Source organism: Streptomyces camponoticapitis (genome assembly GCF_014646115.1).
GTDB lineage: Bacteria > Actinomycetota > Actinomycetes > Streptomycetales > Streptomycetaceae > Streptomyces > Streptomyces camponoticapitis.
Genome location: NZ_BMMV01000020.1, coordinates 57,672 through 160,424, shown reverse-complemented (window position 1 = coordinate 160,424; position 102,753 = coordinate 57,672). Strand labels below are relative to the sequence as shown.

At 70.3% G+C, this 102,753-nt stretch carries 99 protein-coding genes and 1 pseudogene (1 of these 100 cut by a window edge); 59 read left to right on the top strand and 41 right to left on the bottom strand.

All coding sequences use genetic code 11. From position 1 onward, the window contains the following. On the bottom strand, window positions 1–63 hold a 63-nt coding region (locus IEY79_RS38455; protein ID WP_344069737.1), incomplete at its 3' end, for a biotin carboxylase N-terminal domain-containing protein. Window positions 64–410: 347 nt separating this feature from the next. On the opposite strand from IEY79_RS38455, the gene IEY79_RS27060 reads away from it, so the two are divergent. After that, window positions 411–872: a hypothetical protein gene (locus IEY79_RS27060; protein WP_189110234.1), complete on the top strand. Its 462-nt coding sequence runs from the start codon at window positions 411–413 to the stop codon at window positions 870–872. A gap of 34 nt (window positions 873–906) precedes the next feature. Here IEY79_RS27060 and IEY79_RS27055 read toward each other — a convergent pair whose 3' ends face one another. The 5 genes from IEY79_RS27055 to IEY79_RS27040 all read right to left on the bottom strand — a co-directional run bounded on the left by IEY79_RS27055 (window position 907) and on the right by IEY79_RS27040 (window position 4,727). Beyond that, window positions 907–1,512: a Maf family protein gene (locus tag IEY79_RS27055; protein ID WP_189110233.1), complete on the bottom strand. Its 606-nt coding sequence runs from the start codon at window positions 1,510–1,512 to the stop codon at window positions 907–909. Between the two features lie 14 nt (window positions 1,513–1,526). After that, the gene (locus IEY79_RS27050; RefSeq protein WP_189110232.1) at window positions 1,527–2,558 is read right to left on the bottom strand and encodes a hypothetical protein; all 1,032 of its coding nucleotides are present in this window, start codon (window positions 2,556–2,558) and stop codon (window positions 1,527–1,529) included. Window positions 2,559–2,679: 121 nt separating this feature from the next. Next, on the bottom strand, window positions 2,680–2,808 hold the full coding sequence (mmpB, locus tag IEY79_RS38055) for a morphogenic membrane protein MmpB (RefSeq protein WP_268240608.1): 129 nt from the start codon (window positions 2,806–2,808) through the stop codon (window positions 2,680–2,682). Between the two features lie 99 nt (window positions 2,809–2,907). Next, window positions 2,908–3,114: an acyl-CoA carboxylase epsilon subunit gene (locus IEY79_RS27045; protein WP_189110231.1), complete on the bottom strand. Its 207-nt coding sequence runs from the start codon at window positions 3,112–3,114 to the stop codon at window positions 2,908–2,910. Window positions 3,115–3,131: 17 nt separating this feature from the next. Beyond that, window positions 3,132–4,727 (bottom strand): acyl-CoA carboxylase subunit beta, encoded by a 1,596-nt coding sequence (locus IEY79_RS27040; protein WP_189110230.1) that lies wholly within the window; start codon window positions 4,725–4,727, stop codon window positions 3,132–3,134. Window positions 4,728–4,871: 144 nt separating this feature from the next. Here IEY79_RS27040 and IEY79_RS27035 point away from each other — a divergent pair, with 144 nt between their 5' ends. From IEY79_RS27035 to hutH, 5 genes are all read left to right on the top strand, one after another. Continuing rightward, window positions 4,872–5,750, top strand: coding sequence for a biotin--[acetyl-CoA-carboxylase] ligase (locus IEY79_RS27035; protein ID WP_189110229.1), 879 nt, complete (start codon window positions 4,872–4,874; stop codon window positions 5,748–5,750). 163 nt (window positions 5,751–5,913) lie between these two features. After that, window positions 5,914–7,077 (top strand): adenylate/guanylate cyclase domain-containing protein, encoded by a 1,164-nt coding sequence (locus IEY79_RS27030; protein WP_189110228.1) that lies wholly within the window; start codon window positions 5,914–5,916, stop codon window positions 7,075–7,077. A 68-nt stretch (window positions 7,078–7,145) separates the two neighbouring features. After that, entirely contained in the window at window positions 7,146–7,949 is an 804-nt protein-coding gene (locus IEY79_RS27025; protein ID WP_189110227.1) for an enoyl-CoA hydratase/isomerase family protein, read from the top strand. A 78-nt stretch (window positions 7,950–8,027) separates the two neighbouring features. Beyond that, entirely contained in the window at window positions 8,028–9,203 is a 1,176-nt protein-coding gene (locus IEY79_RS27020) for a GGDEF domain-containing protein (protein WP_189110226.1), read from the top strand. Between the two features lie 329 nt (window positions 9,204–9,532). Next, window positions 9,533–11,080 carry a histidine ammonia-lyase gene (hutH, locus tag IEY79_RS27015; RefSeq protein WP_189110225.1) on the top strand — a complete coding sequence of 516 codons (1,548 nt, stop codon included), beginning with the start codon at window positions 9,533–9,535 and terminating at the stop codon, window positions 11,078–11,080. A gap of 48 nt (window positions 11,081–11,128) precedes the next feature. On the opposite strand, the gene IEY79_RS27010 is transcribed toward hutH, so the two are convergent. Then, on the bottom strand, window positions 11,129–11,317 hold the full coding sequence (locus IEY79_RS27010) for a hypothetical protein (RefSeq protein WP_189110245.1): 189 nt from the start codon (window positions 11,315–11,317) through the stop codon (window positions 11,129–11,131). 105 nt (window positions 11,318–11,422) lie between these two features. On the opposite strand from IEY79_RS27010, the gene IEY79_RS27005 reads away from it, so the two are divergent. The 3 genes from IEY79_RS27005 to IEY79_RS26995 all read left to right on the top strand — a co-directional run bounded on the left by IEY79_RS27005 (window position 11,423) and on the right by IEY79_RS26995 (window position 14,433). Continuing rightward, entirely contained in the window at window positions 11,423–11,803 is a 381-nt protein-coding gene (locus IEY79_RS27005) for a hypothetical protein (protein ID WP_229701152.1), read from the top strand. 177 nt (window positions 11,804–11,980) lie between these two features. Beyond that, the gene (locus IEY79_RS27000; RefSeq protein WP_189110224.1) at window positions 11,981–13,249 is read left to right on the top strand and encodes a L,D-transpeptidase; all 1,269 of its coding nucleotides are present in this window, start codon (window positions 11,981–11,983) and stop codon (window positions 13,247–13,249) included. Window positions 13,250–13,434: 185 nt separating this feature from the next. Next, a complete protein-coding gene (locus IEY79_RS26995; RefSeq protein ID WP_189110223.1) occupies window positions 13,435–14,433 on the top strand; it encodes a GNAT family N-acetyltransferase in 999 nt (332 codons plus the stop codon). A gap of 35 nt (window positions 14,434–14,468) precedes the next feature. On the opposite strand, the gene abc-f is transcribed toward IEY79_RS26995, so the two are convergent. The 4 genes from abc-f to IEY79_RS26975 form a co-directional block, all read right to left on the bottom strand. Further along, window positions 14,469–16,088: a ribosomal protection-like ABC-F family protein gene (gene abc-f / locus IEY79_RS26990; protein ID WP_189110222.1), complete on the bottom strand. Its 1,620-nt coding sequence runs from the start codon at window positions 16,086–16,088 to the stop codon at window positions 14,469–14,471. A gap of 378 nt (window positions 16,089–16,466) precedes the next feature. Continuing rightward, window positions 16,467–17,177 (bottom strand): phosphotransferase, encoded by a 711-nt coding sequence (locus IEY79_RS26985; protein ID WP_189110221.1) that lies wholly within the window; start codon window positions 17,175–17,177, stop codon window positions 16,467–16,469. A 51-nt stretch (window positions 17,178–17,228) separates the two neighbouring features. Further along, window positions 17,229–18,323, bottom strand: coding sequence for a tetratricopeptide repeat protein (locus IEY79_RS26980; RefSeq protein ID WP_189110220.1), 1,095 nt, complete (start codon window positions 18,321–18,323; stop codon window positions 17,229–17,231). Window positions 18,324–18,468: 145 nt separating this feature from the next. Further along, complete coding sequence (locus tag IEY79_RS26975) at window positions 18,469–19,572, bottom strand: tetratricopeptide repeat protein (RefSeq protein WP_189110219.1); 1,104 nt, start codon at window positions 19,570–19,572, stop codon at window positions 18,469–18,471. A gap of 67 nt (window positions 19,573–19,639) precedes the next feature. Here IEY79_RS26975 and IEY79_RS26970 point away from each other — a divergent pair, with 67 nt between their 5' ends. Continuing rightward, a complete protein-coding gene (locus tag IEY79_RS26970) occupies window positions 19,640–20,785 on the top strand; it encodes a cystathionine gamma-synthase (protein ID WP_189110218.1) in 1,146 nt (381 codons plus the stop codon). 33 nt (window positions 20,786–20,818) lie between these two features. On the opposite strand, the gene IEY79_RS26965 is transcribed toward IEY79_RS26970, so the two are convergent. The 3 genes from IEY79_RS26965 to IEY79_RS26955 are packed head-to-tail and all read right to left on the bottom strand — an operon-like array spanning window position 20,819 to window position 22,245. Further along, entirely contained in the window at window positions 20,819–21,070 is a 252-nt protein-coding gene (locus IEY79_RS26965) for a hypothetical protein (protein WP_189110217.1), read from the bottom strand. Next, a complete protein-coding gene (locus IEY79_RS26960; RefSeq protein ID WP_229701151.1) occupies window positions 21,067–21,567 on the bottom strand; it encodes a sigma factor-like helix-turn-helix DNA-binding protein in 501 nt (166 codons plus the stop codon). Before IEY79_RS26960 ends, IEY79_RS26965 begins: the two co-directional genes overlap by 4 nt. Window positions 21,568–21,597: 30 nt before the next feature. After that, window positions 21,598–22,245: a MarR family winged helix-turn-helix transcriptional regulator gene (locus IEY79_RS26955; RefSeq protein ID WP_373292631.1), complete on the bottom strand. Its 648-nt coding sequence runs from the start codon at window positions 22,243–22,245 to the stop codon at window positions 21,598–21,600. Window positions 22,246–22,508: 263 nt separating this feature from the next. On the opposite strand from IEY79_RS26955, the gene ilvA reads away from it, so the two are divergent. The 3 genes from ilvA (at window position 22,509) to IEY79_RS26940 (ending at window position 26,011) form a co-directional block, all read left to right on the top strand. After that, entirely contained in the window at window positions 22,509–23,672 is a 1,164-nt protein-coding gene (gene ilvA, locus IEY79_RS26950; RefSeq protein ID WP_229701159.1) for a threonine ammonia-lyase, read from the top strand. Window positions 23,673–24,071: 399 nt separating this feature from the next. Continuing rightward, window positions 24,072–25,148, top strand: a complete 1,077-nt coding sequence (locus tag IEY79_RS26945) for an ATP-binding cassette domain-containing protein (RefSeq protein WP_229701149.1) — start codon at window positions 24,072–24,074, stop codon at window positions 25,146–25,148. Then, window positions 25,145–26,011 carry an ABC transporter permease gene (locus IEY79_RS26940; protein WP_189110215.1) on the top strand — a complete coding sequence of 289 codons (867 nt, stop codon included), beginning with the start codon at window positions 25,145–25,147 and terminating at the stop codon, window positions 26,009–26,011. Before IEY79_RS26945 ends, IEY79_RS26940 begins: the two co-directional genes overlap by 4 nt. Window positions 26,012–26,098: 87 nt before the next feature. Here IEY79_RS26940 and greA read toward each other — a convergent pair whose 3' ends face one another. Further along, entirely contained in the window at window positions 26,099–26,596 is a 498-nt protein-coding gene (greA, locus tag IEY79_RS26935; RefSeq protein WP_189110214.1) for a transcription elongation factor GreA, read from the bottom strand. A gap of 219 nt (window positions 26,597–26,815) precedes the next feature. After that, window positions 26,816–27,226 carry a DUF4307 domain-containing protein gene (locus tag IEY79_RS26930; RefSeq protein WP_189110213.1) on the bottom strand — a complete coding sequence of 137 codons (411 nt, stop codon included), beginning with the start codon at window positions 27,224–27,226 and terminating at the stop codon, window positions 26,816–26,818. A gap of 84 nt (window positions 27,227–27,310) precedes the next feature. On the opposite strand from IEY79_RS26930, the gene mca reads away from it, so the two are divergent. Together mca and IEY79_RS26920 are read left to right on the top strand one after the other, a co-directional pair. Then, entirely contained in the window at window positions 27,311–28,192 is an 882-nt protein-coding gene (gene mca / locus IEY79_RS26925) for a mycothiol conjugate amidase Mca (RefSeq protein ID WP_189110212.1), read from the top strand. 1 nt (window position 28,193) lies between these two features. Then, window positions 28,194–28,445 (top strand): hypothetical protein, encoded by a 252-nt coding sequence (locus IEY79_RS26920; RefSeq protein ID WP_189110211.1) that lies wholly within the window; start codon window positions 28,194–28,196, stop codon window positions 28,443–28,445. Between the two features lie 111 nt (window positions 28,446–28,556). Here the strand turns inward: IEY79_RS26920 and IEY79_RS26915 are convergent, their stop codons facing one another. Continuing rightward, the gene (locus IEY79_RS26915; protein WP_189110210.1) at window positions 28,557–31,787 is read right to left on the bottom strand and encodes a tetratricopeptide repeat protein; all 3,231 of its coding nucleotides are present in this window, start codon (window positions 31,785–31,787) and stop codon (window positions 28,557–28,559) included. A 302-nt stretch (window positions 31,788–32,089) separates the two neighbouring features. On the opposite strand from IEY79_RS26915, the gene IEY79_RS26910 reads away from it, so the two are divergent. Continuing rightward, window positions 32,090–32,494, top strand: a complete 405-nt coding sequence (locus tag IEY79_RS26910; protein WP_189110209.1) for a helix-turn-helix domain-containing protein — start codon at window positions 32,090–32,092, stop codon at window positions 32,492–32,494. Between the two features lie 108 nt (window positions 32,495–32,602). Here the strand turns inward: IEY79_RS26910 and IEY79_RS26905 are convergent, their stop codons facing one another. Both IEY79_RS26905 and IEY79_RS26900 read right to left on the bottom strand, forming a co-directional pair. Continuing rightward, window positions 32,603–33,226 (bottom strand): ATP-dependent Clp protease proteolytic subunit, encoded by a 624-nt coding sequence (locus IEY79_RS26905; RefSeq protein ID WP_189110208.1) that lies wholly within the window; start codon window positions 33,224–33,226, stop codon window positions 32,603–32,605. Further along, window positions 33,223–33,906, bottom strand: a complete 684-nt coding sequence (locus tag IEY79_RS26900; protein WP_373292635.1) for a ClpP family protease — start codon at window positions 33,904–33,906, stop codon at window positions 33,223–33,225. Before IEY79_RS26900 ends, IEY79_RS26905 begins: the two co-directional genes overlap by 4 nt. 325 nt (window positions 33,907–34,231) lie before the next feature. On the opposite strand from IEY79_RS26900, the gene IEY79_RS26895 reads away from it, so the two are divergent. Further along, the gene (locus IEY79_RS26895) at window positions 34,232–34,765 is read left to right on the top strand and encodes a hypothetical protein (RefSeq protein ID WP_373292634.1); all 534 of its coding nucleotides are present in this window, start codon (window positions 34,232–34,234) and stop codon (window positions 34,763–34,765) included. Between the two features lie 160 nt (window positions 34,766–34,925). Continuing rightward, the gene (locus tag IEY79_RS26890) at window positions 34,926–36,992 is read left to right on the top strand and encodes a thioredoxin domain-containing protein (RefSeq protein WP_189110206.1); all 2,067 of its coding nucleotides are present in this window, start codon (window positions 34,926–34,928) and stop codon (window positions 36,990–36,992) included. 18 nt (window positions 36,993–37,010) lie between these two features. Here the strand turns inward: IEY79_RS26890 and IEY79_RS26885 are convergent, their stop codons facing one another. The 3 genes from IEY79_RS26885 to trhA form a co-directional block, all read right to left on the bottom strand. Then, complete coding sequence (locus tag IEY79_RS26885) at window positions 37,011–37,634, bottom strand: TetR/AcrR family transcriptional regulator (protein WP_189110205.1); 624 nt, start codon at window positions 37,632–37,634, stop codon at window positions 37,011–37,013. 5 nt (window positions 37,635–37,639) lie between these two features. Then, window positions 37,640–39,193, bottom strand: a complete 1,554-nt coding sequence (locus tag IEY79_RS26880) for an MFS transporter (RefSeq protein WP_189110204.1) — start codon at window positions 39,191–39,193, stop codon at window positions 37,640–37,642. A 112-nt stretch (window positions 39,194–39,305) separates the two neighbouring features. Continuing rightward, the gene (gene trhA / locus IEY79_RS26875; protein ID WP_189110203.1) at window positions 39,306–40,019 is read right to left on the bottom strand and encodes a PAQR family membrane homeostasis protein TrhA; all 714 of its coding nucleotides are present in this window, start codon (window positions 40,017–40,019) and stop codon (window positions 39,306–39,308) included. Between the two features lie 235 nt (window positions 40,020–40,254). Between trhA and IEY79_RS26870 the strand changes: the two genes are divergently transcribed. The 3 genes from IEY79_RS26870 to speB all read left to right on the top strand — a co-directional run bounded on the left by IEY79_RS26870 (window position 40,255) and on the right by speB (window position 44,310). Continuing rightward, entirely contained in the window at window positions 40,255–42,153 is a 1,899-nt protein-coding gene (locus IEY79_RS26870) for a phosphoenolpyruvate carboxykinase (GTP) (protein ID WP_268240607.1), read from the top strand. A 209-nt stretch (window positions 42,154–42,362) separates the two neighbouring features. After that, window positions 42,363–42,788 carry a VOC family protein gene (locus IEY79_RS26865; protein WP_189110202.1) on the top strand — a complete coding sequence of 142 codons (426 nt, stop codon included), beginning with the start codon at window positions 42,363–42,365 and terminating at the stop codon, window positions 42,786–42,788. Between the two features lie 274 nt (window positions 42,789–43,062). Continuing rightward, window positions 43,063–44,310 carry an agmatinase gene (speB, locus tag IEY79_RS26860; RefSeq protein WP_229701148.1) on the top strand — a complete coding sequence of 416 codons (1,248 nt, stop codon included), beginning with the start codon at window positions 43,063–43,065 and terminating at the stop codon, window positions 44,308–44,310. Between the two features lie 46 nt (window positions 44,311–44,356). On the opposite strand, the gene IEY79_RS26855 is transcribed toward speB, so the two are convergent. After that, window positions 44,357–44,755: an SCO4983 family protein gene (locus IEY79_RS26855; protein ID WP_189110201.1), complete on the bottom strand. Its 399-nt coding sequence runs from the start codon at window positions 44,753–44,755 to the stop codon at window positions 44,357–44,359. A gap of 80 nt (window positions 44,756–44,835) precedes the next feature. After that, window positions 44,836–46,047 (bottom strand): pyridoxal phosphate-dependent aminotransferase, encoded by a 1,212-nt coding sequence (locus IEY79_RS26850; RefSeq protein ID WP_189110200.1) that lies wholly within the window; start codon window positions 46,045–46,047, stop codon window positions 44,836–44,838. A gap of 182 nt (window positions 46,048–46,229) precedes the next feature. On the opposite strand from IEY79_RS26850, the gene IEY79_RS26845 reads away from it, so the two are divergent. Next, the gene (locus IEY79_RS26845; RefSeq protein ID WP_189110199.1) at window positions 46,230–47,876 is read left to right on the top strand and encodes a choice-of-anchor I family protein; all 1,647 of its coding nucleotides are present in this window, start codon (window positions 46,230–46,232) and stop codon (window positions 47,874–47,876) included. Between the two features lie 18 nt (window positions 47,877–47,894). Here the strand turns inward: IEY79_RS26845 and IEY79_RS26840 are convergent, their stop codons facing one another. Further along, complete coding sequence (locus IEY79_RS26840; RefSeq protein WP_189110198.1) at window positions 47,895–48,755, bottom strand: helix-turn-helix domain-containing protein; 861 nt, start codon at window positions 48,753–48,755, stop codon at window positions 47,895–47,897. A gap of 160 nt (window positions 48,756–48,915) precedes the next feature. On the opposite strand from IEY79_RS26840, the gene IEY79_RS26835 reads away from it, so the two are divergent. Further along, window positions 48,916–49,263, top strand: a complete 348-nt coding sequence (locus IEY79_RS26835; RefSeq protein ID WP_189110197.1) for a DoxX family protein — start codon at window positions 48,916–48,918, stop codon at window positions 49,261–49,263. Window positions 49,264–49,278: 15 nt separating this feature from the next. Here the strand turns inward: IEY79_RS26835 and IEY79_RS26830 are convergent, their stop codons facing one another. Continuing rightward, window positions 49,279–50,907: an N-acyl-D-amino-acid deacylase family protein gene (locus tag IEY79_RS26830; protein WP_189110196.1), complete on the bottom strand. Its 1,629-nt coding sequence runs from the start codon at window positions 50,905–50,907 to the stop codon at window positions 49,279–49,281. Between the two features lie 12 nt (window positions 50,908–50,919). Next, window positions 50,920–52,209, bottom strand: a complete 1,290-nt coding sequence (locus IEY79_RS26825; protein ID WP_229701147.1) for an amino acid deaminase — start codon at window positions 52,207–52,209, stop codon at window positions 50,920–50,922. A gap of 123 nt (window positions 52,210–52,332) precedes the next feature. On the opposite strand from IEY79_RS26825, the gene IEY79_RS26820 reads away from it, so the two are divergent. The 6 genes from IEY79_RS26820 to IEY79_RS26795 all read left to right on the top strand — a co-directional run bounded on the left by IEY79_RS26820 (window position 52,333) and on the right by IEY79_RS26795 (window position 58,156). Continuing rightward, a complete protein-coding gene (locus IEY79_RS26820; protein WP_189110194.1) occupies window positions 52,333–53,445 on the top strand; it encodes a sugar kinase in 1,113 nt (370 codons plus the stop codon). After that, a complete protein-coding gene (locus IEY79_RS26815; RefSeq protein WP_189110193.1) occupies window positions 53,442–54,230 on the top strand; it encodes an IclR family transcriptional regulator in 789 nt (262 codons plus the stop codon). The genes IEY79_RS26820 and IEY79_RS26815 overlap by 4 nt, the downstream gene beginning before the upstream one ends. Beyond that, the gene (locus IEY79_RS26810; protein WP_189110192.1) at window positions 54,227–54,646 is read left to right on the top strand and encodes a RidA family protein; all 420 of its coding nucleotides are present in this window, start codon (window positions 54,227–54,229) and stop codon (window positions 54,644–54,646) included. The genes IEY79_RS26815 and IEY79_RS26810 overlap by 4 nt, the downstream gene beginning before the upstream one ends. A gap of 123 nt (window positions 54,647–54,769) precedes the next feature. Then, window positions 54,770–56,248 (top strand): GntP family permease, encoded by a 1,479-nt coding sequence (locus IEY79_RS26805; RefSeq protein WP_189110191.1) that lies wholly within the window; start codon window positions 54,770–54,772, stop codon window positions 56,246–56,248. 15 nt (window positions 56,249–56,263) lie between these two features. Continuing rightward, window positions 56,264–56,731 carry a hypothetical protein gene (locus IEY79_RS26800; protein WP_189110190.1) on the top strand — a complete coding sequence of 156 codons (468 nt, stop codon included), beginning with the start codon at window positions 56,264–56,266 and terminating at the stop codon, window positions 56,729–56,731. Window positions 56,732–56,845: 114 nt separating this feature from the next. Next, window positions 56,846–58,156, top strand: coding sequence for an Nramp family divalent metal transporter (locus IEY79_RS26795; RefSeq protein WP_189110189.1), 1,311 nt, complete (start codon window positions 56,846–56,848; stop codon window positions 58,154–58,156). A gap of 86 nt (window positions 58,157–58,242) precedes the next feature. Here IEY79_RS26795 and IEY79_RS26790 read toward each other — a convergent pair whose 3' ends face one another. The 6 genes from IEY79_RS26790 to IEY79_RS26765 form a co-directional block, all read right to left on the bottom strand. Beyond that, complete coding sequence (locus tag IEY79_RS26790) at window positions 58,243–59,334, bottom strand: chitinase (RefSeq protein WP_189110188.1); 1,092 nt, start codon at window positions 59,332–59,334, stop codon at window positions 58,243–58,245. 143 nt (window positions 59,335–59,477) lie between these two features. Beyond that, window positions 59,478–61,145 carry a chitinase gene (locus tag IEY79_RS26785; protein ID WP_308426695.1) on the bottom strand — a complete coding sequence of 556 codons (1,668 nt, stop codon included), beginning with the start codon at window positions 61,143–61,145 and terminating at the stop codon, window positions 59,478–59,480. 253 nt (window positions 61,146–61,398) lie between these two features. Then, the gene (locus tag IEY79_RS26780) at window positions 61,399–61,842 is read right to left on the bottom strand and encodes a hypothetical protein (protein ID WP_189110186.1); all 444 of its coding nucleotides are present in this window, start codon (window positions 61,840–61,842) and stop codon (window positions 61,399–61,401) included. A gap of 67 nt (window positions 61,843–61,909) precedes the next feature. Then, window positions 61,910–62,332 (bottom strand): DUF3592 domain-containing protein, encoded by a 423-nt coding sequence (locus IEY79_RS26775; RefSeq protein WP_189110185.1) that lies wholly within the window; start codon window positions 62,330–62,332, stop codon window positions 61,910–61,912. Between the two features lie 10 nt (window positions 62,333–62,342). Further along, complete coding sequence (locus IEY79_RS26770; RefSeq protein ID WP_229701145.1) at window positions 62,343–62,987, bottom strand: hypothetical protein; 645 nt, start codon at window positions 62,985–62,987, stop codon at window positions 62,343–62,345. Between the two features lie 25 nt (window positions 62,988–63,012). After that, a complete protein-coding gene (locus tag IEY79_RS26765) occupies window positions 63,013–64,545 on the bottom strand; it encodes a hypothetical protein (RefSeq protein ID WP_189110184.1) in 1,533 nt (510 codons plus the stop codon). A 412-nt stretch (window positions 64,546–64,957) separates the two neighbouring features. On the opposite strand from IEY79_RS26765, the gene IEY79_RS26760 reads away from it, so the two are divergent. The 21 genes from IEY79_RS26760 to IEY79_RS26665 all read left to right on the top strand — a co-directional run bounded on the left by IEY79_RS26760 (window position 64,958) and on the right by IEY79_RS26665 (window position 83,361). Continuing rightward, window positions 64,958–65,836 carry a hypothetical protein gene (locus IEY79_RS26760; protein WP_189110183.1) on the top strand — a complete coding sequence of 293 codons (879 nt, stop codon included), beginning with the start codon at window positions 64,958–64,960 and terminating at the stop codon, window positions 65,834–65,836. Window positions 65,837–65,965: 129 nt separating this feature from the next. Beyond that, window positions 65,966–66,679 (top strand): Flp pilus assembly protein CpaB, encoded by a 714-nt coding sequence (gene cpaB, locus IEY79_RS26755; protein WP_189110182.1) that lies wholly within the window; start codon window positions 65,966–65,968, stop codon window positions 66,677–66,679. Window positions 66,680–66,686: 7 nt separating this feature from the next. Beyond that, window positions 66,687–67,931 carry a CpaE/TadZ family protein gene (locus IEY79_RS26750; protein WP_189110181.1) on the top strand — a complete coding sequence of 415 codons (1,245 nt, stop codon included), beginning with the start codon at window positions 66,687–66,689 and terminating at the stop codon, window positions 67,929–67,931. Window positions 67,932–68,012: 81 nt separating this feature from the next. After that, window positions 68,013–68,429 carry a TadE/TadG family type IV pilus assembly protein gene (locus IEY79_RS26745; protein WP_189110180.1) on the top strand — a complete coding sequence of 139 codons (417 nt, stop codon included), beginning with the start codon at window positions 68,013–68,015 and terminating at the stop codon, window positions 68,427–68,429. Between the two features lies 1 nt (window position 68,430). Beyond that, window positions 68,431–68,811 (top strand): TadE family protein, encoded by a 381-nt coding sequence (locus IEY79_RS26740; RefSeq protein ID WP_189110179.1) that lies wholly within the window; start codon window positions 68,431–68,433, stop codon window positions 68,809–68,811. 63 nt (window positions 68,812–68,874) lie between these two features. Next, complete coding sequence (locus IEY79_RS26735; RefSeq protein ID WP_189110178.1) at window positions 68,875–70,170, top strand: TadA family conjugal transfer-associated ATPase; 1,296 nt, start codon at window positions 68,875–68,877, stop codon at window positions 70,168–70,170. Window positions 70,171–70,240: 70 nt separating this feature from the next. Next, a complete protein-coding gene (locus IEY79_RS26730; protein ID WP_189110177.1) occupies window positions 70,241–71,182 on the top strand; it encodes a type II secretion system F family protein in 942 nt (313 codons plus the stop codon). 20 nt (window positions 71,183–71,202) lie between these two features. Then, window positions 71,203–72,093, top strand: a complete 891-nt coding sequence (locus tag IEY79_RS26725; protein WP_189110176.1) for a DUF5936 domain-containing protein — start codon at window positions 71,203–71,205, stop codon at window positions 72,091–72,093. A gap of 58 nt (window positions 72,094–72,151) precedes the next feature. After that, entirely contained in the window at window positions 72,152–73,483 is a 1,332-nt protein-coding gene (locus IEY79_RS26720) for a sensor histidine kinase (RefSeq protein WP_189110175.1), read from the top strand. Between the two features lie 101 nt (window positions 73,484–73,584). Continuing rightward, complete coding sequence (locus IEY79_RS26715; protein WP_189110174.1) at window positions 73,585–74,691, top strand: response regulator transcription factor; 1,107 nt, start codon at window positions 73,585–73,587, stop codon at window positions 74,689–74,691. Between the two features lie 221 nt (window positions 74,692–74,912). Beyond that, window positions 74,913–75,146, top strand: coding sequence for a hypothetical protein (locus tag IEY79_RS37530; protein ID WP_229701144.1), 234 nt, complete (start codon window positions 74,913–74,915; stop codon window positions 75,144–75,146). 2 nt (window positions 75,147–75,148) lie between these two features. Beyond that, the gene (locus IEY79_RS37525; RefSeq protein WP_229701143.1) at window positions 75,149–75,817 is read left to right on the top strand and encodes a pilus assembly protein TadG-related protein; all 669 of its coding nucleotides are present in this window, start codon (window positions 75,149–75,151) and stop codon (window positions 75,815–75,817) included. A gap of 30 nt (window positions 75,818–75,847) precedes the next feature. Then, window positions 75,848–76,432, top strand: a complete 585-nt coding sequence (locus tag IEY79_RS26705; RefSeq protein ID WP_189110172.1) for a hypothetical protein — start codon at window positions 75,848–75,850, stop codon at window positions 76,430–76,432. Beyond that, window positions 76,432–77,100, top strand: coding sequence for an OmpA family protein (locus tag IEY79_RS26700; protein ID WP_189110171.1), 669 nt, complete (start codon window positions 76,432–76,434; stop codon window positions 77,098–77,100). Before IEY79_RS26705 ends, IEY79_RS26700 begins: the two co-directional genes overlap by 1 nt. A gap of 277 nt (window positions 77,101–77,377) precedes the next feature. Next, complete coding sequence (locus IEY79_RS26695) at window positions 77,378–77,611, top strand: hypothetical protein (RefSeq protein ID WP_189110170.1); 234 nt, start codon at window positions 77,378–77,380, stop codon at window positions 77,609–77,611. Window positions 77,612–77,990: 379 nt separating this feature from the next. After that, window positions 77,991–79,439: a polymorphic toxin-type HINT domain-containing protein gene (locus IEY79_RS26690; protein WP_189110169.1), complete on the top strand. Its 1,449-nt coding sequence runs from the start codon at window positions 77,991–77,993 to the stop codon at window positions 79,437–79,439. Next, window positions 79,439–79,831 (top strand): hypothetical protein, encoded by a 393-nt coding sequence (locus tag IEY79_RS26685; protein WP_189110168.1) that lies wholly within the window; start codon window positions 79,439–79,441, stop codon window positions 79,829–79,831. Before IEY79_RS26690 ends, IEY79_RS26685 begins: the two co-directional genes overlap by 1 nt. 102 nt (window positions 79,832–79,933) lie before the next feature. Beyond that, a complete protein-coding gene (locus tag IEY79_RS26680) occupies window positions 79,934–81,643 on the top strand; it encodes a Hint domain-containing protein (RefSeq protein ID WP_229701142.1) in 1,710 nt (569 codons plus the stop codon). Then, window positions 81,643–82,035 (top strand): hypothetical protein, encoded by a 393-nt coding sequence (locus IEY79_RS26675; RefSeq protein ID WP_189110166.1) that lies wholly within the window; start codon window positions 81,643–81,645, stop codon window positions 82,033–82,035. Before IEY79_RS26680 ends, IEY79_RS26675 begins: the two co-directional genes overlap by 1 nt. 8 nt (window positions 82,036–82,043) lie before the next feature. After that, window positions 82,044–82,457 (top strand): hypothetical protein, encoded by a 414-nt coding sequence (locus IEY79_RS26670; RefSeq protein WP_189110165.1) that lies wholly within the window; start codon window positions 82,044–82,046, stop codon window positions 82,455–82,457. A gap of 91 nt (window positions 82,458–82,548) precedes the next feature. Further along, window positions 82,549–83,361 carry a hypothetical protein gene (locus IEY79_RS26665; protein WP_189110164.1) on the top strand — a complete coding sequence of 271 codons (813 nt, stop codon included), beginning with the start codon at window positions 82,549–82,551 and terminating at the stop codon, window positions 83,359–83,361. A gap of 24 nt (window positions 83,362–83,385) precedes the next feature. Here IEY79_RS26665 and IEY79_RS26660 read toward each other — a convergent pair whose 3' ends face one another. Then, window positions 83,386–83,757 carry a DUF192 domain-containing protein gene (locus IEY79_RS26660; protein WP_189110163.1) on the bottom strand — a complete coding sequence of 124 codons (372 nt, stop codon included), beginning with the start codon at window positions 83,755–83,757 and terminating at the stop codon, window positions 83,386–83,388. Window positions 83,758–83,882: 125 nt separating this feature from the next. Between IEY79_RS26660 and IEY79_RS26655 the strand changes: the two genes are divergently transcribed. After that, the gene (locus IEY79_RS26655) at window positions 83,883–84,848 is read left to right on the top strand and encodes a prepilin peptidase (RefSeq protein WP_229701141.1); all 966 of its coding nucleotides are present in this window, start codon (window positions 83,883–83,885) and stop codon (window positions 84,846–84,848) included. Window positions 84,849–84,928: 80 nt separating this feature from the next. Beyond that, window positions 84,929–85,720, top strand: a complete 792-nt coding sequence (locus IEY79_RS26650; protein ID WP_189110161.1) for a class I SAM-dependent methyltransferase — start codon at window positions 84,929–84,931, stop codon at window positions 85,718–85,720. 21 nt (window positions 85,721–85,741) lie between these two features. Here the strand turns inward: IEY79_RS26650 and IEY79_RS26645 are convergent. After that, window positions 85,742–86,947, bottom strand: a pseudogene (locus IEY79_RS26645) (winged helix DNA-binding domain-containing protein). 160 nt (window positions 86,948–87,107) lie between these two features. On the opposite strand from IEY79_RS26645, the gene IEY79_RS26640 reads away from it, so the two are divergent. Next, window positions 87,108–87,452: a winged helix-turn-helix transcriptional regulator gene (locus IEY79_RS26640; protein ID WP_189110239.1), complete on the top strand. Its 345-nt coding sequence runs from the start codon at window positions 87,108–87,110 to the stop codon at window positions 87,450–87,452. Between the two features lie 262 nt (window positions 87,453–87,714). On the opposite strand, the gene mgrA is transcribed toward IEY79_RS26640, so the two are convergent. Further along, window positions 87,715–88,752 carry an L-glyceraldehyde 3-phosphate reductase gene (gene mgrA, locus IEY79_RS26635; protein ID WP_189110160.1) on the bottom strand — a complete coding sequence of 346 codons (1,038 nt, stop codon included), beginning with the start codon at window positions 88,750–88,752 and terminating at the stop codon, window positions 87,715–87,717. 190 nt (window positions 88,753–88,942) lie between these two features. Between mgrA and IEY79_RS26630 the strand changes: the two genes are divergently transcribed. The 5 genes from IEY79_RS26630 (at window position 88,943) to IEY79_RS26610 (ending at window position 94,899) form a co-directional block, all read left to right on the top strand. Continuing rightward, the gene (locus tag IEY79_RS26630; protein ID WP_189110159.1) at window positions 88,943–89,707 is read left to right on the top strand and encodes an isoprenyl transferase; all 765 of its coding nucleotides are present in this window, start codon (window positions 88,943–88,945) and stop codon (window positions 89,705–89,707) included. 412 nt (window positions 89,708–90,119) lie between these two features. After that, window positions 90,120–91,436, top strand: coding sequence for an RNA 5'-3' helicase PhoH2 (gene phoH2, locus IEY79_RS26625; protein ID WP_189110158.1), 1,317 nt, complete (start codon window positions 90,120–90,122; stop codon window positions 91,434–91,436). A 391-nt stretch (window positions 91,437–91,827) separates the two neighbouring features. After that, a complete protein-coding gene (locus tag IEY79_RS26620; RefSeq protein ID WP_189110238.1) occupies window positions 91,828–92,526 on the top strand; it encodes an aggregation-promoting factor C-terminal-like domain-containing protein in 699 nt (232 codons plus the stop codon). A gap of 136 nt (window positions 92,527–92,662) precedes the next feature. Beyond that, window positions 92,663–94,066 carry an AI-2E family transporter gene (locus IEY79_RS26615; RefSeq protein ID WP_189110157.1) on the top strand — a complete coding sequence of 468 codons (1,404 nt, stop codon included), beginning with the start codon at window positions 92,663–92,665 and terminating at the stop codon, window positions 94,064–94,066. After that, on the top strand, window positions 94,063–94,899 hold the full coding sequence (locus IEY79_RS26610; RefSeq protein ID WP_189110156.1) for a hypothetical protein: 837 nt from the start codon (window positions 94,063–94,065) through the stop codon (window positions 94,897–94,899). Before IEY79_RS26615 ends, IEY79_RS26610 begins: the two co-directional genes overlap by 4 nt. Here IEY79_RS26610 and ahpD read toward each other — a convergent pair. Genes ahpD through IEY79_RS26595 form a run of 3 tightly spaced genes read right to left on the bottom strand, consistent with a single transcriptional unit; the run spans window position 94,886 to window position 96,660 of the window. Next, window positions 94,886–95,449, bottom strand: a complete 564-nt coding sequence (gene ahpD / locus IEY79_RS26605) for an alkylhydroperoxidase, AhpD family (RefSeq protein ID WP_189110155.1) — start codon at window positions 95,447–95,449, stop codon at window positions 94,886–94,888. The genes IEY79_RS26610 and ahpD overlap by 14 nt on opposite strands. 9 nt (window positions 95,450–95,458) lie before the next feature. Then, entirely contained in the window at window positions 95,459–95,728 is a 270-nt protein-coding gene (locus IEY79_RS26600; protein WP_189110154.1) for a type II toxin-antitoxin system antitoxin, read from the bottom strand. Continuing rightward, window positions 95,725–96,660, bottom strand: coding sequence for an SPFH domain-containing protein (locus tag IEY79_RS26595; RefSeq protein WP_189110153.1), 936 nt, complete (start codon window positions 96,658–96,660; stop codon window positions 95,725–95,727). The genes IEY79_RS26600 and IEY79_RS26595 overlap by 4 nt, the downstream gene beginning before the upstream one ends. A 263-nt stretch (window positions 96,661–96,923) precedes the next feature. On the opposite strand from IEY79_RS26595, the gene IEY79_RS26590 reads away from it, so the two are divergent. Continuing rightward, window positions 96,924–99,203: a transglycosylase domain-containing protein gene (locus tag IEY79_RS26590; protein WP_189110152.1), complete on the top strand. Its 2,280-nt coding sequence runs from the start codon at window positions 96,924–96,926 to the stop codon at window positions 99,201–99,203. A 10-nt stretch (window positions 99,204–99,213) separates the two neighbouring features. On the opposite strand, the gene IEY79_RS26585 is transcribed toward IEY79_RS26590, so the two are convergent. After that, the gene (locus IEY79_RS26585) at window positions 99,214–100,665 is read right to left on the bottom strand and encodes a catalase (protein WP_373292633.1); all 1,452 of its coding nucleotides are present in this window, start codon (window positions 100,663–100,665) and stop codon (window positions 99,214–99,216) included. Between the two features lie 219 nt (window positions 100,666–100,884). Then, on the bottom strand, window positions 100,885–102,753 hold the 3' portion of the coding sequence (locus IEY79_RS26580) for a SpoIIE family protein phosphatase (protein WP_189110150.1). Its footprint extends 69 nt past the window's final position; 1,869 of the gene's 1,938 nt are visible here — the last part of the coding sequence; its start codon lies beyond the right edge, outside the window; it ends in the stop codon at window positions 100,885–100,887.

Below are 102,753 nucleotides of genomic sequence, written 5' to 3'. Positions count from 1 at the left end.
CCGGCACGCACGAGCAACACGGACAGCGATTTCGCCACGATTGGCGATGAGCACCTTGCGCACGATGGCTCCCTCCTGGAAACAAGCTGAGTTTAGGGACTGCCGACACGACTCATCGACCCGTCCCCAGTGGTGAGCTTGCCCACACGCAGTGTGATCCGAGGCCCGCTCAAGTCGCGAAATCCCTTGTGACGCAAGGGTACGCCGGGACTCTTAGCCGCACAGTAATCGCCGTAAGTGGCCAAGGTCTCTGTCAGAGCGCCCCGGCGCGTCTCACGATTCTTTGTTGAGTTTCCACTAACGCCTACCGGATTCTTTGCCTCTGTCCGGGCCCTTGTCCGGAGGTTTACCGGTGAGTAGCCTTCCCGATGCCGTTCGTACTTCGGGTAACAGGGGAAGAGGTGGGTGCCATGGTGCGCAGACCGGTGGCCTGGGTGGCCGCGATCGTGCTGCTCGTGGAAGCTGTCGCCTTCGTTTTCGTCAACGGTCTGATGGCCACCGTCGTCGACAACCAGCAGATGTCACTCGCCGGCCTCGACCCGGACGCCATGTCAACCGGAGCCTGGTCGGCGGGCGGTGCGCTCGGACTCTATCTGCTCGTGTGCGCGGGCCTGCTGGTGCGCGCCGGGACGACGGACCGCGGATTCGGCCGGGTCGCGAAGCCGGTCCTGATCGGCTGCGCGGTCCTGCACGGGGTGCTCGGCGCGCTGGCGGTGGGCCTCGTGGGCTGGACGGCGTTCCTCTTCATGATGGTTGTGCTGGGGCTGCTCGTACTGACGCTCGTCGCGTACGGAGAGCCGCGGGAACCGGCCGCCAAGGCCCCCGACGCCCCCGGCACCGCCCCGGCCGAGACCGGCCCGTCGGCCGCCTGAACGCTCCCGCGGCCGGGCGCCGATCACCCGGGTCTCACGCCCAGAGATCGGTGATCGTGACGCCGTGCTCCGCCAGCAGCGTGCGCAGCAGCGGCATCGAGAGCCCGAGCACATTCCCGTGGTTGCCGTCGATCGAGTCGACGAACGGCGCCGAGCGGCCGTCCAGGGTGAACGCCCCCGCCACGTACAGGGGTTCACCCGTCGCGACGTACGCCGCGATCTCCGCGTCCGTCGGCTCCCCGAAACGGACCGTGGTCGAGCCGGTCTCGGAGACGCTGCGGCCGGTCAGGGTGTCGATGACGCAGTGCCCTGTTCGGAGTACCCCCGACCGGCCGCGCATCTCCTTCCAGCGCGCGGTGGCCTCCTCGGCGTCTGCGGGCTTGCCGTGGGCCTCGCCGTCCAGCTCAAGCACCGAGTCGCAGCCGACGACCAGCGCGCCCGCGGCCTCCGGCCGGGCGGCCACGGCGGCGGCCTTGGTCTCCGCCAGCACCCGCGCAAGGGCGGCGGGCGTGGGAGCGGACAGCGCGTCCTCGTCGACCCCGCTGACGATGACTTCGGGCGCGAGGCCGGCCTGCTCAAGAAGCCCCAGGCGGGCGGGCGACGCGGAGGCGAGGACGAGGCGACGGCGCTGATCGGTCATGACGAGAAGGGTAGTCACCTGGCGGTGGTGCCCGGTTCGCGGGCCGTTTCCGTCGTCGGGCCGGTCGTCGGGCCACCGGCCGGGCGCATCTCGGCGCGCGTGGTCAGAAGGTCGCCGTGGCGTCGGTCGAGCAGCCGCTCATGGGCGGGCGTGAAGCAGCTCCGCCACTGGCCCACCATCAGCTCCTCGTCCTCGCGGGGAGGTTGGGCGGAGGCGGCGGCCGCCGCCGCGGACGGGGGCAGTCCGGTGATCGCGAGGAGCCGCGCGACGGCACGCTCGCGGCCCTCCGCCGTACCGCCGTGGGCAGGGCCGGCCAGGTCCTCGTGGGTGATCACCGTCACCGCCGGGTGGTGCAGCAGCCACTGGCAGCGCCGGGCCTCCTCCATCCCCGGGAACCCCGGGTCCGTCAGGGCGAAGGTGATCTTCGCGTCCATCGTGGGCAGCGCGGCGACGATGTCGCGGTAGATGAGCTGGTGCGGGCGGTGTCCGTCGGGGGTGTCCGGCCGGGCGAGCGAGCGGATCTGACTGACGATCCGGTCCCGGACGTCGCGGTGGTGGAAGACGATCGGCGGACGTCCGCTCTTCTGCCAGGTGCGCAGGAACCCGGCGTCCGCACGCTGGAGGTCGAGGCCCTCGACGTACCAGCAGCCACGGCCGGGCAGCAGGCCGGGCAGTTCCCGCTCCTCCACCCTGGCCAGCCGGCTTTCGAGTCCCGGGTCGACGGACGAGGCGACGGCGACCGGCTGGCCCAGCCGCATCCACCACACCCGCCACAGGGCGCCGGCCGCCTCCCGGAAGGCCGCCTCCAGCACGCCGCGCTCCTCGCCGCCGCGCTTGAGCAGCAGTTCGGCCTCGTCCGGGCCGTGAGCGGCCGTCAGCAGCGGGCGCATCGCCACGATCTCGGGGGTACCGGCCGACCCGCCGCCGACCACCGGAGTGGCGCTCATCGAGCCGTACGACAGATAGCCGAGGGCGGACGTGAGGTCGGCCAGCAGCGGGGTGCCGCTGCCGGGCGGTGAGACGACGATCACCTGGGACTCGGTCATGGACTTCTCCGGGAGGGCGGCTCACGCCCGGCCTCACGCCCGGAGGCGGTGCCGGGCCCGTACGCCCCGCTCAACGACGCGACCTCTGTCCGGGCACGCGCGCCGCATCCCGGTGGCGGCGTCAGCGGACGCCGGAGACGATCATGGCCAGGACCATGGCCAGCGCGAGGACGATGCCGGCGCGGCGCATCATCGCCTGCATGTCCCGCATCTCCTGGGGAGGTTCGTTCTCAGGGTCCGACCAGAGCATGCATTCGATCCTGCGGGCGCGGCGGCGAGAACGCCTGAGTATCCGTACTCAACCGTCCCCGCTCCACGAAATGGCCGGGGCGCGGGCGCCGGACAGGCCCTAGCCCGGCCAGTACGTGCGTGCCCATGCCCGGGGGCCCGGGCGGCGGGTCTCGCGGCGTGCGATGCGGGCCGGATCCGACCACCCCGGCGGGGGCGGCGGGCCGACCGGCCCGGCCCCCTCCGCGGCCGCCGCGCGTGCCCGGACCACCGCGAGTGCGGCGGCCAGCTCCTCGGGGGTCGGGTTGCCTCGTACGACCTTGATCATTGCGGCCTCCTACGGTCCTACAGAGGGATGTTGCCGTGCTTCTTCGGGGGCAGGCTCTCCCGCTTCGTACGCAGCTGCCGCAGGCCCTTCACCAGATGCGCCCGCGTCTCGTGCGGCAGGATGATCGCGTCGACATAGCCGCGTTCGGCCGCGACGTACGGGTTCAGCAGCGCGTCCTCGTACTCCGCGATCAGACCGGCACGCGTCGCGTCCTGGTCCTCGGCGGCGGCGATCGTCCGCCGGTGCAGGATGTTGACCGCGCCCTGCGCCCCCATGACCGCGATCTGCGCCGTGGGCCAGGCCAGATTCAGGTCGGCGCCCAGGTGCTTGGACCCCATGACGTCGTACGCGCCGCCGAACGCCTTCCGGGTGATCACCGTGATCAGCGGGACGGTCGCCTCCGCATACGCGTAGATCAGCTTGGCGCCGCGCCGGATGATGCCGCCGTACTCCTGGTCGACACCGGGCAGGAAGCCCGGCACGTCCACGAACGTGATGACCGGGATGTTGAACGCGTCGCAGGTGCGCACGAACCGCGCCGCCTTCTCCGAGGCGTTGATGTCCAGACAACCCGCGAACTGCATCGGCTGGTTGGCGACGATGCCGACCGGATAGCCCTCGACCCGTCCGAAGCCGGTGATGATGTTCGGCGCGAACAGCGCCTGGGTCTCCAGGAATTCGGAGTCGTCCAGCACATGCTCGATGGCGCTGTGCATGTCGTACGGCTGGTTCGCGGAGTCCGGGATGAGGGTGTCCAGCTCCCGGTCCTCGGCGGTGGGCGCCACTTCCGCGACCTCGGGGAAGGCGGGCGGCTCGGAGAGGTTGTTCGACGGCAGGTACGACAGGAGCGACTTCACGTACTCGACGGCGTCCTTCTCGTCACCCGCCATGTGATGCGCCACGCCGGACGTCGTGTTGTGCGTACGCGCGCCGCCCAGCTCCTCGAAACCGACGTCCTCACCGGTGACCGTCTTGATCACGTCCGGTCCGGTGATGAACATGTGCGAGGTCTGGTCGACCATCACGGTGAAATCGGTGATCGCGGGGGAGTAGACGGCGCCGCCGGCGCACGGCCCCACGATGAGGCTGATCTGCGGGACGACACCCGACGCGTGCACGTTGCGGCGGAAGATCTCGGCGAACAGGCCGAGCGCGACCACGCCCTCCTGGATACGGGCGCCGCCGCCGTCGTTGATGCCGATGATCGGACAGCCGGTCTTCAGCGCGAAGTCCATGACCTTGACGATCTTCTCGCCGTAGACCTCGCCGAGGGAACCGCCGAAGATCGTGAAGTCCTGCGAGTAGACGCAGACCGGGCGGCCGTCGACCGTGCCGTAACCGGTCACGACACCGTCCCCGTACGGACGGTTCTTCTCGATGCCGAAATTGGTGGAACGGTGCCGGGCGAACTCGTCCAGCTCGACGAACGACCCCTCGTCCATAAGGAGGTCGATCCGTTCGCGGGCCGTCAGCTTGCCCTTGGCGTGCTGCTTCTCCACCGCCCGCGCGGAGCCCGCGTTCGTGGCCTCCTCGATACGGCGCTGGAGATCCGCGATCTTTCCCGCGGTGGTGTGGCTGTTCTCTGTTCCGCGGGCGGTTTCCGGCTCGGACATGGGGATGCGGCTCCCTGCGGGTCTGCGGATCTGTCTGCTGCGTCTCGGCGTGTGGCTACTGATCCGTAGAGTATCGGCGGCCCTGCCCTTCGGCAGTGCGTCGTTGGCCACACCCCGTCCCCGGCCGGACCTAGGCTGACGCGCATGACCGAGCACAATGCCGCGGGCAGCCGCTGGAGCGACCTCGAACGCCCGCCCCTGAACACCACCGCCCTGCGCCGGGGGCTGATCGTGCCGGGGAGCCTGTGGGCCTCGCTCGACGTCGTCACCGCGACCGGGTCCACCAACTCCGACCTCGCCGCCCGCGCGGACAGCCTCCCGGAAGGCGCGGTGCTCGTCGCCGAGGAGCAGACCCGGGGGCGGGGGCGGCTGGACCGTAACTGGTCGGCGCCCGCCCGGTCCGGACTGTTCGTCTCCGTACTGCTGCGGCCGGGACCGGACGTACCCGTGGAGCGCTGGGGCTGGCTGCCGCTGCTCACCGGCGTCGCCGTCGCCACTGCCGTCGCGCGTACGGCGGGTGTCGACACGGCGCTGAAATGGCCCAACGACCTGCTGGTGACGGTCGGCGGCAAGGAAGGCGACGACAGCGCCAAGGAGGAGCGCAAGGCGGGCGGGATCCTGGCGGAGCGCGCGGGGGACGACGCCGTGATCGTCGGCATCGGCCTGAACGTCACCCTCACCGAGTCGGAGCTGCCCGTCCCCGGCGCCGGCTCGCTCGCGCTCGCGAACGCGGTGTCCGTCGACCGCGATCCCCTGCTGCGGGCGGTGCTGCGCGGCATGGAGCGGTGGTACGGCGCGTGGCGGGACGCCGCGGGGGACCCGGGCGAGTCGGGTCTCCAGGAGGCGTACGTGGCGGGCTGCGCGACGCTCGGGCGCCCGGTGCGGGCGGAGCTGCCGGGGGAGCGGCAGGTGGTCGGTGACGCCGTCGCGATCGACGGGGACGGGCGGCTGGTGATCGCGACGGAGGGCGGCGGACGGGAGGCGGTGGGCGCGGGGGACGTGGTACATCTACGCGCGTCGTAGCGGCCGGGATCGCGGCGGCCACCGGGGGCGCCCCGGGGCGGTCAGGCCCGCCTGCCGCGACTACCCGCAACGGCGACCCCGACAGCCCCGACCTGCCGTATCGTTGAGGCGACCCACGACAGATCGGCAGGGCAGTGCGCAGGGAACGGGCAGGAGGCGGCTGGTGACGGTCGACGACACGACCTCCGGTGGTGGGGACGAAAAGCCGCCGTCGGACTCCTCCGGTCACCCCACTCCGCACCACGCCGTGGACCACACGGCCGAGCCCACCGACGACCCTCTCGCCATCAGGCTCGAACAGCTGATTCTCGGGGCCGAGCGCCGCTACACCCCCTTCCAGGCCGCCCGCACCGCGGGCGTCTCGATGGACCTCGCGTCCCGCTTCTGGCGGGCCATGGGCTTCGCGGACATCGGGCAGGCACGTGCCCTCACCGAGGCCGACGTCCTCGCGCTGCGCCGCCTCGCCGGTCTCGTCGAGGCCGGGCTGCTGAGCGAGCCGATGGCGATCCAGGTCGCCCGGTCCACCGGGCAGACGACCGCCCGGCTGGCGGAGTGGCAGATCGACTCCTTCCTCGCCGGGCTCACCGAACCGCCCGAGCCCGGGATGACGCGGACCGAGGTTACGTATCCCCTGGTCGAGCTGTTGCTCCCGGAGCTGGAGGAGTTCCTGGTGTACGTGTGGCGGCGCCAGCTCGCCGCCGCCACCGGACGTGTCGTCCAGGCCGCCGACGACGAGGAGATGGTCGACCGCCGTCTCGCGGTCGGCTTCGCGGACCTCGTCGGGTTCACCCGGCTGACCCGCCGTCTTGAGGAGGAGGAGCTGGGCGAGCTGGTCGAGGCGTTCGAGACGACCTGCGCCGACCTGGTCGCCGCGCACGGCGGCCGGCTCATCAAGACCCTCGGCGACGAAGTGCTGTACGCCGCCGACGACGCGGGCACGGCCACCGAGATCGCGCTGCGGCTCATCGAGACCATGACGCACGACGAGTCGATGCCGGCGCTGCGCGTGGGCATCGCGTTCGGCACCGTCACCACCCGGATGGGTGATGTCTTCGGCAACACGGTGAACCTCGCGAGCCGGCTCACCTCGATAGCTCCCAAGGACGCCGTCCTGGTCGACGGCGCGCTCGCCGAGGAGCTGATCCGGACGGGCGACACCCCCGCGTCCGAGGCCGAGGCGGCGGAGCAGGCCGCCGAGGCCGAGAAGGCCGGTGAGGAGCCGCCCTCGTACCGCTTCGCCATACAGCCGATGTGGCAGCGGCCGGTGCGGGGCCTGGGCGTCGTGGAGCCGTGGCTCCTCACGCGACGGCCCAAGCCGGAGGCCTGACTCCCCGCCGTACGGGCGCCGCCTATGATCCCGGTCAACGATCGTTGACCGGGAAGCGGGTGGGCGCGGTGGGCACAGAGGACGAGCGGCGGTTCGGGGAGTTCGTCGCGGTACGTCGGCACGGTCATGTGGCGGAGCTGGTGCTCGACCGGCCCAAGGCGATGAACGCGGTCTCGACCGAGATGGCGCGCTCCATCGGCGCGGCCTGCGCGGCGCTCGGCGCCGACCGGGACGTACGGGTCACCGTCCTCACCTCGACCCACGCCCGCGCCTTCTGCGTCGGCGCGGATCTCAAGGAGCGGAACTCGCTGAGCGACGCCGAACTGGTACGGCAGCGGCCGACCGCCCGCGCCGCGTACACCGGCGTCCTGGAACTCCCGATGCCCACCATCGCCGCCGTGCACGGCTTCGCCCTCGGCGGCGGGTTCGAGCTGGCGCTCTCCTGCGATCTGATCGTCGCCGACGCCACGGCCGTCGTCGGGCTGCCCGAGGTGTCGGTCGGCGTGATCCCCGGCGGCGGCGGTACGCAACTGCTGCCGCGCCGCGTCGGAGCCGCCCGCGCTGCCGAACTGATCTTCACCGCACGGCGGTTGGAGGCCCCGGAGGCGCACGCGCTCGGCCTGGTCGACCAGCTGGTGGGGGAGGCGGCCGACCGCGACGAGGCGCTGGCGCTGGCGTCCCGTATCGCCGCGAACTCGCCGGTGGGGCTGCGGGCGGCGAAGCGGGCCCTGCGGCTCGGGCACGGGCTCGACCTGCGGGCCGGTCTGGAGGTCGAGGACGCGGCATGGCGGTCGGTGGCCTTCTCCGGGGACCGTACGGAGGGTGTTGCCGCGTTCAACGAGAAGCGGAAGCCGGAGTGGCCCGGCGAGTAGGGCCGCCCCGCCGCACGCAGAGTGACGATTTCTCGCTCCGAGTAATCAATTCGCCCCAAAGCACCCTAAGGTGGGGTGATGGGAGAGGACGTACGGCTACGGGCCGTGGTGGAGCTCGCGCAGGCCATGGCTTCGGCGCACACCCCCCACGAATCCTGGCGGGCCGCCGCGCTCGGCGCGCGCGAGGCTCTGGCCGGCAGCTTCGCCGCGCTGTCCGTGTGGGAGCGGGACCTCGGGCAGCTCAAGGTCCTCGTGAACGCGGGGGACCTGGCCGAGGGGGAGGAGGAGTTCCCCGAGGACGAGTCGTATCCGGTGCACCGGTTCCCCGAGATCGCGGAGTTCCTGCACGAACGGTGGGCGGGGGGTGGTGAGCCCAACGCGTGGGTCGAGACGATCGACGGGCCGGCCGCCACGGCCGCCGGCGGCGAGCCGGGCTACTGCCACCAGCGCGTCGCCGCGCTGCGCAGGCGCGGCCGGGGGTGCTGCGTCGTCGCGCCGATCGTGCTGCACGGGCGGGCGTGGGGGGAGCTGTACGTGGCGAGGCCGCTCGGGACGCCGGTCTTCGGGCGCGCCGACGCGGACTTCGCGACCGTCATCGCGTCCGTCGTGGCGTCGGGGATCGCGCAGACGGAGCGGCTCGAAGAGGTCCGGCGGCTGGCCTTCACCGATCCGCTGACGGGGCTCGCCAACCGCCGCGCGGTGGACATGCGCCTCGACGAGGCGATCGCGCTGCACCGCGACGACGGGTCGGTCGTCAGCCTCGTCGTCTGCGACCTCAACGGCCTCAAGCGCGTGAACGACACCCATGGGCACGCGGTCGGTGACCGGCTGCTGGAACGATTCGGCTCGCTGCTCTCCGTCTGCGGGGCGCGGCTGCCGGGTGCGTTGGCGGCGCGGCTGGGGGGCGACGAGTTCTGTCTGCTGACGGTGGGGCCGGCGGCGGACGACGTGGTCGAGGTCGCCGATGAACTCTGCCGCCGGGCGGCGGAGTTGGAACTGGGGGAGGGGGTGGCGTGCGGGATCGCGTCGACGGGGGATCCGATCGGGCCGCTGAGATCGGCGCGGCGGCTGTTCCGGTTGGCGGACGCGGCGCAGTACCGGGCGAAGGCGGCGCGGTCGGTGGGGCCGGTGGTGGCGGGGCGGGACGGAGGGGTGGTGCGGCTGGCGGACGAGCCGCCACCGAGGACACCGGCGGCGGGGGAGCGTCGCCGGTTCCGTGGCATGCCGCGGGTGCCTCCCGGCGGGGGTGCCTGAGGGTTCGCGGGGTCGCCTGCGGCGCGGACCGGGTTGCGGTGGTTGCCGGGTGCCGCTCCGGGGTCATGCCCGGACGGCGTGATTTACGTCGCGTGCAGGGCTCGTTGGACCCGGGGGAACCAGCATTCCCACGCGCCACAAATCAGCCCAAGTGTCCGGACACGACCCCTGCGCGTCCCCCTTCCAACCCGCGGGCCGGTACGGGGCAGTAACAGCGCCCCCCCGGCAACGAGACAGCAACCAAGACCCGCAACCGCGCCGGATGGCGACCCCGCGCCGGAGACCACCCCGTAGTGACACGTTGAGTTTCAGTACGTACGCTCCTGAATATGAATATGCGCACAGTCGTCGTGGGGACCTCCGGCACCACCGCCGAAGACGTCGTCGCCGTCGCCCGCGGCAACGCCCCCGTCGAGCTCTCCGCCGACGCCCTCTCCGCGCTCGCCGCCGCCCGCGAGATCGTCGACTCCCTCGCCGCGAAGCCCGAGCCCGTGTACGGCGTCTCCACCGGGTTCGGCGCCCTCGCCAGCCGGCACATCGGCCCGGAGCTCCGCGCGCAGTTGCAGCGGAACATCGTGCGGTCGCACGCCGCCGGTATGGGCCCGCGCGTCGAGCGCGAGGTCGTGCGGGCGTTGATGTTCCTGCGGCTCAAGACCCTCGCGTCCGGTCGTACCGGCGTACGCCCCGAGGTCGCGCAGACCATGGCGGACGTGCTGAACGCGGGGATCACGCCCGTCGTGCACGAGTACGGCTCCCTGGGGTGCTCCGGCGACCTCGCGCCGCTCTCGCACTGCGCGCTGACGCTGATGGGCGAGGGCGAAGCGGAGGGCCCGGACGGCGTCCTGCGGCCCGCCGCCGAGTTGCTCGCCGAGCACGGCATCGTGCCTGTGGAGCTGCGGGAGAAGGAGGGGCTCGCGCTGCTCAACGGGACCGACGGCATGCTCGGGATGCTGGTCATGGCCCTCGCCGACCTAGAGCGCCTCTACACCTCCGCCGACATCACGGCCGCGCTGAGCCTGGAGGCCCTGCTCGGCACGGCGAAGGTCCTCGCCCCCGAGCTGCACGCCATCCGCCCGCACCCCGGCCAGGGCGTCAGCGCCGACAACATGCTGCGGGTGCTCGCCGGGTCCGGGCTGACCGGGCACTTCCAGCAGGACGCCGCTCCCCGGGTGCAGGACGCGTACTCGGTGCGCTGCGCCCCGCAGGTGGCCGGCGCGGGCCGCGACACCCTGGCGTACGCCCGGATCGTGGCCGACCGTGAGCTGGCGTCCGCCGTCGACAACCCGGTGGTGCTGCCGGACGGCCGCGTGGAGTCCAACGGCAACTTCCACGGCGCCCCGGTCGCGTACGTGCTGGACTTCCTGGCGATCGTCGCCGCCGATCTCGGCTCCATCGCCGAGCGCCGCACGGACCGGCTGCTCGACAAGAACCGTTCGCACGGACTGCCCGCGTTCCTCGCGGACGACCCCGGTGTCGACTCGGGCCTGATGATCGCGCAGTACACGCAGGCCGCGCTGGTCAGCGAGATGAAGAGGCTGGCCGTCCCGGCGTCGGTGGACTCCATCCCGTCGTCGGCGATGCAGGAGGACCATGTGTCGATGGGCTGGTCGGCGGCGCGCAAGCTCCGTACGGCCGTTGATCATCTGACCCGGATCATCGCCGTCGAGATGTACGCGGCGACCCGCGCGATCGAGCTGCGTGCGGGCCTGGTGCCCGCGCCCGCGTCGCAGGCCGCCATCGAGGCGGTGCGGGCGGCGGGGATCGAGGGGCCGGGGCCCGACCGGTTCCTGTCGCCGGATCTCGCCTTGGCCGATACCTTCCTGCGGGAGGGTCGGCTGGTGGCCGCGGTGGAGCCGGTGACCGGTCCACTGGTCTGAGTCGTACGGAGGGGGCCGCCCGGCAGCCGGGCGGCCCCCTTCCGCGTACTACGGCGTGGAGTCCACGCCGCTTCCCGGGTCGGCGAGGGCGAGCCTCGATTCCTCGTGGGTGGTGGAGGCTGACCGCTGCTGAGGGCTCCGCTCGTTCGTGGCGTTCGCCGAGGGGACGAACCACAGAGCGCAGAGCAGGATTCCGGCGGCTATGGCCGTGAGCAGCGGTCGGCGTACGACAGACAAATCGATCTCCCTTGGGAAAACGCCGAATTGGCTGGGTGCGCCGATGCTAGTGAAAGCAGCGGGTCGCGGGAAAGTCGACCGGGTCCGGAGGCCTACTCTCCGGTTATGAGTACTCCTGAGACATCCCGCTATGTCCGGCTGCACCTCGAACTCGTGCTGGAGATCACTGATCCGGAAGAGCTGACCGAGGCCGCCCTGACCCGGATCGCGACGGACGATTCGATGCCGGACGAAGAACGTACGCATGCCCGCGCGGCGGTGCGGGAAGACGAGGCTGAGGCGCTCGCGTACCTGGTGGAGCCGGCGGACATGGTCGGCGAGGTGCCCGGGGTGGAGCTGGCCCAGGGCTCGTGGAGCAGTGAGCTGATCGACTACGACCCCGAGAGCGTGGAATGGGACGTGGACGAGGAGGACCTCGACGACGGCGATAATGAGGGCGGAGATGGCGCGAACGGTGCGGCGACCGGGCGCCCGGGCGGGTTGTAGCTCACGCGCGTGACACCCTTGGCCCCGGGACGCCGTCGAACGCGGACCGGGGCTTACAAGTGCGCCGCGTGTGTACATCCCGGAGTGCGAGTGGCGTTGCACACATCTTCGTTCGCGGTGGAACCGGACGAACCGGTATGGGTGTTCTTAAAGGTCATAGGGCAGGGATCGGCGACGATGGAGAAGCGTGTGATGACGAACGGCAAGCGGCGCAAGGGCCTCGCGGCCGCGTCCGCACTGCTCGGCGGGGTGCTGGTGCTCTCGGCCTGCAGCGGTGGCGACGACGGGGACGACCCCGGAGCCGAACGTTCGAAAGATTCGCAGGCGCAGGTGGACGAGGCGGCGGCGAAGGACACGTCCGAGGCCCAGATAGCCATCTCGCCCAAGAACGGCGCCGACGACGCGAGCATCAACAACGCCGCGAAGGTCACCGTCAAGAAGGGCACGCTCACGACGGTCGAGATGACCACCGCCGACGGGACCGCCGTGAAGGGCACGATGGCGGCCGACGCGAAGAGCTGGAAGCCGGACGGCCAGCTGGAACGCTCCACCACATACAAGATCACCGCCACGGCGAAGGACTCCAAGGACCGAGAGGCCCACGAGAACTCGTCGTTCACGACCGTCTCGCCGGACAACAGCTTCATCGGAAACTTCACGCCCGAGGACGGCTCGACCGTCGGCGTCGGAATGCCGGTCTCGCTCAACTTCGACAAGGGGATCACCAACAAGGCCGCCGTCCAGGGCGGGATCACCGTCACGTCGAGCAGTGGCCAGGAGGTCGTCGGCCACTGGTTCAACTCGCAGCGCCTGGACTTCCGCCCCGAGCAGTACTGGCAGGGCGGCTCGACCGTCACGCTGAAGCTGGCGCTCGACGGCGTCGAGGGCGCGGACGGGGTCTTCGGAGTCCAGCAGAAGACGGTCACCTTCAAGATCGGCCGTAACCAGGTCTCCACGGTCGACACCAAGGCCAAGACCATGACCATTCAGCAGGACGGCAAGACGATCAAGACGATCCCGATCTCCGCCGGCTCCCCGGAGAACCCGACGTACAACGGTCAGATGGTGATCTCCGAGAAGTTCAAGGAGACCCGGATGAACGGTGCGACGGTCGGCTTCACCGACGACGACGGCAAGGGTGAGTACGACATCAAGGACGTGCCGCACGCGATGCGGCTGTCCACGTCGGGCACCTTCATCCACGGCAACTACTGGGGCGACGACTCGATCTTCGGCTCGTCCAACACCAGCCACGGCTGTGTCGGTCTGAACGACGCCAAGGGCGCGAACGACCCCAACCAGCCGGCCGCCTGGTTCTACGACAACTCGATCGTCGGTGACGTGGTCATCGTCAAGAACTCCCCGGACAAGACCATCCAGCCCGACAACGGCCTCAACGGCTGGAACCTGAGCTGGGCGGACTGGAAGGCCGGCGCCGCCGCCTGAGTCCCACCGCGTACGCCCACGGCGGCGGCACCCCGACCGGGTGCCGCCGCCGTGGTGTGTTGTCGGGGGCTAGGGAGATCGGTGGTGCCTCACAGGCAACCAACGGCGCGGAAAACGGGTCTCACTGACCGGGAAGGCCGTACAACTCGGGGGCGCGGGCCGGGTAGTGCGCGTAGGTTCGGATCATGCTGATGACTCTGGGGACCCCGCCGTCGGAGGCGGAGACAGACGCCTGGCATGACGTGATCGCGGCTGCCCATCTCCAGGACGTGCCCGCGTCCGTACCGGAACCCGGCCGCACCGAGACCGCCGGGAAGCTGCGTGTGCGGTCGCCCCACGCCCGGATGCTCCATCTGGTGTGGGCCGCTCCCGACGGGTCCTACGACGGCGTGGCCGCGCTGCTCCTGTTCACCGAGGAGAGCAACCGGCACACGGCCTTCCTCGACGCCCTGGTCGTCCGCCCCGAGGCCCGGCGGCGCGGTGTGGGCGCTCAGCTGTGGAGCGCGATACGGGCCGAACTGGCCGCCGACGGGCGCAGTTCGGTCTCCACCATGCTCGAAGTGGGCGGCGCCGGCGAGGCGTTCGTCGACGGGCTCGGCTTCGGCAAGGCGCTGCCGCTGGCCTGGTACGTCCAGCGGGTCCGGGAGGCGGACGCCCAACTGCCGGAGGCGCGGCTGCCCGACGGCTACCGCTTCGAGGACTGGGACGGCGTCGTCCCGGACGCGCTCGCCGACGAGTTCGCGCGGGCGCACGACGTGATGCGGGACGCGCCCGCGGGCGGCGTGGACGAGCGGACGCCGCGGTGGGACGCGGAGCGGGTACGGGGCGCCGCCCGGCTCGTTGACGACCGGGGCGGCATCATCCTCACCTCGGTGGTGCTCGCCGAGGCGGACGGCGCGGGCGAGGGTGTGGACCGGGTCGCCGCGTACACCGAACTGGTCCTGCGCGACCCGTCGCACACCCGGGCGCTCCAGTACGACACGGTGGTCGTCCCGGAGCACCGCGGGCGCGGACTGGGGCGGGCGGTCAAACGCCACATGCTGGGCACGCTCGCCGAACGCCACCCCGGAGTGCGGGAGATCAGCACCAGCGTCGCCGACGACAACGCGCCGATGCTGGCGGTGAACGCGGCGCTCGGGTACCGGCGCGAGCGGCCGGCCGCGATATTCCAGGCCAAGCTTTAGGCTTTGTCCGGCGGACAGGGCCCAGAGCCTCGGTGTCAGTTGCCCGGCACCACCCTGCCCGCCGTCAACTCCAGGCGTGCGCCCGCGAATTCGCTTCGGAAGCGGCGGTCGTGCGAGACGACCACCACGGCGCCCTCGTAACCGACGAGCGCCCGTTCCAGCTCCTCCACCAGGCTCAGCGCCACATGGTTCGTCGGCTCGTCCAGGATCAGCAGATCGGCGGGGCGCGTCAGCAGCCTGGCCAGTTCGAGCCGGCGCCGCTGGCCCACGGAGAGCCCGGCCACGGGCACGGACAGATCCTCCTCGCGGAAGAGCCCGAGAGCCAGCAGCTCGTCGGTGTGCTCCTCGGGCAGCCCTCGCCGTCCCGCCGCGAACGCGCCGAGGAGCGAGAGCGGCGACGCCGCCCAGGCGGTGGCCAACTCCTGCGCCAGGTAGCCGACTTCGGCCGTACGGTGCGCGGTGCCCTCATCCGGCGTGAGATCTCCCGCCAGCACCCGCAGCAGCGTGGTCTTGCCCGCGCCGTTGGGCCCGTCGACCAGCAGCCGCGTCCCCGCCTTCACCTGGAGGGAGTCCAGCCGCAGCCGGTCCCCGACCACGACGCCGGTCAGCTCGGCCAGCACGCCGTCGGCCCCGGTGGTCGCCGGGGCGGCGGTGAAGGCGAGCGGCTCCGGAGGGGCGGGCACCGGCTCCCGCTCCAGCCGCTCCAGCCGTACCCGCGCCGCCCTGACCTGGCCCGACAGCTTCGCCTCGTGCGAGCGACGGTGCTTGCCGAAGCCCTGCCGGGGGTCCTTCCCGGTCGACGCGAGCCGCTGGCCGGCGGCGGTGACCAGTTCCCTCGTGCGGGCCAGATCGTCCAGCCACTCCTGGTGGTCCTGCTCCCAGCGGCGCCGGGCGGCGGCCTTGGCCGTGCGGTAGCCGGTCCAGCCGTCGCCGTACCGCGTCACGGCACGGGTGTCCCGGTCGACCTCCAGGATCGTCGTCGCGACGCGCTCCAGGAACGCGCGGTCGTGGGTGACGGCGACCACCGTGCCCCGGTGCGACCGGAGTCGCTCCTCCAGATAGGTGGTGGCCCGCAGATCGAGATGGTTGGTCGGCTCGTCGAGCAGCAGCAGCTCTGGGGCTGCCGCGAGGACGCAGGCGAGCGCCACGCGGGACCGCTCACCGCCGGAGAGCGACCCGAGCGGGCGCTCCCGGCCGACATGGGCGAGCCCCAGTCCGTGCAGTGCGGCGTCGACGCGGGCGTCCGCCCCGTAACCGCCCCGCTCCTCGTAGGCGGTCAACAGATCGCCGTACGTGGTCAGTTCGGCCTCCGTGGCGTCGGCGAGCGCGGCCTCGGCGGCGCGGATACGGCGTTCGAGCTCCCGCAGGTCGGCGAGAGCGGTGTCGACCGCGGCCTGGACGGTGCGGCGGGGATCGAGCCCGAAGGTCTGGGCGAGATACCCGACACCGCCGGGGAAGAGGACGGTGACCTCCCCGCCGTCCGCCGCCTCGGCCCCGGCCAGCAGCCGGAGCAGGGTGGACTTCCCGGAGCCGTTCTCCCCGATGACACCGGCCTTCTCGCCGGGCCGTACGGAGAGCGACACCTGATCGAGGACGGTCCGGTCGCCGTACGACTTGGAGACGTCCTTCATCGACAACTGGGCGCGTTCGCGCATGCTTCTTCCCTGAAAGTGACATGCCCTCGGTGGGGCTGGGGTGATGTCGTACGGGCAGCGGGGGACGCCCCGGCGGTCCTGAGGAGGACCTGCGCCGGGGTGTCCGCGCCCGGAATCAGCGGAAGTAGTAGTACGAGTACGAACCCATACGGGCCACCGTAGCGAAGGGCGCGAGAGGGCGCGCTTCGATTTTTCGACTTCCTAGGGCGTGTCCGCAAAGTAGCGCCGTCCGCCCGCAGGGCGGGGCCCGGGGCGTCTGGTGCGGTGCATCGCAAGGCGGAGAATCGGCCTCGTACCGGGCGTACTCGGCCGACTTCGACAACGCGGCGAGGCGCCGTACCAGACGCGCTGGGCCAGGCGGGACTTTGCGGACACGCCCTAGAGCCTCGCGGCCAGTTCGAAGGCGTGCGCCGACACCCAGGTGTACGCGGCCCGCACCTCGTCCACCACGCCCCGGTCGCGCAGCGCCCTCATCGCGGGATCGCCGGCCTCCGCCGCCTCGTCGATGCCGCGCCAGGACCGGTCCTGCCACCAGAGGATCGTCCGGACGATGCCGTCCCGGTCGTCCAGACCGTACGCGTCGCAGACCAGCGTGATCCGGCGGGCGGCGTCGCCCACGTCCGGCACACGCGGGCCGAGGTCCAGATACTGCCAGCAGAGGTGCGCGACGTCGTGGACACGGTCGCCGGGAGCGGCCAGATCCCAGTCGAGAAGGGTCACCGGCAGCCCGTCGGCACAGACCGTGTTCCTGGGCGACAGGTCGTTGTGGCACACGACCTCACGCCCACCGGCGAGCGGCGTTCCGGCCGTCAGGTCGTGAAACTCCCGCACAAGCTCGGAGACCCGCACCAGCCGCGCGTCGGAGACGGGCAGATCCACCTCCCCCTCGATGTGCCCGAACACCTCGCGCCCCTGCTCGTCCACCCCCTGGAACCGCGGCGCACCGCCCCAGCCCCGCTCCTCGAAGAACCCGAGCAACTCAACGATGTACGCGGCGCGTTGGGCCGACGGCATGGGGGAGCGCCGCACGGTGTCACCGACCCGTACGACCTGATTGATGAACCCACCGGGCAGAGGAGTCTCGTCCATACCCCCACGATGCCAGGCCCCGCTGAACCGCGACGAACGAACGGTCACCGCTCAGACGCCCTTGCTGATACGGGCGCGGGCCTCGGTGCCGCGCACGGCCGTGGCGCGGGTCGTCGCGAAGAACGCCGCCGGGTCGCGGCGGGTGCGCCAGGGGAGGGCGTTCACATAGCCGTCGATCCGGCGGAACGCCTCCAGGGCCTCCTCGTGCCTGGACTGGCGGGTCAGGAAGTACGCCAGCAGGTGGTGTACCTCGGGCAGGCGGGGGTGGTCCGGGGGCGCCGCCTCCGTGTCCGCCAGAGCCGCGTCGACCAGGGCCGTCAGGCCGGGCGCCGCGTAGTCGCGGGGCGCCGCGGTCGCGTCGTGGTGGTCGAACCAGGCGATCAGCGGGAACGCCGTCATCAGCGTGCCCAGCGGCGCGTCCGCCGTCGCCTGGGCCGCGAACTCCCCGGCCAGCTCCGCCGAGCCGTGCCACCGCTCGCTCCAGTACTGGATCGCCGCCTCGTGCGCCCCGTACAGCGGCGCCGACGTGGGGTGCGGGGTGCGGGCCGTGATCTCCGCCCACAGCTCGCGCATCTGCTCGGGGCCGTAACCGACACCCAGCGCCGTACGGATCTCGATGATGTACGGCGTCGGATCCTCCGGGCCCAGGGCCGCCGCGCGGGCGGTGTCGGCACGGGCGCCCGGCAGCAGTTCGTGGAAGCTGTCCGCCTGCTCCGGCGTCGTGTGCCTGGCGTACGGCGAGCCCCGCAGCAGCCATGCGCGCGAGACCGTCGCCGACGCCTGGACCAGCTCCGCGTCCGCGTCGGGGGAGCCGCCGGAGCGCGTCGCGCGCCAGGCCCGCAGCCAGGAGTCGTCCCGGGCCGCCGCCTCGCCCAGCGCGCGGGCGTAGAGCGAGCGGCGCTCCCAGTCCCGGTCCCTGCCCGTCCTGGCCAGCAGCTCCGCCGCCGGCTCCCAGCGGCCCGCACGCGCCTCGGTCAGGGCGTGCTCCAGAGCGGCGTCCGGTCCCGCGAGTTCGGTGTTCTGCCGGTCCCTGGGCAGCAGCCCCAGCTCCGCCTCCGTACCCACGAGTGAGGAGACGCTCCGGCGGGCCTTCAGCCAGAACCAGATGCCGAACGCGAAGAGGACGAAGGGCAGAACGCGTGCCATCGGATGGCCCCCAGAGGTACGGAGAACAGGTGAAGAGACGGTGTGGGGGATCTGCGGAGTATGCACCACCGCAGGTCAGCGCGGCAATGGTGCCTCGAAGACCGGGCCGGGGCCCAAGAGCCCCGGCGCCCCGTACATCCCGCCCCTACCGCGGCAGTGTCGCCGGGTTCCCGCCGTTGGCCTCGTACCCGGCCACCGCCAGCGCCCGGTACACCGCGTACTGCGCCGCCGGGTCCTCGTCGAGCGTCCACGGCAGCGCCCCGACGTAGCCGTCCACCTGTACGAGCTGGTGCATCGCCTCCGACCACCGCCCGCCGCCCACCAGGAAGAGGATCAGCAGATGCCGTACGTGCGCGAGCATCGGGTCGTCGGGGCGCGCCGCGTGCACCGCGAAGAGCGCGCCCTCCATCGCCTTCGACACCACCGCGCTGCTGAAGAAGTCCCGTACGAGCGTGAGGTCCTCCATGTGCTCGTACACCGCGAACAGCGGCAGCGCCGCCAGCAGCGAGCCCCGCGGAGCGCGCGCGGCAGACGCGGTGGCGAACCGGTCCGCCTCCTCGCGTGAGCCGTGCCACTTCTCGCACCAGTAGTGCAGCGCCGCGAGATGCGCGCCCATGTGGTCCGGCGCGCGGTCGATGACCTTCGCCCACAGCTGGTCGAACCGCTCGTGCGGATAGCCGAGCCCACGGGCCACGGCCAGCTCCACGATGTACGGCACGGGGTCGCCCGGCGCCAGCAGCGCCGCCTCGCCGCAGACCGACCGGGCCTCCTCCAGGATGATCCGGAAGTCGTCCGTGCCCGCCGCCGACGAACGCCACGCCTGCTGCACCAGGAACTCGGCGTGCACCTGCGCGCCGCCCGCGTCCTTCGGCGACTCCGCGCGCCACGCCCGCAGCCACGCCCCGCCGGCGCCGGGCTTCCGCTGGAGCTCCAGCGACGCCGCGCCCGCGAAGGCCTGCACGCGCTGCCAGCGCACCTCGCCCTCCTTGGCCGTTCCGGCGAGCAACTGCGCCGCCGCCCGCCAGTCCTGGGTGCGCTGCACGACGTCCAGTACGTCCAGAAGGTCCTGGTCCGGCCCCGGAAGGCGGACATCGAGCTCCTCCTGCCGGACGAATTCGTAGGCGTCCGGGTCGGCGGCGTCGGGCGAACCGGGCGCGACCTGGCGGATGCCGCCGCCCCTGCGCCGCACGACCGGGGCCACGACGGCCGCCACCATGCCCGCCGCGATCAGGAACCAGAGAATCTCCATACGCCCCATTGTCCCGGACGCCGGGCGTGCTCCGGGTCCGGCCCCGGGACCGCTACCCTCGGGGCTCATGAGCGACGAGCACAGCTTCGAGACCATCGCCATCCACGCGGGGAACACCCCGGATTCCCTCACCGGCGCGGTCGTTCCCCCCATCTATCAGGTGTCCACGTACAAGCAGGACGGAGTGGGCGGACTGCGCGGCGGCTACGAGTACAGCCGCAGCGCCAACCCCACGCGCTCCGCGCTGGAGGAGAACCTGGCGGCCCTGGAGGGCGGCCGGCGCGGGTTCGCCTTCGCCTCCGGCCTGGCCGCCGAGGACTGCCTGCTCCGTACGCTGCTGTCGCCGGGCGACCATGTGGTGATCCCCAACGACGCGTACGGCGGCACCTTCCGGCTCTTCGCGAAGGTCGTCTCCCGCTGGGGCGTGGAGTGGTCGGTGGCCGACACCTCGGACCCGGCGGCGGTACGGGCCGCGCTGCGCCCCCGTACGAAGGCGATCTGGGTCGAGACCCCGTCCAACCCGCTCCTCGGCATCAGCGACATCGTGGCGCTCGCCGAGGTCGCCCGCACCGCCGGCGCGAAGCTCGTCGTGGACAACACCTTCGCGAGCCCCTACCTCCAGCAGCCGCTCGCCCTCGGCGCCGACGTCGTCGTGCACTCGACCACCAAGTACATGGGCGGTCACTCGGACGTCGTCGGCGGCGCGCTGATCACCGCCGACGACACGCTGGGCGAGGAGATCTCCTTCCACCAGAACGCGATGGGCGCGATCTCCGGTCCCTTCGACGCGTGGCTCGTGCTGCGCGGCGTGAAGACGCTCGCCGTTCGGATGGACCGGCACAGCGAGAACGCGACGCGCGTCGCCGAGATGCTCGTGCGGCACCCGAAGGTCTCGAAGGTCTACTACCCGGGCCTGCACGACCACCCCGGCCACGAGGTCGCGGCCAAGCAGATGAAGTCCTTCGGCGGCATGGTGTCCTTCCAGGTCGCGGCCGGTGAGCAGGCGGCGATCGAGGTCTGCGGCCGGACGAAGGTCTTCACGCTCGGGGAGTCCCTCGGCGGTGTCGAGTCGCTGATCGAGCACCCGGGTCGGATGACGCACGCCTCGGCGGCGGGCTCCGCGCTGGAGGTGCCGGAGGATCTGATCAGGCTGTCGGTCGGTATCGAGTCCGCCGACGATCTGCTGACGGACCTTCAGCAGGCTCTCGCCTGAACGGAGTTGTGGCGGTGTGACGGCACCCGGCCGTCACCAGCCCTCCAGCGGCGGGGTCGTCTCGGACGGCGGGACCGACCACGGTTCCACGACCGAAGCCCACACCGTGAAGACGATCGCGGCCACCGTGACGAGCAGCCAGAACACCAGGCGCGCGGTGCGCCTGCGGTTCATCAGGCGGGTGCCGAGGGCGGTCGCGCGGGCCGTCAGATCGGCGGGGACCGGCGGATGCGGCAGATCGAGCATCCGCCGGACCTCGTCCTCCTTACGGCTGTGGCCGCTCATCGCGCGCCCTGCCGGGAGAGCAGTGACAGCGGCCAGTGCGGAGCCGGGCGGGGCGGCGGCGCGGGCTGCCGCATCGCGACGACCGCCCGCGCGCAGATCGCCCGCACCCGCTCGACCGGCAGCCCGATCAGCGCCGCCGTCTGCTCCTCGGCGACCCCTTCGTACAGCCGCAGCACCAGAATGAGCCGCTCCTGAGGGGTGAGCCTGCCGAGCACGCCCTCGCCCGTCCGCGGCTGCCGCCAGGCGCCCCGCGCGTACCGGGCGGCGATCTCCTGGCGTGCGCGGTCGTACGGGTCCTCGTCGCGCAGCCGGTCCCAGTCCGCGTAGGTACGGGCCAGGGCGGCCGTCAGCAGTTGCTCCGCGCGGGGTTTGGCGTCGGCTGGCTCACCCGTCAGCAGCATGGCGGCATGCAGCAGTCGGCCTGCCGCGCCCGCGACGAACGCCTCGAACTCCTGGGCGCGACGGCGGTCCGTATCCGGCTGCCATCGCTCTCGCACACCTCATATGAGGACAGACCCGGGCCGAAATCAAGAGGCCGGCGGTGGCTCCGTACCGTCGGGTTCGTCCACCGGGACCCGGTGCGCGACCGGTTCGGCCGACGCGGGGCCCGACTGCCGTGCCGACAGGGCGGTGTTGAACCGGGTGAGGAGCGTGCAGAACGATTCCCGTTCCTCCTCCGTCCAGCCGTCCGTGACCTGCGACATCAGCTCGCGGCGCGAGGAGCGGACCTCGTCGAGGCGGCCCAGCCCGCGGGCCGAGAGCTCAAGGACGACGGCGCGGCCGTCCTCCGGGTGTGACGTGCGCTTGACCAGGCCGGTGTCGACGAGCGGCGCGACCTGGCGGGTGACGGTGGAGGAGTCGATCCCCATCCCCGCGGCCAGCGCCTTGACGCCCATCGGGCCTTCCAGATCGAGCCGGTTGAGCAGCAGATAGGCGGCACGGTCCATGGAGTTGCGCACCTGGCCGACGCCGCCGAGGCGGGTCTGTTCCGCCCGTCGGGCGAAGACGGCCACCTGGTGCTGGAGCGCGTCGAGAAGTGCGGCGTCGTCCGATGCGGCGACGGGTTCGGTACCGACGGAAGGTGCCGGTGCGGTCTCTAAAGGTGCGGAGCCGGATGGGTCGGAACCGGAGGGTTCGGAGCCGGAGCCCGGGGAGGCCGACACAGCGGAAGTCATGTCCTGAGTAGGGGGCATGGCTGGGGCTCTCTCGTGCGGTGGTCGGTTGGTGGGGGACAGAGTACGCGGCTCCGCCCCTAGCCGTACCTGCCCCGCGTAAACCGGTGGACGGCCCTGGTGCCGAGCCGCCGGACGGGTGATGAGCTGCGAGACTGGCGGTCATGACCTTCGGTACGTCGCGTTCCTCCGGATCGTTCAGTTCCGCCACTCCGCGCGGCTCGGTGCCCGCGCTGATCCTCGACGACATCCGCGGGGCCCGGAAGATGCTCGGCGGGGTGGCCCGGACGACCCCGATGGAGGGCAGCAGACACCTGACGGGCCTGGTCGGCTCCCCGGTCCACCTCAAGTGCGAGAACCTCCAGCGGACGGGGTCGTTCAAGCTGCGCGGCGCGTACGTGCGGATCGCCGGTCTCTCGCCGGAGGAGCGCGCCGCCGGTGTCGTCGCCGCCAGCGCGGGCAACCACGCCCAGGGCGTCGCGCTCGCGTCGACCCTGCTCGGCGTGCGCTCCACGGTGTTCATGCCGCTCGCGGCGCCGCTGCCGAAGGTCGCGGCGACCCGTGAGTACGGCGCCGAGGTGCGGCTCCACGGCCAGGTCGTGGACGAGACCCTGGCCGCCGCGGAGGAGTACGCGCGGGAGACCGGCGCGGTCTTCATCCACCCCTTCGACCACCCGGACATCATCGCCGGACAGGGCACGGTGGGCCTGGAGATCCTGGAGCAGTGCCCCGAGGTCCGGACGATCCTCGTCGGTCTCGGCGGCGGCGGACTGGCCGCCGGTATCGCCCTCGCGGTGAAGGGCGTACGGCCGGACGTCAAGGTGATCGGTGTGCAGGCGGCCGGCGCCGCCGCGTTCCCGCCCTCGCTGCGGGCCGGGCGGCCGATGTCGATCGACGAGCAGCAGACGATGGCGGACGGCATCAAGGTGGGCCGGCCCGGCGAGATCACGTTCCCGATGATCAGGGACCTCGTCGACGAGGTGCGTACGGTCTCCGAGGACGAGCTGTCCGCCGCGCTGCTGCTCTGTCTGGAGCGGGCGAAGCTGGTGGTGGAGCCGGCCGGGGCGAGCCCGGTCGCCGCGCTGCTGAGCACGCCGCGGGCGTTCTCCGGGCCGGTGGTCGCCGTGCTGTCCGGGGGCAATGTGGACCCCTTGCTGATGCAGCGGATCCTGCGCCACGGGATGGCGGCGTCCGGCCGCTATCTGGGGCTGCGAGTGCGGATCACCGACCGGCCGGGCGCGCTCGCGACGCTGCTGGGGGTGCTGTCGCTGGCCGACGCGAACGTCCTGGACGTGAGCCACGTACGGACCGATCCGCGGCTCGGCCTGACCGAGGCGGACGTGGAGCTGCATCTGGAGACCAAGGGGCCCGAGCACTGCGTGGCCGTGGCGGCTGCACTGCGCGAGGCGGGCTACACGGTCCTCGGCTAGGGCGTGTTTTGAAAGTCCCGTCTGGCTCACGGCGCCTGGCACGCACGCTCGCCGCGTTGTCGGGTCGCCCGAGTACGCCCGGGCCATCCACAACGCCGACCCTCCGCCTTGCGATCGCACGCACCAGACGCCGTGAGCCCCGCCCTGCGGGCGGACGACGCCACTTTCAAAACACGCCCCAGGGGCTGTCGTTTCCCGGACGACTCCCGGGGGTCGCCGAGCCGTCTCCCGGCGGCCTCCGGCGCGCCTCCCCGTCGCCTTTACATGGAGCTTACTTAAAAGCCTTGCCTGTCGCGATGTATCGCGTTAGCGTCAGGGCCTGCTTCTGTCGGCTTAAGCTCTTCGCTAGCGCGGATTGCACCATTTGCTCGCATCTGACACAACTCCGGGAGTGCCCCTATGCCAGGCGCCATCTATGCCGAAGGCCTGGTCAAGACGTTCGGCGACGTAAGAGCGCTGGACGGCGTCGATCTCGATGTCCCCGAAGGCACGGTCCTCGGCCTGCTCGGCCCCAACGGCGCGGGAAAGACCACCGCGGTCCGTGTGCTGACGACCCTGCTCCAGCCCGACAGCGGCAGGGCCGTCGTCGCGGGCATCGACGTGGTCAAGAACCCCAACGAGGTCCGCAGGAACATCGGCCTCTCCGGCCAGTTCGCCGCGGTCGACGAGTATCTGACCGGCCGCGAGAACCTGCGGATGGTCGGCCAGCTCTACCAGCAGAGCGCCCGCGCCGCGAAGGCCAGGGCCGTCGAACTCCTCGAACGCTTCAACCTCACCGACGCGGCCGACCGCACCACCAAGACCTACTCGGGCGGTATGCGCAGGCGCCTCGACCTCGCGGCGGCGCTCGTCGTCTCCCCGCCGGTGATGTTCATGGACGAGCCGACGACCGGCCTCGACCCGCGCAACCGCCAGCAGCTGTGGGGAATCATCGAGGAACTGGTCGCGGGCGGTACGACACTGCTGCTCACCACCCAGTATCTGGAAGAGGCCGACCACCTGGCGCACGACATCTGCGTCATCGACCACGGCCAGGTCATCGCGCGCGGCACCGCCGACGAACTCAAGGCACGTACGGGCGGCGAACGCGTCGAGGTCGTCGTCCACGAGCGCGACCAGATCACCCCGACCCGCGATGTGCTGGCCGGCTTCGGCAAGGGCGAGGTGATGGTCGCCGAGCACACCCGCAAGCTCACCGTCCCGGTCACCGGCGGAGCGAAACTGCTCGCCGAGATCATCAGGGAACTCGACACGCGGGGTGTCGAGATCGACGACATCGGGCTGCGCCGTCCCACCCTCGACGACGTCTTCATCTCGCTCACCGGCCACGCGGCCGAGGAGGCCCGCGAGAACGGCGAAGGCGGCGGCCCGGCTTCCGGCGAACGGCCGGACGCTCCCGCGGACCCGGCCACGGCCGCGACGGCCGCCCCGGCCACGGACGACACCACCACGGACCCGAAGGAGAGCGCCAAGTGAGCGCCGTAACCGAGGCTTCGCCCAAGGCCCTCGCTCCGCCCCCGCGCGGTGGCGTCATCCAGTCGATCCGCGACTCGCTGGTCATCGCCCGCAGGAACCTGATCCGGATGACCAGGATTCCGGAGGTGGTTCTTTTCGGGATCATTCAGCCGGTGATGTTCGTGATCCTCTTCACGTACGTCTTCGGCGGTTCCATCCGCGTCGGCAACAGCACGAGCGCCGAGGTGTACAAGAACTTCCTGATGGCGGGCATCTTCGCGCAGACCGTCACCTTCGCCACCGCCGGATCGGCCGCCGGCATCGCCGACGACATGCAGAAGGGCCTTGTCGACCGGTTCCGCTCGCTTCCGATGGCCCGCGGCGCCGTCCTCACCGGCCGCACCGTGGCCGACCTCGTACAGACGGCGATCACGCTCGTCGTCCTGGCGATCGTCGCGCTGATCGTGGGCTGGCGCCCCGGCTTCGCGGAGCCCACCAACATCGGCAAGATCCTGGGCGCCTTCGGCCTGCTGCTTCTGCTCGGGTACGCGTTCACCTGGATCGGCGCGCTGATCGGGCTGTCCGTACGCACCCCGGAGGCGGCGACCTCGGGCGGGATCATCTGGCTGTTCCCGGTCACCTTCATCTCGAACGCCTTCGTCGACTCCAGCCAGATGACGCCCTGGCTGCGGCACATCGCCGACTGGAACCCCTTCAGCGCGACCGTGCAGGCGTGCCGCCAACTGTTCGGCGATCCGGGCCTGTCCCAGTCCGGCGCCTGGCCCATGCAGCAACCGGTGTGGGCGACGCTGATCTACTCAGTGCTGATCATCGGCATCTTCCGCACACTGGCTGTGCGCAAATACCGTGGCGCGGCCGGCTGACCCGTCCCCTCGGCGCCCGCCCGGCGACGAGCGACAGAAGCGCCAACCTGATCCACCGGCCCCGTCGGGGCCGGTGGATCAGCGCTTCTAGCCCTGATACGGCTTCGCGGCCAGGATCTTCACCGAGGCCTTCTTGCCGTTCGGCAGCTCGTACTCCGCGTCCTCGCCGACCTTCTTGCCGTTCACACCCGTGCCGAGCGGCGACTGCGGTGAGTACGTCTCGATGTCGGAGCTCGCGTACTCGCGCGAGGCCATGAGGAACGTCAGGGTGTCGTCCTCGTCGCCGTCGAAGGCGATCGTCACGACCATCCCGGGCTCGACGATCCCGTTGTCGGCCGGAGCCTCGCCCACCTTGGCGTTCTGCAGGAGCTGGGTCAGCTGGCGCACCCGCAGCTCCTGCTTGCCCTGCTCCTCCTTGGCCGCGTGGTACCCGCCGTTCTCCTTCAGGTCCCCCTCCTCGCGGGCGGCCTCGATCTTCTGGGCGATCTCGACGCGCGCGGGACCAGACAGGTGATCCAGCTCGGCCTTGAGCTGGTTGTACGCCGCCTGGGTGAGCCAGGTGACGTTCTCGCTGGTCTGGGTCACAGGTGCTCCTCGTAGGTACTGGGAATACAAAGCAACGCCCTACCCAGAAGGATTGTGCCTTCTCGGGTGGGCGAAACCACGAGCCTAACAATTCCACGGCGTCAGGGCAGGACGAAAGGCATCAGAATCACATCAACGCAGGTCAGCGACGTGAACCGGGAGGGGCGCCGGGGAGGGTCAGAGCAGAATCGGGCGCCTGCGGATGTGGACCGGAGCTTGTCAGCTGTCGTCGGACGTACAGCCGACGAGCTCCGCGCTCGTCGCGCTCGCGGTCGTACGGACGGTCACGACCCGGTCGATCCGGGTCTCGGGACCGTCGACGCGGACGTCCTTGCGGCCCACCTCGGAGCCGTCCTCGGCGCGCGAACGGAGGGTGCAGGTGCCGGTCGCGTCCTTGTCCTTGCGGACCTCCAGATGCACCTCGACCGCGGAGGCCGATACCCGCTTGAATTTGATGAGCTCGCCCGAGACACTCTGGCCTGCCACATAGTCGTAACCGAACCAGCCGACGAGCGCGAGAAGGCCGACGCCGAGCACCGAGCCGACGATCCTGAGCCCGCGGTCCGCACGCTCGTCCGACGAGCGGCCGTAGCGGCCCTCGGGAAGAACCGGTGGGCGTACCGCCGTCATGAAGGTTCCTCTCCGGAATTTTCCGTCCCTGGATTCCGTCACTATAGAAGCCGCCCGTTGCGACATATCACTGAGGACCGAGTCTTGACTGACCAGCTGCGATTGATGGCCGTGCACGCCCACCCCGACGACGAGTCGAGCAAGGGCGCGGCGACCATGGCCAAGTACGTATCCGAGGGGGTGGACGTGCTGGTCGTGACCTGCACCGGAGGCGAGCGCGGCTCCATCCTCAACCCGAAGCTCCAGGGTGACGCCTATATCGAGGAGCACATCCACGAGGTACGCAAGAAGGAGATGGACGAGGCTCGCGAGATCCTCGGCATCAGACAGCAGTGGCTCGGTTACGTCGACTCGGGGCTGCCCGAGGGCGACCCGCTGCCGCCGCTCCCCGAGGGCTGCTTCGCCCTGGAGGATGTCGACGAGGCGGCCGGCCGGCTGGTGCGGATGATCCGGGAGCAGCGGCCGCAGGTCGTCACCACGTACGACGAGAACGGGGGCTACCCGCACCCCGACCACATCATGACCCACAAGATCTCGATGGTGGCTTTCGAGTCCGCGGCCGACGCCGAGAAGTACCCGGAGGCCGAGTACGGCCCGGTGTGGCAGCCGAGCAAGCTCTACTTCAACCAGGGCTTCAACCGTCCCCGTACGGTCGCGCTGCACGAGGCCCTGCTGGCGCGCGGCCTGGAGTCCCCGTACGCGGAGTGGCTGGAGCGCTGGGAGGAGTTCGGGCGCGAAGAGCGCACGCTGACCACGCATGTGCCCTGCGCCGACTTCTACGAGATCCGCGACAAGGCGCTCGTCGCGCACGCCACGCAGATCGACCCCGACGGCGGCTGGTTCCGCGTCCCGATGGACATCCAGCGGGAGGTCTGGCCGACCGAGGAGTACGAGCTCGTGAAGTCGCTCGTCGACACCTCCCTCCCCGAGAGCGACCTCTTCGCGGGCATCCGCGACAATGCCTGATATGTATGCGACCCAGGCAGTGACGCAGCTCGTCCCGCTCGCGAAGGAGCTGGACGAGAACAAGGTGACACCCGGCGTCCTCGGCTTCATCGTCTTCGCCGTGATGGCGGGCGGGGTGTGGCTCTTGATGAAGTCGATGAACCGCCACATGGGCAAGGTCGACTTCGAGGAGAGGCCGGCCGAGGCCGCGGAGCGGACCGACGAGGCGGCGGACGCGCCGAAGGCCTCTGCGGGCGACCGACAGACGACCTGACAGGCGCGTGCCCCCGGGGCACGCGCGATCCACGACTCCCGCCGACCGCCCCTCCGGGCGTGCGGTCTGCGGGAGTGTCCGGCTTCCCCCGGGCGGCTCACCGCCGGGGGTTCAGGCCTGCACCGGCTCCACCGGGACGCCCATCACCTCGCGCGCGTGACGGCCCGGGACCATCCCCAGCCGCCACGCCTGCCAGCCGTCCTCCAGCGCGACGCCGCGCTCCAGCATCACCGTGAAGGTCTCCAGGCAGTCGTCCAGCTTCCCGTCACGCGTGGGGTGCCGCCCGGCCACCAGCTCGGCCAGCTCCTGCTCCGCCACCACGGACCCGACCTCGACACCGCCCGCCGAGCCGTACGGCAGCAGCGTGCACCGCAGGAAGCGGGCCCAGTCGGCGCCCCGGTGGTCGCCGTACGAGGTGAACAGCGCCGCCGCCTCGTCGCACAGCCCCAGCGCCTGGGCCGCCTTGCTGTTGCCCGCGTCGATGATCGCCAGCTCCAGACAGGTCCACGCCTCGCCGTGCGCGACGCCGATCCGGCGGAAGTCCGCGCGGGCGTCGACCAGCAGTTGACGGGCGAAGCCCGAGTTGCGGAGATTGCCGGTCTGCGCGGCCCGCTGGTCGCGGGTCACCCGGCCCGAGTGGTGGCGGGCACAGGCCAGCCCGTACACGTCGCGCATCCGGGAGAACATCGAGCGCGCGCGCTCCAGTTCGCGTACCGCCTGCGCCGCCTCGCCGCACTCCTCCAGCGCTTGGCCCAGGTAGTACAGCGTCCACGCCTCACCGCGCGCGTCCTCGTTGTCGCGGTGCCGGGAGAGCGCCTGGCGGAACTGGTCGGCCGCCGACTCCGGTTCGCCGTCCACCAGCCGGGTCCGGGCCAGCTGCGTCAGCGCCCAGGCCTCGCCGCGGCCGTCGCGGGTGCGGCCGTACAGCTCCATCGCCTGGCCCAACTCCCGGTCGGCGCCCGGGACATCACCCATCCGCAGACAGACCTGCCCGAGCTGGAAGTGCGTCCACGCCTCACCGTGCAGCGACTCGCCCTCGCGGTGCAGGACGAGCGCCGTCGACAGCAGCGCGACCGCCTCCGCGAGATTCGCCCGGTCGCGCTCGACGGCCGCCAGCGCGTGCAGCGTCCAGGCGCGGTCGGTGCCGAGCTCCGCCGGGGCCTGGAGTTCGAGCGCCTCGCGCAGCTTCGCCGACGCCCCGGCCAGATTGCCCTGGTGGTGCAGCGTGATGCCCAGCGAGCAGAGGGCGCGGGCGGCGCCCGCGTCGTGATGCGCCTCCCGGTACAGGTCGACCACGGACGTCAGGGTCGTCCGCGCCTTGTCCAGCTCGCCCAGCTGCCGTGCCGCGATACCCGTACGCCACTGCACCGAACGGATCAGCAGCCCTTGGTCGACCGCCTGCGCCAACTCACTGATCTCACCGAGCCGGTAGAGGTCCCCGCGCAGCAGGCAGTAGTCGCAGAGCGCGCCCAGCAGGCTGAGCACGGCCGCCTGGTCGACACCCTCCGCGTGCCGCAGCGCCGCGGTGATGAAGCTCGACTCGTCGTCCAGCCAGCGCAGCGCCGCGTCGAGCGAGGAGAAACCGTGGCCGCCGAACTGGTCCGCGCGGGTCGACGTCTTGCCGTCCACCAGCCGGATCACTGAGTCGGCCAGCTCCGAGTAGTTCTGGATGAGGCGCTCCTGCGCGGCGCTGCGGTCGGCCGCCTCCTCCTCGTCCAGCAGCCGGGCCAGCGCGAAGGTCCGTACGACGTCGTGGAGCCGGTAGCGGCTGGCCCGCACATGGTCGATCAGCCCCGCGCGCGACAGCACGGTCAGCAGCCGCTCCGCCTCCTGCTCGTCCGTGGCGAGCAGCGCCGCCGCGGCCGCGGCGCCGAGCGAGGCGCGCCCGGCCAGCGCGAGACGCCGCAGCAGCCTGCGCGCCTGGTCGCTCTGATCGGTGTAGCGCAGCCACATCGCGCGCTCGACCGGGTCGACCGGGCCGTACGCCTCCAGGTCCGTGGCCAGTTGGTGCGACGTACGCGAACCGAGGGACGAGCCCGCTATACGCAGCGCGAGCGGGAGACCGCCGCACAGCTCGCCGACCCTGTCGATGCTCTGCGCGTCGTACGGGCCGCCCTGGGGTTCCTCGCCGACGGCCCGCAGCAGCTCCTCGCAGCCCGCGCCGTCCAGCGCCTCCACCGGCAGCTGGTGCACCCACGCCGGGGTGTCCGCCGCCAGCTCCACCGGCTGACGGCACGTCACCAGCAGCAGGCTGTCGGACCGTTCGGGGAGCAGTGTGCGGATCTGCTCCGCGTCCGAGGCGTCGTCCAAAACGATCGTCACCGGCAGCCCCGTCAGATGCTGGTGGTAGAGCTCGCTCAGCCGCCGCACCTGCTGCTCGGGCGACGACCGCTCACGGAACAGCAGTTGCTCACGCGGCGCGCCGAGGCGGTTCAGCAGATGCAGCAGCGCGTCCCTGGTCGACAGCGGCGCCTGGCCCGCGCCGCCGCCCCGCAGATCCACCACGCACGCCCCGCGGAACTGGTCCCTCAGCTGGTGCGCCGCCCGCACGGCGAGCGCGGTGCGGCCCGAACCCGGCGCGCCGTACAGCACCACGACCGTCGGCCTGGTCTCCGTCGACGCGCGGGCCGCGTGCACCCAGCGCGCGATCTGGCCGATCTCCTCGCGGCGGCCCGCGAACGGGCCGTCGGGCGCGGGGAGATGACCGAAGGACTGCTCCAGCACGCTGCGCCGGCGTGCGGCGGCGCTGCGGTCGGAGCCGCGCAACTGCGGTACGACGGTGGGCTTCTTCTTCGTCCGCCGGGTCGCCTGGGTCAGGACCCGCTGCTGGTCCAGGTACGGGCGGATGCCGCGTACCTCCAGCGCCGTCAGCCACTGAAGCCTCAACTGCTCGACGTTCTCCGTCTGTTCGGCGGTCCCGGCCCGTCCCGCGCGCCCGCTCCCTCCCGGCGCGCGCCCGCTGGAGGCGACCGTGGCGACGGCGGTCGCCGTGCCGGCGACCGCGACGATCGCGCCCGTACCGGCCGCCGTCCCCGCGCCCGTGCCGAAGGCGACGTCCGCGACGACCGCCGACGCGGCGGCGACGAGCGCCACCAGGGCGGGAGTCGCGAGCGCGCCCTTGCCGAACCGCTCCGACATCGGCCGCCGCGCGGCGGCCGCCTCCGCCAGCCCCGCCTCGTACAGCGCGTACTCGTCGGCCGCGGCCTCCGCGATGGAGTCCAGCGCGCCCCGCCCTCGCGAAAGAAGAACATTGCCGTCGATCCGGCCGCCGGAGCGCCGCACCTCCTCCTCGACGGCGCGAACCAACAACCTCTCGGCCTCGGCCCGATGGCTGTCCCGCATATGTCTCCCCCTCCGAGAGCATCCCGGTACTTCGGCGTGCCCCGGGCCAGTGTCCTGCGCCGGGCGCGCGAGCGCGAGGCGGCCGGCCGTGCCCGCGGCGGCCGATGCCGTCGCTCCGCGCCGGGTGCCCGCGCGCGTACCTCCCGCGTATGCGTGCCCGTACGTCTTGCCCGCGCGGCGTCTCTTTACGCCCGCGGCGGAAAGAGCCGGGCCGGTGGTCCGCCGCATGGCCCGGGGAAGGGAGCCCGGCTTACGCTCGGATCGGCGGGTGTCGCCGCAGGTCCACAGCTGACGGAGGAAACATGGGTGACGGTGTCCTGCGTGCCGTTCCGGGTCCCGGCCCGGGGGACAGGCCCGGCGAGCCGCTGATGCGCGACCTCGTGGGCGCCGCGCTGCGCCGCGCCCGGCTCCGGCAGGGACGGACGCTGCGCGACGTCGCGGACCGGGCGCAGGTCTCGCTGCCGTATCTGTCGGAGATCGAGCGCGGGCGCAAGGAACCGTCGTCCGAGGTACTGGCGGCCGTCTGCCGCGCGCTCGGCCTGCACCTCGTGGACCTGGTGGGCGCACTGCACACCGACCTCACGTCGGCGACGACGGTGACGGTCTCCGTGACGACCAGGGCCACGGCGACCGCGACCTGGGGCGGGCCGCGCCGGGGCGCCGGCCGCCGCGACGGACAGGCGATGGGCGTACTGCTCGCGGCCTGAGTCCTCCAGGCTTTTTCGTGACCGGGCGGGGAATCGGCTGACGGTGCGGGCCAGGCTGTACGGCGCGGGGCCCGGCCCCCCGCGCCGGGCCCCGACACCGCGTACCGGTCAGCGCCCCGCCGGGCGCCCGCGTTCGGCCAGTTCACGGGTGGTGATCACACCGTCCACCAGGCCGTACTCCTTCGCCTGCGCGGCCGTGAAGTACTTGTCCCGATCCGTGTCCTCCCGCAGCCGCTCCACGCTCTGACCCGTGTGGTGCGACAGGATGTCCTCGATCTCCGCCCTGGTCCGCAGCACCTCCGCCGCCTGGATCTCCAGGTCTGCGGCCTCCCCCTGGCCCTGGGTGGACGGCTGGTGCAGCAGCACCCGCGAGTGCTGGAGCGCCGTCCGCTTGCCGGGAGCACCCGCGGCGAGGAGTACGGCGGCGCCCGAGCCTGCCTGGCCGAGACAGACGGTCGCCACGTCCGCCCGTACGAACTGCATCGTGTCGTAGATCGCGGTCAGCCCGGTGGCCGAGCCGCCGGGGGAGTTGATGTAGAGGTGGATGTCCATGTCGCTGCTCTCATGGTCGAGATGGAGCATCTGCGCCATGATCACGTTCGCCACGCCGTCGTCGATCGACGTGCCGAGGAAGACGATCCGCTCGGAGAGCAGCCGGCTGAAGACGTCGTAGGAGCGTTCGCCGTTCGGTGTCCGCTCGACGACGACGGGGACGGTGTACTGCCCGCTCATGCCGCCGCCCCCCTGTCGGCGCCGGCCGCATTCCCCGCGGGCCCGAAGCCGAACCCGCTCGCGGCGTCCCCGCCCAGCTCGGCCACACTCCGTACGACGCGGTCCACGAAGCCGTACTCCCTCGCCTCCTCCGCCGTGAACCACCGGTCCCTGCGCTGGTCGGCCGCGACGGTCTCCAGACTCTGGCCGCAGTGCTCCGCGATCAGCTTCTGCATGGTCAGCTTCGTGTACGCGAGATTCTCCGCCTGCACGGCGATGTCGGCCGCGGTCCCGCCGATCCCGCCGGACGGCTGGTGCATCATGACCCGCGCGTTCGGCAGGGCGTACCGCTTGCCGGCTGCCCCCGCGCAGAGCAGGAACTGGCCCATGCTCGCCGCGAAGCCCATCGCCAGGGTGGCGACGTCGTTCGGGATGAAGCGCATGGTGTCGTAGATGGCCATCCCGGCCATGACGGAGCCACCCGGGCTGTTCACGATCAGAACGATGTCGCGCCTGGGATCCTCCTGGGACAGGAGCAGCAGTTGGGCGCAGATCCGGTTGGCGATCCCGTCGTCCACCTGTTCACCGAGCACCACGATCCTGCCGTGCTGCAGGCGTCCGGCGATCTGGTCGTCGAACGGCGCCGCGCCGGCCTCCGCCGCCGCGAGCCGTGGAACGGTCGAGAGCATGTCCACCTCCATGACCGGCCCCCGACGGCGGGCGCTCACCCACCTCGGCCGGTCCACTCCACCCTGCGGAGGCGGCCCCGGCGGAAGCGAGGGATTCTGCCGTGCGGAGATCTCCTGCGGGCAGAGCGGGGCGGCCGGGCCTGAAGGCCAACCGGCAACTTGCTGCACCGTCTTACGCATCGCGCGTAGATGTGCAATCTTGTCTGCATGACCGGCGGCCCCGCCCGTATGAGGCTCAACTAACGCTGTATCAGGGCGAGTTGAGAACTCGCGCGGATGGGACCGGCCGGACATGCTACGCGCGTAGTTGACCTCCCCGTCCCCCACCGCAGGAGAAATCGAAGTGAACAAGGTCCTCAGAAGCACCGCGATCGGCGCCTCCGCCCTCGCCCTGGCGTTCTTCTCCCCGGCGCTCGCCCAGGCCGCGCCCGCCGCGCCCGCCGCGCCCGCCGACACCAAGGCCCCGGCCGGCGCGCTCGCCAAGCTCAGCCACGCCACCGCCGCCGCCCAGCTCAGCAACGCCGGCATCGGCATCCGGTCCAGCGGCGGCTGTTCGAACCGCAACAACCCGACCTGTACGTCTCTCGACCAGGTCAACTCCGCGACCATCCAGGGCGCGATCACCCTCAAGGGCGCCACCGGCTGCGCCATGACCGTCACCGGCGGCACGGAGACCGGCCACGCGTCGGGCACCTACAGCCACTGGAACGGCTACAAGCTCGACTTCGCCATGTCGAGCTGCCTCACCAACTACATCACCGGCACGTTCACCTCCATCGGCGGCAGCAAGTGGCGCTCGGCCTCCGGGAACGTCTACTACAACGAGGTCAACCACTGGGACGTGACCTACCACAACTGCGGCGGCTGCTGACCGGCTCCGTCCTCTGAGCGAAACCCGCAGGGCGTTCCCTCGCACACGGGGGCGAGGGAACGCCCCGCGACGCAGCTCGCGGCTCCGTCCTGGCTCCGCCCCGCTTCCGCCGCCCGTGGCGGGTGGGCGGGGCTTCCGTGCGTAGGTAAGGATTGGGGGCATGCCCAACCGACTCGCGCATGCCACGTCCCCGTACCTTCTCCAGCACGCGGACAACCCCGTCGACTGGTGGCCCTGGGAGCCCGAGGCTTTCGAGGAGGCCCGCCGGCGCGATGTGCCCGTCTTTCTGAGCGTGGGCTACAGCGCCTGCCACTGGTGCCATGTGCTCGCCCACGAGAGCTTCGAGAACGAGGCGACGGCCGCGTACATGAACGAGCACTTCGTGAACATCAAGGTGGACCGCGAGGAGCGCCCGGACGTCGACGCCGTCTATATGGAGGCGGTGCAGGCGGCGACGGGCCAGGGCGGCTGGCCGATGTCCGTCTTCCTCGACGCGGAGGGGCGGCCCTTCTACTTCGGTACGTACTTCCCGCCGGTGCCCCGGCACGGCATGCCGTCGTTCCGACAGGTCCTCGAAGGTGTCAATTCGGCCTGGACGGACCGGCGCGAGGAGGTCGGCGAGGTCGCCGGCCGGATCGTGGGAGAACTCGCGGGGCGCTCCCTCGCGCACGGCGGCCAGGGCTCCCCGGGCGAGGAGGAGTTGGCCCAGGCGCTGCTCGCGCTGACGCGGGACTACGACGAGAAGCACGGCGGCTTCGGCGGCGCGCCCAAGTTCCCGGCGAGCATGGTCGTGGAGTTCCTGCTCCGCCACCACGCGCGGACGGGGGCCGAGGGCGCGCTCCAGATGGCGGCCGACACCTGCGAGGCGATGGCGCGCGGCGGGATCTACGACCAGCTCGGCGGCGGCTTCGCCCGTTACTCCGTGGACCGGGAATGGGTGGTCCCGCACTTCGAGAAGATGCTCTACGACAACGCGCTCCTCTGCCGCACCTACGCCCGGCTGTGGCGTGCCACCGGGTCCGGTCTGGCGCGGCGGGTGGCGTTGGAGACCGCCGACTTCATGGTGCGTGAACTGCGCACCGCCGAGGGCGGGTTCGCGTCCGCGCTGGACGCGGACAGTGACGACGGCGCCGGGAAGCATGTCGAGGGCGCGTACTACGTATGGACTCCGGCGCAGCTCGGGGACGTGCTCGGCGAGGCCGACGCGGAGTTCGCGGCGCGGTACTTCGGTGTGACCGAGGCGGGGACCTTCGAGGAGGGGGCCTCCGTGCTCCAACTCCCTCAGGGCGAAGGCGTGGTGGACGCGGCGCGGGTCGAGTCGGTGCGGGAGCGGCTCGTGGCGGGGCGTGACGCCCGGCCACGGCCGGAGCGGGACGACAAGGTCGTCGCGGCCTGGAACGGGCTCGCGATCGCCGCGCTCGCCGAGACCGGGGCCTACTTCGAGCGGCCGGATCTGGTGGAACGCGCGACCGAGGCCGCCGATCTGCTGGTGCGGGTCCACATGGACGACACGAGGCGTCTGGCCCGGACCTCCAAGGACGGCCGCGCCGGTGCCAACGCCGGTGTGCTGGAGGACTACGGCGATGTCACCGAGGGCTTCCTGGCGCTGGCCGGGGTGACCGGTGAGGGTGTGTGGCTGGACTTCGCCGGGTTCCTGCTCGACACCGTCCTGGACCAGTTCGTGGGTGAGGGCGGGGTGTTGTACGACACGGCGCACGACGCCGAGCCGCTGATCCGCCGGCCCCAGGACCCGACGGACAACGCCACGCCGTCCGGCTGGACCTCGGCCGCCGGCGCCCTGCTCTCGTACGCGGCGCACACCGGCTCCGAGGCCCACCGCACGGCCGCCGAGGGAGCTCTGGGGGTCGTCAGGGCACTCGGACCGCGCGCACCGCGCTTCATCGGGTGGGGGCTCGCCGTCGCCGAGGCGCTGCTCGACGGGCCGCACGAGGTCGCCGTGGTGGGGCCGCGCGGCGACGCGGCGACCGCGGCGCTGCACCGTACGGCGCTGCTGGGGACGGCGCCGGGAGCCGTCGTCGCGGTGGGTGAGCCCGAGGGGGACCAACAGGCGGACGGCGGGGCGGAGTTCCCGCTGCTCGTGGGGAGGCCGCTGGTGGACGGCCGATCCGCCGCGTATGTCTGCCGGGGTTTCGTCTGCGCGGCCCCGACGACCGAGGTCGACGTGCTGAAGGAGCAGTTGACCGTACGGGTCCAGGGCGGGCTGTGAAGGCCCCGTCCGGCGGCCCTACAGCGCGAGCCCGCCCTTGAGTGAGTCGAGTGCGCGGTCGATGAGCACGGCCAGATCGTCCTTCTGGCCGTGCCCGGCCCAGTAGATCGTCACCTCACGCAGAGCCGCCAGCACCGAGGCGGTGAAGACCAGCACCTCCAGGTCGCTCTCCTGGCGTCCCGTGCGGGACGCGACGGCGCGGCTGAGCATGAGCGAGGTCTCCGCCATCGTTTCCGTCATCCTGGCCCGTACGGCGGGGATCTCCAGCATCAGCTTGCTGCGCTGGGCGAACTCCTCGGGGTCGTCGACGAGGATCGTCTCGACGGCGTGGCGCAGGACGGCCCGTACCGACTCCAGCGGTGGCTCGTCGGCCGGGCGGGCGCGGATCTCCGCCTCCATGACCGGGTCGAACTCGTCGGTGAGGACGATGTCTTCCTTGGTCGGGAAGTAGCGGAAGACGGTGGAGGGGGAGACCTCGGCCGCCGCCGCGATCTGCTCGACGGTGGTCGCCTCGTAGCCCTGTTCGGCGATGAGCCGGTACGTCGCTTCGCGGATCGCGACGCGGGTCTTGAGCTTCTTGCGTTCGCGCAGGCCCAGTCGGGGCTGCTCGTCGTCGGGAGGGGGAGATGCGGAGGCGGCCATGCCGATTATTGTCGGGCATCCGCCGGTGCGCCGCCCACCACGTCCGTGCCCGCGCCGTCCCTCGTCTCCTTCCCGGTCCCCGGTGCCGCGTGGACGGGGCGATTCGGCAGCAGCGCCGCGACGAGCAGCGCGGCCACCAGTGCGGCGACACCGCTGACCAGCAGGGCGGTGGACATTCCTTGGACGAAGGCGGAGTTCGCCGCCGCCGTCAGCCCTTCGTCGCCGATCCGGTCCGCGATCAGATGCGCGGCCACGACCGAGTCTCCGGCCGTGTCGGCCGCGGCGGCGGGCAGGCCGGAGTTGTCGAGCCGGCCGGCGTACACGGCGGCCAGCAGGCTGCCCAGCAGCGCGATACCGACGGCGCTGCCCACCTGACGTACCGTCAGAAGCAGTCCTGATCCGCTGCCCGCGCGGTCGACGGGCAGCACCGCGAGCGCGGTGTCCATGGCGGGTACGACGGTGAAGCCGAAGCCGAGGCCCGCGACGCTCAGCCACAGAGCGGTGAAGGTGTAGTCGCTGTCCACGGAGGTACGGCTGCCCAGGATCGTGGCGAACGCGAGGACGATCAGGCCCGCACTGATCACCGGGCGCGGGCCGAAGCGCCGTACGACCGGGCCGCTCAACTTCGCGGCCACCATCAGACCGCCCATCAGCGGCAGCATGCGCAGGCCGGTGTCGAGAGCGTCGTTGCCCAGTACGGCCTGGAGGTACGGCGGCAGAATGAACATCAGGCCCGCCAGCGTGAACATCCCCAGCGTCGCCGTGAGGGCGTTCAGCAGGAACCGGCGGTCGCCCAGCAGTCCCATGTCGAGCATCGGCCGGGCGGAGGTGCGCTCGCGCAGGACGAGCGCGGTGAGCAGGACCGCGGCGGCGGCGAAGGCCACCACGACGAGGGGGTCGCCCCAGCCGCGTACCGGGACCTCGATGATCCCGAAGATCAGCGCGGCGAGTCCGACGGCGCTCATCGCGGTCGAGGCCGCGTCGACCTCGGGGGCGGCCGGGTCCCTGGACTCGGGAAGGAGGAAGACACAGGCGGCGATGCCGATCACGACCATCGGGATGTTGAGCGCGAAGATCGACCCCCACCAGAAGTGGTCGAGCATCCAGCCGCCGACGATCGGGCCGAGCGGCAGCCCGGCCGCGGCCGCGGCGGTGAGGGTGGCGACGGCCTTGGGCCGCTCGTCCGTGTCGAAGACCGAGGGGAGTACGGCGAGCGCGAGCGGCATGACGAGTGCGGCTCCGATGCCCATCAACGTACGGGCGCCGATGACCAGTTGGACGGTGTCGGCGAGCGCGCCCAGCACCGAGCCCGCGAGGAAGACGGTGAGGCCGGCGACCAGCGTCCGGCGTCTGCCGAAGCGGTCGCCGAGCAGTCCGGCGGGGAGCATCAGGGCGGCGCACGCGACGATGTAGGCGTCCGCCATCCACTGCTGCTGCCCGGTGGTGGCGTCGAGCCGCGCGGCCATCGTCGGCAGCGCCACGTTGAGGATCGTCAGATCGAACGCGAGCACGAGCATGCTCGCGACCAGGGCTCCCAGAGCCCACCAGCGCCGTGCCATGACCGCCCCCTCATGAGTGCTTATGTCAAATGACAGTAACTCTCAAAAGGGGGTTGGTGTCAATGTGAAGTTGTAGGTCGGCCCGGGGTGGCTCGGGGCGCCTCACGGTCCGTCAGGAGTGCTGGGACGCCACCAGCGAGATGCCGACGTAGTGCACGACGAACGCGGCGAGCGTGAGCGAGTGGAAGACCTCGTGGAAGCCGAACCAGCGCGGTGAGGGGTTGGGGCGCTTGAGGCCGTAGATCACGCCGCCCGCGCTGTAGAGCAGTCCGCCGGTGACGATCAGGACCAGGACGACGATCCCGCCGGTGCGCAGGAAGTCGGGCAGGAAGAAGACGGCCGCCCAGCCCATGGCGATGTAGCAGGGGGTGTAGAGCCAGCGCGGGGCGCCGACCCAGAAGACCCGGAAGGCGATACCGGCAGCGGCGGCGCCCCAGACCGCCCAGAGCAGCGTGCGGCCGGTGGAGTCGGGCAGCAGCAGCATGGTCAGCGGGGTGTAGGTGCCCGCGATGATCAGAAAGATATTGGCGTGATCGAGCCGTCTGAGTACGGCCTCGCCCCGTGGTCCCCAATTGCCGCGGTGGTAGACGCCGCTGACGCCGAACAGCAGGCAGGCCGTGGCGGCGAAGATCGCGCAGGCGAACCGCGCCCTGGTGGTGTCGGCCATGGCGATCAGGGCGATCCCCGCGATCAGGACGGCCGGGAACATCCCCATGTGCAGCCAGCCGCGCATCATCGGTTTGACCGGGGTCGGCAGCTGGATCTCGGTCGGTCCCCCTTCGGGTTGTGGGGGGTTCGCGAGCGAGTCGGACGCGGGAGAAGTCATGTGTTCATGCTACCTACGGAACCGTAGGTAGCAGATGGGGATGGCCGCTTACCCACCCCCCGTACCAGGACGGCCGGATGGAGTGGCGATGCTCACGTGTGCGGCCCTCTGGACAGATGGGCGCGGGAGTCGGATGATCAAATGAGTGCGGTCGGCACCGGATGAGCGGTAACGAAGCGTCCGGGTCGCAGCCCCCACGGGGCATACACCTATAAACCCTCATCAAGGAGTGACCGTGGCGCGCGACGCAGAGCTTTCCAGCGGAGACCCCCTCAATCCCGGGGCTCAGGCCGATCCCGGGGCTCAGGCCGGTCAGGCCGGTCCCACCCGTCATCGGGAGCTGATCTCCTGGGTCGACGAGATCGCGGCCCTGACCCAGCCGGACCGGGTGGTCTGGTGCGACGGCTCGGAAGCCGAGTACGAGCGCCTCTGCGAAGAGCTCGTGGCGAAGGGCACGTTCACGAAGCTCGACCCGATCAAGCGCCCCAACTCGTACTACGCGGCCTCCGACCCCACCGACGTGGCGCGCGTCGAGGACCGCACCTTCATCTGCTCGGAGCGCGAGGAGGACGCGGGTCCCACGAACAAGTGGAAGGCACCGAAGGAGATGCGCGACATCTTCACCGGTGAGCAGGGCGTCTTCCGCGGCTCGATGCGCGGACGGACCATGTACGTCGTCCCGTTCTGCATGGGCCCGGTCGGCTCACCGCTCTCCGCGATCGGCGTCGAGATCACCGACTCCGCCTATGTCGCGGTCTCCATGCGCACCATGACGCGCATGGGGCAGCCGGTCCTCGACGAACTCGGCGACGACGGCTTCTTCGTGAAGGCCGTCCACACCCTCGGCGCCCCGCTCGCCGACGGCCGGGCCGATGTCCCGTGGCCCTGCAACACCACCAAGTACATCTCGCACTTCCCCGAGGACCGCGAGATCTGGTCGTACGGCTCCGGATACGGTGGCAACGCGCTGCTGGGCAAGAAGTGTTACGCGCTGCGCATCGCCTCCGTCATGGCACGGGACGAGGGCTGGCTCGCCGAGCACATGCTGATCCTCAAGCTGACGCCGCCGCGCGGGGAGGCCGAGGCCCCGAGGTATCTCGCCGCCGCCTTCCCTTCGGCCTGCGGCAAGACCAACCTCGCGATGCTGGAGCCGACCATCTCCGGCTGGACCGTCGAGACGATCGGCGACGACATCGCGTGGATGCGGTTCGGCGAGGACGGCAGGCTGTACGCGATCAACCCGGAGGCGGGCTTCTTCGGCGTCGCGCCCGGCACGGGTGAGCACACCAACGCCAATGCCATGAAGACGATGTGGGGCAACTCCGTCTTCACGAACGTCGCCCTCACCGACGACGGCGACGTGTGGTGGGAGGGCATGACCGAGGAGCCGCCCGCGCACCTCACGGACTGGAAGGGCAACGACTGGACCCCGGAGTCCGGGACCCCGGCCGCCCACCCCAACGCCCGCTTCACCGTGCCCGCCGGCCAGTGCCCGATCATCGCGCCCGAGTGGGAGGACCCCAGGGGCGTCCCGATCTCGGCGATCCTCTTCGGCGGGCGCCGCGCCTCCGCCGTACCGCTGGTGACGGAGTCGTTCAACTGGCAGCACGGAGTCTTCCTCGGCGCGAACGTCGCCTCCGAGAAGACCGCCGCGGCCGAGGGGAAGGTGGGCGAGCTGCGCCGCGACCCGTTCGCGATGCTGCCGTTCTGCGGTTACAACATGGGCGACTACATGGCCCACTGGGTGAAGATCGGCGCCACGGCGAAGGACAGGGGCGACGAGGCCAAGCTCCCGAAGATCTACTACGTCAACTGGTTCCGCAAGAACGAGGCGGGCGAGTTCGTCTGGCCCGGTTTCGGCGAGAACGGCCGCGTACTGAAGTGGATCGTGGAGCGCCTGGAGGGCAAGGGCGAGGGCGTCGACTCCCCGATCGGCATCCTCCCGGCGAAGGGCGCCCTGGACACCGGCGGCCTGGGACTCTCGGAGGACGACCTTGACTTCCTGCTCACGGTCGACAAGGAGGTCTGGCGCGAGGAGGCTTCCCTGGTCCCGGACCATCTGAACACCTTCGGCACCCACACACCGCCGGAGCTGTGGGACGAGTACCACGCCCTGGTGAACCGCCTGTCCTGACACCGCTGTCCTGACACCGCGCGCCCGACGGACGCGCGCCCCCGGACCACCCTCCGAAACCGACCCCCGGAGCCCATCCCTCACGGCTCCGGGGGTCTCGGCGTGGGCGGCGGAACGCACCCCGCAGTGACTGCTCCGACCCGCTGAATCTCGGGGCCGCCCACCGGTTCGTCGGCGCCCGCGCCAGGTGGCCACGGCACAGTGAACCCATGAACGCAGACGCCAAGAGCCTTCTGATCCACGCCCGCGCGGCCACCAGACTCCCGGCCCAGGACCTGAGCAGGGCCCGCCGTTTCTACGCCGAGAAGCTGGGCCTGGATCCGGTGGACGAGCGCCCCGGCGGCCTGCTCTACCGCTGCGCGGGCACGGATTTCGTCCTGTTCCAGTCGACGGGGGCCTCACCCGGCACGTTCACACAGATGGCGCTGGAGGTCGACGACATCGAGACGGTCGTGGCCGAACTCAGGCGCCGGGGCGTGGTGTTCGAGGACGTCGACGTACCCGGACTCGTGACGAGGGACGGCATCGCCGAGATCGAGGGCAACTACCCGAGCAAGGGCGCCCGGGGCGAACTCGGCGCGTGGTTCCGCGACAGCGAGGGAAACATGCTGGGCGTGGGAGAACCGGTCTTCTGAGCTCCGGTCGGAGCCGCGATCGCGCCCTCACGCCGCGTGTACGGACGCGGGAAGGCCGGGTTCGTTCGCGCCCGGAACGGGTCCGGCTGGCAGCCGGACCGGAAACCGCGCACGATGGTTCTGACGATCGACGGGCCTGACGGCCGATGGTTTCCGAGGACCGATGGTTCCGACGACTGACGGGTCCGACGACCACGCACACGGCCGGGGCCCGCACCGTTCACTCGTCCTTCATCCGCTTCCGGCACCACAGGAACGGTGGAAGGGAGCCGCCGTGACACGCGTCCCCGACGACAATCGCCACCACCGCAACCCCATGAGGCCCAACCCCGCCAAGGGGGAGCGGCGAGAGAAGGACGTGGCCGCCGAGCGGGCCCGGCTGTCCGGGATGCGCGCCCGCCGTCGCCTCAGGGACGTTCCCGGGACCAAGCGCCGCGAGGCGGTGGAGCGGAGCCTCGATCTGGGCCTGCCCTCGGCGTCCTCGATCAATGACCGCGACATCTCCTTGTTCTCCCGCGGCCTGGACCCGATGTTCGCGGGGATCAACACCTTTCTGAAGTCGCCGTACGTGGAGAACATCCGCGACATCGGCCGCTTCGACGTCGCTGTGGTGGGTGTGCCGTTCGACATGGGCACCACCTACCGCTCCGGCGCGCGGTTCGGCCCGCAGGCGGTTCGCCGCATATCCGCGCTGTACGACTCCTACAGCCCCGACCTGGGCATGGACCTCCTCGAAGAGCTCACCATCGGCGACGCCGGTGACATCTTCGTCATCCCGGCCAATATCGAGAAGACCTTCGGCCAGGTCGACCTGGGCATCTCCCACATCCTCGACACGGGGGCCTTCCCGGTGATCATCGGCGGGGATCACAGCATCGGCTACCCCGACGCCAAAGCACTCGCCAAACACGTCGACGGGCGACTGGGCATCGTGCACTTCGACCGCCACATCGACACCGCGGTGACCACGATGGACGAGCGCATGCACACCACGCACTGGTCCCACGCGACGGACCTGCCCAACGTGCCGCCGGCCAACCTGGTCCAGATCGGCATCGGCGGGTGGATCGGCAACCACTCCGGGGTCCAGGTCGCGGAGGAACGCGACACCACCGTCATCACCATGTTCGACGTCGAGGAGCTCGGCATCGACCACGCCGTGGACATCGCCCTGGAGATCGCCTGGAAGGACGCGGACGCGGTCTACCTGTCGTTCGACATCGACGTCGTCGACCCCGGCTACGCCCCCGGCACCGGAACCCCCGAACCCGGTGGCATGTCCCCCCGCGAAGCCCTGAAAGCCGTCCGCAAGGTCGCGCAGGAGGGACTGATCGGCATGGACCTGGTGGAGATCGCCCCGCCCTACGACGTCGCCGACACCACGTCCCAACTCGGCGCCCGCGTCGTCATGGACACCCTGGCGACGCTGGTGGAGAACGGCCACCTCGGCAACCGCGTGAGCCCGGAGCGGCGCGCACACGACGAAGCTCGCCGCGACCGCGACGCCGGCATCGGCGACTAGGGTCTGTCGGATCTACGAGGACGGCACCATTGTCACCGTCGAACCGTCAGTGGGCGTCCACGAGGGGCGCCGCCCGCAGCGCGGCCGTGTGCGCGTCCATCCGCTCGGCCGCGAGGATCGCCGCGGCCGTGTCGGCGCGCGAGGCGGCGACGACCAGCGCCCGGCCGGCCAGGGCGTGCGCCCGCCGGTGCAGCTCGGCCGAGTCTCCGCCATCGTCATGGGACTCGGCGGACCGGGGAGCGCGGATCGGCGCGGCGCCCCGCAGCCTGGTCACCTGCTTGGCGATCAGCCCTGCCGCCTCGTCGAGCCCGAGGTCGTCGGTGACGGCCAGCAGCGCCGCGAGATGCCCGGCGAGCTGGATGTCCAGCTCCTCCTCGCGGGTGCGGTGCGGGAAGTCGGTGTCGGCCATCGAGTGGACCGACTTGGTGCGGATCGGCTCATACATGGGGGATGGCCTCCTGGCGTCGTCAGGAAGCCATCCTACATTGGAATCAGTCTAAAGTTGAGTCGAGTCAAGCCCTGGCTCTACGGCTGCGAGTAACCGTCCAGGAAGTTCCCGATCCGGGTCACCGCGTCCGCCAGCTCCGGCGCCGCGGGAAGCGTCACGATCCGGAAGTGATCGGGCTCCGGCCAGTTGAAGCCGGTCCCGTGCACGACCATGATCTTCTCGCGTTGCAGCAGGTCGAGGACCATCTGCCGGTCATCCTTGATCTTGAAGACCTTCGGATCGAGCCGGGGGAAGAGATAGAGCGCGCCCTTCGGCTTGACGCAGGTGACGCCCGGGATGCTCGTCAGCAGGTCGTACGCGGTGTCCCGCTGCTCCAGAATGCGCCCGCCCGGCAGGACGAGGTCCTGGATCGACTGCCGGCCGCCCAGCGCCGTCGCCACCGCGTGCTGCGAGGGCATGTTCGCGCACAGCCGCATGTTGGCCAGGATCGTCAGGCCCTCGATGTACGAGGTCGCGTGCGTCTTCGGTCCGCAGACCGCCAGCCAGCCGGAGCGGAAGCCCGCGACGCGGTAGTTCTTCGACAGGCCGTTGAAGGTGAGGGTCAGCAGGTCGGGCGCGATGGCGGCGGTGGGGGTGTGGGTCGCGCCGTCGTACAGGATCCGGTCGTAGATCTCGTCCGAGCAGACGATCAGGCTGTGCCTGCGTGCGATCTCGGTGAGCCCGAGCAGCATCTCGTCGCTGTAGACGGCGCCGGTGGGGTTGTTCGGGTTGATGATCACGATCGCCTTGGTGCGATCGGTGATCTTGCGCTCGACGTCGGCCAGGTCCGGCATCCACTCCGCCTGCTCGTCGCAGCGGTAGTGCACGGCCGTGCCGCCGGCCAGCGAGACGGACGCGGTCCACAGCGGATAGTCCGGCGCCGGTACGAGGACCTCGTCCCCGTCGTCGAGCAGTGCCTGCATCGACATCTGGATCAGCTCGGACACGCCGTTGCCGAGGTAGATGTCCTCGACGTCGAGTTCGATGTTCTTCGTCTGGTAGTGCTGCATCACGGCGCGGCGCGCGGAGAGCAGCCCCTTGGCGTCGCCGTAGCCGTGCGCGTCGCCGAGGTTGCGGAGGACGTCCTCCAGGATCTCGGGCGGGCACTCGAAGCCGAAGGCCGCCGGATTCCCGGTGTTGAGCTTGAGGATGCGGTGGCCTGCTGCCTCCAGCCGCATCGCCTCGTCGAGGACGGGACCCCGGATCTCATAACAGACATTGGCGAGCTTGGTTGACTGGATGACCTGCATGACGGCGAGCTTACGACTGGGTAACGCGGGGCGCCTGGTGTTTTTGACCACGCCGGTCCGGAGTGTGAGACGGGCAGCCCCCGGACCGGGCCCCGGGCCTCGCATTTTGTTGAGGCAGTGTTCACCGGAGGGGTCCGGGCAGTTCACCCGGGCAGCGGAGCTTCACACAACGCTGAGCGCTCATGAAGAAGCGCAGCACACTCCTTGCCCTGGCCACCGTCACGGTCATGGCCGCCACCACCGCTCTGCTGCCGTCGGCGCAGGCCACCGGCTCGCACGGGGGCGGCCACGGACACGGGAAGCCCGGCCACCAGGGCGGCAAGCTCGACCTGACCCTGCTCGGCCGCTACGAGAGCGGCAAGTTCGACGAGGGCGGCGCGGAGATCACCGCGTACGACTCCCGGACCCGCAAGGTCTTCACGATCAACGCGGAGGCCGGCACCGTCGACATTCTCGACATCCGGAACCCCGCCGAGCCCCGTAGGACGGGCCGGCTCGTGACGCCGGGCGCCAACAGCGTGACCGTCCACGAAGGGCTGGTCGCCGTCGGCCAGGAGGCCGAGGACAAGACCGACCGGGGCACGGTCTCGTTCTTCCGCGCCTCCGACGGCCGCAAGCTGAAGGAGGTACGGGTCGGCGCCCTGCCCGACATGGTGACGTTCACCCCGAAGGGTGACCGCGTCGTCGTCGCCAACGAGGGTGAGCCCGACTCGTACTGCGCGCCGGGCGGCACCGAGCCCGCCGGGACCGACCCCGTCGGCTCGATCAGCGTCATCGACCTGGACCGGGGCCGCGGTCCGGGCGGCGAGCTGCGCCGTGCCACGGTTCACACGGCCGGTTTCGAGAAGTGGGACCGCAGGAAGAAGGAGCTGACCCGCGACGGTGTCCTGATCTACGGTCCGAACGCCTCCGTCAGCCAGGACATCGAGCCCGAGTACGTGGCCGTGTCGAAGGACGGCCGCACCGCCTGGGTCACCCTCCAGGAGAACAACGCGCTCGCGCTCGTCGATCTGCGCCGCGCCGAGGTCGAGAAGATCGTCCCGCTCGGCGAGAAGGACCACTCCGCGCGCGGCAACGGCCTCGACGCCTCCGACGAGGACGGCGTCAACATCCGCACCTGGCCGGTCAAGGGCCTCTACAAGCCCGACGGGATCCACGCCTTCAGCGCGCGCGGCGACGAGTACACCGTCAGCGCCAACGAGGGCGACGCCCGCGAGTGGGACTGCTTCGCCGAGGAGGTGCGGGTCAAGGATGTCGAGCTGAACCCGAAGGCGTTCCCGGACGCCGCCGCGCTCCAGGAGGACGACGCGCTCGGCCGCCTCAACATCACCAGCACCTCGCCCACGGACAGCCAGGGCCGGGTCACCGAGCTGAACTCGCTGGGCGGCCGATCGATCTCCGTACGCGACGAGCGCGGCCGGCTCGTCTGGGACTCCGGCGACGACCTGGAGCAGCTGACGGCCAAGGCGTTCCCGGAGAACTTCAACACCGACAACGCGGAGAACGACCCCGACAGCCGCAGCGACAGCAAGGGTCCCGAGCCGGAGGGCATCACCACGGGATCGGTGCGCGGCACGACGTACGCCTTCGTCGGCCTGGAGCGGCCCGGCGGCATCGCGGCGTACGACCTGAGCGACCCGCGCCGCCCGAAGGCCGCCGGATACGTCAACTCCCGTGATTTCGCGGGCGATCCGGAGGCCGGTACGGCGGGGGACCTGGGACCGGAGGGCGTGCTCTTCGTCGCGGCGAAGGACAGCCCGACCGGTGACGCGCTGCTGGTGGTCGGCAACGAGATCAGCGGCACGACGTCGGTCTACCGGGTCCGCTGAGCGGCCGGAGACGACAGATCACCCGGCGACGGCGCGCAGCGCGCCCGGCCTGCGGCCCGCGAGCGCGTCCAGCGCCGCGGCCGTGGCCTCGTCGGCGGGCAGATGGACGACGAGACGCAGACCTTCCGCCTCGGGGAGCTCCAGGGTCTCGTCGGCCAGCCGTAGCTCACCCGCGCCGGGGTGCGTCAGCCGACGCACCCCGGTGTTCTCGGGCGCGCGAAGGGGCTGCTTCCACCGCTCGGTGAATTCGGCGCCCGCCAGCAGCGTCAGCTCCTCGACGAGCGCGATCAGGTCGGGGTCGTCCGGCAGGGAGTCGATCCTGATCCGGGCGATCTGATGGTCCGCGGCGTGCTCCCAGTCCGGGTAGGCGGTGCGGGCCCGGGGATCGGTGAACACATACCGCGGCAGGCTCGGCACGGGCGGGTCCAGCAGGCCCAGGGGGCCGAAGAGCCGCTCGTAGCCGCCGGTGCGGGCGACCACCTCGCCCAGCCGGTTCAGCAACACGGCCGGTGCGGGATCCAGTTGGTCGAGCAGGGCCCGCAGCGTGGGCCGCACCTCCCGGTCCGGCGGACGGGCCGAGCCGAGGCAGAGCTTGAGTGAACCGTTCGTCACCTTCATGACGTGCATCAGCTCGCCGCGCGCCTCGGTGGACAGCCGCAGCGCGTCGGCGAGCGCGGCCAGGATCTCCGGGGAGGGGTGGCGGTCGCGTCCCTGCTCCAGCCGGGCGAGATATTCGACGCTGATCCCGGCGAGCATCGCCAGCTCGGACCTGCGCAGGCCGGGCGTACGGCGGCGGCTGCCGGCGGTCAGCCCCACATCGGCGGGGGTCACGCTCTCGCGTCGCGCCCGGAGGAACCGTCCAAGCTCACTGTCACTCACACCGGGCAATGTACGCCCGCGCGCGGGCGGGATCGTAGCCCTCGCGCTACCAGCCTGGGCCCGGCCTTCCTCACGGCCGACGACGCGCACAAGGTGGGGCACCGGCACCGGACCCGCGTCCGGTCCGCCCCCGCCCCGTACGTCTTCCGAGAGGCCCTCCGTGTTCATCGCCTATGCCGTCGTCGGCATCCTGCTCGCCGCCGCCCTCAGTGGCTCGGCGTTCGCCATGGGAACCCGTCACGAGACGATCGTCATCTCGATGACGAAGGTCGGCGTGCCGGACTCCTGGCTGCCCCGGCTCGCCTCCCTCAAGGCGGCCGGCGCGCTGGGGCTGCTCGCCGGTCTGTGGGTGCCGTTCCTCGGAGCGGCGGCGGCCGTCGGGGTCGTCCTGTACTTCGCCGGCGCCGTGATTTACCACGTCAGGGCGAAGGACTACGCGATCGCCCCGTCGGTCGTCTTCATCGTTCTGGCCGTGGCCGCGCTGATCCTGCGGATAGCCAGCGCGTAGGTCCGTCCGACGGCCTCAGGCCGTACGCCGTACCGACCGCCCCGCCAGGACGTCCGTACGCCGTCCGTCCTCGATCACGAAGCGGCCGTCGATCAGTACGTGCGGGATGCCCACCGGGAGGGTGCGCGGCGCGGCGAAGGTCGAGCCCGCCGCCACCGTCTCCGGGTCGAAGAGCACCAGGTCCGCGCGGTAGCCCTCACGGACCAGGCCGCGGTCGCCCAGGCGCAGGCGGGCCGCCGGGCGCGAGGTCAGATGGGCCACGCACTCCTCCAGCGACAGGACGCCCAACTCCCTTACGTACCTGCCGAGATACTGGGGGAACGTGCCGTAGGCGCGCGGATGCGGCTTCGCGCCCTGGAGGATGCCGTCGCTGCCGCCCGTGTGCACACGGTGGCGCATGATCTCCCGCACGTTCTCCTCGTGTCCGACGTGCTGGAGGATCGTCGAGCCGAGCCGGTCGTCGATCAGCAGCCGGCGGGCGGTCAGCCAGCCGCTCTCGCCGCGCAGCCGGGCGGTCTCGGCGATCGTCCGCCCGACATGCGCCGTGAGGGCAGGATCCGAGACGCCGGAGATCTCGATGGTGTCCCAGTCGATGGGCACCCCGTGGCAGCCGTCCGCGCCGATCTCCTCCATGTGGTGCCGGATCTTCTCCGCCGTCGACGCGTCCCGCAGCCGCTCCAGGATCGCGTCCTGGCCGCCCGCGCTCGCCCAACTGGGCAGCATCGCCACGAGCGTCGTACAGCCCGGGGTGTAGGGATAGGTGTCGAGCGAGATGTCCGCGCCGCCGTCCAGCGCCTTGTCCAACAGGGCGATCAGATCAGGTGCCTTGCCCTTGTTCACGCCGAAGTTCATGGTGGCGTGCGCGAGATGGAGCGCGCAGCCGGCGGTCCGCGTGAGGTCGACCATCTCCTCGTACGCGCGCAGGGCGCCCGCGCCGTAACTGCGGTGGTGCGGGCAGTAGTAGCCGTCGTAACGGGCCACCACCCGGCACAGCTCGGTGAGTTCGGCGTCGTCCGCGTACATGCCGGGCGTGTACGTCAGCCCCGACGACATGCCGACGGCGCCCTGCTCCAGGGACTCGGCGACCAACTGCCGCATCCGGTCCAGCTCGGCGGCGGTCGCCGGGCGGTCGTCCTGGCCCACCGCGTACATCCGGACCGTGCCCTGCGGCACGAGGTAGGCCGCGTTGACGGCGATGCCCCGGCCGTCGAAGCCGTGGTCCAGCCGGTCCAGATACTCGCCGACCGTGCGCCAGTCGAAGTTGACCGACGTGTCCCCGGGCGCGCCGCCGTTCCAGCCGGTGATCGCCCTGCGGACCTCGGCGAGCGTGGCGTCGTCGACGGGCGCGTAGGACAGCCCGTCCTGACCGATCACCTCCAGGGTCACGCCCTGCGCGGCCTTCGCCGAGTGGTCGGGGTCGCGCAGCAGCGCGAGGTCGCTGTGCGCGTGCATGTCGATGAAACCGGGGGCGAGGGCGAGTCCGTCGGCGTCCAGGACCCGGGCCCCGGAGAGTCGGGGTCCGGCGCCGGCGGCCGGGGCGGGCCGGATCTCGGCGATCCGGCCGTCGCTCACGCCGACGTCCGCCCGGTAGGAGTCCCGACCCGTGCCGTCGACGACAGTCACGTCCCGTATGACGAGGTCCATGGCGCGCGGCTCCTAGAAGAACGTACGGATGAGGTCGGTGACCGTGCCGTCCGCGTCGGCCAGCGGGATCAGCTGCCACTTGTCGAACGACGTGCACGGATGCGAGAGACCGAAGCCCACCCAGTCACCGACCTCGATCACCGCGTCGGGCGAGGTGTGCAGCTTGCCGTGCTGATCGGAGAGGCCCGTGACCGTGATGCCGCGCGCCGGACGGATCTCCCCGGTACGCGCGTCGCGCACCACCTGCGCCTCCGGCAGGTCGAGGTCGTACGCCGCGTCCCGCTTGCCCGCGTTGACGAACGCCTGCTCGGGCGACGGGCGCGAGATGACCTGGGCCCAGAGCCGGAAGGCCGGCTGGAGCGCGCCCTCGGCCGGGATCCGGTTGAAGGGGGTCAGCCGCTTGTAGTGGCCGTCGTCGTGCGAGACGTAGGCGCCCGAGCGCAGCAGCTTCAGCACGGGGCGGGACAGCACCGGGATCTCCGCGAAGACGTCCGCGACCGCGTCGAACCACGCGCTGCCGCCCGCGCTCACCACGATCTCGTCCACCGTCCCGGAGAACCGGCCCGCCGCGTCGAAGTCGGCGGCCAGCGCGGTCAGCCGGCGCAGCCACGCGCGCACGGTGTCGCTGTCGGCCTGCGGCACCTCGCCCTCGTAACCGGCGACGCCGACCAGCCGAAGGGTGTCGGTGTCCGCCACGGCGTCGGCGACCCGCGCGCACTCCGCCTCCTTGCGGACACCGGTCCGCGCGCCCTCGCCCGCGCCCAGCTCCACGACGACGTCCACGGGGCGCGAGCCGCCCGCCGCGCGCAGCGCCTCGTCCATCAGCTCGACACCGCGCACGGAGTCGACATAACAGATGAAACGGAAGCCCGGGTCGCTGTCGAGCTCGGCGGAGAGCCAGCGCAGCGCGACCGCGTCGACGACCTCGTTGGCGAGGAAGATCCGCCGGATCCCGAACGCCCGGTAGACGCGGACCTGGTGGGGGAGTGCGGCGGTGATCCCCCAGGCACCGTGGTCGAGTTGGCGCGCGAAGAGCTGCGGGGACATGGATGTCTTGCCGTGCGGGGCGAACGCGAGGCCGTGGCGCTCCGAGTACGTCTCCAGGAGCGCCAGGTTGTGGGTGAGGGACTCGGCGGAGAGGGCGAGCACCGGGGTGGTGAAACCGCCGGTGAACAGGGAGCGGCGCTCGGCGGCCAGCTCGCCGACGGTGAGGCCGTCGGCGTCGGGCGGCAGCCCTTTGAAACGGTGGTCGAGACGCTCGTTCCTCAGATGCTCTTCGCCGAGTCGTCCGTCGACCGCCATAGGACACTCCTCCATCGATCTCGTTGCAACATGTGCAACGCCCATTGCGTATAACGCTTGACGCTGTCTAACATCCGAGCCGTCGCCGGGTCAATGATGTGCCCCGGCGGCCTCGGCCGACAGATGAGCGAGGAGCCCCGAGTGCCCGCAACGGTAGAAGCGGACCCGACCAGGCCCGGTGGGCCCGAGGCCACCGAGGTCGTCTGCCTCGGCGAGTCCATGGTCACCTTCCTGCCTTCGCGCCCCGGCCGTCTCGCGGACGTCCCCGCCTTCACCCGTACCATCGGCGGCGCCGAGTCCAACGTCGCCTGCGCCCTCGCCGCGGCCGGACACCGGGTGAAGTGGATCAGCCGCGTCGGCGCGGACGGCTTCGGCGACCATCTCGTCGAGGCGATCGGCGCGTACGGCGTGGACACCTCCGGCGTACGCCGCGACGCGGACGGCCGCCCGACCGGCATCTACTTCCGTACGGCCACGGACCGTTCCACCACCGCCCACGAGGTGGCCTACTACCGCGCGGGATCGGCCGCGTCCGCGATGTCCCCGGCGACCATGGACCGCGGGGACCTGTGGTCCGGCCGCGTCCTGCATCTCTCCGGCATCACGGCCGCGCTCTCCGACGACTGCCTCGCCCTGATGCGCGAGCTGGCCGAGCGCCGGGAGGGCCGCCCGCCGCTCTCCTTCGACGTCAACCACCGGCCCGCTCTCTGGCGCGAGGGCTCGGGTCCGCGCTCCGCGTCCCGGGTGCTGCTCGACCTCGCGCGCGGCGCCGACCTCGTCTTCGTCGGCGACGACGAGGCCGCGCACCTCTGGGACCTGCACAGCCCTGAGGCGGTCCGCGAGGCGCTGCCCGAGCCCGCGGTGCTGGTCGTGAAGGCCGGCGCGGACGGCGCGACCGCCTTCGTACGGGACGCGGCGACCGACACCGTCACCTCCGTACCCGCGCTGGGCGTCGACGTCGTGGCGCCCGTCGGCGCCGGCGACGCGTTCGCCGCCGGTTTCCTCTCCGCGACCCTCCGGGGACTGCCGACCGGGGCCCGGCTGCGCCACGGCCATCTGACGGCCGCCGCCGTACTCACCGACGCGGGCGACGTCTGCGTCCCGCCCGCCCGCGCACACGCCGACCGCCTTGCCGCACTGGACGACGCCGCGTGGGGCGCACTGCGCCTGGGCCCCGGCTGGACGTCCGAGGCCGCGGCCGGCGCGGTACGGCAGGAAGCGGTGGGCACCTCATGAGCCAGACCGTCGACCGGGCGCTGAGCATCCTGCCGCTGCTCGCCCAGGGCCCGGCCGACCTCGGGCAGGTCGCCGAGCGGCTCGGCGTACACAAGTCCACCGCCCTGCGGCTGCTCCGCACCCTGCACGAACACGGGCTCGTCTACCGCCAGCAGGACCAGCGCTACCGCCTCGGCGCCCGGCTCTTCGCCCTCGCGCAGGAGGCCGTCGAGAGCCTGGACGTACGCGAGATCGCCCATCCGCACCTGGTGGCGCTCGGCGAACAGTGCGGTCACACCGTCCATCTCGCCGTCATAGAGGACAGCGAAGTTCTCTACATCGACAAGGTCGAGAGCCGCTACCCGGTCAGGATGTACTCCCGGATCGGCAAGCCGGTCGCCGTCACCGTCGCGGCCGTCGCCAAACTGCTCATCGCCGACCTGTCCGAAGCCGAGCGCCGCGCACTCGCCGAGCGGCTCGACTTCCCCATGTACACCCCCCGTTCGACACCGAACGCCGCCGCCTTCCTCAAGGAGCTGGCGACCGTACGCGAACAGGGGTGGGCCACCGACCTCGGTGGTCACGAGGAGTCCATCAACTGCATCGGGGCCCCGGTCCGCGGTGCGGACGGCCGGGTCGTCGCCGCCATGTCGGTGTCCGCGCCGAACGTCGTCGTCACGGCCGATGAACTTCTCGCCCTGCTCCCGCTGTTGCGCCGTACCGCCGAAGCGATCAGCCGCGAGTACTCGGGAAACGCGCACCATCCGGCACCCGCAACCCCCGCTCTTCAGAAAGAGATCCCATGAGCGACCAGACCGCGAAGACCGCAGTCGTCCCCGCCACGCACGCCGCGCCTCCGGCCAAGTTCTCCCACGGTGTCCGCAAGGGCAACATCCTCCAGGTGGCCGGTCAGGTCGGCTTCCTCCCGGCCGTCCCGGGCGAGGCCCCGACCGTCGCCGGACCGACCTTGCGCGAACAGACGCTCCAGACCCTCGCCAACGTCAAGTCGGTGCTGGAGGCGGGCGGCGCGAGCTGGGACGACGTGATGATGCTGCGCGTCTACCTCACGGACGTCGCGCACTTCGCCGAGATGAACGAGATCTACAACACCTACTTCGATGAGCAGAACCTCAAGGACGCGCCGGCCGCCCGTACGACCGTGTACGTCGGCCTGCCCGCCGGACTGCTCATCGAGATCGACGCGCTGGCCGTACTCGGCTGATCCAGCCCCTCACTCCGGCCGTCACCCGCTCCACCGCACGGCGCGGCGCCCGTTCCCCGGCAACCCGCGGGCGCCGTGCCGCGATCCCCCCTGCTCTGATGCACGAAACAAGAGGTCCCCCTCATGCTGCTCGCCGCCGACGCTCCCCCCATCCCCGAGGTTCCGCCCCACACCGGCGGACTGCTCCTCCTCATAGACGGGACGGCCGGTCTGCTGACCGTCGCCGTCCTCGGAATCGTTCTCCTCCTCGTCCTGATCATCAAGGTCAGGCTCCAGCCCTTCGTCGCCCTTCTCGGCGTCTCCATAGCCGTCGGCCTCGCCGCCGGACTGTCCGTGACCGAACTCTTCGGCACGGTCCAGAAATCGGCCGCCGTCTCGATGATCGAGTCCGGCATGGGCGGCATCCTCGGCCATGTCGCGATCATCATCGGCCTCGGCACCATGCTCGGCGCGATCCTCGAAGTGTCGGGCGGCGCCGAGGTGTTGAGCACCCGGCTGCTCAACCTCTTCGGTGAGAAGCGCGCCCCGCTCGCCATGGGCGTCACCGGTGTCGTCTTCGGTATCCCCGTCTTCTTCGACGTCGGCATCTTCGTCCTCGCGCCCATCGTGTACGCGGCGGCCAAGCGCTCCGGCAAGTCGATCGTGCTGTACGCGATGCCGCTGCTCGCCGGCCTCTCCATGACCCACGCGTTCCTGCCCCCGCATCCGGGCCCCGTCGCCGCCGCCGGTCTCTTCGACGTCGACCTCGGCTGGGTCATCCTGATGGGTGTCGTCGTCGGTGTCCCGGCCGTGCTCGCCGCCTGGGTCTACGCGGCGTGGATCGGGAAGCGTCTCTACGTCGACGTACCGCAGGACATGGTCGAGGCCGCTGCCGAGGCCAAGCGGGCCGTCGCCGACGAACAGCGGGCGTCGGGCGTCACTCCGCCCGAGAAGCCGGTCGCGCTCGGCACGGTGCTCGCGATCATCGGCACCCCGCTGCTCCTCATCCTGCTGGCCACGTTCTCCTCCATCGCGCTCGACCCGAGCACGCTCCGGTCGGTCGTCGAGTTCTTCGGCCACCCCTTCGTGGCGCTGACGATCGCGCTGGTGCTCGCGTACTACCTGCTCGGCATCCGGCGCGGCTGGTCGCGCCAGTCGCTGGAGACGGTCTCGACCGCGTCCCTCAAGCCGGTGGGCAACATCCTGCTGGTGGTCGGCGCCGGCGGCGTCTTCGGAGCCGTGCTGAAGGGCAGCGGCATCGCCGACGCCCTCGCCGACACCTTCAACGACGTCGGTCTGCCGGTCATCCTGCTGGCGTGGCTGATCTCGGTCGTGCTGCGCGTGGCCCAGGGCTCGGCGACGGTCGCGATCGTGACCACCGCGGGCATCGTCGTACCGCTGGTCGAGGGCCAGTCCATGTCGCAGGCCCATCTCGCCCTGATCATCATGGCGATCTCGGCGGGCTCGATCTTCGCCTCGCACGTCAACGACGGCGGCTTCTGGATGGTGGCCAAGTACTTCGGCATATCCGAGCGCGACACCCTGAAGTCGTGGACGGTGCTGGAGACGGTTCTCTCGGTGGCCGGATTCGTGGTCGCGGCGCTGCTCAGCCTCGTGATTTAGGTACGGTACGGCTCCATGTACCCCGAGCCGAACCCCTACTTGAACCCGCACCCGCAGCCGTCGGGGGTCTTCGGGCCGCCGCCGCCCGCGTACCCGCCCGCCCCGGCGCCGCCCGCGTACCCGCCCGCCCCGGCGCCGGGCCCGGCGCCCGTCCCGGCGTACGGCGCCGTGCCTCCGAACGTGAACCCGGAATTCCTCGTCGCCGACAGGCACAGCGGCATCGTCATCGACGAGACCGGCGTGACCTTCGACTTCGAGGGGCAGAGCGCCGAGTTCCCGTGGTCCGACATCCAGAGCGTCCACTCCAAACCGGGCGGCGGCCACCGGCTGATGGTGGCCGTCGTCCTGCCCGGCGGGAAGTTCTACGAGTGCGGGGTGAAGGCCCGTAACCGAATGACGCTGGAGCAGTGGGTCCGCCACCTCGGCTACGTACTCCACGTCTATCTCGGACGCCGGGACAACCGGGGCCCCTGGTCGCCCTAGGGCGACCAGGGGCCGGTGGAAACGGAACCGAGACCGCCGACCCTCTTGCGCGATCTTCCGCGTCCCGCTTTGGTGACCCGAGTCACTTACGGGGACGAGTGTGGAGGTCGACGCATGGCAGATATCACCGAGAGCAGTACGGCTGCGAGCAAATCGGGCCCACGAAAGTCGAGTTGGAGATACATCGGCCCCGGCATCGTCGTGGCCGCGACGGGTGTCGGCGCCGGTGACCTGGTCGCCACGCTCATCGCGGGCAGCAAGTTCGGCTACACGCTGCTCTGGGCGGCCGTCATCGGCTGCGTCGTCAAGATCTCCCTCGCCGAGGCGGCCGGCCGCTGGCATCTCGCCACCGGCCGCACGCTGTTCGAGGGCTGGCGCAGCCTCGGCCAGTGGACCACCGTCTACTTCGCGGTGTACGTGGTCATCTGGGGCTTCGTGTACGGCGCGACAGCCATGTCGTCGAGCGCGCTGCCGATCGTCGCGCTCTTCCCGGACGGCCCGGACCTGAAGACCTGGGCGATCATCTTCGGGCTGCTGGGCCTGCTCTTCGTCTGGTTCAACCGGTATCTGGTCTTCGAGAAGTTCATGACCGTCGTCATCGGCATGAAGTTCCTGATCGTCGTGTACGTCGCGATACGCGTGGCGCCCGACCTCGGGGCGGCCTTCGCCGGGCTCGCCCCCGTACTCCCCGACGGCTCGCTGCTGTACACCCTCGGCCTGATCGGCGGGGTCGGCGGCACGATCACGATGGCCGCGTACGGCTACTGGGTCAACGCCAAGGGCTGGACCAACACCAACTGGATGAAGGTGATGCGGATCGACAACCGCGTCGCCTACATCACCACCGGCGTCTTCGTCGTCTCGATGCTGATCATCGGCGCCGAGCTGCTGCACTCCTCGCAGATCGCGCTCACCTCCGGCGACCGCGGCCTCATCGACCTCGGGGAGATCCTGGAGGACCGCTTCGGCACGGTGACGGCCAAGCTCTTCCTGATCGGCTTCTTCGCCACGTCGTTCGGCGCGCTGGTAGGGGTGTGGCACGGTGTGAGCCTGATGTTCGCGGACTTCGTCGAACGCTTCCAGCGCGAGCGCAAGACCGGTGCCGCGGTCGGCGAGGGGACGGTCGAGGAGGTCGCCTCGGGCGCGCGCGAGCGGTCGGTGCCGTTCCGGGCGTACTTGCTCTGGCTGACCTTCCCGCCGATCGGACTGCTCTTCCTGGACCAGCCGTTCGGCCTGGTCGTGGTCTACGGCGTGCTGGGCGCGTTCTTCATGCCGTTCCTGGCGCTCACGCTGCTGTGGCTGCTCAACTCCTCGCGTACGCCCGCGGAGTGGCGCAACGGCATCGTGAGCAACGTGATGCTGGCGGCGGGCGGGCTGCTGTTCATCATCCTGTGCGTGCAGCAGGTGCGGGACCTGCCCTGGTGACCCGCGCGTGAGAACACACGGTGGCGCCGTCGGAGTCCGACGGCGCCACCGGTCTGTGGGGGGTGGTTCAGGGTGCGGCGGTGCGGTTACGGGAGGCCGTGCACGTGCGGGCCGACCGCGTCGGACCACGCGTCGCCGTTGGACGCGTCCCAGTTGGTGGACCAGGTCATCGCGCCGCGCAGGCCCGGGTAGGTCCTGGACGGCTTGAAGCTGCCGCAGTTGGTGCCCTTGGTCAGACAGTCCAGCGCGTCGTTGACGACGCCGGGGTCGACGTAGCCGCCGCCCGCCGCGCTCGGCGAGGCCGGCAGGCCGAGGCCGACCTGCGACGGGTCGAGGCCGCCTTCGAGCTGGACGCAGGCGAGGGCGGTGAGGAAGTCGACCGTGCCCTGGGAGTAGACCTGTCCGTCGCAGCCGAGCATCGAACCGCTGTTGTAGTACTGCATGTTGACGACGGTGAGGATGTCCTTCACGGCCAGCGCGGTCTTGAAGTACTCGTTGGACGTCGACTGCATGTCGATGGTCTGCGGCGCCATCGTCAGGACGAAGTCCGGCCCGGCCTGACCGGCGATCGACTTCAGCGCCTGCGTCATATAGGTGGAGTTGAGGCCGTTCTCCAGGTCGATGTCGACGCCGTCGAAGCCGTACTCGTCCATCAGCGCGGACACGGAGGTGGCGAAGGCGTTGGCCGACGCCTCGGAGTTGACCGAGACGGTGCCCTTCTCGCCGCCGATGGAGATGACGACCGACTTGCCCGCCGCCTGCTTGGCGGCGACGTCGGCCCGGAACTGCTCGTCGGTGTAGCCGCCGAGACCGGCCGAGTCGAGGGTGAAGTCGACCTGTCCGGGCGTGCCGGTGGCGTCCGCGAACGCGACGGCGATGATGTCGTAGTCGTCCTGGACCTCGGCCAGCGTCTGGACCGTGGCCCCGTTGTCGAAGTTCTGCCAGTACCCGGTCACCGCGTGCGCGGGTACGGCGGCGGCCGCGGCCGGCGCGGGCCCGTTCGCGGCGTTCGCCGCGGGTACGGCCAGTCCGGCGACGGCGAGAACGCCTGCCACGGCGAGGGTCTTGAGCGTGCGGGGTCGCGCTTTCCTGTGCACTGCATGGCCTCCGTGGGGGGAGATGTGGGGGGCGGTACGGAACGGTGGCCACCGTTGGACGTACAAACTGGTCCAGACCATTGGCCTTGTCAAGGGTCTGGACGAGATGGGCCGCATCCGGCCTCGGGGGCCGGCCCGGGAACCCCGCAGCAGCGCCGCCGGGGGAGCGGCGGCGCTGCTGGTCTCTGTGAAGGCCCTCGTGGATCCTCGGGATCGCCGGGAGGCTACGGCAGGGAATGGACGTGCGGGCCGACCGCGTTCGACCAGGCGTTGCCGGCCGTCGCGTCCCAGTTGGTGGACCAGGTCATCGCGCCGCGCAGCGCGGGGTAGGTCCTGGACGGCTTGAAGTTCCCGCAGTTGGTGCCGCGCGTCAGGCAGTTGAGGGCGTTGTTGACGATGGTCGGGGAGACGTAGCCGCTGCCCGCGCCGCGGGTCGACGCGGGGACTCCGATGCCTACCTGGGAGGCGTCGAGGCCGCCTTCGAGCTGGATGCAGGCGAGGGCGGTGAGGAAGTCGACGGAGCCCTGGGAGTAGACCTGTCCGTCGCAGCCGAGCATCGAACCGCTGTTGTAGTACTGCATGTTGACGACGGTGAGGATGTCCTTCACGGCCAGCGCGGTCTTGAAGTACTCGGTGCCGGTGTTCTGCATGTCGATGGTCTGCGGCGCCATGGTGATCACGAGCCTGGAGCCGGCCTTGGCCGACAGCTGCCGCAACGCCTTCGTGAGGTAGGTCGAGTTGATGCCGTGTTCGAGGTCGATGTCGACGCCGCTGAAGCCGTACTCCTGCATCAGGGCGTAGGCGCTGTTGGCGAACGCAGTGGCGGAGGCGTCACTGTTGATCGTGACGTTGCCCTTCTCGCCGCCCACCGAGATGATCACGGACTTGCCGGCCGCCTTCTTCGCGGCGACGTCGGACTTGAACTCGGCGACTCCGGAGTAGCCGACGGCCGGGTCGAGGTTGAAGACGATCTGGCCGGGCGTGGTGGTCGAGTCGGCGAACGACACGGCGATGATGTCGTACTGAGCCTGGACGTCCCTGAGCTTCTGGACGGCCGCGCCGTTGTTGAAGTTCTGCCAGTAGCCGGTCAGCGCGTGCCTCGGCACGGCGGGGCCGCCCGGGTCGCCGCCGCCGGGGGAGGTCCGGCCGCTGACGGCGGCCGACTTCGCGGACTCACCCACCGCGTTGGTCGCGGACACCTGGAACTGGTACGAGGTGGCTGCCGCCAGTCCGGTCACGGTCGCCGAAGTGCCGGTCGCCGTCTGGACCTTGGTGCCGTCGCGGTAGATGTTGTACCCGGTCGCGCCGGACACCGCGTTCCAGCTCAGCGCCACCGAGGACGCGGTCACGGCCCCGACGCCGAGCCCGGCGGGAGTGGCCGGAGCCTGGGGGTCGGGATCCGGGTCACTGCCTCCGCCGCCGTCCGGTCCGAAGACGGAGACGTCGTCGACGAGGTACGGGCTCTGCCCGTACCAGCCGTGCGTGTAGACGGTCACCGCACGCGTCGAGGCGCCGGTCCTGAAGGTTGTGGTGAGCTGCTTCCAGCCGCTCTCGCCGGGCGTCCAGGTCGACACGTCGGTGGTTCCGGTGCCGCTGGCCCCGAGGTAGGCGTACCCGCCCTGCACCCAGGCGCTCAGCGTGTAGGTCGAGTTGGGCTGCACGGCCACGGACTGCGAACACCGTGCGTTGTCCTGTCCGGCGGGTGTCCCCCGCAGCGCGGCGGCCCCGGTCCGCACGGGTGTCCCCACGACGGCCCCGCTACCGCCGGAGCACGACCAGTTGGCGAGCCCGGACTCGAAGCCGGCGTTCTTGGCGACGTTGATGTCGGCGGCCTGGGCGACCCCGCCCATTCCCCCCACGCTCAGGGCCCCGGCGGCCAGTACGGCCACCACCCCACCCGGCCAACTCCTCGTCCGCCCGCGCGATTGCTCGCGCCTGCCGCCGGATCCGGGTCTGCGTCTGCCGTCGGGTACACGTTCCACTTGATGCCTCCGCTGGGGGTGTCGGTATGGAGGAGCGAGTCAGGAACGGTGGCCACCGCTGGCGGTTAAAATGGTCCAGACCATTCGAGTTGTCAAGACCTCCGACACACGGAGCGGCCCCTGGCACGAATACGGCTGCCGACGAGCGAAGGCGTCGGCCGAGTCAGTCGTCCTGGAGCCGTTCCGCCGCGTAGCCCGACACCACGCCCACCACCAGGACCGCGTTCGACATGAGGATGCCCTCGGCCTCCAGGTCCTGCCACTGCATCACCATGTTCAGCGCCTGCGCGGCGAGCCCCACCGTGAAGACCGCCAGCACGTGCTGAGCCTTCGAGTCACGGAAGGGTTCCCGGTGGGAGCGGCCCGCCGCCCAGGTGGCCAGGGCTATGCAGACCGCGTTGGGGAGATGGATCAGCATCAGTCTGCCGTTGAACGTCTCCAGGTTGTCCGAGGTGGCCAGGTGGTCGTTGACCAGCGTGGTCTGCAGGTACTCCGTCACCAGCAGGACGACGATGCCGGCCGCCCAGGCGCGTGCGAGCGCGAACACCGCCGCTCCGCGTCCCTCGTCCCGTGGGGCGGACGCCCCCGGGTAGCCGTACCTCGTCATCGCCAATCGCCTCCGTCAGTACTTGTGTTCGTGGGTCCGGAGGCGGGGAACCTGAATCCCGCGCCGCTCAGACCACCGTGAGAAGAAAAACCGCCGCGAAGCCGGCCGCCGCCAGCCCGCAGCCCGCCACCAGCACCCCGTACTGGAGCACCGGCGACCAGTGGCCGCGGCCCGCGACCGTCGCCGTGCGCTCCGGGGCCGCCGGGTCGTACGCCACCGTCACCGGGTCGCCCACCCGTACCGACCGGCTCGACAGATCCTCGAACTCGACCTGGCGCCCGTCCGTCGTCCGGAACGCGAAGAAGTGCCGCTGTGCGTCCGAGCGGTTGTACGGCTCCTGCTCGATCCGTACGCAGGTGCCCTCGGCCCGGCCGTCCGCGCGAAGCGCCCGCACCACCGTCAGCAGGCGACGCGCGTAGTGCGTGGCCAGCCAGCCGAAAAGCAGGATCATGCCCCCGAAGAAGAGGAAGTCTCCGCCCGGAACATCCATCGCCGACCGCCTACTTGACCGTGATCGAGTCGATGATCTTCTTGAGGTCGCCCTTGCTGAGCTTCCCCTTCACCGCGTCGATCCGTACGGCGTACGTCCTGTCGTCGGCGTCGAGGCCCGCGACGATCACGCCGGCCACCCGCGTGCCCGCCTTCGGGTCGAGCGTCCCGCCCGGGGTCCCCGCCGCGGCTCCGGCGCCCGAGTCCTTCTGGGTGAATTCGAAGTTGACCTGACGGGCCTCCTCGTCGCCGTCCGGGCCGGAGACCTTGATCTCCTCCTGCTTCCCGAGCGTCGAGCCGAGCGCCACCCCCGCCTCGGCACCGATCGCCGCTTCCTCCACCGAGTCGGCGTCCGTGAAGTCGAGCTGCACGGTGATCATGCCGATGGTCCCGCTCTCGTCGGAGAGCGTCGCCGCGGCGGCGTTGTACTTGCTGCGCTCACCCGCGCTCTGCGGCTCGAATGCGGCCGGGTGCGCCACTGTGACCGCCGGGGTCTTGAGTGTGCCCCAGCCCTCCGGCACCGCACCGCTGCTCGCCTCCGAGCCGCACCCTGCCGCGAGCAGGAGCGTCGTGAGCGCGGCGGACGCGGACGCGGTCGCGTAACCCGTGCGTCCGGCCGTTCTCTTCTTCTCGTTCTTGCCGGTCATGGCTCTCATGGCGAGTGTGCTCCTGTCCCCGAGATCAGTTCGCACAGTAGCTGTACGGCACATAGCTGCGGTTGTCCCCCTGGGGCGCACCCAGGAACTGCGCGTTGTTGAGGTTCTCCTCCTTCTTCTCGGTGGACACCGAGAAGCCGAAGCTCAGCCCCAGGTTCAGCTCGAAGCCGTACTCCGCGGCCTCCGTCTGCCCGGTGTACGTGTTCTTGCTGGAGAGGCCCTCGTCGAAGAGGAGCTGGCCGAACGGGTCGTCCGCGCCGGGCCGCTTCGTCGGTGCGTGGTCGTCGAACATGTAGGCGAACGGTGCCCCGTTGTCGCCGGTGCCGTCGAGCCACTTCTGGGCTACGGCGCGCTGCTTGGCACCCTCGGCACCGGGCTTGAGGACGATGGAGTTGGTGACGACCTCGATACCGGTCTGGTTGTCGGTGCCCTTGGCGCTGCCGCTGCCGCCGCGCTTGTCGTCGTCCGTCTTGCCGTTGTCGCCGCCGACGGTGACGCCGTCCTTCGTGGCGCCCTTCTCGACGGTGCGGGTCATGTCGATCCGCAGCAGCTCACCGGTCGTCTTGTCGTGGCTGACGGTGATGGTGCCGGTCTGCGTGTTGGTCGCGCTCGACTCGCCGCTGATGGGCCCGGCCTCGTAGCCGACCTTGCCCGTGTACTCGATGGCCGCGCTGTACGTGTACGACTTGAGGTTCCGGTAGTTGTTGTCGGTCCACGTCACCTCGGGCGAGAACTTGAAGCTGCCGCCGAGCGTCGCGCTGAGCTTCTTCTCGTCGCCCGCCGAAAGCTTCATACCGCCGGCGGCGCTGGCCTCCAGGCCCACCTTGCCGTAGCTGATGTGCCGGTTTCCGAGCTTCTCGTCGATGCGCTTGCGGAGCTGCTCCTCCTCGTACATCGGACCGCTGTTGAAGAAGTACGCGATGCTGTTGCCCAGTCCGCCGCCACGGGAGTTGGCGTGCCGGTTGGCCAGCTCGTACGTCTTCAGGTCCTCGATGTCGTCGCGGAACTTCGCCGCGTCCTCCTCGCTGTCGAAGACCCAGGTGTCCCCGTTGGTCACCTTGATCCCGGCACCGAGCTCCACCTTGTCCGAGCCGAACTTCCCGACCTTGGCGCCCGGCTTCCAGTCCTTCTTGGCGGCGATGGACGCGGCGTCGGTGAAGGTCATCATCACCTGCTGGTCCTTGTCGTCGACCTTGCCGTCCTTGTTCACGTCGGTCTTGGACTGGAAGGTCTGCTGCTGGAAGCCGTACTCCTCGCCCCACTCGATGAACAGCAACTTGCCCTTGGCGCCCGCCTTGTCGCTGATCGAGGAGATCTGACAGAGCGGCGGCTCGTAGTCGGCGTCCGTCTTCGGCGCGGACCGGGTCTGCTTCCCGTCGCCGGGGGTGCACGGCCCGAACGAGACCAGGCACTTCAGCTGTTCGGCGATGGTCCCGTCAACTCCGGTGCCCACCATGGCTCCCGCGACGGCCGCGACCACCACGACCATGCCCACGTACTCGGTGGCCGAGGTACCGCGGTCGCCCCGTGGCCGTCCCCGTACCAGTTCCCGTCTCATCCGACCGTCCCCCTCGGTGGCCGTACACCTTCGCGTGTACGAATCGATTCGGAGCGTACGGAGGGCCCGGCACCCGTGGCGTGGGTCCGTGGACCCAACCCGGACCCAAAGCGCCCCAGTTGCCTGGTGGGCGCAGATCGGGTCGGCTAGTTTCGAGATCAAATGAAACATGGGTTAACGCCTGACTGCTTCGCCCGATTTTGGTGGTGCATAGCGTGAGAGCGCCGTACCACTGGCATCGGTGAGGTGTTCTCTGTGCCCAAAGTCGTGGATAAAGTGCTGAGCGGCAGTTCCGGCCGACGGAGCACGAGGACCGCCGGACCAGGACTACCGAACACCGAGCAGCAGTACGCAGCAGAAGAGAGAACTGCGGCCGCCGGAACTCCGACGGCCGAGCTGAACGGGGAACCAGGTGTCAACCGCCATAGCTGTCACCAGTCACGACCTGGTGCTGCCACCCACCGACCAGCAGACGCCCCCGGCGGCCCTGCTGCAGGCGCCCGATGCCCAGCCTCTGGAGGCTGCGCTCGCGGACATGCAGGTTCTGGTGGAGCAGCACGGTTATGTCGTCGCTGTCTACCCCGCCTCCATCTCGGTGGCGCACGAACAGCGGCTGCACACAGTCCGTTCTGTCCTGGAGAGCGACCGTATCTCCCTCCTCAAACTGGACCTTCCGCCGCTCGGGCTCGCCGTACTCGTGCGGCAGCTACGGCAGTTGTCCATCTGCGACTTCAGTGCCGGCGTCGTCGCCTCGGCCGCGCGCCTGCTCTCCCACTACATCCACGCCGGCGCTCTCCTCAACTCGGTCACCAAGCTCGACCGCGTCCCTGTCAGTCTCAAGTCGCACGCCAAGTCCTGGGTGCCAGGCTCCCAGTTCGGTGTCCTGGCCAACCCCGACCCCCAGTTGATCAAGATCGGCAACGGTGAACTCACCGGACCCGAATTCGGCACCCAACTGCTGGTCGGAAAGGGGCAATTGCAATCGGACTGGGTGACGGCGACACTCGCGCCCGCCTGGCGGGTACAGGGAGTGCAGGAGATGTCACTGCTCTCGGATTCTCCACGCTGGTGGGGGACGTCCAAGATGATCGAATTCGCCGCGTTCCTGCCGGATATCTCCGTTCTTTACCAGCTGGTTTCATCCGTACGTCGAGAGGTGTGCTCCTGGTGCGGTCTCGAACTGATCGGTGATCGCTGCGGATTCTGTTCGGCTCCGCTGTCCGCGCCCGAGAACCAAACGAACAGTTCAGGTGTCCTGAACCAAGGAACACCAACGCGCCACGGGTCGTAACCCGCCCGCCAGGCGGTCCGTACGGACCGGAGGCAGGCGGCTCCCGGTACGTGCGGCAACCGCTTTCCCCGTGTCCCTGCCCGCCCAGCCAGTCCCCGTCCCACGTCTTCGAACGAGGTTGTCCCGCTCATGAATTCACGGCAACGCCGCGGCATCATTCTTCTTCTCCTCTCGGTCCTCTGCGCCTTCGGCGCCTTCGCCGGCGTGCTCTCGGTGATCAGCGACGTGAATTCGAAGGTCGGACCCGAGGTGCCCGCGTACCGGCTGAAGGCGGACGTCGCTCCGTACACGGCGCTCGAAGAGGGGCAGTTCGAGAAGATAGAGATGCCCAAGCGCTGGCTGTCCGAGAACGCGGTCACCGACCTCTCGGTCGTCACCGGCAAGATCGCGGTCACCCAGCTCAAGAAGGGGTCGCTGCTCCAGGACGACATGATGGTCAAGCGGCCCGCCCTCGCCAACGACGAGCAGGAGATCGCGATCATGATCGACGCCGCGACCGGCGTCGCGGGCAAGATCAACGCGGGTGACCTCGTCAACATCTTCGCCACCTTCGCCGCCGAGGACCAGGACGGAAGCGCCCAGTCCCGGATCATCGTGCCCAACGCCAAGGTCATCGACGTCGGTTCGCTGACGCCGCTGGAGCCCAAGGAGGACGACCGGGGCAGCCGCAGCGGACCGAGCTCGGCCGTCCCGATCACCTTCGCCCTCAAGACCAAGGACGCCCAGCGCGTCGCCTACGCCGAGTCCTTCGCACAGCACGTACGCCTCGCCCTGCTTCCCGACGACAGCCCCACCACGCTGCGCCCCGGGGAGAGCACCTACACCCTCGAAGGGGACAAGTGAGGGACGAATGACGACCAGAATTCTCCCGGTCGTCGGTGACGCCGACGCCGCCCGATCCATCACCAGCCTGCTCAGCCAGCTCCCCGAAGCGGAGCCGGCCGGGCCGGTCGGTGACTCGACCTCGCTGATCGACACCCTGGCAAGGCTGGCCGCGGAGTCCATCGACGAACTACCGGAAGTGGTTCTGGTACATGAGCGGATCGGTCCCGTCCCAGCCCTTGAGCTGATTCGGGAGGTGGCCCTCCGCTTCCCGGCGGTCGGGGTCATTCTGGTCACCGCCGACGCGAGTCCCGGGCTCTTCTCCGCCGCGATGGACTCGGGCGCGCGGGGACTGGTCGGACTCCCGCTCTCGTACGAGGAGCTCGCCCAGCGCGTCCAGGCCGCCGCGGCCTGGTCCGTGGGCGTACGCAAGCACCTGGGCCACGGCGGCGACGTGTTCACCGGCCCCGGTGGCACCGTCGTCACCGTGAGCGGGGCGAAGGGCGGCGTCGGCACGACCGTGGCCGCCGTCCAACTCGCCCTCGCCGCGAAGGCGTCGGGCATGACGGTGGCGCTGGCCGACCTGGACCTCCAGGCCGGCGATGTCGCCTCCTACCTGGACGTGCAGTTCCGCCGCTCGATCGTGGACCTCTCCACCATCCAGGACATCTCGCCGCGCGTGCTCCAGGACGCGCTCTTCACCCATCACACCGGCATCGGGCTGCTGCTCGCGCCGGGGGAGGGGGAGCGGGGCGAGGAGATCAACGACCGCTCCGTACGCCAGATCGTCAGCGCGCTGCGCAACCGCTACGAGGTCGTGATCATCGACTGCGGTACGCAGACGACGAGCGCGAACGCGGCGGCGATCGAGATGGCCGACACCACCCTGCTGCTGACCACGCCGGACGTGGTGGCGGTACGGGCGGCCAAGCGCATGGTCAAACTCTGGGACCGGCTCCAGATCCGCAAGGCGGAGGAGACGACGATCGTGGTCAACCGCTATATGCGGAACACCGAGATCCAGCCGCCGCTCATCGAGAAGATCACCAGCACCAAGGTGTCACGGATGGTCATCCCGGCGAACTTCAAGGAGCTGCACGCGGTGGTCGACGCGGGCAGGATGCAGGACCTGGACTCCAAGTCGACGGTGAAGCAGGCGCTCTGGGGGCTCGCCGGGGAGCTCGGACTGGTGAAAACCCCCGAAGGCGCGGAGAAACAGGGGAAGTTCAAGGGAGACCGGGGCTCGGTCGGCGTCCGCCGCGGACGATCGTAACCATGACAGAGGGATGACGGGGATGGCGGGGACGACGGGGATGACCAGAGGGATGACAAGGCTGAGGGGGCACGTTGAGCCATGAGCAATCCACAGATACGGGCAGATGAGCGCGGCACGGCGGCGGTGAGGGCGCGTCTGCGCGACGACCGCGGCCAGGCCGCGGTCGAGTTCACCGGCATGATGCCGATCATCCTGATCACGGCCGTCATGCTCTGGCAGGCCGCGCTGGTCGGCTACACCTTCTCGCTCGCGGGCAACGCGGCGGACGAGGCGGTGCGCGCCGGGACCGCGGCGTACGCGCCGATGCGCCAGCAGGTCTGCGAGGAGGCCGGCCGGAAACACCTGCCGGACGCCTGGAACGCGAACATCGACTGCTACACGGACGGGGACCTCTACAAGGCGGAGGTCGACCTCGACGTGCCGCTGCTCTTCCCCGGCTCGGTCAGTATCCCGATCGAAATTCCTGGCCGGTCCGCCGCCGTGAAGGAGAGCTGAGATGCCGAAGCGATTCCTCCACCGGAAGACCGACGCGGAGCCCAGGGAGAAGGGGCAGGCCGCGATAGAGTTCGCCGGCCTCGTCACTCTTATGATCTTCGTCGGCCTCGCCGCCGTACAGCTCGGCCTCGTCGCGTACGCCGTGCAGCAGGCCGGCACGGCCTCCCGCGCCTCCGCCCGCGCGGCCTCCACGCTGGACACCGACTACGTCCAGGTCGGCAGGGACTCCATGAGCGACTGGCTGGCCGAGGACGCCACGTTCGACCGGGAGCCGGCCCTCGGCGACGAGGTCAAGGTCACCGCCCGTGTCCCCGTCCCGGCGATACTCCCGGTCTTCGATTTCGGGGACGCGGAGAGGACCGCCACCATGCCGCTCGACTGACCGAAGCGGCAGCGCACCCGCACCACCCGAGCATCACACCAGCATGATCTGGGAGTTGAGGACATGAGCCTGAGGGCACGCATCAACAGCCCTGAGCCTTCGAACGGGCTCAGCGAGGAGAGCCTGCTCGTCGGCGTGTACCGGGGCAAGCTCCTCGAAGAGATCGACCTCGCGGAGATGTCCTCGCTGGCCGCGGCCGAGCGCCGGGCCAGGCTCGAACGGGTCCTCGGCCACATCATCAGCCGCGAGGGGCCCGTCCTCTCCTCGGGCGAGCGCTCCCAGCTCATCCGCCGCGTCGTCGACGAAGCCCTCGGCCTCGGCATCCTGGAACCCCTGCTCGAAGACGCGTCCATCAGCGAGATCATGGTGAACGGCCACGAGCAGGTCTTCGTGGAGCGCAGCGGCCGACTGGAGATGCTGCCGATGCGGTTCACCTCCAACGAACAGCTGATGCAGACCATCGAGCGCATCGTCTCCACCGTCAACCGCCGTGTGGACGAGGCGAATCCGATGGTCGACGCGCGACTGCCGTCCGGCGAGCGTGTCAACGTCATCATCCCGCCGCTGTCGCTGAGCGGGCCCATCCTCACGATCCGGCGATTCCCCCGGGCCTTCACCCTTCAGGAGATGATCGGACTCGGCTCGCTCGACGAGCAGATGATGATCCTGCTGTCGGGGCTGGTCCGCGCGAAGTTCAACGTGATCGTCTCCGGCGCCACCGGTACCGGCAAGACCACGCTCCTCAACGCCCTGTCCGGTCTCATCCCGGACGGGGAGCGCATCGTCACCATCGAGGACTCCGCCGAACTCCAGCTCCAGCAGCAGCACGTGATCACGCTGGAGACCCGTCCCGCCAACGTGGAGGGCAAGGGCCAGGTCACCATTCGTGACCTCGTACGCAACTCCGGTGAGACGCTCGACATGCTCCAGGCGATGTCCACCGGTCACGACGGGTCACTCGCCACCGTGCACGCCAACAGCGCCGAGGACGCCCTGATGCGACTCCAGACCCTGGCGTCCATGTCGGAGGTCGAGATCCCCTTCGTGGCGATCAAGGACCAGATCAACAGCGCCGTCGATGTGATCGTCCAGCTGACCAGGCACGCCGACGGCTCCCGCCGGGTCACCGAGATCGCCATCGTCGACTCCCACGGCCGCGAGGAGTACCGGATCGTCTCGGTCTGCCGCTACCTTGCCCAGCCCATGGCGGCCGACGGACGGATCCACGGCCACTTCGAGTACTACCCCCTGCCCCGGCGGATCGCGGAACGCCTCTACATGCGCAGCGAACCGCTTCCTCCCGCCTTCGGCGTCGCCGATTCCGAGGAGCAGCTCGCGCTCCGGAAGTCGGCCGCCTGACCGCGGGCCGGAAACACCCGCCCCCATAACCGTCCCTGCCCGCCGCTCACCCAGAAGGTCCCCGCACGACATGGATAATCTTCCGCTCCTGACGATAGGCATCACGCTGCTGACGTGTGTGCTCGGCGTCATCGGCGTGCACGTCTACTCGGCGGGCAAGGCCCAACGGCAGGTGCTCGTCGACCGGATGTCCCAGACGGGCCAGATGGCGACGGTCGGCGGCCGGCGACGGCGGTTCGTCGGGCTCGACCGCAGGCTGCGCACCACCGGCATCGGCAAGCGCATCGACCGCAAGATCGCGGTCACCGGCCTCGATCTGACACCGGGTGAGTACTTCATCTATGTGCTCGCCGGTCTGCTCGGTCTCTACTTCATCATCGGCGCCATCTTCGCGCCGTTCTTCGGAGTACTGGCGGCCCTCGTCGGCGTATGGGGCGGCAACGCGTTCCTGAACTGGCAGCGGGTCAAGCGGACCGAGGCATTCATCAACCAGCTGCCCGAGCTGACCCGCGTACTCGCCAACGCCACCCAGGCCGGCCTCGCGATGCGTACGGCCCTGATCATGGCCGCCGAGGAGCTGGACAACCCGGCCGGCGAGGAACTGCGCAGGGTGGCCGACCAGTTGGCAGTCGGGCACTCCCTGGACGACGCCCTCGGTGAGCTGGCGGAACGGCTGCCCTCCCGTGAACTCGTCGTGCTCGTCACGACGCTGATCCTCTCCAGCCGCGCCGGTGGCCAGGTCGTCAGCTCGCTGCGCAACCTCACCGAGACGCTGGAGGAGCGCAAGGAGACCCGGCGAGAGGTCAAGACGATGCTCTCCCAGATCCAGGTCACCGCGCTCGCCGTCCCGATGCTCGGTCTCGGCTTCCTGCTGATGATCAACGCCACGACCCCCGGCGCGCTGGACAAGATGACCGGCTCGGCGCTGGGGCAGATCGGCACCGTGGTCGCGTTCGGTCTCTACGGCGTCGGTTTCTTCTTCATCCGCCGCATGTCCCGCATCCAGGTCTGAGAAAGGAGGGCACGCACATCATGGAACTTCTGCTTTCCGCCCTCATGGGGCTCGCCGTCTACGGCGTCTTCCACGGCGTACGGCTCTACCGCGCCGACGCCAAACTCCCCAGCGACCTGGCGATCGCGCTGGAGGTCGGCGCCACCCGGACCACCGCCGTCGGCTCCGGCATCGACCGGATGGGCATGCGCTACGCCCCTTCCGTGCTGCGGATGATGGGCCCCAAGCGGGTCGACGCCCTGCGCCGCCGCCTCGACATGGCGGGCAACCCGGGCGGTATGACCGTCGACCGCTACGCGGCCCGCCGGGCCGTGTACGGCGCCCTCGGCGCGATGGCCGCGCTCTCCCTGATCGTCCGTGGCCAGACGGTCATCGCGGTCGTCGCCTTCGCGTACGGCATGCTCTGGACGGACGTCATCATCCGCAGCGCCATACGCAGGCGCCGCGCGGACATCGAACGCACGCTGCCGGACTTCCTGGACGTCCTCGCGGTCGTGGTCTCGGCGGGCCTCGGCTTCCGCCAGGCGCTGGAGCGTGTCGCGGAGAAGTACAAGGGGCCGTGGTCGGACGAACTGCGCATCACTCTGCGGCAGATGGACATGGGCGTCAGCCGCCGCGAGGCGTTCGACCAGCTCCGCAAGCGCAACGCCTCCGAGCAGGTGTCGATGTTCGTCACCGCGCTCCAGCAGGGCGAGGAGCTCGGCGCGCCGATCGTCGACACCCTGATCCAGATCGCCAACGACATGCGCCGCACCGACGCGCAGAACGCCCGGCGCAGCGCGGCACAAGCGGTACCGAAGACCACCCTCGTCGTGACCATGGTGATGCTTCCGGCGACCATGATTCTTATCGTGCTCAGCTTCTACTACGGTTCCGGCGTGGACTTCGGAGAGATTCTCTCCGGAGGCTGAGGCAACAGATGAACGCGTCGACCCGAGACCCATGCACCCGAGCGGGAGGTGACCCCCAATGGCCCCACGGTCCACGACTCTGACCGGCGGAATCCGCAGCGAGATCCCAAGTGTGGCGACCACGCCGAACCACATTCCCTCGCTGCCGATCCAGGTCAACGCCCTTCAGGCGCTGTGCCGTCAGACGTTCGGCTTCCGGATGGCGATGATCGTCCTGGCCGCGCCGTTCGCCCTCGACCGCACGGCGCCGGGATTCGCCACCTGGCTCGTGGGCTCCTCGGTGCTCGTCACCTTCATGGTCTCGTACATCCTGCTGCGGGACTGGGAACGGTTCGGGCCCATCCTGCTGCGGCACCCGTCGCTGCTCGCCGTCGACATGCTGTTCGGCGCGCTGCTGCTGGCCACCGCGTCCCCGGACTCGACTCTCGCGTACGTCACCATATGTACGCCGCTGCTCGCCGGACTGGTCTACGGCTGGCGGGGCGCGGCGCTCTTCGCGGTGCTCCAGTCCCTGATCGTGGGAGGTGCCTACGCCGTCAACACCGAGGTGGACGTGGCCTTCAACGCGCTTCTCCTGCCGGGCCTGTGCATCGTCGCCGGTGCGATCGGCAGCACGCTGCGCAACCTGATGCTCGGCTTCGGCACCGCCAGCCAGGCACTCACCGAGGCCCGCGCCCGGCTCGCCGTCACCGGCGCGGTCGAGGAGGAACGGGCCCGGCTCGCCCGCGAGATGCACGACTCGGTGGCCAAGACGCTGCACGGGCTCGCGATGGCGGCCGACGGTCTGGCCAGCACGGCCGACCGGATGGACCCGCTCACGGTCAAGCACCAGGCGGAACTCGTGGCGCGCTCGGCCCGCCGGGCCGCCGCCGAGTCCCGTGAACTCCTCTCCGACCTGCGCCGGGAGTCCGGGCTGGACGGCGGGGTCGACGTGGCCGCCGAACTCCGTTCGCGCACCGAGGACTTCGGCCGGCGCCATGGCCTCCAGGCGTCCTTCCGGCAGCTCGGCGAGACGGGTATGCCGCCCATTCCGCACGCCGTGGCCCGGCACGCGCTGACCATCGCCACGGAGGCCATGGAGAACGCGCAGCGGCACGCGCACCCGACGTACGTCGACGTCTCGGCGGGGGTGGTGCGCGACGTGCTGCGTATCAGCGTGTACGACGACGGGCAGGGCCTGCCCGAGGGCACGTCGCTCGAAGACCTCAGACGGGCGGGCCACTTCGGCCTCGTCGGCATGGTGGAACGCGCGGCGTCGATCGGGGCCCGGATCCGTATCGGCAGAGGCCGGGCGGCCAAGGGCACGGAAGTACGCCTGGAACTCTCGCTCGACGCTCTGGGCCTGTCCCGGGGCGGACTGTCGCAGCAACCCGCACCGATGCTCAACTGACCGCGCGGCGAAGGCCCGTAGCGACCCGCACCGCTGCTCGCACCGACGACCCGCACCACCAACCAACCACCGTTCCCACCCATGGAGAGGAGGCCGCAGCCATGCCGGACGACATCTCACGGAGTTCCGGGCAGCACTGGACGCAGCAGTCGCACGTATCGCAGCACTCGTCCTCGCACGCCACCCCGCTCAGCTCGGAGCACACCGCCGGAGTCCCCACGTCAGCACCGCCGGCGGCATCCGAAGGATTCCCCGCCCTTCCAGGGCCGATGCCCACCGCGCCCCCACTGCGCGTCGTGGTCGCGGACGACAACCCGGTCGTACGAGCGGGGCTGACCGTCCTGCTGTCAGGCCGCGACGACATCGAGGTCGCCGCGGAGGCCGCCGACGGCCGCCAGGCGTACGAACAGACGGTCCAACACCACCCGGACGTCGTCCTGTTGGATGTCCGGATGCCGGGTGTCGACGGGATCTCCGCCCTGCCGCATCTGGTGCGGCTCGCGCCGGTGCTGATGATGACGTACAGCCGCGAGAGCGAGATCGTCCATGAGGCACTGCGCCTCGGCGCGGGCGGCTATCTGGTCCACGGTGAGTTCACCGCCGACCAACTGGTCGCCGCCGTACGGGACATCAAGCAGGGCCGGGCCCACTTCACCCACTCCGCGTCCAGCGCGCTGCTGGCGAGTGTGCGGGGCGCGGGCGGCGCGGACCCGGGCGCCGGAGCGCTTCCCGAGGGACTCGGTACGGCGTTCACCGGCCCCGGCTACCAGCCCGCGCAGCCGGGCCATTCGTCTGCGAACGCACACGCCGGCCAGGGCCACCCGCCGTACGTTTCTCCCTCAAACCGGCAAGTAACACCCGGTAGCCGGGAGTTGAACCAGCAACAATTTGCTCCTGGGTCTTCGCTTTCGCAAGCAAATGTGGCACATTCATCTCAAGGACAGGCGATGCCGGGGATGCCCGGCGCGGCCGGGGCGGCCGGTTCACCGGACAGCCTCTACTCGGAGCTGAGCCAGCGGGAGGTGGAGATCATGGACCTGATCGCGTCAGGGATGACCAACCAGCAGATCGCCTCCGCCTGCTTCATCAGCCAGAAGACCGTCAAGAACCACATCAATCGCATCTTCGCCAAACTGAACGCCGGCAGCCGGGGCGAGGCAATCGCGTTCTGGCACGGAGCACGAGGGGGGTCGGCCGGTCGTGGCTGAGCGTGCTGGGGGCCGTGTAGGCCGAGGTATCAAGAAGGGGACCCAGTCGGCGAGTTGGGCCCGGAGCTGGGCCTTGGGGCCCATGCCGGGCGACCTGGTGCCGCCGTATGTTTCTCATGTCGCCAGCGAGACCGGCCAGGAGGAAGCCGGAAGCGCGGGAGACACCACAGATTCGTACGAGTCGGCCGGACGACGGCCGGCCGACACTCAGGGGGATTCTCATGTCGAACGTCACGCTGAAGGCCGCCACCAACGCCAAGCTCTCCGTGGGCACCTGGGCGAACACGGCCGTCGCGGCGATGAAGCGCCGGAGCGACAAGGGTCAGGGCGCGGTCGAGTACGTCGGCGTCATCGTGCTGGTGGCACTGATCATCGCCGCGATCGTGGGCTCGGGCGTGGCCGACGAGATCGCCGGCGGTCTGTCGGAGAAGGTCGGCGAGATCCTCGGCGGCTGACAGTGCGCGACACCCGCGAGGCAGGGCAGGCCGCTCCCATCTACATCACGATGGTGGCGGGCCTGCTCTTTCTCGCGCTCGCGTTCTTCGCGGTCGGCCAGGCGGGCGCCACACGTAACGGTGCCCAGTCCGCCGCCGACGCGGCAGCACTCGCGGCGGCCCAGGAATCACGGGACCAGTTCCGTCTCGACCTTCTGGGGAATCTTCTCAACCCCGGCTATCTGGACGACATCTTCAACGGCAACCCCCTCGGGACCTTCAACGGCTGCGTCGCGGCCGGTCGCTTCGCCGAAGAGAACGACGCGGACGTGGATGTGCCCGCGGGCGGATGCGGCTGGACGGGTGACGGCAGGTGGGCGTTCACGGTCCACGTCGTCACCAAGGAGACGATGGGCGACAGTGTGCTCGGGGAAGAAGCCGACAAGAAGGCCAAGGCTCACGCCACGGCCGTTGTCGAACCCCGGTGCAGCTTCGAGCCGGCGGAAGAAGACGAGGACTCCGAGGAAGGTTCCGAGGAGCCCGATGAGGGAGACGAGGGAGACGAGGGCGAAGAAGAGCCTGTCTCCCCGGGTGAACTCGTCTGTGATGGTAAGGGTCTGACCATCGACCCGGTGAACCCCGTGCTGCCTGACATGTCTGTCCTGTTCTCCGTCCGACTGGCCGAGGACTGACCGCGAGTGAACGCAAAGGATCATTTACTGATGAATATCCGGCATGGAATGAAGGCCCGTAGGGTGGCGGGCTGCGCCCTCGCGGCCGTGGCGCTGACCGTGTCTCTGACGGCGTGCGGCAGCGGCGACGACGGCTCGAAGGACGACGGCGCGTCGTCGTCGGCCCCGAGCGGGGACAAGTCGAACGACGACGGCGGCAACACGGTGCCGGACACCAGCCAGACTCTCGCGACCATCAACGGGTCCAACGGATTCCAGGTGGTGATCAACACGGCCACCCGCGACGACGGCGGTTTCCTGACGGTCTCGGGGACCATCAAGAACACCAACGGCGACAGCACCCAGGTGCCGCTCCAGTGGAACGGCCAGGAGAACCAGGTCAAGCGCACCGGCCGGTCCCTCGCCGGTATCACACTGATCGACAAGGCCGAGAAGAAGCGCTACTACGTCCTGCGGGACACCGACGGGTACCCGCTGACCACGACGGGCATCACCCGTATGGACGGCAACGCCACCGAGAACTTCTTCGCCCAGTTCCCGGCGCCCCCCGAGGGCACGTCCGAGGTCGACATCCAGGTTCCGCTGATGCCCAACGCGACGATTGAGATCTCCTGATGCGTGCCACCACGGCGCGCACGCGCCGGGCCATGGTGCGGCCGGCGGCGACGGCCATCGCCGCCGCGGTCCTTTTCACCAGTGTTCAGTTCACGATGGCGGCGAGCGCGTCGGCCGACGAGTCGCCGAGCACCCCGCCCGGCACGGAGTCGACATCGCCGCCGCCCGAGGTCGACGGGAACAACCCGGGACTGAAGCTCCGTGACGGTGCCACTCTCGCTCCGGCGAGGGTGCTGCCGATCATCTCCGTCGTCGAGTCCGAGGGCGGTGAGGAGCGTCGCGAGGACACCAGCGAGACGGTGAAGTTCGCGCTCCAGTCCGAGGTGCTCTTCGGCAAGGACAGCGCGAAGCTCTCCAGCGCCGCGAACGACCGAATCGCCGCCGTGGCGGCGGAGATCGAGAAGCAGGGCGCCCAGAAGGTCCGGGTCTTCGGCTTCACGGACAACCTGGGCTCGTCCGCCCATGGCGACGTCCTCTCCAAGCAGCGCGCGCAAGCCGTGCACGGAGTCCTGGAGAAGGAGCTGTCCGCCGCCGGCATCACGTACGAGATCCGGGGTTACGGCGAGCAGTACCCGATCGCGGACAACGGCAACGAAGAAGGACGCAAGAAGAACCGCCGCGTGGAGATCTCCTTCCCGCGCGGGGACACGGACAGTTCCCAGAACTGATCCGCCGGTTCCGTCCCGGGGCCTCCCGGCCGGTGTCGTATGCGCGTCGCATACGACACCGGCCGGTTTTTGTTGCCGCCGGGCCCAAGCCGTCGCTTGGGCCTCAGGTTGGGCCTGGGGTTGGGCCTTGGGGCCCATGCCGGGCCACCTGGTGCCGCCGTATGTTTCTCATGTCGCCAGCGAGACCGGCCAGGAGGAAGCCGGAAGCGCGGGAGACACCACAGACTCGTACGAGTCGGCCGGACGACGGCCGGCCCACACAACAGGGGGAAACCACATGTCGAACGTCACGCTGAAGGCCGCCACCAACGCCAAGCTCTACGTCGGCACCTGGGCGAACACCGCCGTCGCCGCCATGAAGCGCCGGAGCGACAAGGGCCAGGGCGCGGTCGAGTACGTCGGCGTCATCGTCCTGGTCGCGCTGATCATCGCCGCGATCGTCGGCTCCGGTGTCGCGGACGAGATCGCCGGCGGCCTGTCCGACAAGGTCGGCGAGATCCTCGGCGGCTGATCCACCGGACTCGCAGCGAGCAGGGCAGGCCGCACCCATCTCCGCCAGGACGGTGCAGGACCTGCCCTTCTCGTATCCGCGACCCATATGACCCCCCACCTCTGCCCCGACCGCCGGTACGACAGGCGGCCGGGGCAGTGCCCTGTCCCTCTGCCCTCTGTCGCTCGGCCGCCCGGGAACTGAGCCCGGTATTGGGCCCTCGGGCCCATGACCCGGGCCGAGTTGGCGCCGTAGCGTCGCGTCTATGTTGCCATCGGGGGTAGTTCGTCGGATTCGTCATGTCCGACGTCGGACACGGCAGTCCCTGCCGCGCACCGACGTCCGGCTGCTGGGCGCTCTGCGGAGGTCGTCGCAGCGGGGGCAGGGGGCGATCGAGTATGTGGGTCTGATCGTTGTCGTCGCGGCGATCGTGGGTGCGTTGGTCGGTACGGGGGTCGGGCCGGCGCTCGCCGATGGGATCAGTACGCAGGTCTGCAAGATCACCGGCGGTGGCGACTGCGGCGGTGGCAGTGACACCGTCGCCGAGGACGGTCAGGGTGATGAGGGCGGCGAGGAAGCCCCGCCCGGCGGCACGGACGACCCCGCTTCCGATCCCGGCGACGGCAACGGAGGCAAGTCCCAGACCGAGCTCGATTACGACGCGGCTCTGAAGGAGTTGCAGGACGCTCAGGCGGCGGAGCGGAGCGATTCGGACAAGGCGAAGGAAGCCGCGAAGGAGCTTGCGAAGATCCTCGCGGATGAGCTGGGTATCACGGATGCTCTGGACTGCATCACCAAGGGTGACATGGGCGCCTGCACGGAGACGCTGATCAATGTGCTGCTCAGTGTGGTCGGTGGTGCGGTGGGGAAGCTGGCGGCGAAGTACGGCGCTCCGTGGAAGTGGAAGAAGGCTGTTGAGCTGGTCAAGAAGCTCAAGAAGCACGGCGGGGATCTGTACGACGGTCTCAAGGGTCTGATCAAGAACCGCAAGCGGGTGGACGACGCGGAGGACAGACTCGCCGACGCGAAGAAGAAACTCGACCAGGAGAACAAGGACAAACCCAAGGACGGCGACAAACCGGAGGACAAACCCGAGGACCAGCCGGAGTCCTGCGCCGTCAAGCACAGCTTCCTGCCCGGTACTCCCGTGCTGCTCGCCGACGGCCGTCGTATGGCGATCGACAAGGTGCGGGTGGGTATGCGCGTCGTCGCGACCGACCCGGAGAGCGGTCGTACGCGGGCCCGTGCGATCGAGCGGACGATCACCACGTACGACGACAAGGACTTCACCCGCCTCACGGTCCTCACGGACTCGGGCACCGAGGTTCTCACGGCGACCGACACGCACCCGTTCTGGCTGACGGACAAGGGCCGCTGGGCGGACGCCGGGGACATCGTGGCCGGGGACGACCTCCGTACGCCCGCGGGGACTTCCGTGCAGGTCACGGCCGTCGACCGCTACACCAAGCGGCAGACCACGCACGACCTCACCGTCAACGGCATCCACACGTACTATGTCGTCACCGGTGACACACCGGTCCTGGTGCACAACAACGACTGGTGCACCGACGAGGAGCGGCTCGAAGACGCCGGCGACATCGCCAAGGGGCACGCGAACGACAAGCACGCGAAGGACTTCCCCGGCGTCTCGGCGGACGAACTCGGCAAGCTCACCACCGACGTCATGCAGAACCCCTCGCGGACCAAGTCCCTCGGCAGCGGCCGGAAGGCGTACCTCGGCAAGGACGGCACGACCATCGTGATTCACGATCCGACGCATCCGGACGGCGGAACCATCTTCCGCCGGGACCCGACGACGCTGGACGACTACTGGGAGGAACTCAACTGATGGCCGGAAGCGACGTGGCGGCGAGCGCCCTGCTCGCCGACGACGAGACCGCGTTGCTGCGGCGGGCCCTCCTCGAATGGGGCGGTCCCGCCCGGTGCGGCGATCAACTCGCCGTCGGTATGGGGTTCGAGAGCGAGCGCGACCTGCTCGACCAGTGCTCCCGGCTGCGGCGCGCGCTCGCCGACGACGTGCCTCTCGCCCCGGTCGAGTGGGCTCGGATCCTGCTGGCCGTCGAGATCGTCTTCGTCAGCGACCTGGTCGGCACGGGCTTCGAGTGGCCGACGACCACCGGGCGGAGTGACGAGACGACCATCAAGTCGCTCCGGTCGATCCAGCGGAAACTCCGGGGAACGGTCAGGCCGTACTACGGCGGCACTCCGAGCGACTCGTGACGGTGCGCCAACCACGGGAACTGCGGGGGCCGTTGCTGTAGTCCTGTACTGGCAGAGGCCGACGTATAGGGGGAATGGGTCGTGCGTCGATTCCGGCACAGGTTGCGCACATGGGTCCTGCCACGTACCGACGCGCGCCTGCTGGGCGCTCTGCGGAGGTCGTCGCAGCGGGGGCAGGGGGCGATCGAGTACGTCGGCCTGGTTGTCGTGGTCGCGGCGATCGTGGGTGCGTTGGTGGGTACGGGGGTCGGGCCGGCGCTCGCCGATGGGATCAGTACGCAGGTCTGCAAGATCACCGGCGGTGGCGACTGCGGTGGTGGCAGTGACACCGTCGCCGAGGACGGTCAGGGTGATGAGGGCGGCGAGGAGATCCCGCCCGGCGGCACCACTGGTGATCCCGCTTCCGACACGGGCGATGACACCGGCGATGACACGGGCGACGACACCGGCGATGACAGCGGCGAGAAGTCCCAGACGCAGATTGACTACGACGCGGCTCTGAAGGAGTTGCAGGACGCTCAGGCGGCGGAGCGGAGCGATTCGGACAAGGCGAAGGAAGCCGCGAAGGAGCTTGCGAAGATCCTCGCGGATGAGCTGGGTATCACGGATGCTCTGGACTGCATCACCAAGGGTGACATGGGCGCCTGCACGGAGACGCTGATCAATGTGCTGCTCAGTGTGGTCGGTGGTGCGGTGGGGAAGCTGGCGGCGAAGTACGGTGCTCCGTGGAAGTGGAAGAAGGCTGTTGAGCTGGTCAAGAAGCTCAAGAAGCACGGCGGGGATCTGTACGACGGTCTCAAGGGTCTGATCAAGAACCGCAAGCGGGTGGACGACGCGGAGGACAGACTCGCCGACGCGAAGAAGAAACTCGACCAGGAGAACAAGGACAAACCCAAGGACGGCGACAAACCGGAGTCCTGCCCCGTCAACCACAGCTTCCTGGCGGGCACTCCCGTACTGCTCGCCGACGGGCGCCGGATCCCGATCGAGACCGTACGGACCGGCCAGCGGGTCACCGTCACCGATCCGTCCAGCGGCCTGACCACCGCCCGCCGGGTCGTCCGCACCATCACCACCCACGACGACAAGGACTTCACCCGGCTCACGGTCCTCTCCGGCTCGGGCACCGCGGCCCTCACGGCCACCGACACCCACCCGTTCTGGCTGAGCGACCAGCGGCGCTGGGCGGAGGCCGGGGACATCCGGCCGGGCGCGACGTTCCGTACGTCGACCGGCGGGGCGCTGGAGGTCATGGATGTCGACCGCTACACGCGTCAGCGCACGACGTACGACCTGTCCGTCGAGGGCATCCACACCTACTACGTGGGTCTCGGCTCTCAGGAAGCCCTCGTCCACAACAACGACCCGTGCGACAACCCGGACTACGACAAGGATCCGGAGTTCGGCATCACGGACAAGAAGCACGCGGAGATCGACAAGCGCCACGGCGCCGACATCGCGGACGGCGTGGACTACAACGTCAAGCGCATCAAGTCCAAGGACCAGCCGGTGGAGGGCGAGACCCCCGAGCAGGCCGCGCAGCGGATCAAGAACGCCGACGACCACATCATTCCGGGCACGGACGGCGATCCGACGAAGATGGCCGAGTACTTCGCGAAGTTCCGGGACAAGGAATTCACCCACCACGACCCCCGGCCGCCGGACCCCAAGAGGCCGAATTCCCAGTCGGACGCTCTCTACGATGACGAGAAGGGCGTGGTCATCCTCAAGAACGGCACGATGATCCACGGCTACAAGATGTCCCGGGCGGAGTTCGACCGTCTGTACAGCAAGGGAGCGAAGCGCAACTGATGAGCAGCGAGGTGGAGATCCGGCGCGGCCCGGAGAACGGACGGTATGTCCTGATGGTCGACGACCGTCAGTTCCATCTGCTGCGCCGGGCGGTCGTCGTCTTCCTGCACCGGGAGGAGTCCGCCGCCGTCCGTGCCCTCGTCACCGGCGCCGAGGAGATCACACTGGCGGGGCCGCTCCAGCTGGACGCGTCCTACGACGACGTGGTGCCGGGACCCGTACAACTGACGTTCGCGCAGTTCCACGCGGTGTACGGGATCCTCACGTCACTGCCGACCGTCACCTGGACCGAGGAAGAGTTCGTCGAGAGGGTCGGGGACTTCCGTGAGAGCGTCCTGCGGATGGCGCTTCTCCTGCGCTCGGGTCTGCTGAGCTCGGGGCTGCCGGTATGAGGAATCGGGTGCCGGTCAGCCGCACGAGCGGTGGCCTGGAGGTACGTCTCACCCCCTCGCAGCTCGAACTGCTGCGCCGCGCCGCCGAGGCCTTCGGCGAGCTCGTGCCCGACCCGGAGCAGCGGCGGTTCGTCCTGGGTGAGGGCGGCGCGGGTCTGGTGGAGCTGTTCGCCGTCGGGCACGACCCGGACCACTCCCTCTCCCTGCCCGCGACCGAAGCGCAACTTCGCGCCACACACACGCTGTTGACGACCCTCCTCACCATGGTCCCGTCGGAGCGGGCCTTCATGGAGCGCGTCGGCTTCTTCCGGGAGAACGCGGCCGGCGTGGCACTCGGCCTGCGCCGCGGCGCGGGCGCGGCGGGAGCCGACGCGCCGGCCGGGTCGGACACCGGGGCCGGGCCGAGGGGCCCGGGGGAGTGACGGCGGGGGTTGGGTCCATGGACCCATGCGGGGCGTCGGGAGCCGCTGTTAGCGTTCAGAACCGGCCAGTAGAGAGCGAGATGGGAATCAGATGAGGACGCGCACCGCAGGTACGGCACGGCGGACCGGCACGGTCGCCGCACTCGCCGCGCTCGTGCTGGGAGCCACCACCGCCTGCGGCGGCGACGACGCCGACAAGCTGAAGAAGCCGGACACCGCCGCCACTTCCACGGCGGAGGCGAAGGACCCGAAGGACCCCGGCCAGGTCTCGGAGCCGCCGGCCCTGGAGGAGCAGCCGAAGACGGTCAACCCCGAGGTGAAGGGTGTCGGTGCCGGTGGCGGCAAGGAGCTGACCAAGGCCGAACTGGACGCCGCCGTGCTGGCCACCGGCGATGTGTCGACCTTCAAGTCCGCCCCGATGGACGGGCCGCCGGCGCAGGGCGAGACCGCCGACAAGCCGGACTGCGCACCGCTCACCGCGATGATCAACGGCAAGCCCGAGCCCGAGCCCTCGGCGGTCGTCTACCGTCAGCTCGTCGGCGCGAAGACGGGCCGGCCCGCCATCTCCGAATTCCTCGCCACGCACGGCACGCAGGGCGCCACCTCCCTCCTCAACCGGCTGAGCGAAGCGGTCAAGGACTGCGAGGCCGGCTTCAAGGGGACCGGCGCGGGCAGCACGTCGACGTACGCGGCCGTGAAGCGGCTCGACGTCCCCAAGGCGGGTGACGACACCCTCGCGTACCAGGTGACGGGCGAATTCGAGGGCGATCCGGTGCCGATGGTGTTCCAGCTCGTACGCGTGGGCGGTACGGTCGCGACCTTCTACACCGCGAACTTCGAGGGCGCCACGACCCCCGAGATACCGTCGGTCCTGCTCGCGACCCAGGCGGTGAAGCTCAAGTAGCCCGCCGACGGGGGGTCTTGGGCCTCAGGCTCCGGACAGACTCCGCGCGTTCACACTCAGCCGCACGCCCGGGCGCAGGCCCCAGCGTTCCATCGCACCGGCCTCCGCCTCCAGCACATGCCTGGCCCGCAGCCGGGGCAGCGGCATCCGGCCGGGCTTCAGCGTGTGGACGTGGACGACCTTCAACTCCTTGTCCAGATAGGCCACATCGATCGTGAAGCCCATCCGGAAGGTGTGCACGCTGCTGCACGGCGTGATCAGCAGCGCCCCGTCGAGCCGGGTCCGCCCGAGCAGCCCGCGCCGCCGTGCGTTGTACGAGGCGGCGATCTCCAGCGCCACCGGCTCGTCCCGGCCCTCGATCGTCAGCGTGCCTTTGCCGTTCTGCCATTTCCCCATGGCGCTAGACCATACGACCCCACCGCCCCAATTCCAGCCGCGGAGCCCGGATCTGGGCCTCCCACGGCCGGATGTGGGTCCTCGGGCCTATGACCCGCGATGTGGTTCCCTCTAAGGTCGACCGTGTGCACGCCACGTTGATCGTTGTCGCCGTCCTCTGGGGCGCAGCCGCCGGGCTGTTCCTTCCGCGCGCCGCGTACCGGCTCTCCGTCGAGCCCGAGGAGGCGTACCGCGACAGCTGCGAGGCCGGCCACCCGATCGTGGGGCCCGCCAAGGGCTGGGTCGGCAGGGCCGGTTGTGCGACCTGTAAGGCGGCGGGCGGCGTGATCACGGTCGCGGGCGCGGCCGGGCGTACCGACTCGGTGGCCGCCGCGTCCCCGGGACGTGCGGAGGCCGGCGAGGCCGCGCTTCCCCGCACGGACGAGTCCGCGACCGCACCGGGCGTGGCCGCCCCGACGAGCGACGACACCGACACCGAGGCCGAGAGCGACACCGACACCGACACCCCTGACGCGTCCGACGCCGCGCATCCCGTCCTGCGCGGCGCACGTTACGTCCCCTCCCTCTACGTCACCGTCATCACCGCCCTCGTCTGCGGCATCCTCGCCGCCGCCACCGGGCCCCGTCCCGAACTCGCCGTATGGCTGCTGCTCGCGCCCTTCGCCGTGCTGCTCGCGCTCGTCGACCGCAATGTGCACCGCCTCCCCGACCAGCTGACCCTGCCGCTCGCGGTGGCCTCCGCCGCGCTGCTCGGGATCGCCGCGCTCCTCCCGGAGGACGGCGGCTCCTGGCCGACCGCGCTGCTGGGCGGACTCGCGCTCGGCGCCTGCTACTTCGTCCTCTTCCTGATCAACCCGAACGGCATGGGCTTCGGCGATGTGAAGCTCGCGCTCTCGCTCGGTGTCGTGCTCGGCTGGTACGGCTGGGTGGTGCTGTTCGTCGGAGCGTTCGCCGGGTTCCTGCTCGGGTCGCTGTACGGGCTCGGGCTGATGATCCTGCGCAGGGCGAACCGCAAGTCCGCGATCCCCTTCGGGCCCTTCATGATCAGCGGGGCGCTGCTCGGCCTGGTGCTCGGCGCTCTCGCCGTCTGAACCGGCCCGCCGGGTGTTCCGCACCGGCCCGCGTGAAATGCGTTCGCGCACCGCACCGGGTTCCTGGGAGCATCCCCCCCATGTCTCCCACGCAGCACCCCGGACCCCAACCCCGGCGCCGTGGCTTCGACGAGCTGATCGCCGAGGCCGACGCCGTCTCCGTCGACGGCTGGGACTTCTCCTGGCTCGACGGGCGGGCGACGGAGGAGCGGCCCCCATGGGGCTACGCCCGTTCCATGGCCGAGCGGATGGGGCGCGCGAGCGCGGCCCTCGACATCCAGACCGGAGGCGGTGAAGTCCTCGCCTCCGTACCGAGGTTGCCGCCGCTGACCGTGGCCACCGAGGGCTGGCCGCCGAACGTCGCCCGCGCCACCGCGCTCCTGCACCCGCTCGGTGCGGCCGTCGTCAGCGACCGGGACGAGCCGCCGCTGCCCTTCGCGGACGCGGCGTTCGACCTGGTCGTCAGCCGCCACCCGGTGAAGGCGTGGTGGACCGAGATCGCCCGCGTCCTGCGGCCCGGCGGCACGTACTTCTCCCAGGAGGTCGGCCCCGCCAGCGTCTTCGAACTGGTCGAGTACTTCCTGGGGCCGCGGCCCCAGGGCCGCGCGGGGCGCGATCCCGAGCGGGCCAGGGCGGCGGCCGAGGCCGCCGGGCTCGACGTGGTGGATCTGCGGACGGCGGCGCTGCGCACCGAGTTCCACGACATCGGGGCCGTCGTCTACTTCCTGCGGAAGGTGATCTGGATGGTGCCCGGCTTCACCGTCGACCGGTACCGGGACCAACTCGCCTCCCTGCACCGCCGTATCGAGACCGACGGCCCTTTCGTGGCCACCACGACACGCTTCCTGATCGAGGCGGTCAAGCCCGCCTGAGGCCAGGGCCGCCGCCCCGCCTCACGCGTGCGGCCCGACCGTCACGGTCCCGACCGTCAGCCTCGGCCTGCCCTGGAGGATCTCGCCGGTCCGCTCCACCTGCTCCTCAAGCTCCTCGCGCCGCGCGGCGGTCAGGGGCCGCAGGGGTTCCACCGTGACGTCCAGCCACTTCCCGGAGCGGCGCTGGTGCCACACCCCGGCGACGACCCCGTCGATCAGCACCACGGGGTAGTTCCCGGCCTGGCCGCCCGCGAGCGCCCGCTCGTACGCGGTGCCGGGGAAGAGCAGTTCGCGCGGCTGGGAGGCGATGGTGAAGGCGTCGAAGTAGGGGAGGAGCCGTACGCCGCACGCCGTCGGACCGGCCGGAAAGTCCGTGTCGCCCGCCACCACCCAGGCCGGTCCGCCCTCGTAGCCGACCTGCTCGGTCCGGCCCTCGGCGGCGAGCGTGCCGAACAGCTCCCTGGCCTAGTTGACGGGTGCGGTGAGCCACTTGGCGAAGTGATGCGGTGTGGCGGGCCCGTACGCGTGGAGATAGCGCACCACGAGCCCGGCGAGCGCCTCCGGCCCCGCCTGCGGGGTGAATCCGGGCAGCAGCCGGTGGGGGTTGGTGTACGTGACCTTCCGCCCCCGGTTCGGCCCGAAGCAGAGCGCGCCGCGGTGCGCCGCCGTGTGCGTCATCTGCCGCCAGCGCGGCCACTTCGTCTGGAACGCGTCCATGACCGGGTCTCCGGCCCAGGGCCCGGTGCGCGCCACGATCTCGTCGGTCAGCTCGTCGACCGTGAGGTCGTCGTCCGCCAGCGCGTCGGCGATCGCGGCGACGACCTGGTCCGTCTCGTCCTCGCTCATCCGCACCCCCGCGGGCATGGCGTTGCGCCCGGTGGGGAGCGCGGAGAGCGCACCGGTCCACAGCGGCAGATCGGCCGACGGCAGCAGATGTACGGTGCCGCGCGGCCCGAACGTCTTGACCAGGCTGCCGTCCGTCCACAGCGCGGCGCGCACGGCCTCGCGCGTCCCGCCGCCGTCCAGCCGCAGCGCGACGGAGAGTTCGGCCGCCGACAGGACCTGTGCGTGGGCGCCGGCCATGGTGCCGGTGACGGCGGCGGGGCCGCCGTCCGAGGGCGCGGCGAGCCCCTGCCGGGCCAGCCGCCGGGCGTTGGCCGCGGCCCAGCTCACGGTCAGGGACCCGGCCACGGAGACAGTCGCGGACTCGGTCTTCTTCGTCGTCATACGGCCGACCCTAGGAGCCATCGAGGTCAGATTCCGTCCGCATGACGACGCCGCCTCCACGCTCTCTCGTACACTGCCCCGTGGCGGAGTACTGCCACAAAGGTAAGTAAAGCTGTCCGGCGAGGAGTTGGCAGTGACGCGAGAGCCCGGGAACCCCTTCATGTGCGGTCTCGACGCGGCGGTGGCTGTCGTCGGCGGCAAGTGGAAGCCGATGATCCTGTGGGCGTTGGACGACGGGGGTGTGCTGCGCTTCGGTGAACTGCGGCGCCATATCGAAGGGGTCAGCGAGAAGGTGCTCATCCAGCAACTGCGCGAGCTGGAGGCCGACTCCATCGTCAGCCGCGAGGTCTACCGGGAGGTGCCGCCGCGCGTCGAGTACTCCCTCACGGAGCTGGGCCAGGCGCTGAACGCGGCGCTGATCCCGCTCGGCCGGTGGGGACACACGAACATGGACGTCATCGTCGCGAACAAGGAGAAAGCGGCCGCGAAGGCCGCCTCCCTCTGAACCGCGCGTACTCCCAACGGGTGGCGACTTCTCGCCAATCGAAGACCCCGAACGGCGTGCTCAGCCCCGCTGTCCAGGGCCTTTTACGTGTCGGACGCAGCAATCCGGAAACTCCGGAGCGTAGTGACCGGCGTGCGTGGCACCCAGCACCACTTACGAAGGGTTATGGTGGAAACCCCCCCTCGGGCCGGTCCGTATCCCCCCCACGGACCGGCCCGTTTTTTCATGTTCGGACCCCGTCACGTTCCGGACAGGCCCGCGTTCAGCTCCGTCCGGCCCAGATGTTGGCGCCCTCGGTGTCCACGGCGAAGCTGTCGATCTCCTTCAGCTCCTCGGCCGACAGCGCGGCCCCTTCGAGCGCCGCGACGTTCTCCTCCAGCTGCTTCGTGCTCGACGCGCCGATCAGGGCCGACGTCATCCGCTCGTCGCGCAGCACCCACGTGATCGCCAGCTGCGCCAGCGACTGACCGCGCCGCCGCGCGATCTCGTTGAGCCCGCCCAGCCTGCGCACGACCTCCTCCGAGAGCAGGTTCGGGTCCAGGGACTTGCCCTGAGTGGCCCGTGACCCCTCGGGTATCCCCTTGAGGTACTTGTCGGTGAGCAGGCCCTGCGCCAGCGGCACGAAGGAGATGCAGCCCATGCCGGCCGACTCCAGCGTGTCGAGCAGACCGTCGTCCTCTGTCCAGCGGTTGATCATCGAGTACGAGGGCTGGTGGATGAGCGCGGGAACACCCATCTCCTTCAACAGCCGTGCCGCTTCGGCCGTCTGCTCCGCCTTGTACGACGACACACCCACGTAAAGCGCCTTGCCCTGCTGGACCGCGGACGCCAGCGCGCCCATGGTCTCCTCAAGAGGGGTGTGCGGGTCGAAGCGGTGCGAGTAGAAGATGTCGACGTAGTCGACGCCCATCCGCTTCAGCGAGGCGTCGAGCGACGACGTCAGATATTTGCGGGAACCCCACTCGCCGTACGGACCCGGATGCATCAGATATCCGGCCTTGGTCGAAATGATCAATTCGTCGCGGTAGGCCGAGAAGTCCTGCGCGAAGATCTTGCCGAAGTTCTCCTCGGCGGACCCGGGCGGGGGACCGTAGTTGTTCGCCAGGTCGAAGTGCGTGACGCCGAGGTCGAAGGCGCGGCGCAGGATCGCGCGCTGCGAGTCGATGGTCCGGTCGTCGCCGAAGTTGTGCCAGAGGCCGAGGGAGAGCGCGGGCAGCTTGAGGCCGCTGCGTCCGCTGCGCCGGTACTCCATGGAGTCGTAACGGTCGTGGGCTGCGAGGTAAGTGGGGAATTCAGTCATGAGTCCTTCCCTATCACGGACTTGTGACAGACCGGGTTGGGCCGTCGCGCCGCCCGCGCAGTACTGTGACGGCTTCGGGTGCCGGGGGCGGTCCCCTTCTCTTCTCGCGGACGGCCCTCCCCGCGGTGGACGTGCTGCCCCCGGGGCCGCCTGACCGGCGGTCCCCGGCAGGAATCGAGAGGTGGACTCAGTGAACTTGCGCGACCTGGTGTACGGGCTCTACGCACGCCGGGTGGAAAGGCGCCTCGATCACACCCAGGTGCTCCCCAAGCACATCGGTGTCGTCCTCGACGGGAACCGACGCTGGGCGAAAGCCTCCGGCGGCACGACCGAACAGGGCCACAAGGCCGGCGCCAGCAAGATCCAGGAACTGCTCGGCTGGTGCGTCGAGACGGACGTCGAGGTGGTCACCCTGTGGCTGCTCTCCACGGACAACCTCGACCGCCCCGACGAGGAGCTGATCCCCCTCCTCGGCATCATCGAGAACGCCGTTCGCGACCTCGCGGCCGACGGCCGCTGGCGCGTCCACCACGTCGGCACCCTGGACCTGCTCCCCTCCCGTACGCAGACCGTCCTCAAGGAGGCCGAGCAGGCCACCGACGGCAACGCCGGAATACTGGTCAATGTCGCCGTCGGCTACGGCGGGCGGCAGGAGATCGCCGACGCCGTCCGCTCCCTCCTGCTGGACCACGCCCACAAGGGCACCTCCTTCGAGGACCTCGCCGAGATCGTCGACACGGACCTGATCGCCTCGCACCTCTACACCCGTGGTCAGCCCGATCCCGACCTGGTGATCAGGACCAGCGGCGAACAGCGTCTCTCCGGCTTCATGCTGTGGCAGAGCGCCCATTCGGAGTACTACTTCTGCGAAGTCTTCTGGCCGGCTTTCCGTAAGGTCGACTTTCTTCGCGCCCTGCGTGACTACGCGGCGCGACACCGCCGCTACGGAGCCTGAGGGCCCGTCCCGCAAGCCTTCCGATACCCCTCCCCGGAATCCCCCCGTACGCCACACCGAACGCGCGTTCGCGGCAGGCCGTACGTCCCGTCATCCGAGGTTCACACGGTGTCCGTCATATGCCGTGGCATGGCCGAGGACGTTCGAGGGAATACCTCTCCACAGGTCGACGTCCGAGCAGAACCGTCAGCGATGACGGCGGGCGTCGAATCTCAGCGGTCGGCCCAGCCGTCCGCCCGGGAGGCCCTTTGCACCAGGACGATCGTACGGTGACGCGTACGGGCGCCGTGGAGGGCCGGTCCTCGGCCCGCGCATGTGGGCCCGAGTCCGGTCCGCCGTCCGCCGCCAGGCGGGCGACCACAGCCCGTGACGCCGTCGCATCCCGACCTCGTCCGAGGGGGTACGTCCTTCCGTGGTGACAAGCACAAAGCGCCGCATGCCCGACAGGCGCACCTATGTTCTCGACACCAGCGTCCTGCTGGCCGATCCGAACGCCATGTCCCGCTTCGACGAGCACGAAGTCGTGCTGCCGATCGTGGTGATCACGGAGTTGGAGGCCAAGAGGCACCATCCGGAACTCGGATACTTCGCCAGGCAGGCCCTGCGCCTGCTCGACGACTTCCGTATCCGGTACGGCCGCCTCGACGCCCCCATCCCCCTGGGCGACCTGGGCGGCACGCTGCGCGTCGAGCTCAACCACTCCGATCCCGGCGTCCTTCCCGCCGGCTTCCGACTGGGGGACAACGACTCGCGGATTCTCGCGGTGGCGCGCAATCTCCAGGCCGAGGGGTACGACGTCACCGTCGTCTCCAAGGACCTGCCGCTGCGCATCAAGGCATCGTCCGTCGGGCTCCTCGCCGAGGAGTACCGCGCCGAGCTGGCCATCACCGACTCCGGCTGGACCGGTATGAGCGAGATGGCGCTCTCGGCCGAGCAGGTGGATCTCCTCTTCACCGAGGAGACGCTGTACGTGCCCGAGCTCAGCGATCTGCCGGTGCACACCGGACTGGTCCTCCAGTCCGACCGCGGCAAGGCCCTCGGCCGCATCACGCCCGAGGGCAATGTGAAGCTCGTCCGCGGCGACCGGGAGGCCTTCGGGATCCACGGCCGCAGCGCCGAACAGCGCATCGCGCTCGATCTGCTCCTCGACCCGGACATCGGCATCATCTCGATGGGCGGCCGGGCGGGCACCGGCAAGTCGGCCCTGGCCCTCTGCGCGGGCCTGGAGGCGGTCCTGGAGCGCCGCCAGCACAAGAAGGTGATGGTCTTCCGGCCGCTCTACGCGGTCGGCGGTCAGGAGCTCGGCTATCTGCCGGGCACCGAGGCCGAGAAGATGAGCCCCTGGGCGCAGGCGGTCTTCGACACCCTGTCGGCCGTCGCCGGCCGTGAGGTGATCGAGGAGGTGCTGGGACGCGGCATGCTCGAAGTGCTGCCGCTGACCCACATCCGAGGACGTTCGCTGCACGACGCGTTCGTCATCGTCGACGAGGCCCAGTCGCTGGAGCGGAACGTACTTCTGACCGTTCTCTCCCGTATCGGGGCCAACTCCCGTGTGGTGCTGACCCATGACGTGGCGCAGCGCGACAACCTGCGTGTGGGCAGGTACGACGGCGTGGTCGCGGTCGTCGAGAAGCTCAAGGGCCACCCGCTCTTCGCGCATGTCACCCTCAACCGCTCCGAGCGTTCACCGATCGCCGCGCTCGTGACCGAAATGCTGGAGGAAGGTTAGTTCTCCGCCTGAATGCGGCAGTTGGCGCCGCCCGGAAAGGCCGCAAGAGCCTAGCCGGGCGGCGCTGTGCTGCGCCGCCATTTCCGTGAAACCCGTGTGGCAAACGGGGTGTGAGCTATCCCACGCAACGAAGAATTGCCTTGCGGCGTCCGGGTCCGGCAGAGTCTTGCTTCCGTCAGGCCCCGCATACGACACACCCGCATCTTCAGGGATGCCGCACCACACAACTCAACACTTGACGTCGTATGCCGCCCGCGCTTCATCCGGCGCTTCCGCCATGGAAGTTGCCGACGGGCCCGTGTCTCCCGTGACGTGCGGGACGGAGACCAGTGCCAGGGGCACGATTGCATCCGTGAGGTCACGTACACGGACGCTGCTGGAAGGAAACCGTGTGAGCCGGATCTCGGTCCGGGGATTCGCCGTGGCATCAGCTACAGCGGTCACCACCGTCGGCGCAGTCGTGGGAGTGGCTTCGGGCGCTCCCCAGACCTCGGACGACAATTTCGAGGCGACCGCAGCTGACACGACGCTCCTCGCAGACATCCCCGCGGGCCAGCACGCCCAGGTCCAGACTGTGTCACTGGCGCAGCAGGCCGACGCGCAGGCCAATGCCGCCGACGTGGCAGCGAAGAAGTCCGCCGAGGAATCGGCTCGTATCCAGGCCGCCAAGGACGCCAAGGCGAAGAAGCAGGCCGCCGAGGAGAAGGCGGAGCAGGCGCGCGAGGCCAAGGAAGAGGCCGAGCGGGCCAGCCGCTCGGAGACACGTGACTCCTCCGACTTCGTGGTGCAGAGCTCGTACTCCGTCGCCGAAGTCCAGGCGATGGCCCGCCAGATGATCCCTGGCGACCAGTACCAGTGCTTCAGCAACATCGTGGACCACGAGTCCACCTGGAACTACCAGGCGCAGAACCCCTCGTCGGGCGCCTACGGTCTCGTCCAGGCGCTGCCCGGCTCCAAGATGGCCTCCGCCGGCGCCGACTGGCAGACCAACCCGGCCACCCAGATCAAGTGGGGCCTGAACTACATGAACGACCGCTACGGCAGCCCCTGCGGTGCCTGGTCGTTCTGGCAGGCCAACAACTGGTACTAGCTCCACTGCCCGATCTGTCTTCCCCGCCGGTTCTCTGCCGTCGTCGCTCAACCTTGTGAAGCCCCTCACCGTCCTACGGTGAGGGGCTTTGCGCGTGTACGGTCAGGCAGTACGACTCCGGGGAAGAAGGATCAGCATGTCGAAACTGCCGGGGTGGCTCGGGCGGGTCGGAGCCGAACTGACTCAGCTGGGAGAGCGGTTGGGGGAACGCCGTACGGAGGCTACGGCGGACGACGTGCCGGGGGACGGGCGAGGACCGGAGAGCGCTCCCGTCCCGCCGGACCACATACCCGGCGCCCAGGCCAAACCCGAGCCCGCCGCGGCCATTCCGTGGGGGATGCGGGTCGCCGCCGAGGCCGCCTGGCGGCTGCTCGTACTGGCGGCCATGCTCTGGGTGTTGATGAAGATCATCAGCACCGTGCAGCTCGTGGTGATGGCGTTCGTCGGCGCGCTGCTCGTCACCGCGCTTCTCCAGCCCACGGTCGCCAGACTCAAGAAGTGGGGCCTGCCGCGCGGTCTGGCCACCGCGGTGACCGCTGTGTCCGGGTTCATCGTCATGGGCCTCATCGGCTGGTTCGTGGTGTGGCAGGTCGTGGAGAACATCGACGTGCTCTCCGACCGTGTCACCGACGGCATCGACGAGCTCAAACGCTGGCTGCTCAACAGCCCGTTCCATGTGACCGAGCAGCAGATCAACGACCTCGCGAAGAGCCTCAGCGACGCGATCGGCACCAACACCGAGGAGATCACCTCCGCGGGCATCCAGGGTGTGACCGTCGTGGTCGAGCTGCTGACGGGGATCCTGCTCGCCGTGTTCTCCACGCTGTTCCTGCTCTACGACGGCCGGCGGATCTGGGAGTGGTCGCTCAAACTCTTCCCGGCGCAGGCCCGTCCGGGGCTGGCCGGTGCCGGGCCGCGCGCCTGGCGCACGCTCACGGCGTACGTACGCGGCACGCTCATAGTCGCGCTGATCGACGCGGTCTTCATCGGCCTCGGGCTCTACTTCCTCGATGTCCCGCTCGCGGTGCCGCTGGCCGTCTTCATCTTCCTCGGCGCGTTCATCCCGCTCGTCGGAGCGGTGATCTCCGGGGCGCTCGCCGTGGTCGTCGCGCTGGTCACGCAGGACGTGTTCACGGCGCTGATGGTGCTGATCGTCGTCCTCGCCGTCCAGCAGATCGAGGGCCACATCCTCCAGCCCTTCATCCTCGGCCGCGCGGTACGGGTACATCCGCTGGCCGTCGTGCTCGCGGTGGCGACTGGCGGACTCGTCGCCGGTATCGGCGGAGCGGTCGTCGCGGTGCCCCTGGTCGCCGTCACGAACACCGTCGTCGGCTACCTCCGCGCGTACAGCCGGGAGCCTTCCCTGCGCGACGGCCCGGGACCGCACGGCGCCACGGCGCTCGGTGTCGCCCCGGCGCCCGCCCCGGTCACCCCGCCCCCGCCGCCGGCTCCGGAGGCCCCCGCCCCCGCCCCCGGTCCCGGTCCGGACGCACCGGTCTCGGACACCCCTCCCGCCGAGCCACGGAACGGTCAGGAATGATCTCCGAACCGGAACTGGAGGGCGAGGCCACCGCACCGGTCCCGGCGCCGAGAGGCCCCGGGCACCCCGGGGCTGACGGATTCCGCCCGCCACCGGGTCCGGCCCCGGCCGGTGACGACGGGCCCGAGCGGCAGTCGGAGACGATGGGCGCCGACGAGCACCCCCTGATCCGGGGAGTGCCCCTGCGGCAGCGTCCATGGGTCTGGGGGCTGGCCGGTGTGCTGCTGACCTCCTCGGTGTGGGCGGGCGCCCTGTGGGCGTACGACAGGGCCGGACCGGACCTCGAGGGCTACGGCGTCAGCCGTAACCTCTGCCTCGACGCCGACCTGTCCGCGCTGACCGCCACCATCGGCGAGAAGCGGGACCCGTTCGCGGCGGTGGGCGAGGACAAGGCCCTCGACCAGTCCGTCTGCACGGTCAGCCTCGTACCGAAGGGGGCCCCGGGGGGCAAGCACCGTGAGGGGCCGATCGTGCGCGCCTACGCTGAGATCACCTACACACTGCACAAGAAGACCGATCCGGGGCCGCAGTTCGACGCGTCCCTGATCCACCCGGCCGACCAGGGCTCGGGGGCCCAGACCCTGAAGCTCGTCCCCGACGTGGGGGAGCGGGCCTATCTGGTGAGTCAGGCCGGGGGTGAGAACCCGGCGCTGGAAGTCCTCGACGGACAGGCCGTGATCTCGCTCTCCGTCGGCCAGGTCGTCGACTACGACCGGGACCGGCGGGACTCCGACTTCAGCCTCGACCAGCAGGAGGTCCTCCACCTGGGCGGGCTGGAACCGGCCATGGTCGAGGACATGCTGGCGCTGATGGAGCGGCTCAAGAAGGAGTGACACCCCAGGCGTCGGGGAGAGCGTCCAGGACGGCCTCCCCGTCGAGCGTCGTCGCCAGGGCCTGGATCACCGCAGCGATCTTGATGCCCTCCTGGATCGTCCGGCGGTCCTCCCCCAGCCGTCGCAGCGCGCCCTCGTGCGCGTCCAGACAGAGCCCGCAGGCGTTGATCGCGGACACCGCGAACGACCAGAACTCGAAGTCGGCCCTGGTGACGCCCGGATGGCCGGTGGCCGTCATCCGCAGGCCCGTGCGCAGCTCTCCGTACGTGGGATCGGAGAGCAGATGCCGGGTCCGGTGGAACACGTTGTTCACCGCCATCACGGCCGCCGCCGACCTCGCTGTCGTATAGGCGTCGGCGGAGAGCCGGGCCCTGGCCTCGGGCGCCAGCTCGCGCAGCACGCGCGCCGAGCGCGCGGCGATCGCGCAGACCAGCACCGTGCCCCACAGCCGCTGCTGGGAGAGCCCGCCCTGATCGAGGACCGCGTCCAGATTGCGCCGCAGATCCCTGGCGTAATCGGGAACGGCGGCCTTCAGCGCGTCCAGTGACATCGTGCTCTCCTACGGAAGGTGATCGTCCGGGGTGCTGTCGGATACGTCGTCGGGCCGCGCCTCCGCCGGCGTCCCGGGCGGCTCCGGGACCTTCGGCGGCCGGCCCCTGCGCGGGATCGGCTTCGCGTTGCCCGGCAGCCGGCCCCCCTCCGCCAGGGCCCGGCGCAGCAGGAACTCGATCTGCGCGTTGGCGCTGCGCAGCTCGTCGGACGCCCACCGTGCCAGGGCGTCGTACACCGCCGGGTCCAGGCGCAGGAGAACCTGCTTCCGTTCCGTCACTGGTAAAGAGTGCCCGTGTTCACGACCGGCTGCGCGGCCCGGTCACCGCAGAGCACGACCAGAAGGTTGCTGACCATCGCGGCCTTCCGCTCGGAGTCCAGCTCGACGATGTCCTGCTCGGTCAGCCGGGTGAGGGCCGCCTCGACCATGCCGACGGCGCCGTCCACGATCAGCCGGCGCGCCGCCACGACCGCGCCCGCCTGCTGGCGCTGGAGCATCGCCGAGGCGATCTCCGGAGCGTACGCGAGATGGGTGAAGCGGGACTCGATGATGTGCACACCGGCCGCCTCGACCCGGGCGTGCAGCTCGACCGCGAGCTTCTCGGTGATCTCCTCGGCGTTGCCGCGCAGCGAGAGACCGTCCTCCTCGTGGGCGTCGTACGGGTACTCGATCGCGATGTGCCGGACGGCCGCCTCGGTCTGGGTGGAGACGAACTCCAGGAAGTCGTCCACCTCGAAGAGCGCCTGCGCGGTGTCCTCGACGCGCCAGACGACGACCGCCGCCAGCTCGATCGGGTTGCCGTAGGCGTCGTTGACCTTGAGGACGGCGGTCTCGTGGTTCCGCACACGGGTCGAGATCTTGGCGCGTGAGGTGAGCGGGTTCACCCAGCGCAGGCCGTCGACCCGGATCGTGCCGCGGTAGCGCCCGAAGAGCTGGACGACGCGGGCCTCACCCGGCGCCACCATGTTCAGCCCGCACATCGCGAAGAACGCGGCGATCGCGAGCAGGATGCCGAGGACGATCAGCGCGACCTTCGCGCCGGTCGAGCCGAGGGTGGAGCCGATCACGACGAGGGCGATCCCGCCGATCAGTCCGATGAGCCCGAGCAGCAGTGCGAGGCCGCCGCCGATGCTGCTCGCCTGGAATTCCCGGACCCGCGGTGCGGGCATCTCCGGCAGATCGTCCACCACTGGTGTGCTGGTCGTAGGCATGTGTGGTCCCCGTTTCTCGTGCTGTCACGCCGCTCGGCGTAGCTAGCATTGTGATTACACATTAACGCGCTTCGCAACCCTCCGCCCCTCTCGTGAGTCGGTTCCTCTGAGACAGGTGCTGATTGTCACGTCGGATAAGACCGGATCGGGTCTCTTTGTCACAGGGGACGGTGTTAGCTTTCTGAGCTGATTCCGGCAAGTGCGACAAGTGGGCCAGGTCCGGCGAGGCGAGACACGAGACCCGAGAGCGGAGCGACTGAGCGATGGGCCGAGCGGAAGCGCGACAGGCCCGGCAGCGTGGAGCGCGCCGGGCGAAGAAGGCCGGCGGCATACGTGGCTTCCTCACACTGAGGAAGCTGCTCGGCACGTTCCTCGGGCTGTGCCTGCTCGGCATGGGCGCGTTCGTCGTGATCTATTTCCTGGTCCCGGTGCCGACGGCCAACGCGCAGGCCGAGATGCAGAGCAACGTCTACAAGTACAGCGACGGCACCGTCCTGGCGCGCACCGGCGAGATCAACCGGGAGATAGTCGGCCTGGAGAAGGTCCCCAAGGACGTCCAGCGGGCCTTCGTCGCCGCCGAGAACAAGTCCTTCTACAAAGACTCCGGAGTCGACGTCAAGGGCACCGCCCGCGGCCTGATGAACACCCTCTCGGGCAAGGGCAAACAGGGTGGTTCGACCATCACCCAGCAGTACGTGAAGAACTACTACCTGGACCAGGACCAGACGGTCAGCCGCAAGCTCAAGGAACTGGTGATCTCGCTCAAGGTCGACCAGCGGATGGACAAGAACGAGATCCTCGCCGGGTACATGAACACCAGTTACTACGGGCGCGGCGCGTACGGCATCCAGGCGGCGGCCCAGGCGTACTACGGCGTGGACGCCACCAAGCTGAACGTCGCGCAGGGCGCGTATCTGGCGGCGCTCCTCCAGGCCCCCAACCAGTACGACTGGACGCAGGCCACCGAGACCGGCAAGAAGCTCGTCACCGAGCGCTGGAGCTACGTCCTGAACAACATGGTCGAGGAGAACTGGCTGGACGCCGGCGAGCGCGGCGGGCTGAAGTTCCCCGTACCGCAGAAGCCCAAGCCCGCCCCCGGCGCGGAGGGACAGGCCGGCTATCTCGTCGAGGCGGCCAACAGCGAGCTGGAGCGGCAGGGTGTCGACAAGGCGGACATCGACGCCGGCGGCTGGACGATCACCCTCAGCGTCGACAAGAAGCGGCAGAAGGAACTCGTCGGCGCCGTCGACAAGCAGCTGGAGTCCAAGCTCGACCGCAAGAAGAACAAGGTCGACGCGACCGTGCAGGCGGGTGCCACGTCCGTCGACCCGAAGACCGGCGCGGTGGTCGCGCTCTACGGCGGGGTCGGCGCCACCCAGCACTGGATCAACAACGCCACACGCACCGACTACCAGCCCGCCTCGACCTTCAAGCCCGTCGTGCTCGCCTCGGCGCTGGAGAACGAGTCCAAGACGCAGGACGGCGAGAGGATCGGGCTCAGGACGGTCTACGACGGCACGAGCAAGCGGCCGGTCGTCGGCAGCGACACCCCCTTCTCGCCGCAGAACGAGGACGACCGCGACTACGGCGACATCACCGTCCAGCGGGCGGCCAACGACTCCGTCAACTCGGTCTTCGCGCAGATGGTCGTCGACGTCGGCCCCAGGAACGTGAAGAAGACCGCGCTCGATCTCGGCATGCGGGACAAGAACTTCCCCGAGCGGCCCGCGATCACCCTGGGCACGATGGAGGCGTCGACCTGGGACATGGCGGGTGTGTACGCGACGCTCGACAACCACGGCGAGAAGGTCACACCGTCGATCCTGAAGTCCGCCGAGCACAAGGACCGCACCGTCGACCTGCCCGAGCGCATCGGCGATCAGGCGATCAGCCGCGAGTCCGCCGACACCGTGACCTCGGCCCTGACGGGCGTCGTGAAGAACGGCTCGGGGCGCGAGGCGAGCACCGACGCGTACGAGGCGGCCGGCAAGACCGGTACGTCGGAGGACAACAAGTCGGCCTGGTTCGCCGGCTACACGCCCGAACTGACCACGGTGGTCGCCCTGTTCGGTGAGTCCACCGCCGAGGGCGGCGGGCAGGTCACCCTCACCGGCACGGCCAACTCCGGCCGCGCCAACGGTGGTGGCTTCCCCGCCAAGATCTGGGCCGACTACACACTGGGCGCGCTGAACGGCGGCTCCGACGCCTCGTTCGACCTCGAAGTCGCCGAACCCGCCTACCAGCCCCCGAAGCCCCCGCCGCCGTCCTCGCAGCCGCCGCCGTCCAGCGAGGAGCCGACCCCGCCGCCGCCCGACGAGCCGGACCCGAGCGACAGCGAGAGCGACCCCCCGGTGTCCGAGCCGCCGCCGTCCAGCGAGCCTCCGGCGCCGCCGCCGGAGCCGGGTGACGACTCCGGCGGCGGTGGAGACAATGGAGGCGCCGACGGTGGCTCGGACGGAGGCAACGACAACGGCGGAGGTACGGGCTCCGCGGGCGCCGACGGGGGAGGCGGGGGCCAGCGGCCACCGGGCCTCACCGGCTGAGCGGGCGTCCTCAGCCGCCGTTGACCTTCGCGGCGATCCGGTCGCCGATGGTCTTGTCGATGTTGCGCCAGTACTGGAGCGCCCGGTCGAGGACCGGCCGGGTGACGCCCTGGAGCAGATGGCCGGAGACGTTCGACACCAGACGGTCGCGCTGCGCGTCGTCGAGCACGTTGCGGACCTGGGTGCCGGCCTGGCCCCAGTCGTCGTCCTCGCGCCGCTTCGTGTACGCCTCGCGGACCATGTCGCCCGCCGCCGCCCAGCCGGCCGGGTCGCCGAAGCGCTCGGTGTCGGCGGCGGGGCCGCCGTAGGAGTTCGGGGCGTACGGCATCGCCGCGTTCGACGCGACGTACCGCATCGGGCCGTCCTTCGCGTACGAGTTCACCGGCGAGTGCGGCCGGTTGGGCGGCAGTTGCGCGTAGTTCGGGCCGATCCGGTACCGGTGCGTGTCCGGGTACGAGAAGAGCCGGCCGAGCAGCATCTTGTCCGGCGAGGGGCCGATGCCCGGAACCATGTTGGACGGCTCGAAGGCGGCCTGCTCGATGTGGATGAAGAAGTTGTCCGGGTTCTTGTTGAGCGTCATCCGGCCGACGTCGATCAGCGGGTAGTCGCCGTGCGGCCACACCTTCGTCAGGTCGAAGGGGTTGAAGCGGTAGTCGGCGGCGTCCTCGAACGGCATGATCTGGACCTTCAGGCTCCAGGTCGGCGCGTTCCCCGACTCGATCGCCTCGTACAGGTCCCTGCGGTGGTGGTCCGCGTCGGAGCCCGCCATCTCGTCGGCGTCCGCCTGGCTGAGGTAGTCGATGCCCTGGTCGGTCTTGAAGTGGTATTTGACCCAGAAGCGTTCACCCGCGGCATTGACCCACATGAAGGTGTGCGAGCCGTAGCCGTTCATGTGGCGGAAGGACTTAGGGATGCCCCGGTCGCCCATCAGCCAGGTCACCTGGTGCGCGGACTCGGGTGACAGGGTCCAGAAGTCCCACTGCATGTCGTTGCTGCGCAGCCCGGTGGCCGGGTGGCGCTTCTGCGAGCGGATGAAGTCCTGGAACTTGATCGTGTCGCGTACGAAGAAGACCGGCGTGTTGTTGCCCACCAGGTCGTAATTGCCCTGCTCCGTATAGAACTTCAGGGCGAAGCCGCGCGGGTCGCGCCAGGTGTCGGGAGAGCCGAACTCACCGGCCACCGTGGAGAAGCGGGCCAGCATCTCGGTGCGTTTGCCCGGCTGGAAGAGGTCGGCCTTGGTGAACTGGCTCACGTCGTTGGTCACTTCGAAGACGCCGTACGCGCCCGAACCCTTGGCATGGACCACCCTCTCGGGGACCCGTTCGCGGTTGAACTGGGCCATCTTCTCGATGAGGTAGTGGTCCTGCAGCAGGATTGGACCGTCGGGCCCGACGGAGAGCGAGTTCTCGTCGCTCTCCACCGGGATACCGGCGTTGTTCGTGGTGTAAGGGGCCTTGGGCATCGACTCGGTCACGAGCGTCCTCCAGTCGATAGGGGTTCCCGTGGCCGGAATCAGGCACCACGGGACGACTGCGGTCGTAACCGGCCGCCTGCCCCAGTCAAACCCGGCGACACATCGTCGGCAACATTTGTCCGGGACCCGGGGGAACCGCCCGGACCCGCCCCGGGCCGGACCTGTACGAGCCCCGCGGACACGGCCCGCGGACGCTCCGGGACCGGTCTACGGGCGGGTCGAGATCTCGAACCAGACGACCTTGCCGGTGGACAGCCGCGTCGCGCCCCAGCGCCTGGCCAGCCGGTTGACCAGGAACAGCCCCCGCCCGCCCTCGTCCGTGTCACGGGCCCGGCGCTGGCGGGGCAGCTGCGGCGAGTCGTCGCCGACCTCGCAGCGCAGCACGTCGGTCCGCAGCAGCCGCAGGGTGACGGGCCGCTCCGCGTACCGGACCGCGTTGGTCACGACCTCGCTGATCAGCAGCTCGACGGAGTCGCTCAGCTCCTCAAGGCCCCAGCGGGACAGGGCCCGTCTGGCGAGTCTTCTGGCCCGTCCCGGCGCCGCGTCCTCCGGTTCCAGGAACCAGTAGGCGACATCGCTCGGCGCGATCCCGTCGAAGCGCGCGGCCAGCAGCGCGATGTCGTCGTCGCGGTCACCGGGGCCGAGCACGTCCAGCACGTCGTCGCAGAGCGCCTCCAGAGGAGGCGAGTGGTCGGGGCCGGTGAGCTGGGCCGTCGCGGCGAGGCGCTCCCGCAGCTGCTCGATGCCCGTCCACACGTCACGCAGCCGCGACTCCACGAGACCGTCCGTGTAGAGGAGCAGCGTGGCACCGGCCGGCGCGTCCAGCTCGACTGCCTCGAAGTCCACCCCGCCCACGCCGATCGGGGCGCCGGGCGGCACCCGCAGCACCTCGGCCCGGCCGCCCAGGTGGAGCAGTATGGGCGGCGGATGACCGGCGTTGGCGATGGTGATGCGGTGCGAGACCGGGTCGTACACCGCGTACAGGCAGGTGGCCATCCGGTCGGTGCCGAGACGCTGCGCCTGCTCGTCGAGGTGGTGCAGGACCTCCTGCGGCGGCAGGTCGAGACCGGCGAGGGTCTGCGCGGTCGTCCGCAGCTGGCCCATGATGGCGGCCGACGTCATGGAGTGACCCATCACGTCGCCGACGACGAGGGCGACGCGGCTGCCGGGCAGCGGGATCGCGTCGTACCAGTCGCCGCCGACCCGCGCGGTCTCGGCCGCGGGCAGATAGCGGGAGGCGAGCCGGACGCCCGTCGGCTGCGGCAGCCCCTCCGGGAGCATCGTGCGCTGGAGTTCGTCCGCGATGTACGCCTCGCGGCCGTACAGCACCGCCTTGTCGATGCCCAGCGCGGTGTGCGTCGCGAGCTGTGCGGCCACCAGCAGGTCGTTGGGCTCGAAGGCGGGGCGGTCGGGCCTCCGTAGGAAGACGGCCGCGCCGATCACGCGCCGCCGGCCGCGCAGCGGCGCGAGGATCGCGCGCCGGCCGCCCGGCACGGTCATCTCGCCGCCCAGCAGTTCGGGCAGCGCCGCGCGGGCGGCGGCGGAGTCGCCGAAGACGGGCCGTACGCCGCGCAGTACTTCGGAGAGCGCGCCGCCGGACGCCACCTCGCAGAGCTGCGCGGCGGGCATCACCTCGGTCTGCGGGTCCAGGACCGACACCTGGCCGGACTCGGACTCGGACAGCGCGATGCCGCTGCCGACCGTGCCCCCGCCGTCCGTGTCCTCGTCGGTGAGCCGCAGCCGGTCCGTACGGCGCAACCTCAGTACGAAGGGTGAGACCGGTCGCTCGTCGCCGACGGGCAGCGGATCGCGGAGATAGACGAGGATCGCGTCGGAGAACGTCGGGACGGTCGCCCGGCACAGCCCGAGCACGATCTCGTCCAGGTCGATGCCGCGCGCGATACGACGGGTGGCGGCGCCCACGAAGCGCAGCCGGTCGCCCTCGCGCCGCGCGGCGCCCACCGGGTCCTGCGGGGGCGCGGCCGAGGGAACGGTGGCCTGCGCGGCCGCGGGCGTGGGTACCGACGGCACCGACGGCTGCGGTACGGCGGAGGCGGCGGACGCCTCCTGCCGTGG

Bases quoted from the DNA above. Each gene is read 5' to 3' on its own strand.
- IEY79_RS27060 (WP_189110234.1), top strand. From the start codon at position 411: ATGGTGCGCAGACCGGTGGCCTGGGTGGCCGCGATCGTGCTGCTCGTG.
- IEY79_RS27055 (WP_189110233.1), bottom strand. From the start codon at position 1,512: ATGACCGATCAGCGCCGTCGCCTCGTCCTCGCCTCCGCGTCGCCCGCC.
- IEY79_RS27050 (WP_189110232.1), bottom strand. From the start codon at position 2,558: ATGACCGAGTCCCAGGTGATCGTCGTCTCACCGCCCGGCAGCGGCACC.
- mmpB (WP_268240608.1), bottom strand. From the start codon at position 2,808: ATGCTCTGGTCGGACCCTGAGAACGAACCTCCCCAGGAGATGCGGGAC.
- IEY79_RS27045 (WP_189110231.1), bottom strand. From the start codon at position 3,114: ATGATCAAGGTCGTACGAGGCAACCCGACCCCCGAGGAGCTGGCCGCC.
- IEY79_RS27040 (WP_189110230.1), bottom strand. From the start codon at position 4,727: ATGTCCGAGCCGGAAACCGCCCGCGGAACAGAGAACAGCCACACCACC.
- IEY79_RS27035 (WP_189110229.1), top strand. From the start codon at position 4,872: ATGACCGAGCACAATGCCGCGGGCAGCCGCTGGAGCGACCTCGAACGC.
- IEY79_RS27020 (WP_189110226.1), top strand. From the start codon at position 8,028: ATGGGAGAGGACGTACGGCTACGGGCCGTGGTGGAGCTCGCGCAGGCC.
- hutH (WP_189110225.1), top strand. From the start codon at position 9,533: ATGAATATGCGCACAGTCGTCGTGGGGACCTCCGGCACCACCGCCGAA.
- IEY79_RS27005 (WP_229701152.1), top strand. From the start codon at position 11,423: ATGAGTACTCCTGAGACATCCCGCTATGTCCGGCTGCACCTCGAACTC.
- IEY79_RS27000 (WP_189110224.1), top strand. From the start codon at position 11,981: ATGGAGAAGCGTGTGATGACGAACGGCAAGCGGCGCAAGGGCCTCGCG.
- IEY79_RS26995 (WP_189110223.1), top strand. From the start codon at position 13,435: ATGCTGATGACTCTGGGGACCCCGCCGTCGGAGGCGGAGACAGACGCC.
- abc-f (WP_189110222.1), bottom strand. From the start codon at position 16,088: ATGCGCGAACGCGCCCAGTTGTCGATGAAGGACGTCTCCAAGTCGTAC.
- IEY79_RS26985 (WP_189110221.1), bottom strand. From the start codon at position 17,177: ATGGACGAGACTCCTCTGCCCGGTGGGTTCATCAATCAGGTCGTACGG.
- IEY79_RS26980 (WP_189110220.1), bottom strand. From the start codon at position 18,323: ATGGCACGCGTTCTGCCCTTCGTCCTCTTCGCGTTCGGCATCTGGTTC.
- IEY79_RS26975 (WP_189110219.1), bottom strand. From the start codon at position 19,572: ATGGAGATTCTCTGGTTCCTGATCGCGGCGGGCATGGTGGCGGCCGTC.
- IEY79_RS26970 (WP_189110218.1), top strand. From the start codon at position 19,640: ATGAGCGACGAGCACAGCTTCGAGACCATCGCCATCCACGCGGGGAAC.
- IEY79_RS26965 (WP_189110217.1), bottom strand. From the start codon at position 21,070: ATGAGCGGCCACAGCCGTAAGGAGGACGAGGTCCGGCGGATGCTCGAT.
- IEY79_RS26955 (WP_373292631.1), bottom strand. From the start codon at position 22,245: ATGACTTCCGCTGTGTCGGCCTCCCCGGGCTCCGGCTCCGAACCCTCC.
- ilvA (WP_229701159.1), top strand. From the start codon at position 22,509: ATGCTCGGCGGGGTGGCCCGGACGACCCCGATGGAGGGCAGCAGACAC.
- IEY79_RS26945 (WP_229701149.1), top strand. From the start codon at position 24,072: ATGCCAGGCGCCATCTATGCCGAAGGCCTGGTCAAGACGTTCGGCGAC.
- IEY79_RS26930 (WP_189110213.1), bottom strand. From the start codon at position 27,226: ATGACGGCGGTACGCCCACCGGTTCTTCCCGAGGGCCGCTACGGCCGC.
- IEY79_RS26920 (WP_189110211.1), top strand. From the start codon at position 28,194: ATGTATGCGACCCAGGCAGTGACGCAGCTCGTCCCGCTCGCGAAGGAG.
- IEY79_RS26915 (WP_189110210.1), bottom strand. From the start codon at position 31,787: ATGCGGGACAGCCATCGGGCCGAGGCCGAGAGGTTGTTGGTTCGCGCC.
- IEY79_RS26910 (WP_189110209.1), top strand. From the start codon at position 32,090: ATGGGTGACGGTGTCCTGCGTGCCGTTCCGGGTCCCGGCCCGGGGGAC.
- IEY79_RS26905 (WP_189110208.1), bottom strand. From the start codon at position 33,226: ATGAGCGGGCAGTACACCGTCCCCGTCGTCGTCGAGCGGACACCGAAC.
- IEY79_RS26900 (WP_373292635.1), bottom strand. From the start codon at position 33,906: ATGGAGGTGGACATGCTCTCGACCGTTCCACGGCTCGCGGCGGCGGAG.
- IEY79_RS26890 (WP_189110206.1), top strand. From the start codon at position 34,926: ATGCCCAACCGACTCGCGCATGCCACGTCCCCGTACCTTCTCCAGCAC.
- IEY79_RS26885 (WP_189110205.1), bottom strand. From the start codon at position 37,634: ATGGCCGCCTCCGCATCTCCCCCTCCCGACGACGAGCAGCCCCGACTG.
- IEY79_RS26880 (WP_189110204.1), bottom strand. From the start codon at position 39,193: ATGGCACGGCGCTGGTGGGCTCTGGGAGCCCTGGTCGCGAGCATGCTC.
- trhA (WP_189110203.1), bottom strand. From the start codon at position 40,019: ATGACTTCTCCCGCGTCCGACTCGCTCGCGAACCCCCCACAACCCGAA.
- IEY79_RS26865 (WP_189110202.1), top strand. From the start codon at position 42,363: ATGAACGCAGACGCCAAGAGCCTTCTGATCCACGCCCGCGCGGCCACC.
- IEY79_RS26855 (WP_189110201.1), bottom strand. From the start codon at position 44,755: ATGTATGAGCCGATCCGCACCAAGTCGGTCCACTCGATGGCCGACACC.
- IEY79_RS26850 (WP_189110200.1), bottom strand. From the start codon at position 46,047: ATGCAGGTCATCCAGTCAACCAAGCTCGCCAATGTCTGTTATGAGATC.
- IEY79_RS26845 (WP_189110199.1), top strand. From the start codon at position 46,230: ATGAAGAAGCGCAGCACACTCCTTGCCCTGGCCACCGTCACGGTCATG.
- IEY79_RS26830 (WP_189110196.1), bottom strand. From the start codon at position 50,907: ATGGACCTCGTCATACGGGACGTGACTGTCGTCGACGGCACGGGTCGG.
- IEY79_RS26825 (WP_229701147.1), bottom strand. From the start codon at position 52,209: ATGGCGGTCGACGGACGACTCGGCGAAGAGCATCTGAGGAACGAGCGT.
- IEY79_RS26820 (WP_189110194.1), top strand. From the start codon at position 52,333: ATGAGCGAGGAGCCCCGAGTGCCCGCAACGGTAGAAGCGGACCCGACC.
- IEY79_RS26815 (WP_189110193.1), top strand. From the start codon at position 53,442: ATGAGCCAGACCGTCGACCGGGCGCTGAGCATCCTGCCGCTGCTCGCC.
- IEY79_RS26810 (WP_189110192.1), top strand. From the start codon at position 54,227: ATGAGCGACCAGACCGCGAAGACCGCAGTCGTCCCCGCCACGCACGCC.
- IEY79_RS26805 (WP_189110191.1), top strand. From the start codon at position 54,770: ATGCTGCTCGCCGCCGACGCTCCCCCCATCCCCGAGGTTCCGCCCCAC.
- IEY79_RS26800 (WP_189110190.1), top strand. From the start codon at position 56,264: ATGTACCCCGAGCCGAACCCCTACTTGAACCCGCACCCGCAGCCGTCG.
- IEY79_RS26795 (WP_189110189.1), top strand. From the start codon at position 56,846: ATGGCAGATATCACCGAGAGCAGTACGGCTGCGAGCAAATCGGGCCCA.
- IEY79_RS26790 (WP_189110188.1), bottom strand. From the start codon at position 59,334: ATGGTCTGGACCAGTTTGTACGTCCAACGGTGGCCACCGTTCCGTACC.
- IEY79_RS26780 (WP_189110186.1), bottom strand. From the start codon at position 61,842: ATGACGAGGTACGGCTACCCGGGGGCGTCCGCCCCACGGGACGAGGGA.
- IEY79_RS26775 (WP_189110185.1), bottom strand. From the start codon at position 62,332: ATGGATGTTCCGGGCGGAGACTTCCTCTTCTTCGGGGGCATGATCCTG.
- IEY79_RS26770 (WP_229701145.1), bottom strand. From the start codon at position 62,987: ATGAGAGCCATGACCGGCAAGAACGAGAAGAAGAGAACGGCCGGACGC.
- IEY79_RS26765 (WP_189110184.1), bottom strand. From the start codon at position 64,545: ATGAGACGGGAACTGGTACGGGGACGGCCACGGGGCGACCGCGGTACC.
- cpaB (WP_189110182.1), top strand. From the start codon at position 65,966: ATGAATTCACGGCAACGCCGCGGCATCATTCTTCTTCTCCTCTCGGTC.
- IEY79_RS26750 (WP_189110181.1), top strand. From the start codon at position 66,687: ATGACGACCAGAATTCTCCCGGTCGTCGGTGACGCCGACGCCGCCCGA.
- IEY79_RS26745 (WP_189110180.1), top strand. From the start codon at position 68,013: ATGAGCAATCCACAGATACGGGCAGATGAGCGCGGCACGGCGGCGGTG.
- IEY79_RS26740 (WP_189110179.1), top strand. From the start codon at position 68,431: ATGCCGAAGCGATTCCTCCACCGGAAGACCGACGCGGAGCCCAGGGAG.
- IEY79_RS26735 (WP_189110178.1), top strand. From the start codon at position 68,875: ATGAGCCTGAGGGCACGCATCAACAGCCCTGAGCCTTCGAACGGGCTC.
- IEY79_RS26730 (WP_189110177.1), top strand. From the start codon at position 70,241: ATGGATAATCTTCCGCTCCTGACGATAGGCATCACGCTGCTGACGTGT.
- IEY79_RS26725 (WP_189110176.1), top strand. From the start codon at position 71,203: ATGGAACTTCTGCTTTCCGCCCTCATGGGGCTCGCCGTCTACGGCGTC.
- IEY79_RS26720 (WP_189110175.1), top strand. From the start codon at position 72,152: ATGGCCCCACGGTCCACGACTCTGACCGGCGGAATCCGCAGCGAGATC.
- IEY79_RS26715 (WP_189110174.1), top strand. From the start codon at position 73,585: ATGCCGGACGACATCTCACGGAGTTCCGGGCAGCACTGGACGCAGCAG.
- IEY79_RS37530 (WP_229701144.1), top strand. From the start codon at position 74,913: ATGTCGAACGTCACGCTGAAGGCCGCCACCAACGCCAAGCTCTCCGTG.
- IEY79_RS26705 (WP_189110172.1), top strand. From the start codon at position 75,848: ATGAATATCCGGCATGGAATGAAGGCCCGTAGGGTGGCGGGCTGCGCC.
- IEY79_RS26700 (WP_189110171.1), top strand. From the start codon at position 76,432: ATGCGTGCCACCACGGCGCGCACGCGCCGGGCCATGGTGCGGCCGGCG.
- IEY79_RS26695 (WP_189110170.1), top strand. From the start codon at position 77,378: ATGTCGAACGTCACGCTGAAGGCCGCCACCAACGCCAAGCTCTACGTC.
- IEY79_RS26685 (WP_189110168.1), top strand. From the start codon at position 79,439: ATGGCCGGAAGCGACGTGGCGGCGAGCGCCCTGCTCGCCGACGACGAG.
- IEY79_RS26675 (WP_189110166.1), top strand. From the start codon at position 81,643: ATGAGCAGCGAGGTGGAGATCCGGCGCGGCCCGGAGAACGGACGGTAT.
- IEY79_RS26665 (WP_189110164.1), top strand. From the start codon at position 82,549: ATGAGGACGCGCACCGCAGGTACGGCACGGCGGACCGGCACGGTCGCC.
- IEY79_RS26660 (WP_189110163.1), bottom strand. From the start codon at position 83,757: ATGGGGAAATGGCAGAACGGCAAAGGCACGCTGACGATCGAGGGCCGG.
- IEY79_RS26650 (WP_189110161.1), top strand. From the start codon at position 84,929: ATGTCTCCCACGCAGCACCCCGGACCCCAACCCCGGCGCCGTGGCTTC.
- IEY79_RS26640 (WP_189110239.1), top strand. From the start codon at position 87,108: ATGTGCGGTCTCGACGCGGCGGTGGCTGTCGTCGGCGGCAAGTGGAAG.
- mgrA (WP_189110160.1), bottom strand. From the start codon at position 88,752: ATGACTGAATTCCCCACTTACCTCGCAGCCCACGACCGTTACGACTCC.
- IEY79_RS26615 (WP_189110157.1), top strand. From the start codon at position 92,663: ATGTCGAAACTGCCGGGGTGGCTCGGGCGGGTCGGAGCCGAACTGACT.
- IEY79_RS26610 (WP_189110156.1), top strand. From the start codon at position 94,063: ATGATCTCCGAACCGGAACTGGAGGGCGAGGCCACCGCACCGGTCCCG.
- ahpD (WP_189110155.1), bottom strand. From the start codon at position 95,449: ATGTCACTGGACGCGCTGAAGGCCGCCGTTCCCGATTACGCCAGGGAT.
- IEY79_RS26595 (WP_189110153.1), bottom strand. From the start codon at position 96,660: ATGCCTACGACCAGCACACCAGTGGTGGACGATCTGCCGGAGATGCCC.
- IEY79_RS26590 (WP_189110152.1), top strand. From the start codon at position 96,924: ATGGGCCGAGCGGAAGCGCGACAGGCCCGGCAGCGTGGAGCGCGCCGG.
- IEY79_RS26585 (WP_373292633.1), bottom strand. From the start codon at position 100,665: ATGCCCAAGGCCCCTTACACCACGAACAACGCCGGTATCCCGGTGGAG.